90 protein-coding genes, 4 tRNA genes and 1 pseudogene (1 of these 95 cut by a window edge) are annotated in these 84,317 nt (G+C 69.6%); 16 read left to right on the forward strand and 79 right to left on the reverse strand.

The annotated features are described in order from the left end of the window. Nucleotides 1-311, forward strand: partial view of a DUF389 domain-containing protein gene (locus tag ACZ6BB_RS12680; RefSeq protein ID WP_471615242.1) — the 3' end only. It extends 619 nt beyond the left edge of the window; only the last 311 of its 930 coding nucleotides appear in the window; the start codon falls outside the window, past its left edge; it ends in the stop codon at nt 309-311. A gap of 265 nt (nt 312-576) precedes the next feature. Here ACZ6BB_RS12680 and glmM read toward each other — a convergent pair whose 3' ends face one another. From glmM to rplM, 3 genes are all read right to left on the reverse strand, one after another. After that, nucleotides 577-1,935: a phosphoglucosamine mutase gene (gene glmM / locus ACZ6BB_RS12685; RefSeq protein ID WP_471615243.1), complete on the reverse strand. Its 1,359-nt coding sequence runs from the start codon at nt 1,933-1,935 to the stop codon at nt 577-579. Nucleotides 1,936-2,168: 233 nt separating this feature from the next. After that, complete coding sequence (rpsI, locus tag ACZ6BB_RS12690; protein WP_471615244.1) at nt 2,169-2,690, reverse strand: 30S ribosomal protein S9; 522 nt, start codon at nt 2,688-2,690, stop codon at nt 2,169-2,171. Between the two features lie 42 nt (nt 2,691-2,732). Then, the gene (gene rplM / locus ACZ6BB_RS12695) at nt 2,733-3,176 is read right to left on the reverse strand and encodes a 50S ribosomal protein L13 (protein ID WP_013001400.1); all 444 of its coding nucleotides are present in this window, start codon (nt 3,174-3,176) and stop codon (nt 2,733-2,735) included. Nucleotides 3,177-3,480: 304 nt separating this feature from the next. Between rplM and ACZ6BB_RS12700 the strand changes: the two genes are divergently transcribed. After that, nucleotides 3,481-4,365 carry a hypothetical protein gene (locus tag ACZ6BB_RS12700; RefSeq protein WP_471615245.1) on the forward strand — a complete coding sequence of 295 codons (885 nt, stop codon included), beginning with the start codon at nt 3,481-3,483 and terminating at the stop codon, nt 4,363-4,365. 23 nt (nt 4,366-4,388) lie between these two features. On the opposite strand, the gene truA is transcribed toward ACZ6BB_RS12700, so the two are convergent. The 33 genes from truA to ACZ6BB_RS12865 all read right to left on the reverse strand — a co-directional run bounded on the left by truA (nt 4,389) and on the right by ACZ6BB_RS12865 (nt 23,381). Next, a complete protein-coding gene (gene truA / locus ACZ6BB_RS12705) occupies nt 4,389-5,252 on the reverse strand; it encodes a tRNA pseudouridine(38-40) synthase TruA (protein WP_471615246.1) in 864 nt (287 codons plus the stop codon). Between the two features lie 145 nt (nt 5,253-5,397). Next, a complete protein-coding gene (gene rplQ, locus ACZ6BB_RS12710) occupies nt 5,398-5,901 on the reverse strand; it encodes a 50S ribosomal protein L17 (protein ID WP_471615247.1) in 504 nt (167 codons plus the stop codon). A 181-nt stretch (nt 5,902-6,082) separates the two neighbouring features. Continuing rightward, nucleotides 6,083-7,105: a DNA-directed RNA polymerase subunit alpha gene (locus tag ACZ6BB_RS12715; RefSeq protein WP_003966937.1), complete on the reverse strand. Its 1,023-nt coding sequence runs from the start codon at nt 7,103-7,105 to the stop codon at nt 6,083-6,085. 113 nt (nt 7,106-7,218) lie between these two features. After that, the gene (gene rpsK / locus ACZ6BB_RS12720; protein ID WP_003956432.1) at nt 7,219-7,623 is read right to left on the reverse strand and encodes a 30S ribosomal protein S11; all 405 of its coding nucleotides are present in this window, start codon (nt 7,621-7,623) and stop codon (nt 7,219-7,221) included. A gap of 70 nt (nt 7,624-7,693) precedes the next feature. Beyond that, the gene (gene rpsM, locus ACZ6BB_RS12725; RefSeq protein WP_336539795.1) at nt 7,694-8,074 is read right to left on the reverse strand and encodes a 30S ribosomal protein S13; all 381 of its coding nucleotides are present in this window, start codon (nt 8,072-8,074) and stop codon (nt 7,694-7,696) included. Nucleotides 8,075-8,285: 211 nt separating this feature from the next. Further along, nucleotides 8,286-8,399, reverse strand: coding sequence for a 50S ribosomal protein L36 (gene rpmJ, locus ACZ6BB_RS12730; protein ID WP_003998809.1), 114 nt, complete (start codon nt 8,397-8,399; stop codon nt 8,286-8,288). A 72-nt stretch (nt 8,400-8,471) separates the two neighbouring features. Further along, a complete protein-coding gene (infA, locus tag ACZ6BB_RS12735) occupies nt 8,472-8,693 on the reverse strand; it encodes a translation initiation factor IF-1 (RefSeq protein ID WP_003948620.1) in 222 nt (73 codons plus the stop codon). A 246-nt stretch (nt 8,694-8,939) separates the two neighbouring features. Continuing rightward, nucleotides 8,940-9,776: a type I methionyl aminopeptidase gene (gene map, locus ACZ6BB_RS12740; protein ID WP_471615248.1), complete on the reverse strand. Its 837-nt coding sequence runs from the start codon at nt 9,774-9,776 to the stop codon at nt 8,940-8,942. Between the two features lie 112 nt (nt 9,777-9,888). Further along, nucleotides 9,889-10,551 (reverse strand): adenylate kinase, encoded by a 663-nt coding sequence (locus ACZ6BB_RS12745; RefSeq protein WP_013001405.1) that lies wholly within the window; start codon nt 10,549-10,551, stop codon nt 9,889-9,891. Beyond that, nucleotides 10,551-11,864, reverse strand: a complete 1,314-nt coding sequence (gene secY / locus ACZ6BB_RS12750; protein WP_471615249.1) for a preprotein translocase subunit SecY — start codon at nt 11,862-11,864, stop codon at nt 10,551-10,553. The genes ACZ6BB_RS12745 and secY overlap by 1 nt, the downstream gene beginning before the upstream one ends. A 242-nt stretch (nt 11,865-12,106) precedes the next feature. Continuing rightward, nucleotides 12,107-12,562 carry a 50S ribosomal protein L15 gene (rplO, locus tag ACZ6BB_RS12755; RefSeq protein ID WP_059079051.1) on the reverse strand — a complete coding sequence of 152 codons (456 nt, stop codon included), beginning with the start codon at nt 12,560-12,562 and terminating at the stop codon, nt 12,107-12,109. 2 nt (nt 12,563-12,564) lie between these two features. Further along, nucleotides 12,565-12,747: a 50S ribosomal protein L30 gene (gene rpmD / locus ACZ6BB_RS12760; RefSeq protein ID WP_045559458.1), complete on the reverse strand. Its 183-nt coding sequence runs from the start codon at nt 12,745-12,747 to the stop codon at nt 12,565-12,567. Continuing rightward, nucleotides 12,747-13,355, reverse strand: coding sequence for a 30S ribosomal protein S5 (gene rpsE, locus ACZ6BB_RS12765; protein WP_013001409.1), 609 nt, complete (start codon nt 13,353-13,355; stop codon nt 12,747-12,749). Before rpsE ends, rpmD begins: the two co-directional genes overlap by 1 nt. A 39-nt stretch (nt 13,356-13,394) precedes the next feature. Next, a complete protein-coding gene (gene rplR, locus ACZ6BB_RS12770) occupies nt 13,395-13,778 on the reverse strand; it encodes a 50S ribosomal protein L18 (RefSeq protein ID WP_005481210.1) in 384 nt (127 codons plus the stop codon). Between the two features lie 3 nt (nt 13,779-13,781). Then, nucleotides 13,782-14,321, reverse strand: a complete 540-nt coding sequence (gene rplF / locus ACZ6BB_RS12775; RefSeq protein WP_319362434.1) for a 50S ribosomal protein L6 — start codon at nt 14,319-14,321, stop codon at nt 13,782-13,784. A gap of 25 nt (nt 14,322-14,346) precedes the next feature. Further along, nucleotides 14,347-14,745: a 30S ribosomal protein S8 gene (rpsH, locus tag ACZ6BB_RS12780; protein WP_013001411.1), complete on the reverse strand. Its 399-nt coding sequence runs from the start codon at nt 14,743-14,745 to the stop codon at nt 14,347-14,349. A gap of 214 nt (nt 14,746-14,959) precedes the next feature. Then, on the reverse strand, nt 14,960-15,145 hold the full coding sequence (locus ACZ6BB_RS12785) for a type Z 30S ribosomal protein S14 (RefSeq protein WP_003948630.1): 186 nt from the start codon (nt 15,143-15,145) through the stop codon (nt 14,960-14,962). Nucleotides 15,146-15,150: 5 nt separating this feature from the next. Continuing rightward, a complete protein-coding gene (gene rplE, locus ACZ6BB_RS12790) occupies nt 15,151-15,708 on the reverse strand; it encodes a 50S ribosomal protein L5 (RefSeq protein ID WP_005481216.1) in 558 nt (185 codons plus the stop codon). Then, nucleotides 15,708-16,031, reverse strand: coding sequence for a 50S ribosomal protein L24 (rplX, locus tag ACZ6BB_RS12795; RefSeq protein WP_471615250.1), 324 nt, complete (start codon nt 16,029-16,031; stop codon nt 15,708-15,710). The genes rplE and rplX overlap by 1 nt, the downstream gene beginning before the upstream one ends. Nucleotides 16,032-16,033: 2 nt before the next feature. After that, nucleotides 16,034-16,402, reverse strand: coding sequence for a 50S ribosomal protein L14 (gene rplN, locus ACZ6BB_RS12800; protein ID WP_003992364.1), 369 nt, complete (start codon nt 16,400-16,402; stop codon nt 16,034-16,036). Nucleotides 16,403-16,505: 103 nt separating this feature from the next. Further along, complete coding sequence (gene rpsQ / locus ACZ6BB_RS12805; RefSeq protein ID WP_086752861.1) at nt 16,506-16,793, reverse strand: 30S ribosomal protein S17; 288 nt, start codon at nt 16,791-16,793, stop codon at nt 16,506-16,508. Beyond that, the gene (gene rpmC / locus ACZ6BB_RS12810) at nt 16,793-17,017 is read right to left on the reverse strand and encodes a 50S ribosomal protein L29 (RefSeq protein WP_005481220.1); all 225 of its coding nucleotides are present in this window, start codon (nt 17,015-17,017) and stop codon (nt 16,793-16,795) included. Before rpmC ends, rpsQ begins: the two co-directional genes overlap by 1 nt. After that, nucleotides 17,017-17,436 carry a 50S ribosomal protein L16 gene (rplP, locus tag ACZ6BB_RS12815; protein ID WP_004927269.1) on the reverse strand — a complete coding sequence of 140 codons (420 nt, stop codon included), beginning with the start codon at nt 17,434-17,436 and terminating at the stop codon, nt 17,017-17,019. Before rplP ends, rpmC begins: the two co-directional genes overlap by 1 nt. Before the next feature lie 5 nt (nt 17,437-17,441). Next, entirely contained in the window at nt 17,442-18,275 is an 834-nt protein-coding gene (gene rpsC, locus ACZ6BB_RS12820; RefSeq protein ID WP_013001414.1) for a 30S ribosomal protein S3, read from the reverse strand. Continuing rightward, nucleotides 18,275-18,622 carry a 50S ribosomal protein L22 gene (gene rplV, locus ACZ6BB_RS12825; RefSeq protein ID WP_004571827.1) on the reverse strand — a complete coding sequence of 116 codons (348 nt, stop codon included), beginning with the start codon at nt 18,620-18,622 and terminating at the stop codon, nt 18,275-18,277. Before rplV ends, rpsC begins: the two co-directional genes overlap by 1 nt. A gap of 43 nt (nt 18,623-18,665) precedes the next feature. Further along, nucleotides 18,666-18,947 (reverse strand): 30S ribosomal protein S19, encoded by a 282-nt coding sequence (gene rpsS, locus ACZ6BB_RS12830; protein ID WP_005481224.1) that lies wholly within the window; start codon nt 18,945-18,947, stop codon nt 18,666-18,668. Between the two features lie 12 nt (nt 18,948-18,959). After that, nucleotides 18,960-19,796, reverse strand: a complete 837-nt coding sequence (gene rplB, locus ACZ6BB_RS12835) for a 50S ribosomal protein L2 (protein WP_055517283.1) — start codon at nt 19,794-19,796, stop codon at nt 18,960-18,962. A 38-nt stretch (nt 19,797-19,834) separates the two neighbouring features. After that, nucleotides 19,835-20,254, reverse strand: coding sequence for a 50S ribosomal protein L23 (gene rplW / locus ACZ6BB_RS12840; protein WP_409088565.1), 420 nt, complete (start codon nt 20,252-20,254; stop codon nt 19,835-19,837). Beyond that, complete coding sequence (gene rplD, locus ACZ6BB_RS12845; RefSeq protein WP_471615251.1) at nt 20,254-20,913, reverse strand: 50S ribosomal protein L4; 660 nt, start codon at nt 20,911-20,913, stop codon at nt 20,254-20,256. Before rplD ends, rplW begins: the two co-directional genes overlap by 1 nt. A 7-nt stretch (nt 20,914-20,920) precedes the next feature. After that, nucleotides 20,921-21,565: a 50S ribosomal protein L3 gene (gene rplC, locus ACZ6BB_RS12850; protein WP_020135811.1), complete on the reverse strand. Its 645-nt coding sequence runs from the start codon at nt 21,563-21,565 to the stop codon at nt 20,921-20,923. A gap of 17 nt (nt 21,566-21,582) precedes the next feature. Beyond that, the gene (gene rpsJ / locus ACZ6BB_RS12855) at nt 21,583-21,891 is read right to left on the reverse strand and encodes a 30S ribosomal protein S10 (RefSeq protein WP_003948644.1); all 309 of its coding nucleotides are present in this window, start codon (nt 21,889-21,891) and stop codon (nt 21,583-21,585) included. Between the two features lie 409 nt (nt 21,892-22,300). Then, complete coding sequence (locus ACZ6BB_RS12860; protein ID WP_471615252.1) at nt 22,301-22,612, reverse strand: hypothetical protein; 312 nt, start codon at nt 22,610-22,612, stop codon at nt 22,301-22,303. A gap of 40 nt (nt 22,613-22,652) precedes the next feature. Continuing rightward, complete coding sequence (locus ACZ6BB_RS12865; RefSeq protein ID WP_471615253.1) at nt 22,653-23,381, reverse strand: YoaK family protein; 729 nt, start codon at nt 23,379-23,381, stop codon at nt 22,653-22,655. A gap of 193 nt (nt 23,382-23,574) precedes the next feature. Between ACZ6BB_RS12865 and ACZ6BB_RS12870 the strand changes: the two genes are divergently transcribed. Both ACZ6BB_RS12870 and ACZ6BB_RS12875 read left to right on the forward strand, forming a co-directional pair. Continuing rightward, entirely contained in the window at nt 23,575-25,251 is a 1,677-nt protein-coding gene (locus ACZ6BB_RS12870; protein ID WP_471615254.1) for an RNA ligase family protein, read from the forward strand. Between the two features lie 6 nt (nt 25,252-25,257). Next, the gene (locus tag ACZ6BB_RS12875) at nt 25,258-28,047 is read left to right on the forward strand and encodes a poly(A) polymerase (RefSeq protein ID WP_471615255.1); all 2,790 of its coding nucleotides are present in this window, start codon (nt 25,258-25,260) and stop codon (nt 28,045-28,047) included. 4 nt (nt 28,048-28,051) lie between these two features. On the opposite strand, the gene ACZ6BB_RS12880 is transcribed toward ACZ6BB_RS12875, so the two are convergent. Both ACZ6BB_RS12880 and ACZ6BB_RS12885 read right to left on the reverse strand, forming a co-directional pair. Beyond that, complete coding sequence (locus ACZ6BB_RS12880; RefSeq protein ID WP_471615256.1) at nt 28,052-28,879, reverse strand: hypothetical protein; 828 nt, start codon at nt 28,877-28,879, stop codon at nt 28,052-28,054. Nucleotides 28,880-28,977: 98 nt separating this feature from the next. After that, complete coding sequence (locus tag ACZ6BB_RS12885) at nt 28,978-29,100, reverse strand: hypothetical protein (protein ID WP_471615257.1); 123 nt, start codon at nt 29,098-29,100, stop codon at nt 28,978-28,980. Between the two features lie 232 nt (nt 29,101-29,332). Between ACZ6BB_RS12885 and ACZ6BB_RS12890 the strand changes: the two genes are divergently transcribed. Then, the gene (locus ACZ6BB_RS12890) at nt 29,333-30,211 is read left to right on the forward strand and encodes a helix-turn-helix domain-containing protein (RefSeq protein WP_471615258.1); all 879 of its coding nucleotides are present in this window, start codon (nt 29,333-29,335) and stop codon (nt 30,209-30,211) included. A 49-nt stretch (nt 30,212-30,260) separates the two neighbouring features. Next, nucleotides 30,261-30,860 carry a Uma2 family endonuclease gene (locus ACZ6BB_RS12895; RefSeq protein WP_471615259.1) on the forward strand — a complete coding sequence of 200 codons (600 nt, stop codon included), beginning with the start codon at nt 30,261-30,263 and terminating at the stop codon, nt 30,858-30,860. Between the two features lie 24 nt (nt 30,861-30,884). On the opposite strand, the gene ACZ6BB_RS12900 is transcribed toward ACZ6BB_RS12895, so the two are convergent. The 19 genes from ACZ6BB_RS12900 to ACZ6BB_RS12990 all read right to left on the reverse strand — a co-directional run bounded on the left by ACZ6BB_RS12900 (nt 30,885) and on the right by ACZ6BB_RS12990 (nt 55,680). Further along, nucleotides 30,885-31,967 carry an endo-1,4-beta-xylanase gene (locus tag ACZ6BB_RS12900; protein WP_471615260.1) on the reverse strand — a complete coding sequence of 361 codons (1,083 nt, stop codon included), beginning with the start codon at nt 31,965-31,967 and terminating at the stop codon, nt 30,885-30,887. Between the two features lie 14 nt (nt 31,968-31,981). Continuing rightward, the gene (locus ACZ6BB_RS12905) at nt 31,982-35,161 is read right to left on the reverse strand and encodes a glycosyl hydrolase 115 family protein (RefSeq protein ID WP_471615261.1); all 3,180 of its coding nucleotides are present in this window, start codon (nt 35,159-35,161) and stop codon (nt 31,982-31,984) included. Between the two features lie 167 nt (nt 35,162-35,328). After that, nucleotides 35,329-35,910, reverse strand: coding sequence for a hypothetical protein (locus ACZ6BB_RS12910; RefSeq protein ID WP_471615262.1), 582 nt, complete (start codon nt 35,908-35,910; stop codon nt 35,329-35,331). Further along, nucleotides 35,907-36,461 (reverse strand): RNA polymerase sigma factor, encoded by a 555-nt coding sequence (locus ACZ6BB_RS12915; protein ID WP_471615263.1) that lies wholly within the window; start codon nt 36,459-36,461, stop codon nt 35,907-35,909. The genes ACZ6BB_RS12910 and ACZ6BB_RS12915 overlap by 4 nt, the downstream gene beginning before the upstream one ends. 348 nt (nt 36,462-36,809) lie before the next feature. Beyond that, entirely contained in the window at nt 36,810-38,003 is a 1,194-nt protein-coding gene (gene tuf / locus ACZ6BB_RS12920) for an elongation factor Tu (RefSeq protein ID WP_013001430.1), read from the reverse strand. A 169-nt stretch (nt 38,004-38,172) separates the two neighbouring features. Next, on the reverse strand, nt 38,173-40,299 hold the full coding sequence (gene fusA / locus ACZ6BB_RS12925) for an elongation factor G (RefSeq protein ID WP_059079068.1): 2,127 nt from the start codon (nt 40,297-40,299) through the stop codon (nt 38,173-38,175). Nucleotides 40,300-40,338: 39 nt separating this feature from the next. Next, on the reverse strand, nt 40,339-40,809 hold the full coding sequence (rpsG, locus tag ACZ6BB_RS12930; protein ID WP_005481264.1) for a 30S ribosomal protein S7: 471 nt from the start codon (nt 40,807-40,809) through the stop codon (nt 40,339-40,341). Between the two features lie 2 nt (nt 40,810-40,811). Next, nucleotides 40,812-41,183 (reverse strand): 30S ribosomal protein S12, encoded by a 372-nt coding sequence (gene rpsL / locus ACZ6BB_RS12935; RefSeq protein WP_003948652.1) that lies wholly within the window; start codon nt 41,181-41,183, stop codon nt 40,812-40,814. Between the two features lie 327 nt (nt 41,184-41,510). Next, nucleotides 41,511-41,990, reverse strand: coding sequence for a DUF1707 and DUF4190 domain-containing protein (locus tag ACZ6BB_RS12940; RefSeq protein ID WP_471615264.1), 480 nt, complete (start codon nt 41,988-41,990; stop codon nt 41,511-41,513). Between the two features lie 237 nt (nt 41,991-42,227). Further along, entirely contained in the window at nt 42,228-46,127 is a 3,900-nt protein-coding gene (locus tag ACZ6BB_RS12945; RefSeq protein WP_086747317.1) for a DNA-directed RNA polymerase subunit beta', read from the reverse strand. A 103-nt stretch (nt 46,128-46,230) separates the two neighbouring features. Continuing rightward, nucleotides 46,231-49,716 carry a DNA-directed RNA polymerase subunit beta gene (gene rpoB / locus ACZ6BB_RS12950; RefSeq protein WP_471615265.1) on the reverse strand — a complete coding sequence of 1,162 codons (3,486 nt, stop codon included), beginning with the start codon at nt 49,714-49,716 and terminating at the stop codon, nt 46,231-46,233. A gap of 646 nt (nt 49,717-50,362) precedes the next feature. Beyond that, nucleotides 50,363-50,746: a 50S ribosomal protein L7/L12 gene (rplL, locus tag ACZ6BB_RS12955; RefSeq protein WP_107118189.1), complete on the reverse strand. Its 384-nt coding sequence runs from the start codon at nt 50,744-50,746 to the stop codon at nt 50,363-50,365. A 120-nt stretch (nt 50,747-50,866) separates the two neighbouring features. Continuing rightward, the gene (gene rplJ, locus ACZ6BB_RS12960) at nt 50,867-51,397 is read right to left on the reverse strand and encodes a 50S ribosomal protein L10 (protein ID WP_020113849.1); all 531 of its coding nucleotides are present in this window, start codon (nt 51,395-51,397) and stop codon (nt 50,867-50,869) included. A 292-nt stretch (nt 51,398-51,689) separates the two neighbouring features. Then, nucleotides 51,690-52,622: an SCO4651 family lipoprotein gene (locus ACZ6BB_RS12965; protein ID WP_471615266.1), complete on the reverse strand. Its 933-nt coding sequence runs from the start codon at nt 52,620-52,622 to the stop codon at nt 51,690-51,692. A gap of 180 nt (nt 52,623-52,802) precedes the next feature. After that, complete coding sequence (rplA, locus tag ACZ6BB_RS12970) at nt 52,803-53,528, reverse strand: 50S ribosomal protein L1 (RefSeq protein WP_184904681.1); 726 nt, start codon at nt 53,526-53,528, stop codon at nt 52,803-52,805. 106 nt (nt 53,529-53,634) lie between these two features. Further along, nucleotides 53,635-54,069: a 50S ribosomal protein L11 gene (rplK, locus tag ACZ6BB_RS12975; protein WP_020132675.1), complete on the reverse strand. Its 435-nt coding sequence runs from the start codon at nt 54,067-54,069 to the stop codon at nt 53,635-53,637. A gap of 180 nt (nt 54,070-54,249) precedes the next feature. Next, nucleotides 54,250-55,125, reverse strand: coding sequence for a transcription termination/antitermination protein NusG (gene nusG, locus ACZ6BB_RS12980; protein ID WP_471615267.1), 876 nt, complete (start codon nt 55,123-55,125; stop codon nt 54,250-54,252). Between the two features lie 77 nt (nt 55,126-55,202). Then, nucleotides 55,203-55,493 (reverse strand): preprotein translocase subunit SecE, encoded by a 291-nt coding sequence (gene secE, locus ACZ6BB_RS12985; protein ID WP_471615268.1) that lies wholly within the window; start codon nt 55,491-55,493, stop codon nt 55,203-55,205. 114 nt (nt 55,494-55,607) lie between these two features. Further along, nucleotides 55,608-55,680 (reverse strand) — tRNA-Trp (locus ACZ6BB_RS12990). Between the two features lie 251 nt (nt 55,681-55,931). Between ACZ6BB_RS12990 and ACZ6BB_RS12995 the strand changes: the two genes are divergently transcribed. Continuing rightward, a complete protein-coding gene (locus ACZ6BB_RS12995; RefSeq protein ID WP_471615269.1) occupies nt 55,932-57,158 on the forward strand; it encodes a pyridoxal phosphate-dependent aminotransferase in 1,227 nt (408 codons plus the stop codon). Between the two features lie 120 nt (nt 57,159-57,278). Continuing rightward, complete coding sequence (locus tag ACZ6BB_RS13000) at nt 57,279-58,319, forward strand: adenosine deaminase (RefSeq protein ID WP_471615270.1); 1,041 nt, start codon at nt 57,279-57,281, stop codon at nt 58,317-58,319. Nucleotides 58,320-58,328: 9 nt separating this feature from the next. Here the strand turns inward: ACZ6BB_RS13000 and ACZ6BB_RS13005 are convergent, their stop codons facing one another. The 6 genes from ACZ6BB_RS13005 to ACZ6BB_RS13030 all read right to left on the reverse strand — a co-directional run bounded on the left by ACZ6BB_RS13005 (nt 58,329) and on the right by ACZ6BB_RS13030 (nt 60,947). Then, on the reverse strand, nt 58,329-59,384 hold the full coding sequence (locus tag ACZ6BB_RS13005; protein ID WP_471615271.1) for a UDP-N-acetylmuramate dehydrogenase: 1,056 nt from the start codon (nt 59,382-59,384) through the stop codon (nt 58,329-58,331). 75 nt (nt 59,385-59,459) lie between these two features. Beyond that, nucleotides 59,460-59,888 carry a MaoC family dehydratase gene (locus ACZ6BB_RS13010; RefSeq protein ID WP_471615272.1) on the reverse strand — a complete coding sequence of 143 codons (429 nt, stop codon included), beginning with the start codon at nt 59,886-59,888 and terminating at the stop codon, nt 59,460-59,462. A 7-nt stretch (nt 59,889-59,895) separates the two neighbouring features. After that, complete coding sequence (locus ACZ6BB_RS13015; RefSeq protein ID WP_275456588.1) at nt 59,896-60,348, reverse strand: MaoC family dehydratase N-terminal domain-containing protein; 453 nt, start codon at nt 60,346-60,348, stop codon at nt 59,896-59,898. A 151-nt stretch (nt 60,349-60,499) separates the two neighbouring features. Continuing rightward, on the reverse strand, nt 60,500-60,664 hold the full coding sequence (rpmG, locus tag ACZ6BB_RS13020; protein WP_003948671.1) for a 50S ribosomal protein L33: 165 nt from the start codon (nt 60,662-60,664) through the stop codon (nt 60,500-60,502). Nucleotides 60,665-60,755: 91 nt separating this feature from the next. After that, a tRNA-Met gene (locus tag ACZ6BB_RS13025) sits at nt 60,756-60,828 on the reverse strand. Nucleotides 60,829-60,874: 46 nt separating this feature from the next. After that, nucleotides 60,875-60,947 (reverse strand) — tRNA-Thr (locus ACZ6BB_RS13030). Between the two features lie 363 nt (nt 60,948-61,310). Here ACZ6BB_RS13030 and ACZ6BB_RS13035 point away from each other — a divergent pair. Continuing rightward, nucleotides 61,311-62,579 (forward strand): amidohydrolase family protein, encoded by a 1,269-nt coding sequence (locus tag ACZ6BB_RS13035; RefSeq protein ID WP_471615273.1) that lies wholly within the window; start codon nt 61,311-61,313, stop codon nt 62,577-62,579. Nucleotides 62,580-62,769: 190 nt separating this feature from the next. On the opposite strand, the gene ACZ6BB_RS13040 is transcribed toward ACZ6BB_RS13035, so the two are convergent. Beyond that, nucleotides 62,770-63,801, reverse strand: coding sequence for a hypothetical protein (locus ACZ6BB_RS13040; RefSeq protein WP_471615274.1), 1,032 nt, complete (start codon nt 63,799-63,801; stop codon nt 62,770-62,772). Between the two features lie 120 nt (nt 63,802-63,921). On the opposite strand from ACZ6BB_RS13040, the gene ACZ6BB_RS13045 reads away from it, so the two are divergent. Then, nucleotides 63,922-64,578: an SDR family oxidoreductase gene (locus ACZ6BB_RS13045; RefSeq protein ID WP_471615275.1), complete on the forward strand. Its 657-nt coding sequence runs from the start codon at nt 63,922-63,924 to the stop codon at nt 64,576-64,578. A 25-nt stretch (nt 64,579-64,603) separates the two neighbouring features. Here the strand turns inward: ACZ6BB_RS13045 and ACZ6BB_RS13050 are convergent, their stop codons facing one another. Both ACZ6BB_RS13050 and ACZ6BB_RS13055 read right to left on the reverse strand, forming a co-directional pair. Beyond that, nucleotides 64,604-64,810, reverse strand: coding sequence for a hypothetical protein (locus ACZ6BB_RS13050; RefSeq protein ID WP_471615276.1), 207 nt, complete (start codon nt 64,808-64,810; stop codon nt 64,604-64,606). 99 nt (nt 64,811-64,909) lie between these two features. Further along, nucleotides 64,910-64,991 (reverse strand) — tRNA-Tyr (locus ACZ6BB_RS13055). Nucleotides 64,992-65,157: 166 nt separating this feature from the next. Here ACZ6BB_RS13055 and ACZ6BB_RS13060 point away from each other — a divergent pair. Continuing rightward, entirely contained in the window at nt 65,158-65,646 is a 489-nt protein-coding gene (locus ACZ6BB_RS13060) for a YajQ family cyclic di-GMP-binding protein (protein ID WP_059079085.1), read from the forward strand. A gap of 129 nt (nt 65,647-65,775) precedes the next feature. On the opposite strand, the gene ACZ6BB_RS13065 is transcribed toward ACZ6BB_RS13060, so the two are convergent. Then, nucleotides 65,776-66,042, reverse strand: coding sequence for a GlsB/YeaQ/YmgE family stress response membrane protein (locus ACZ6BB_RS13065; protein ID WP_020113843.1), 267 nt, complete (start codon nt 66,040-66,042; stop codon nt 65,776-65,778). A 154-nt stretch (nt 66,043-66,196) separates the two neighbouring features. On the opposite strand from ACZ6BB_RS13065, the gene ACZ6BB_RS13070 reads away from it, so the two are divergent. Further along, nucleotides 66,197-67,453: an APC family permease gene (locus tag ACZ6BB_RS13070; protein WP_471615277.1), complete on the forward strand. Its 1,257-nt coding sequence runs from the start codon at nt 66,197-66,199 to the stop codon at nt 67,451-67,453. Nucleotides 67,454-67,481: 28 nt separating this feature from the next. Here the strand turns inward: ACZ6BB_RS13070 and ACZ6BB_RS13075 are convergent, their stop codons facing one another. The 12 genes from ACZ6BB_RS13075 to ACZ6BB_RS13130 all read right to left on the reverse strand — a co-directional run bounded on the left by ACZ6BB_RS13075 (nt 67,482) and on the right by ACZ6BB_RS13130 (nt 79,293). Next, nucleotides 67,482-67,880 carry a YccF domain-containing protein gene (locus ACZ6BB_RS13075; RefSeq protein WP_471615278.1) on the reverse strand — a complete coding sequence of 133 codons (399 nt, stop codon included), beginning with the start codon at nt 67,878-67,880 and terminating at the stop codon, nt 67,482-67,484. Then, on the reverse strand, nt 67,877-68,740 hold the full coding sequence (gene htpX / locus ACZ6BB_RS13080) for a zinc metalloprotease HtpX (protein WP_471615279.1): 864 nt from the start codon (nt 68,738-68,740) through the stop codon (nt 67,877-67,879). The genes ACZ6BB_RS13075 and htpX overlap by 4 nt, the downstream gene beginning before the upstream one ends. A gap of 163 nt (nt 68,741-68,903) precedes the next feature. After that, a complete protein-coding gene (locus tag ACZ6BB_RS13085) occupies nt 68,904-70,508 on the reverse strand; it encodes an NADH-quinone oxidoreductase subunit N (RefSeq protein ID WP_471615280.1) in 1,605 nt (534 codons plus the stop codon). Further along, the gene (locus tag ACZ6BB_RS13090) at nt 70,505-72,115 is read right to left on the reverse strand and encodes a complex I subunit 4 family protein (RefSeq protein WP_471615281.1); all 1,611 of its coding nucleotides are present in this window, start codon (nt 72,113-72,115) and stop codon (nt 70,505-70,507) included. Before ACZ6BB_RS13090 ends, ACZ6BB_RS13085 begins: the two co-directional genes overlap by 4 nt. A gap of 6 nt (nt 72,116-72,121) precedes the next feature. After that, the gene (locus ACZ6BB_RS13095; protein WP_471615282.1) at nt 72,122-74,116 is read right to left on the reverse strand and encodes an NADH-quinone oxidoreductase subunit 5 family protein; all 1,995 of its coding nucleotides are present in this window, start codon (nt 74,114-74,116) and stop codon (nt 72,122-72,124) included. Further along, nucleotides 74,113-74,526 carry an NADH-quinone oxidoreductase subunit NuoK gene (nuoK, locus tag ACZ6BB_RS13100; protein WP_471615283.1) on the reverse strand — a complete coding sequence of 138 codons (414 nt, stop codon included), beginning with the start codon at nt 74,524-74,526 and terminating at the stop codon, nt 74,113-74,115. The genes ACZ6BB_RS13095 and nuoK overlap by 4 nt, the downstream gene beginning before the upstream one ends. Beyond that, nucleotides 74,526-75,212: an NADH-quinone oxidoreductase subunit J family protein gene (locus ACZ6BB_RS13105; protein ID WP_471615284.1), complete on the reverse strand. Its 687-nt coding sequence runs from the start codon at nt 75,210-75,212 to the stop codon at nt 74,526-74,528. The genes nuoK and ACZ6BB_RS13105 overlap by 1 nt, the downstream gene beginning before the upstream one ends. Further along, nucleotides 75,209-75,802, reverse strand: coding sequence for a NuoI/complex I 23 kDa subunit family protein (locus ACZ6BB_RS13110; RefSeq protein WP_471615285.1), 594 nt, complete (start codon nt 75,800-75,802; stop codon nt 75,209-75,211). Before ACZ6BB_RS13110 ends, ACZ6BB_RS13105 begins: the two co-directional genes overlap by 4 nt. A 2-nt stretch (nt 75,803-75,804) precedes the next feature. Continuing rightward, nucleotides 75,805-76,773, reverse strand: a complete 969-nt coding sequence (locus tag ACZ6BB_RS13115; protein WP_471615286.1) for a complex I subunit 1/NuoH family protein — start codon at nt 76,771-76,773, stop codon at nt 75,805-75,807. After that, nucleotides 76,770-78,206: an NADH-quinone oxidoreductase subunit C gene (locus tag ACZ6BB_RS13120; protein ID WP_471615287.1), complete on the reverse strand. Its 1,437-nt coding sequence runs from the start codon at nt 78,204-78,206 to the stop codon at nt 76,770-76,772. The genes ACZ6BB_RS13115 and ACZ6BB_RS13120 overlap by 4 nt, the downstream gene beginning before the upstream one ends. Beyond that, the gene (locus ACZ6BB_RS13125; protein WP_471615288.1) at nt 78,203-78,883 is read right to left on the reverse strand and encodes an NADH-quinone oxidoreductase subunit B; all 681 of its coding nucleotides are present in this window, start codon (nt 78,881-78,883) and stop codon (nt 78,203-78,205) included. The genes ACZ6BB_RS13120 and ACZ6BB_RS13125 overlap by 4 nt, the downstream gene beginning before the upstream one ends. Further along, complete coding sequence (locus ACZ6BB_RS13130; RefSeq protein WP_471615289.1) at nt 78,874-79,293, reverse strand: NADH-quinone oxidoreductase subunit A; 420 nt, start codon at nt 79,291-79,293, stop codon at nt 78,874-78,876. Before ACZ6BB_RS13130 ends, ACZ6BB_RS13125 begins: the two co-directional genes overlap by 10 nt. A gap of 288 nt (nt 79,294-79,581) precedes the next feature. Here ACZ6BB_RS13130 and ACZ6BB_RS13135 point away from each other — a divergent pair, with 288 nt between their 5' ends. The 4 genes and pseudogenes from ACZ6BB_RS13135 to ACZ6BB_RS13150 all read left to right on the forward strand — a co-directional run. Then, a complete protein-coding gene (locus ACZ6BB_RS13135) occupies nt 79,582-80,802 on the forward strand; it encodes a sensor histidine kinase (RefSeq protein ID WP_471615290.1) in 1,221 nt (406 codons plus the stop codon). Nucleotides 80,803-80,993: 191 nt separating this feature from the next. After that, entirely contained in the window at nt 80,994-82,325 is a 1,332-nt protein-coding gene (locus tag ACZ6BB_RS13140) for a sensor histidine kinase (protein ID WP_471615291.1), read from the forward strand. A gap of 672 nt (nt 82,326-82,997) precedes the next feature. Continuing rightward, the gene (locus tag ACZ6BB_RS13145; RefSeq protein WP_471615292.1) at nt 82,998-83,708 is read left to right on the forward strand and encodes a LuxR C-terminal-related transcriptional regulator; all 711 of its coding nucleotides are present in this window, start codon (nt 82,998-83,000) and stop codon (nt 83,706-83,708) included. 382 nt (nt 83,709-84,090) lie between these two features. After that, nucleotides 84,091-84,317 (forward strand): annotated as a pseudogene (locus ACZ6BB_RS13150) (2-oxoacid:acceptor oxidoreductase subunit alpha); the annotation flags it as partial.

The raw sequence follows: 84,317 nt of genomic DNA on the forward strand, positions 1-84,317 counted from the left end.
CCGACCGCCCCAACACGGCCTTCGTCTACGCCCCCGACGCCTTCTCCTTCATCGTGGCGGTCCTGGCCGGCATCGCCGGCACCCTCTCCCTCACCTCGGCGAAGTCGGGCGCCCTGGTGGGCGTGGCCATCTCGGTCACGACGGTCCCGGCGGCGGCGAACGCCGCGGTGGCCCTGGCCTACGGCGACATGAAGCAGACGGTCGGCTCGACGGAGCAACTGCTCCTGAACCTCCTGGGCATCGTCCTCGCAGGCACCCTCACCCTGCTGCTCCAGAAGTGGCTGTGGTCAAGACAACGCACCACCTCATGACCGGGAGCGGCGGCGCGAAGGGCTGAACCGCAGGGGGGCAGCCCGCGCTCTCCACCGGCACGGGGATCCGGCACGGGGATCCGGCACAGGGATCCGGCACGCGGGCCTGAAGTGCAGGGGCGCAGCCCCGCACTTCAGGGGCGCGGGGAACTGCGCGACCAGCCCCCACGCACCCGCGGCCCGCCGCTCCCGGAACCCCACGCCCCTACCCGGAACGCACCAGCCCGCGGGACGCACGCCCCCCGGACCACACAGAACCCGGCACCTACCCGAGCGCCGACTTCACCACATCGGCCAACCGCCCCGCCACGGCCCGCGCCTGCTCGATGTCCGCGGCCTCCACCATCACCCGGACCAGCGGCTCCGTCCCCGACGGCCGCAGCAACACCCGCCCGGTGGACCCCAGTTCCCCCTCCGCCTCGGCCACGGCCGCGGCCAGCTCCGCCGACGTCGCCACCCGCGACCGGTCCACGTCCGGCACATTGACGAGCACCTGCGGCAGCCGCTCCATCACACCGGCGAGCTCCCGCAACGTACGCCCGGTCTGCGCGACCCGGGCCGCCAGCAGCAACCCCGTCAGCGTGCCGTCACCCGTCGTCGCGTGGTCGGAGATGATCACGTGCCCGGACTGCTCGCCCCCGAGCGCGTACCCGTGCTCCTTCATCTCCTCCAGCACATAACGGTCCCCGACCGCGGCCTGCACGAGCCGCAGCCCCTCCCGCTCCAGCGCCAGCTTGAAGCCGAGGTTGGACATCACGGTCGCCACCACGGTGTCCGAGCGGAGCTCCCCCCGCTCCCGCATGGCCAGCGCCAGCACCGCGAGGATCTGGTCCCCGTCGACCTCGTCGCCCTGGTGGTCCACCGCGAGGCACCGGTCCGCGTCCCCGTCGTGCGCGATACCGAGATGCGCCCCGTGCTCGACGACCGCGGCCCGCAGCTTCCCGAGGTGCGTCGACCCGCACCCGTCGTTGATGTTGAGCCCGTCCGGCTCGGCCCCGATGGTGACGATCTCGGCACCGGCCCGGGTGAACACCTCCGGCGAGACCCCGGCGGCGGCGCCGTGCGCCTCGTCGAGGACGATCTTCAGCCCTTCCAGGCGGTTGGGGAGCGCGGCCAGCAGATGCGTGACGTACCGCTCGAAGCCCTCGTCGTACGACCGGACGCGTCCGACACCCGCGCCCGTCGGCCGGTCCCAGGGCGCCCCGGTGCGGTGCTCCTCGTACACGCCCTCGATGCGGTTCTCCAGATCATCGGCGAGCTTGTGGCCGCCGCGGGCGAAGAACTTGATGCCGTTGTCGGGCATGGCGTTGTGGCTGGCGGAGAGCATCACGCCGAGGTCGGCGCCCAGCTCCCCGGTGAGGAAGGCCACGGCGGGCGTGGGCAGCACACCGACGCGCAGCACGTCGACGCCCGCGCTGGCGAGGCCGGCCACGACGGCCGCCTCCAGGAACTCTCCGGACGCCCGCGGATCCCGCCCGACCACCGCCACCGGCTTGTGGCCCTCGAACGTTCCCGCCTCGGCGAGTACGTGTGCCGCCGCGACGGAGAGTCCGAGCGCGAGCTCGGCCGTCAGATCCGCGTTGGCGACACCGCGCACGCCGTCCGTGCCGAAGAGTCGTCCCACAGTGGTGTCCTCCGAATTGCTGAGAATGTGCGGCTCGTACCGGGTGTCCACCGAGTGTCCCCCTCGTCCCGGGACCCAGTACATCCCCTGAGACTGTCCTCCCCCTTTCGGGGTTGTACCGACAGTCTGCGTGTAAGTCTGCGATGAACCGTCGACCCTGCTACGCAAACCGCCCCGGCGGCACAGGAGTGTGCCACCGGGGCGAAGCGAGCGGTGCGGCGAAGCGCCGGGATCTAGCGCTTGCTGTACTGCGGAGCCTTACGGGCCTTCTTCAGACCGGCCTTCTTGCGCTCGACCGCACGGTCGTCGCGGCGGAGGAAGCCGGCCTTCTTGAGGGCGCCGCGGTTGTTGTCGACGTCGGCCTCGTTCAGCGCGCGGGCGACACCGAGACGGAGCGCACCGGCCTGGCCGGAGACACCGCCACCGGCGATACGGGCGATGACGTCGTAACGGCCTTCGAGCTCCAGCACCTTGAAGGGCTCGTTGACTTCCTGCTGGTGCACCTTGTTGGGGAAGTAGTCCTCAAGGGTGCGACCGTTGATCTTCCACTTGCCGGAGCCCGGGACGATCCGGACGCGGGCGATGGCGTTCTTGCGACGGCCCAGGCCGGCGGCCGGCTGCGGGTCGCCGAAGCGGGACGCCATGGACTCGGACGTGTACTCGCCCTCGACGGGGACGTCCGACTCCGTGGTGTAGCTCTCGATGTCGACGAGCTCAGTCTCTTCGACCGGCTGCTCGGTGGTGGTCTCGGCCACGATTCTCCTCAGATTTCTTTTCTGTTTGGGGTGTGGCCGGAACTACTGCGCGACCTGGGTGATCTCGAACGGCACCGGCTGCTGGGCAGCGTGCGGGTGCTGGTCCCCCGAGTAGACCTTCAGCTTGCTGATCATCTGACGGCCCAGGGTGTTCTTGGGGATCATGCCCTTGATGGCCTTCTCGACGGCCTTCTCGGGGTTCTTCGCCAGCAGCTCGTCGTAACGGACGGAGCGCAGACCACCCGGGTAGCCGGAGTGGCGGTACGCCAGCTTCTGGGTCTTCTTGTTGCCGGACAGGTGAACCTTGTCGGCGTTGATGATGATGACGAAGTCGCCCATGTCCATGTGCGGGGCATAGGTCGGCTTGTGCTTGCCGCGGAGGAGGTTCGCAGCAGTGGTAGCCAGACGGCCCAGGACGATGTCCTGAGCGTCGATGACGTGCCACTGGCGAGTCACATCGCCGGGCTTAGGGCTGTACGTACGCACTTCGCAGCCTTCTTCTTCAGTGGATGGGTGCTGACACATGGCATCACTGAAGCGATCGTGCAGCTGGGGACGACAGTGCCGGGAACGCTGCCCGTATGCCGCCCACTGGTAACTGCTCCAGGGAACCTACGTAAGGACTTCTCGCCTGAGAGCGACCAAGCCAATACGCATAACAAGCGGCAAGACTACTCGCGCTGCCCCGGACGGGTCAAAACGGCCCCCGGCCACGCCCCGGATCACCGGTGGGACAAGGCCTCACCCATAACTGGGTGAGGCATGCCTTCGCCCGTCTAAACTGCGGCCCATGAGCTTTGGGCAGGGGGGGTCTCAGTGGAGCCCCGGGGGTTCCCACAATCCGTGGGACAATCAGTGGGGTTCCACCAGTAACCGGACCCCGGACTGGGCGTCACTCGCCGAGCAGTCCGAAACACGCAACAGGCGCCGCAGACTCCTGCTGATCGTCGGCGGCGCCCTCGCCACGGTCGGCATAGGCGTCGCCGTGGCCGTCGCCGTCGTCAACACCGACGGCGGCAACACCACGGCGAACGGCCCGAACAGCCTGCCGACCGCGGGGGACATCCCGAGCGCCAGCGCGAAGACCGACCCGTCCTTCGCGCCGACCTCCGCCCCGCCGCCGCTGGACCCGAAGGAGTTCATCTCCAGCTCGGGCAAGGACAAGGCGCCGATCAGCCCGAACATCCTCTTCCCGGGCTCCCAGCTGACCAAGCGCGACGACGTCGTCTACCGCAAGGGCGCCACGGCCTCGACGACGAACTGCGCCTCGGCCGTCCAGGGAACCCTGGGCACCCTCCTGACCGGCAACGACTGCACCCGCTTCATGCGCGTGACCTACTTCCGGGAGAAGATCGCGGTCACGATCGGCGTCGCCCTGTTCGACACCGAGGCCAAGGCCACCAAGGTCAAGGACGACTGGGACAAGAAGAGCACCATCGTCTCCCTCCCCGGCGACGGCGTCCCCACCTTCTGCCGGACGACGTTCTGCCGGACGACCGCCAACTCCTACGGCCGCTACGCCTACTTCACCCTCTCCGGCTTCACCGACGGCAAGGACGTCACGGAGAAGGACAAGGCGGTCTTCATCGCCGGAGACGACCTCAGCAGGTCCACCTTCGAGCAGATCCGCCGCCGGGGCGAGACCCAGGCGGCCGCCGCGGCCGAGGGGCAGTAGCCCCGCGCGAAGCCGCCCCGGGGTCAGCAGCAGCCGGCCCCGGGCGCCCCGGGCAGGGTCCGCCGGTTCCGCGCCTCCCTGCTGCGCGCGGCCAGCAGCTCGTCCGCCGGGTAGCCGACCTCCTCCAGCGTCAGCCCGTGCGGCCGTACGACATGCACGGCGGAGTCCCGCACCCCCGCGGCCAGCACTTTCCCCGGCCAGTCGGCCCCCCGGTGCCCGTCCCCCACGAACAGCAGCGCCCCGATCAGCGAGCGCACCATGTTGTGGCAGAAGGCGTCGGCCCGCACGGTCGCGGTGATGATCCCGTCGTCCCCCCGCACCAGGCTCAGCCGCTGGAGCGTACGGATGGTGGTGGCTCCCTCGCGCCGCTTGCAGTAGGCGGCGAAGTCGTGTTCGCCCAGCAGCAGCCGGGCCGCCTCGTTCATGGCGTCCACGTCGAGCGGCCAGTCGTGCCACAGCACGTGGCCGCGCAGCAACGGATCGACACCACCGGGGTTGTCGGTGACCCGGTAGGCGTACCGTCGCCAGATCGCCGAGAACCGCGCGTTGAAGCCGCTGGGAGCCTCCCTGAGGGCCCAGACCCGCACATCCCTCGGCAGCCGCCCCGCGAGCCGCTTCAGCAGCTTCTCGTGGTGTTCACGCCAGACCCCCTCCGGCAGGTCCACGTGCGCCACCTGCCCGCGCGCGTGCACCCCGGCATCGGTCCGCCCGGCCACGGTCAGCTCGTACGTCTCCCCGGACCGCGTCACGGTCCGCAGCGCGTCCTCGATCTCCCCCTGGACGGTCCGCCGCCCCCCGGCCTGCTTGGCCCACCCGGAGAACTCGCTCCCGTCGTACGACAGGTCCAGCCGGACGCGGACATGACCGGGCGCCGCTTCATCACTCACGTACAGATCCTCTCAGGTACAAAAAAGCGGGCCCGCTCCTGTGAAAGGAACGGGCCCGCTCAGACGCGCCCCCTCAGGGGCGCGGGGAACCGCGTGAACAACCACGGCGAACCCGCGGCCGAGAACGCGGCCCCCCGCAGAACGCTTACGCGTCCTTCGACTCCTCAGCGGCCTCGTCGGCGGCGTCGGCCTTGGTGGTGTCCACCTTGGCCTCGGCGGCCGGCGCCTCGGCGTCCTTCGCGGCACGCTTGGTGGCGGCCTCGGCCTCACCGGTGGCCTGCTGCGCGACCGTCAGCGCCTCGACCAGCTCGATGACAGCCATGGGCGCGTTGTCGCCACGGCGGTTACCGATCTTGGTGATACGGGTGTAGCCACCCGGACGGTTCTCGTACCGCGGGCCGATCTCGGTGAAGAGCGTGTGCACGACGCTCTTGTCCGTGATGACCTGGAGCACCTGGCGGCGGTTGTGAAGGTCGCCCTTCTTCGCCTTGGTGACCAGACGCTCGGCGTACGGCCGCAGACGGCGGGCCTTCGCCTCGGTGGTGGTGATGCGGCCGTGCTCGAAGAGGCTCTTCGCGAGGTTCGCGAGGAGCAGCTTCTCGTGCGCGGCGCTGCCGCCCAGACGGGCACCCTTGGTGGGCTTCGGCATGGTGTTTCTCCTAGGTGTCTGCCCCGGCCGTATCAGGTACCGGGGTCAGTATCCGAGCAGGCGGTCGCCTGTCGGAGATCCGGGAGCAGCCCCGAAGGGGCGCTCCCGGAAGGGGCGCGGGGAACTGCGCGACAAGCCACAGCGCACCCGCACCCGAGAACGGACCGTATGGCCCGAGCCCTTAGTACTGCTCGGTCTCCACGAAGCCCGCATCCGCGTCGTCGTCCGCGCCGAACGCGTCCGCGGCGGCGGTCGGGTCGAACCCGGGAGGCGAGTCCTTGAGCGCCAGGCCCATGCCCGCCAGCTTCGCCTTGACCTCGTCGATCGACTTCGCACCGAAGTTGCGGATGTCGAGCAGGTCGGCCTCGGAGCGCGCGACCAGCTCACCCACGGAGTGGATGCCCTCACGCTTGAGGCAGTTGTACGACCGAACGGTGAGCTCCAGCTCCTCGATCGGCAGCGCCAGATCGGCGGCGAGCGCGGCGTCCGTCGGGGACGGACCCATGTCGATGCCCTCGGCGTCGATGTTCAGCTCACGGGCCAGACCGAACAGCTCGACCAGGGTCTTACCGGCCGACGCCATGGCGTCACGCGGACGCATGGCCTGCTTGGTCTCGACGTCGACGATCAGCTTGTCGAAGTCGGTGCGCTGCTCGACACGCGTGGCCTCGACCTTGTACGTGACCTTGAGAACCGGCGAGTAGATGGAGTCGACCGGGATACGGCCGATCTCCTGGCCCACCTGCTTGTTCTGCACGGCGGAGACGTAACCGCGGCCGCGCTCGACCGTCAGCTCCATCTCCAGCTTGCCCTTGCCGTTGAGCGTGGCGAGGACGAGGTCGGGGTTGTGCACCTCGACACCGGCCGGGGGCGCGATGTCGGCGGCGGTGACCAGACCCGGGCCCTGCTTGCGCAGGTACATCACGACCGGCTCGTCGTGCTCCGAGGAGACGACCAGCTGCTTGATGTTGAGGATCAGGTCGGTGACGTCCTCCTTGACGCCCGGCACGGTGGTGAACTCGTGCAGGACACCGTCGATCCGGATGCTGGTGACAGCCGCACCGGGGATCGACGACAGGAGCGTACGGCGGAGGCTGTTGCCGAGGGTGTAACCGAAGCCCGGCTCCAGCGGCTCGATCACGAACCGGGAGCGGAATTCGTCGACGACCTCTTCGGTCAACGAGGGACGCTGAGCGATCAGCATGTGGTGATCCTTCTGTCAGGGGCGCCCGCTATTTGACGCCCTGATGTGTAACAAGGGTACGGGCGATACGACTCACAAGAGCCGTACCGCCCGAAAAGCCCTGAGAAGCGAGGTCAGACGCGACGACGCTTCGGCGGACGGCAGCCGTTGTGCGGGGTGGGCGTGACGTCCTGGATGGAGCCGACCTCGAGACCGGTCGCCTGCAGCGAACGGATGGCCGTCTCACGACCCGAACCCGGGCCCTTGACGAACACGTCGACCTTGCGCATGCCGTGCTCCTGCGCGCGACGGGCGGCCGACTCGGCGGCCATCTGCGCGGCGAACGGCGTGGACTTCCGGGAGCCCTTGAAGCCGACGTGGCCGGCGGAGGCCCAGGAGATCACGTTGCCCGAGGGGTCCGTGATGGAGACGATCGTGTTGTTGAACGTGCTCTTGATGTGCGCGTGGCCATGAGCGACGTTCTTCTTTTCCTTGCGGCGCACCTTCTTGGCAGCGCCCTGACGACCCTTGGGGGGCATCTACAAACTCCTACGGGGAGGTGGTCGGTCCTACAGCGAAGACCGCTGATGAAGCGTTGTCCGCTGAGGACTACTTCTTGCCCGGCTTCTTCTTACCGGCGATGGCGCGACGCGGGCCCTTGCGGGTGCGGGCGTTGGTGCTGGTGCGCTGACCGCGGACGGGCAGACCACGACGGTGACGGAGACCCTGGTAGCAGCCGATCTCCACCTTGCGGCGGATGTCGGCCTGGACCTCGCGACGGAGGTCACCCTCGGTCTTGATGTTGTTGTCCACGTACTCGCGGATCGCGACGAGCTGCTCCTCGGAGAGGTCGCGAACGCGGGTGTTCGGGTCGACGCCGGTCGCTGCCAGCGTCTCCTGGGAGAGGGTCCGGCCGATGCCGAACACGTAGGTGAGGGCGACCTCCACACGCTTGTCGCGCGGGATGTCAACACCGGAAACGCGTGCCATTCAATGGCTCCTGGTGATTGTCGGAGGTCTTCCACAGAACCGGGCCCCCGGCCGCCGGCCTCCTCTTGTAGCGGAGGAGTAGGTACGGCACGGGTCCCCGGCCTCCGAGCCGGGGGTGTCAGACGCTCAGCGCGTCTGGGTCCTGCGTATGAACATATTCAGCTTGCGTCGCGCGAATCCCTGCGAATCGAGCAGAGGGTTCGGTCGTGCGTCAGCCCTGGCGCTGCTTGTGGCGCGGGTTCTCGCAGATGACCATGACCCGACCGTGACGGCGGATCACCCTGCACTTGTCGCAGATCTTCTTGACGCTCGGCTTGACCTTCATGGGGTGAGGTTCTCCGGGTCAGTGCCACCACCCGCGACCCGGAGACCGGGGCACGGAGAGCGGGGGCAAGATCTACTTGTAGCGGTAGACGATCCGGCCACGCGTCAGGTCGTACGGAGACAACTCCACCACGACCCGGTCGTCAGGGAGGATACGGATGTAGTGCATACGCATCTTGCCGCTGATGTGTGCCAGGACCTGGTGGCCGTTCTGGAGCTCGACCTTGAACATGGCGTTCGGAAGAGACTCGACGACAGTGCCCTCGATCTCGATGGCACCTTGCTTCTTGGCCACGCTTCGCCCTTCGAATCGACTACCTTGATCGACTCGGCGTAACCGCATGAGGACACACGGAAACACGAGAGCCGACGAGTCAGTCTACGCCAGGGCCTCCAGAAACACGAATTCGGTATGCATGCCCAAGGCCGGTGATCCTTACGCCGGCTCCGCGGAAGCGTCTGGCGACGGCCACGGCAGGCCGCGGGAGGCCACGGCCCCCGGGCGGACGGACGGGCGGACGGACCCGGCAGGCGGACGGACTCAGCCCAGCGGGTCGGGAGCCGCGACGATCCCGTACTCCGCCAGCTTGGCCCTGCCCCCGTCGGGCGCGGTCAGCACCAGCGGGCCGGCCTCGGTCAGCGCGACCGAGTGCTCCCAGTGCGAGGACCACGTTCCGTCCGTGCTCACCACGGTCCAGTCGTCCGAGAGGACCTCGGTCTTCGGGGTGCCCAGGGACACCATCGGCTCGATCGCCAGGCAGAACCCGGGGACGAGCTTCGGCCCCTTCCCGCGCCGCCGCTCGACGTAGTTCAGCAGATGCGGGTCCATGTGCATCTCGGTGCCGATGCCGTGGCCGCCGTAGTCCTCGACGATGCCGTACTTGCCGCCGCCCGGCTTCGGCTGCCGGCGGATGTACGTCTCGATGGCCCGGGAGACGTCCACCAGCCGGTTGCCCACCTTCATGGCGGCGATCCCGGCCCACATGGACTCCTCGGTCACCCGGGACAGCTCGATCAGCTCCGGGGCGTGACCGGATCCCACGAAGGCGGTGTAGGCCGCGTCCCCGTGCCAGCCGTCGACGATCGCACCGCAGTCGACGGAGATGATGTCGCCGTCCTTCAGGACGACCTCGTCGCTCGGGATCCCGTGGACCACGACCTCGTTCACCGAGGTGCAGATCGTCGCCGGGAAGCCGCCGTACCCGAGGAAGTTCGACTTGGCGCCGTGCTCCGCGAGCACCTTGCGGGCCACCTCGTCGAGATCCTTCGTGGAGGCACCCGGCACAGCGGCCTCACGGGTGGCCGCGTGGATGGCTGCGACGACCAGCCCCGCCTCGCGCATCTTGGCGATCTGCTCGGGGCTCTTGATCTGCACCATGGGGGCCTGCGCTCTCCGTCTTCCGCGAATGTCGAACTCTGGGTCGTGCCTACACAACAGTACGGCCGCGACGCCCCTCACGGGCACCGCGGCCGACGTACCGACCGACGACCTACTGGCCGTCGTCCTCGCGCTTGAGCGCTTCCATGGCGCGCTGGGTGACGTCCTCCACCGGGCCGAGCGCCGTGATCGTCACCACGAGGCCCTGGGCCTTGTAGTAGTCGATGATCGGCTCGGTCTGGGTGTGGTAGACCTCCAGCCGCTTGCGGACGGTCTCCTCGGAGTCGTCGTCCCGCTGGTACAGCTCGCCGCCGCAGGCGTCGCAGACGCCGTCCTGCTTCGGCTTCTTGTACGTGACGTGGAAGACGTGGGCGGAGTCGTTCCGGCAGATGCGCCGGCCGGCGATCCGCTTGACGACCTCCTCCTCGGGGACCTCCAGGTCCAGCACCGCGTCCAGGTTCATGGACTCGTCCTGGAGCGTCACGTCGAGCGCCTCGGCCTGCGAGACGTTGCGCGGGAAGCCGTCGAGCAGGAAGCCGTTCACGGCGTCCGGCTGCTCCATCCGGTCCTTCGCCATGGCGATGGTGACCTCGTCCGGCACCAGCTCGCCCTTGTCCATGTAGGACTTCGCGAGCTTGCCGAGCTCCGTCTGCTTGCTGATGTTGGCCCGGAACAGGTCGCCCGTGGAGATGTGCGGGATCGACAGGTTCCTGGCCAGGAACGCGGCCTGCGTTCCCTTACCCGCACCCGGCGGCCCGACGAGGACGATTCGCATCAGCGGAGGAACCCTTCGTAATTGCGCTGCTGGAGCTGGCTCTCGATCTGCTTCACGGTCTCCAGACCCACACCCACGATGATCAGGATGCTGGTACCGCCGAACGGGAAGTTCTGGTTTGCCCCGAGGGGTGCCAACGCCATTGTCGGCACGAGAGCGATCAGACCCAGGTACAGCGAACCCGGCCAGGTGATCCGGTTGAGTACGTAGCTCAGGTACTCAGCGGTCGGTCGGCCAGCCCGGATGCCCGGGATGAAGCCACCATACTTCTTCATGTTGTCCGCGACTTCCTCGGGGTTGAACGAGATGGCCACGTAGAAGAAGGCGAAGAAGATGATGAGGAAGAAGTAGACCGTGATGTGCGCCGGAGCGGCGGTGTCCGCGAGGTTCTTCGTGATCCAGGTCGCCCAGCCCGCGGTCGAGTTGGAGAACTGCACCACGAGCGCGGGGATGTAGAGCAGCGACGAGGCGAAGATCACAGGGATGATGCCCGCCTGGTTGACCTTCAGCGGAATGTACGTCGACGTGCCGCCGTAGGAGCGACGGCCGATCATGCGCTTCGCGTACTGGACCGGGACCCGGCGCTGGGCCTGCTCGACGAAGACCACCAGCGCGACCATGACCAGGCCGACGGCGATGACGATGCCGAACTCGATCCAGCCGCCCGCCAGGTCGCCCTGCTGCTTGATGGCCCAGAGCGCGGACGGGAAGGTGGCGGCGATCGAGATGAACATCAGGATCGACATGCCGTTGCCGATGCCGCGGTCGGTGATCAGCTCACCGAGCCACATGACGACGGCCGTACCGGCGGTCATGGTGACGACCATGACCAGGGTGGTGAAGATCGAGTCGTCGGGAACGATGGAGTTGGCCTGCGGGCACTGACTGAACAGGGCGCCGCTGCGGGCGGTGGCCACGAGGCCGGTGCCCTGGAGGACGGCGAGGGCGACCGTCAGGTAACGCGTGTACTGCGTGATCTTCGCCGTACCGGCCTGCCCCTCCTTCTTCAGGGCTTCCAGACGCGGGATCACCACGGTCAGCAGCTGCAGAATGATGCTCGCCGTGATGTACGGCATGATGCCGAGCGCGAAGATCGTGATCTGCAGCAGCGCGCCACCGCTGAACATGTTGACCAGCCCGAAGAGACCGGAGTTGCTCTTGGTCTGGTCGATGCAGAACTGGACGGCGGAGTAGTCGACACCCGGGATCGGGATGTGCGTGCCGATCCGGTAGATCACGATGATGCCGAGCGTGAAGAGCAGCTTCTTGCGCAGGTCGGGCGTCTTGAACGCCCGGGCGAACGCGGTGAGCACGGTGCCTCCTGCGACCCCCGCGCTACTGCGTCAAGGGTGACGGTTTTGAGATTCTGATGAGGACGACTTACGTAACGTTTAACTGCCGCGGCGAGTGCCCCGTGAAGGGCCCCCTGTGAAAACGGACAGTGCAGGCCACCTTACCGGCGGGACTGCCTCCCTAGGAACGACCAACCGGGGATACCCCATTTGTGGGGTATCCCCGGTCGGGATCGCTCAAGTCATCGAGACGCCTGATGTGTTCAGACGAGCTCGGTGACGGTACCGCCGGCGGCGGTGATCTTCTCCTTGGCGGAGCCGGAGACGGCGTCGACCGTCACCTGCAGCGCCACGGAGATCTCGCCCTGGCCGAGGACCTTGACGAGGCTGTTCTTGCGGACGGCACCCTTGGCGACCAGGTCGGCAACGGTGACCTCCCCACCCTCGGGGTAGAGGGCGGCGAGCTTGTCCAGGTTCACGACCTGGAACTCCGTCTTGAACGGGTTCTTGAAGCCCTTCAGCTTCGGGAGACGCATGTGGAGGGGCATCTGGCCACCCTCGAAGCGCTCCGGAACCTGGTAGCGGGCCTTCGTGCCCTTGGTACCACGACCAGCCGTCTTACCCTTCGACGCCTCACCACGACCCACACGGGTCTTGGCGGTCTTGGCGCCCGGGGCGGGACGGAGGTTGTGGATCTTGAGCGGGTTGTTCTCCGCCATGATCAGTCGACCTCCTCGACCGACACGAGGTGGCGGACGGTGTGCACCATGCCGCGGAACTCGGGGCGGTCCTCCTTGACGACCTGCGTGTTGATGCCCTTGAGACCAAGGGAACGCAGGGTGTCACGGTGGTTCTGCTTGCTGCCGATGTACGACTTCGTCTGCGTGATCTTGAGCTGTGCCATTACGCAGCACCGGCCCCGGCACGCGCACGCAGCAGAGCCGCGGGAGCGACGTCCTCGAGCGGCAGACCACGGCGCGCCGCGATCTCCTCGGGACGCTGCAGGCCCTTCAGGGCCTCCACGGTCGCGTGCACGATGTTGATCGCGTTCGACGAGCCGAGCGACTTCGACAGGATGTCGTGCACACCGGCGCACTCGAGCACGGCACGCACCGGGCCACCGGCGATGACGCCGGTACCGGGGGAAGCAGGCTTGAGCAGGACGACGCCCGCGGCCTTCTCGCCCGTGATCGGGTGCGGGATGGTGCCCTGGATGCGGGGGACCTTGAAGAAGTGCTTCTTGGCCTCCTCCACACCCTTGGCGATGGCGGCCGGCACCTCCTTGGCCTTGCCGTAACCGACACCCACGGTGCCGTCACCGTCGCCCACTACGACGAGCGCAGTGAAGCTGAAGCGACGACCACCCTTCACAACCTTGGCGACGCGGTTGATCGCGACAACGCGCTCAACGTACGCGGTCTTCTCGGCGGCAGCTGCGCCGCCGTCACGGCCCTTCCGGTCCCGCCGCTCGCCGCCACCGGCACCGCCACCGCGGCGCTGGGGTCCAGCCATTGGATTTACCTCTCTCTTTCCGCTAGCTACGCAGCGAGCTCAGAACTTGAGCCCGGCCTCGCGGGCGGCGTCGGCCAGGGCCGCGATGCGACCCGCGTACCGGTTACCACCACGGTCGAACACGACAGCCTCGACACCGGCGGCCTTGGCACGCTCGGCGACCAGGGCGCCGACCTTGCCGGCCTGCGCCGACTTGTCCTCCGACGCACCACGGATCGACGAGTCCAGGGTGGACGCCGACGCAAGGGTGTGACCCTTGAGGTCGTCGATCACCTGGGCCACGATGTGGCGGTTCGAGCGGGTCACGACCAGGCGGGGACGCTCAGCCGTACCGTTGACCTTCTTACGGATCCGGATGTGGCGCCGCTTGATGGCTGCGCGCTTGTAAGCGTCGCCCTTAGCGATCTTCGTACCGTATGCCATGGCTTACTTACCCGCCTTTCCGACCTTGCGGCGGATGACTTCGCCCTCGTACTTGACGCCCTTGGCCTTGTACGGGTCGGGCTTGCGCAGCTTGCGGATGTTGGCCGCAACCTCGCCGACCTTCTGCTTGTCGATGCCCTCGACCGAGAACCGGGTGGGGTTCTCCACCTTGAAGGTGATGCCCTCGGGCGCCTCGACGGTGATCGGGTGGCTGTAGCCGAGCGCGAACTCGAGGTTCGAGCCCTTGGCCTGCACGCGGTAACCGACACCGCTGATTTCGAGCTTCTTCACGTAACCCTGGGTCACGCCGGTGATCATGTTCGCCACCAGCGTGCGGGACAGGCCGTGCAGGGCCTTGCTCTGACGCTCGTCGTTGGGGCGGGTGACGTTCAGGACGCCGTCCTCACCCTTGGCGATCTCGATCGGCGAAACGACGGTGTGGGTCAGCGTGCCCTTGGGGCCCTTGACCGAGACCGTCTGGCCGTCGATGGTGACGTCCACGCCGGCGGGAACCGTGATGGGGAGCTTGCCAATACGCGACATAGCTTTTTCCTCCGATTCCTTTCCGCTACCAGACGTAGGCGAGGACTTCTCCGCCTACGCCCTTCTTGCCGGCCTGCTTGTCGGTGAGGAGCCCGTGGGACGTGGAGATGATCGCCACGCCGAGGCCACCCAGCACCTTGGGCAGGGAGGTGGACTTCGCGTAAACCCGGAGACCGGGCTTGGAGATCCGCTTGATGCCCGCGATGGAGCGCTCACGGTTGGGGCCGAACTTCAGCTCCAGGACGAGGTTCTTGCCGACCTCGGCGTCCTCGACCTTCCAGCCCGTGATGAAGCCCTCCTGCTGGAGGATCTCCGCGATGTGAGACTTGATCTTCGATGCCGGCATCGTCACGGAGTCGTGGTATGCCGAGTTCGCGTTCCGCAGACGCGTAAGCATGTCTGCGATCGGATCAGTCATGGTCATGAATTGGCCTTCGGCCTCTCTCGCCGGGGTTTCCTGTATGCGCCATCCCTCTCCCCACTCGGTGGCGGGACGGGTGCGGTGCGGGGACCTACGGCGTAGTAAGTCGTACGGGCTACCGTCAGGCGCCCAACCCTCGAAGCCTAAGCCATGAAAGGGTGGGCGCCTGACACGCCCAGTGCTTACCGAGAGCTTCGGGAGTCCCTGAAAGCGGGGACTACCAGGAGCTCTTGGTCACGCCCGGCAGCTCGCCACGGTGAGCCATCTCACGAAGGCACACGCGGCACAGGCCGAACTTGCGGTACACGGAGTGGGGACGGCCGCAGCGCTGGCAGCGCGTGTAGCCACGCACGCCGAACTTGGGCTTGCGAGCAGCCTTCGCGATCAGAGCCTTCTTCGCCATCTCGCTCACGCCTCCTTGAAGGGGAAGCCGAGGTGACGAAGGAGGGCGCGGCCCTCAGCGTCGTTGGTCGCCGTGGTCACCACGGTGATGTCCATACCCCGGGTACGGTCGATCTTGTCCTGGTCGATCTCGTGGAACATGACCTGCTCGGTGAGACCGAAGGTGTAGTTGCCACGGCCGTCGAACTGCTTGGGGGACAGACCACGGAAGTCGCGGATGCGCGGCAGCGCGAGCGACAGGGTGCGGTCCAGGAACTCCCACATGCGGTCGCCACGGAGCGTGACGTGGGCACCGATCGGCTGGCCCTCACGCAGCTTGAACTGCGCGATGGACTTGCGGGCCTTGGTGACGGCCGGCTTCTGCCCGGTGATCGTGGTGAGGTCGCGGATGGCGCCCTCGATCAGCTTGGAGTCGCGGGCGGCGTCGCCCACACCCATGTTGACCACGATCTTGACGAGGCCCGGGGTCTGCATGACGTTCTCGTAGGAGAACTCTTCCTGCAGCTTGCCCGCGATCTCCTCGCGGTACTTCGTCTTGAGACGCGGAGTCGTGGTGGTAGCCATCAGATGTCCTCACCCGTCCGCTTGGCAACGCGAACCTTGTTGCCCTCGTCGTCGAAGCGGTAACCGACACGCGTGACGACCTTCTTGCCGTCCTTCTCAACGACCAGCTGGACGTTGGAGACGTGGATCGGCGCCTCGGTCGTGATGATGCCACCGGCCTGCGAACCCTTGGCGGTCGGGCCGGCCTTGGTGTGCTTCTTGACCCGGTTGACACCCTCGACCAGGACGCGGTCCTCGCGGGGGAAGGCCGCGATGACCTTGCCCTGCTTGCCCTTGTCCTTACCGGTGATGACCTGGACCAGGTCGCCCTTCTTGATCTTCATGCTTACAGCACCTCCGGCGCGAGCGAGATGATCTTCATGAACTTCTTCTCGCGCAGCTCCCGGCCGACCGGGCCGAAGATACGGGTGCCACGAGGGTCGCCGTCGTTCTTGAGAATGACGGCGGCGTTCTCGTCGAAGCGGATGTACGAGCCGTCCGGACGGCGGCGCTCCTTGACGGTGCGAACGATGACCGCCTTGATGACGTCACCCTTCTTCACGTTGCCGCCGGGGATCGCGTCCTTGACGGTGGCGACGATGACGTCACCGATGCCCGCGTAGCGGCGACCGGAGCCACCGAGCACACGGATGCAAAGGATCTCCTTCGCACCAGTGTTGTCGGCGACACGCAGTCGCGACTCCTGCTGGATCACGTCTATCTCCTGATTGTCTGCCGGTTCCCGGCAGGGGCCGCCTCTTCACGAGGGAGCCCCTGCCGAGCCTGGCGGAACTGACCTGCGGGGTTGGCCGCAGGAATTACTTGGCCTTCTCGAGGATCTCGACGACACGCCAGTGCTTCGTGGCGGACAGCGGCCGGGTCTCCATCAGGAGGACACGGTCGCCGACGCCGGCGGCGTTCTGCTCGTCGTGGGCCTTGAGCTTGCTCGTGCTGCGGATGACCTTGCCGTACAGGGCGTGCTTCTTGCGGTCCTCGACGGCGACGACGACGGTCTTGTCCATCTTGTCGCTGACGACGATGCCCTCACGGGTCTTGCGGAATCCGCGCGACTCGGTGTTCGTCTCAGTCACATTGCTCTCGCTCATCAGGCGCTCTCCACCGTCTCGATGCCCAGCTCGCGCTCACGCATCAGGGTGTAGATCCGCGCGATGTCCTTGCGGACGGCCTTGAGCCGCCCGTGGTTCTCGAGCTGACCGGTCGCCGCCTGGAAGCGGAGGTTGAACAGCTCTTCCTTGGCTTCGCGGAGCTTGTTGAGAAGCTCCTCGTCACCCAGTTCGCGCAGCTCGGACGCCTTGGTACCGGCCGACATCACGCTTCACCTGCCTCGCGCTTGACGATCCGGCACTTCATCGGCAGCTTGTGGGCTGCGCGAGTCAGGGCCTCACGGGCGATCTTCTCGTTGGGGTAGGACAGCTCGAACATGACCCGGCCCGGGTGCACGTTCGCGATCCACCACTCAGGGGAACCCTTACCGGAACCCATGCGGGTCTCGGCGGGCTTCTTCGTGAGCGGGCGGTCCGGGTAGATGTTGATCCAGACCTTGCCGCCACGCTTGATGTGGCGGGTCATGGCGATACGGGCCGCCTCGATCTGGCGGTTGGTCACGTACGCCGGCGTGAGGGCCTGGATGCCGTACTCGCCGAACGCGACCGTCGTACCGCCCTTGGCCTGGCCACGACGCTTCGGGTGGTGCTGCTTGCGGTGCTTGACCCTACGGGGGATCAGCATGTCCCTCAGGCCTCCGTTCCGGTGCTCTCAGCCGGAGCGGCGGCGGCGGGAGCCTCGGCCTTGGGGGCCTCGGCGCCTGCAGCCTGCTGCGGCTTACGACCGCGACCGCCACGCTCGCCACCGCGGCCACCACGGCCGGCGGGGCGGTCAGCGCCACCACGGGCCGGGCGGTTGCCGGCGCGGGCAGCGGCGTTCTCGGCGCGGACCTCGGCGATGTTCTTGACGTCGCCCTTGTAGATCCAGACCTTCACACCGATGCGGCCGAAGGTCGTCTTGGCCTCGAAGAAGCCGTAGTCCACGTTCGCGCGGAGCGTGTGCAGGGGCACACGGCCCTCGCGGTAGAACTCCGAGCGGGACATCTCGGCGCCACCGAGGCGGCCACCGCACTGGATCTTGATGCCCTTGGCGCCGGCCTTCATCGCCGACTGCATGCTCTTACGCATGGCGCGGCGGAAGGAGACGCGGGAGGAGAGCTGCTCGGCGACGGCCTGAGCAACCAGCTGAGCGTCCGTCTCGGGGTTCTTGACCTCGAGGATGTTCAGCTGGACCTGCTTGCCCGTGAGCTTCTCGAGGTCACCGCGGATGCGGTCGGCCTCGGCGCCACGGCGGCCGATGACGATGCCCGGACGCGCGGTGTGGATGTCCACGCGGACACGGTCACGGGTGCGCTCGATCTCCACCTTCGAGATGCCGGCGCGCTCCATGCCGGACGTCATCATCCGACGGATGGCGACGTCTTCCTTGACGTAGTCCTTGTACAGCTTGTCGGCGTACCAACGCGACTTGAAGTCGGTCGTGACACCGAGCCGGAACCCATGCGGGTTTACCTTCTGGCCCATTACCGGGTTCCTTCCTTGCTGCTGACGACCACGGTGATGTGGCTGGTCCGCTTGCGGATCCGGTAGGCACGGCCCTGGGCGCGCGGACGGAACCGCTTCAGGGTCGGGCCCTCATCGACGTACGCCTCGCTGATGACCAGCGAAGAGGCGTCCGTGTGGTCGTAGTTGTGTGCGGCGTTGGCAATGGCGCTGTCCAGCACCTTGCCGACCGGCACGCTCGCGGCCTGCGGGGCGAAACGCAGGACCGCCTGAGCCTCCGTGGCATCCATGCCACGGATGAGGTCCACCACGCGGCGGGCCTTCATGGGCGTGACGCGGATGTACCGCGCCTGGGCCCTGGCTTCCATGGTTGTCCTTCCAGTGTCTGTCATGGTCGATTCCACCCCGCGTCTAGCGGCGCTTCGACTTCCGGTCGTCCTTGACGTGACCCCGGAAGGTGCGCGTCGGCGAGAACTCGCCGAGCTTGTGGCCGACCATCGACTCGGTGACGAACACCGGAATGTGGGTCTTGCCGTTGTGCACCGCGATCGTGTGGCCGAGCATGGCCGGGATGATCATCGAGCGACGGGACCAGGTCTTGATGACGTTCTTGGTGCCTGCTTCGTTCTGTACGTCCACCTTCTTGATCAGGTGGTCGTCGACGAAGGGCCCCTTCTTGAGACTACGCGGCATCTAAACCCGCTCCTAGCGCTTCTTGTTCGTCTTGCGGCGGCGGACGATGTACTTGTTCGAAGCCTTCTTCGGCGAACGAGTACGACCCTCCTTCTGACCCCAGGGGCTGACCGGGTGGCGACCACCGGAGGTCTTGCCCTCACCACCACCGTGGGGGTGGTCAACCGGGTTCATCGCCACACCACGAACGGTCGGGCGGACGCCCAGCCAGCGCTTGCGGCCGGCCTTGCCCCAGTTGATGTTGCTCTGCTCGGCGTTGCCGACCTCGCCGACGGTGGCGCGGCAGCGCACGTCGACCAGGCGGATCTCACCGGACGGCATGCGGAGGTGGGCGTAGGCGCCCTCCTTCGCGAGCAGCTGCACGGAGGCACCGGCGGAGCGGGCGAACTTGGCGCCGCCACCGGGACGGAGCTCGATCGCGTGGATCGTGGTACCGACCGGGATGTTGCGGAGCGCCAGGTTGTTGCCCGGCTTGATGTCGGCCCCGGGACCGTTCTCCACGCGGTCGCCCTGCTGCAGGTTGCGCGGGGCGAGGATGTAGCGCTTCTCGCCGTCCGCGTAGTGCAGCAGCGCGATGCGCGCGGTGCGGTTGGGGTCGTACTCGATGTGCGCGACCTTCGCCGGCACGCCGTCCTTGTCGTGACGACGGAAGTCGATGACACGGTAGGCGCGCTTGTGTCCGCCACCCTGGTGGCGAACGGTCACACGACCGGCGTTGTTACGGCCGCCCTTGCTGTGCAGCGGGCGGACCAGCGACTTCTCCGGCGTGGACCGCGTGATCTCGACGAAGTCGGCGACGCTGGAGCCGCGACGGCCCGGCGTAGTCGGCTTGTACTTGCGGATTCCCATTTCTCAGTCCTCGTCCGATATCGGACGATCCGACCCGCTTACGCGGTCGGACCGCCGAAGATGTCGATACGGTCGCCCTCGGCAAGGGTCACGATCGCGCGCTTGCTGTCGGCACGCTTGCCGAAGCCCGTGCGGGTCCGCTTGCGCTTGCCCTGGCGGTTGATCGTGTTGACCCCGGTGACCTTGACCGAGAAGACCGCCTGGACGGCCTGCTTGATCTGGGTCTTGTTGGCGCCGGGCGCGACGATGAAGGTGTACTTGCCCTCGTCGAGCAGCGCGTAGCTCTTCTCCGACACGACCGGCTTCAGCAGCACGTCACGGGGGTCCGTGAACGCCTTGCTGGGCGCGGTGACGACGGTGTTCTTGCCCTCGGCCTCGTGGCGCTTCGCCTTGGCGACGCGCGCGGCCTTGGCGGCCTTGGCCGCCTTGGAGGCGATGGAGGGGTGACGGATAGCCATCAGCCTTCAGTCCCTTCGGTGTCGTTGGCCTTGTTCGGGCCGGACACGAAGGACTCCAGGGCACCCTGGGTGAAGACCACATCGTCCGAGACGATCACGTCGTACGTGTTCAGCTGGCCCGGCTCCAGGATGTGCACCTGGGGCAGGTTGCGGGCGGAGAGCCACGCGGCCTCGTCGGCGCGCTCGACGACCAGGAGCAGGTTCTTGCGCTCCGAGATCTTGCCGAACAGCGACCTGGCGGCCTTGGTGGAGGGGTTCTCGCCCTCGATCACGCCGGAGACGACGTGGATGCGGTTGTGACGGGCCCGGTCGGTGAGGGCGTGGCGCAGGGCCGCGGCCTTCATCTTCTTCGGGGTCCGCTGCGAGTAGTCACGCGGCTGCGGGCCGTGGACGACGCCACCACCGGCGAACTGGGGCGCGCGGGTCGAGCCCTGACGGGCGCGGCCGGTGCCCTTCTGCCGGTAAGGCTTCTTACCGCCACCACGGACTTCGCCGCGGGTCTTGGTCTTGTGCGTGCCCTGACGGGCAGCCGCGTTCTGCGCGACGACGACCTGGTGGATCAGCGGGATGCTGACCTTCTCCACGCCGAAGATCTCCGCGGGGAGCTCGACGCTTCCGGTCTTCTCGCCGGCAGGCGAAAGGATGTCAACAGTGCTCATCGGTACCTCAGGCCCCCTTGGCCGCGGTGCGGACCAGGACGAGGCCGCCGTTCGGACCGGGGACAGCGCCCTTGATGAGCAGCAGACCCTTCTCCGCGTCAACGGCGTGGACGGTCAGGTTCTGGGTGGTGACCCGCTCGTTGCCCATGCGACCCGCCATGCGGAGGCCCTTGAACACACGGCCCGGGGTGGCGCAGCCACCGATGGAGCCGGGAGAGCGGTGCTTGCGCTGGGTGCCGTGACCGGCGCCGAGGCCCTTGAAGTTGTGACGCTTCATGACACCGGCGAAGCCCTTGCCCTTGCTCTTGCCGGTCACGTCGACCTTGATGCCGGCCTCGAACACCTCGGCGGTGATCTCCTGGCCGAGGGTGTACTCGCTGGCGTCAGCGGTACGGATCTCGACGAGGTGGCGGCGGGGAGTGACGTCGGCCTTGGCGAAGTGACCCTTGAGGGGCTTGTTCACCTTGCGCGGGTCGATCTCGCCGAAGGCGATCTGGACCGACTCGTAGCCGTCGACATCGTTCGTACGGACCTGGGTCACGACGTTGGGGCCGGCCTTGACGACGGTGACCGGAACAACACGGTTGTTCTCGTCCCACACCTGCGTCATGCCGAGCTTCTCGCCCAGGATTCCCTTGATCTGCTTAGCCATTCTCAGATCACCGACCCTCAGAGCTTGATCTCGATGTCGACACCGGCCGGGAGGTCGAGTCGCATCAGAGAGTCAACGGTCTTGGGCGTCGGGTCGAGGATGTCGATCAGGCGCTTGTGCGTGCGCATCTCGAAGTGCTCGCGCGAGTCCTTGTACTTGTGCGGCGACTTGATGACGCAGTACACGTTCTTCTCAGTGGGCAGCGGCACCGGGCCCGCGACCGACGCACCAGTGCGAGTCACCGTCTCGACGATCTTCTTCGCCGAGGAGTCGATGACCTCGTGGTCGTAGGCCTTGAGCCGGATGCGGATCTTCTGTCCCGCCATGGCTACTCAGTAGTCCTTTGTCTCGTTTAACGCTCTGGAACCCGGTGTTCCGTCACCCGCTCCGCCGACCCACGCGGTCGGGCGTGTCGCGCTTCCGCTGACACAGATGCCCCTTGTCCGAGCATCCCCTGTCCGGGAAACACAGCCCTTCCTGCAGCCGTGGGCCGGGGGCAGAAGCCCACCGGGTGCCTGGTCGGCGCCGCACTGACACTTCCCGAAAGATTCCCGTACGTCCGCTCCAGCGCTGCCGTAAGGCAGTTGGGGCGACGAGTACTGTGGGACTCGCTTCCGGTCCTCCCGGCGGGAGGCGCGCAGCATCAACACTCGACCGAGCAACCCCGCTAGTCTGCCATACGGCCCACCGGCTCCGCCAATCGAGCCGGAGAGATTACCCCGAGAGTGACGCAGGTCAAACCCGGGAGCCGTCGGGGCCCTCGGGGGCGGCGGTATCGGCGGCGCGCGAGGCATCGGCGCAGGTGCTCGTCGGGGCGTCGGCATCGGCGCTCGCCGGGGCGTCGTCCGGGCCGTCCGCCGCGCGATCGGGATAGATGAAGTGGGCCGCCAGGCCGATCGCCCCCAAGGACGTCAGCGCCAGCGCGGTCCGCATCCACCGCATCCCTCCGGTCCAGTCCTGGGGTGCGCCGAGGGCCGCCCAGAGGGCGCCGGTGATTCCGGCGAGTACGAGAACGGCGCCGATGAGGCGGCTCACTGCAAGACTCATGCGTCCATGATCCAACGCGATTTCGCGGGGGTGTTCCGATTCAGCCGGACTCCGACGGCTCCGGCGCACGCCGGCGCGGCAGCGCCCCGTAGAGCGTGCCGAGGGTGAGGACCAGCGCGGTGGGGATCAGCAGGACCAGCGCCGGGTGCACCTCTTCGCGCAGCAGCAGCCAGGCGCCCAGCAGACCGCCGGCGAACATCGCGGCGACCGAGGCGAGGCGGCGGCCCTCGTTCCTGGCGCCCGTCCCGATGTGGCTGTCGGGGTGCGGAGGCAGGCCGCTGAGGAGCGCGGTCAGGGCGCGAGTGGAGACCGTGGTGGGGACGTCCGCGACCCGTGCCCGCAGGGTGGTGACGTTGCGGACACCCATGGCCACGGCGACCAGGGCGACGACGGTGTAGTGGGGGTCGTCCGCCGGGCCGCCCGTCACGTCGAGGCCGGTGCGCCAGGCGACCAGTCCGCCGAGCCCCAGCAGCAGGGCCTCGACGAGCAGCGCGAGGACGAACCAGCGGCGGCCGTGGGCGTCCACGCTCGACTCGAACCGGGAGCCGAGCACGGCGCCAACCGTGAACCCCGCGAACGAGACCCCCGAGGCGGCCGGGGACAGATCGGCGGCGCCGGTGAGCGCGAAGGAGAGGAAGAGGAGGTTCCCGGTCTGCACCGCGGTGAACACCGGGCCCAGCACGAGGAAGCTGACGGCCTCGATCATGCCGGTCGTCAGCGTCAGCGCCACCATGACCGAGGTGAGCCCGACACCCGCTCCGGGCTTCATGCCGGGGCCCGCTTCCTACCGGGACCCGTTGCTGCCGGGACCTGCTGCACGACGGCACCTGCTTCGCGACGGGACCGGCCGCACCCGGCCCGGTTCATAACCGGACCCTAAGCCGCCGGTAATCCGCTCGCCCGCCCCCGCCCGCGCTCCTACGCTGATCAGGTACAGCGGCTGTCACGGGGGAACGTTCACGATGCGTACGCACTATCCGCGGACCCGGCATCTGCCCTGGTCCCCCGGCGCCACCGCCGACGATCTCCGGGTCACCGGCCTGTCCGGCCTGCGCGGCCGCGAGGTCGTCGTGACCGAGAAGCTGGACGGCGAGAACACCACGCTGTACGCCGACGGCCTGCACGCCCGCTCACTGGACTCCGCGCACCACCCCTCCCGTACCTGGGTCAAGGCGCTCCAGGCCCGGATCGGCCACGCGCTCCCGGAGGGCTGGCGGGTGTGCGGCGAGAACATGTTCGCCCGTCACTCCCTCCCCTACGACGACCTGGACAGCTGGTTCTACGGCTTCTCGGTGTGGGACGCGGACGGGCGCTGTCTGGACTGGGACCGGACGGTGGCCTTTCTGCGCGGACTCGGCGTCCCCGTCCCGCCCGTCCTGTGGCGGGGCGTGTTCGACGAGCGGGCGCTGCGCGCGCTGCGGCTGGATCTCGCGCGGCAGGAGGGCTACGTCGTCCGGGTCGTGGACGGCTTCGACGCGCAGGAGTTCGGCGCCCGCGTCGCGAAGTGGGTGCGGGCCGGGCACGTACGGACGGACACGCACTGGATGCACGCGGCCGTCGTCGAGAACGGTCTGGGCACGCGAGCGCCGCTGTGGGCGGTGCGCTCCGGCGCGCACGCCGACGCCGACGCGCTGGCGGAGGCGGTCGGTCTGCCCGGCGAGGGGGACCGGGAGGCCCTCGCCCGCTTCGACGCGGCCGGCCGGCGGACCGGGGACGACCGGCTCGCCGGCGTACTGGCCGCGCTGCTGCACGCGCACGGCCCCGGCGGTCGCCGCGCCCGGCTCGCGGCACGGCTGGCCGGGGTCGTGGGCATGCCGCTCGCGCGCCGGGTCGCCGACCTCGTGGGACTGCACCCCGCGCTGCACCGGCCGTACCCGGATGAGGACCGCCGTACGGGTCTGGCCCGGCTGTCCCTCGCCGCCGATCTCGGGCTGCTGCACGCGGTCGCCCGCGCCACGGCGGCGACGGAGGAGGCGCGCGAGCTGGTGGAGTGGTCGGCGCTGCACGCCGAGGAGGTGCGGCCGCTGGACGAGGGTGCCTTGCGGGAGGCGTTCGCCGGGTTGTCGCCCGACGCGGCGGTCCGGTGCCGGGCCGAGGCGCGCGAGGCGTACGCCCGGGGGCGCGTCGTGGATGCCGAGGGCGCCGTCGCCGCGACCTGGCGCTGGCGGTCCGGGGCCTATCCGGAACTGATCCAGCTGGTCGGGCCGTCGGGCAGCGGCAAGAGCACCTTCGCGCGGGGGCTCGCGGGCGTGGACGCGTATGTCTCACTGGACGATCTGCGCGGGGCGCGGGGCGCGCGCGCCGACCAGCGAGCCAACCCGGACGTGCTGCGCGCGGGGCTCGACCGGCTGGACGCGGCGCTGGCCGCAGGCGGGACGGCGGTGTGGGACGCCACCTCGCTCACCCACCAGCAGCGCTCGCTGGTGCACGCGGTCGCGCAGCGCCGCAACGCGCTGGTCACCCATGCCGTGGTCCTGGTCGAGGAGGACGAGCTGATCCGGCGCGACTCCCGCCGCGAACACCCGGTACCGCCCGAGGTGCTCACCGCGCAGCTGCGCCGCTTCGCCCCGCCGTATCCGGGGGACGCGCACCGCACCTGGTACGTCGGGGCGAGCGGGACAGTAGAGGAAGAGGTCTGAGGAACCGTGCGGACGAGCGAGGAGATCTACCACCGGGTGCGCTGGGACGCGCGCTTCGACCCGGCCCGCTTCGTGCTCGGCGTGCTGCAGCGGGGCGCCGCGCCCAAGCGGGTCCCGCTGCCCGCGTTCGTGCCCGGCGGGGAGATCCCGTGGCACCGGGTGCTGTTCGTCGAGGCGGACGGCGAGGTGGTCTGGGACCGGGCGACGGGCGTGGACCGGATCGACGCGACGGACGCGGGGCGCGTGCGGGAGTCCCGTCTGCTGCGGGCACCGTTCTTCACGGCGCGCACGCCGCACGTGTGGGACGGGGAGCAGTGGGCGCCCACGCGCACCCCCCGACGTCCCGGCGCTGTCGACGAGGGCGGCGTCGCGAGCGTACGGGTGCTGACCTGGAACACTCTCTGGGACCGCTACGACGCCGACCTCATCGACAGCGCCGGACGCAGGCCGCTGCTGCTGCGCGCCCTGCGGGACGCAGAGGTCGACGTGATCGCGCTGCAGGAGGTCGAGGCGGCACTGCTGACGATGCTGCTGCGCGAGCCGTGGGTGCGGGCGGACTGGACGCTGGGGTCCGACCCGCGCGGGCGGGACGTGGAGGAGTGCGGTCTGCTGCTGCTGACCCGGTTGCCGGTGCGCGAGGCCGCGTTCCACGCGCTGGGCCCGCACAAGGCGGTGGCCTCGGTCGTGGTGGAGGCGGGGCAGCGCCCCCTCGTGGTCGCGGCGACGCATCTGAGCAGCGACCACTCCACCGACGGAGCCGGCCGCCGCACCGCCGAACTGGCCCGGATCGCCGAGGGGTTCGCGGCTCTGGACGCCGGTCTCGTCCTGCTGGGCGACTTCAACGACGGCGGCGACACACCCCAGGTGACGCTCGGGATGCGGGACGCCTGGACCGAGACGCACGGCCCGGACGACCTGACCCCGACCTTCGACCCGGTCGCCAACCCGCTGGCGGCGGTCTCGTCCCTGACGGGGCGGGCGTCCCGCCTGGACCGGGTGCTGGTGCGCGGGCCGGGGCTCGCAGTGCGCTCGGCCGAGCTGTACGGGGACACACCCTCGCCGGACGGGCTGTTCGTCTCGGACCACTACGGCGTACGGGCGGAGGTGGGCCCCGGCGCCGCCGAACCCGCCCCCGCGGCGCTGGACGTCCGGCCGACGGCCCGTACGGCCCTGGCGTGGCTCCCTCCGGAGGAGCTGTGGCCGCCACTGCAGGACATCCGGCGCGCGCACGACCCGCAGATCCACCGCTGGCCTCCCCACGTCAACGTCCTCTTCGGCTTCGTACCGGAACACGCCTTCGAGGAGGCGGCCTCGGTGCTCGCCGGGGCCGTGACGGCTCCGTTCGACGTCCGGCTGGAGGGCGTGCACTGGTTCGGCCACCGGGACGACGCGACGGTGTGGCTGGACCCGGCGGCGGCCGGCGAGGGGCCCTGGGCCGAGCTCCACAGCACCCTCGTACGCCACTTTCCGCGCTGCCGGGGCCGTCAGGAGGGCTTCACCCCGCATCTGAGCCTGGGCCGCACCATCGACCCGAACGCCCTGGCCACCGCGTGCGCGGCCCGGCTCGCGCCGCAGTCGGCCAGGGTCGGCGAGCTGGCGCTGCTGTCGCGGCGCGGGGACGAGCCGATGCGGGTGCGGGCGACGGTGAGCCTGGGGACGGGTGAGGTGCGCTGGGCGGAGGAGGCGGTGCCCCACGACAGCGAAAGCGAACGGGACGGCGAGGCCGGCGTGGCCGACCGGGTCACGCGCCTCGTCGCGGACGCGCTCCCCGGCGGTGTCGTCCACGTGGTCGGTTCCCGGCGCATGGGCTGCGCGCTGCCCGGCGCGGACCTGGACCTGGTGGCGGCGCTCCCCGGCACCGTCGAACTCGGTTCCCTGCGAAGGGAGTTGCGCGGGGCCATCGCTGTGCGTGAGGTGGTCGGGGCGCGTGTCCCCGGGCTGCGGCTACGGCTCGACGGCCTCGACGTGGACCTGGCCGTCGTGGCCACCGGGGCGCTGGACCCGGCGGAGGCGGTGGGCCGCCGGGCCGAGCTGGGCGAGGCGGCGGCGATCGCGCTCAGCGCGGTGAGCGACGCGGAGGCGGTGCTCGCCTCGGTGGGCGGGCACGGTCCGGCGTTCGCCGGGCTGGCCAGGCAGGTCAAGGCGTGGGCGCGGGCGCGGGGCCTGGACTCGGCGCCGTTCGGCGGCCTGCCGGGCCTGGCCTGGTCCGTGCTGGCGGCCCGCACGGCGGGCGAGGCGGGAGATCTGCCACCGGCCGACCTGCTGCGGCACTTCTTCGCGACCTGGGCGGCGTGGGACTGGCGCGAGCCGGTCGGCGGCCTCGAAGGGACCCCGGCCCGGCCCCTCACCGTCGCCACCCCGTCCGCCCCGGTGCGTTCCTGCACGGACCAGGTCACGGCGGACATGCGCGATCTGATCACCCAGGAGCTGTTCCGGGCCTGGGAGTTGCTGGAGGAGGGCGCCTCGTGGACCGACGTCCTCGCCCCTCCCCCACTGCACCGCCGCCATGCCGCCTGGGCGGTCGTGACGGCGGGCGAGGGTGCGGACGGGGCCGTGGACGAGGGCCGGGTACGGGGCAGGATGCGGGCCCTGATCACCGACCTCGCGGAGCTGGCTCCCGGCTGCCACGCCTGGCCCCGCCCCTTCACCACGGCCCCCGCCCGCTACGCGATCGGCCTCGGCCCCACCCCGCCGGCCGCCGAGGCCCTGGCCGCCGTGGCGGACCGTCGGCTGCGGGGCCTGGCGGGGGTCACGCTCACGCGGGCGGAGGGCGGCGAGGTGCCGACGCTGGCCTGAGGGGTCAGCGGACGTCGACGTAGACCGCCGAGGTGGTGACGGCGTCGGTCGTGGAGTTGCCGTAGTACACCCAGCGGTAGAAGCCGTCGGCCGAGGCGGTGACCGTGGTGTTCAGGGCGCCGGTGCTGCTGGTGGTGACCTTCTTGACCGTCTTGAAGGAGGTGGCGTCCGAGGCGCGGTACTGGAGGCTGACCGTACGGCCGCTGTAGCCGCCGTACTTCTTGGTGCTCCAGTTCGCCCGGGTCAGCTTGCCCGTGACGGTGATCTTCTTGCCCTTGGTCACGGTCTCCGGCGTGGCGGCGACGGTGGCCCTGGCCGCGCGCTTGAGCTGCACGGTCGTGGACCGGGTCTCGTACTCCTCGGTCTTGAGGCCGCCGCTCGCCTTCCACAGGCGCATCACGACGGCGACCTTCCAGGCCGTGGCGGCGGCGTTGGTGTTCACCTGCTTCCGGCTCGGATGCGGGTCGATGTGGAACTCGCCCTCGCAGCGGGAGTGCTTCGCGTCGATCTCGAAGCAGGTGTAGATGCCCGGGCCGATGTAACCGTCGCCGGTGTCGACGGCCTTGCTCCTGTCACCGCGGTAGATGAAGGGGTGAGCGGTGTAACCGGAGGGCTTGGCAGTGCTCTGCCCCGCCGGCAGAGCGATGTTGAAGGAGATCGGCGGCGCCACCTCCTTCGTCGTGCCGACCACGATGGGCCTGCCCTTGTTGATGACGATGTCCGACACGGTGATACCGGTGTCCGCCGCCTGAGCCGCCGGCGCGTTCAGCACCGAGAGCCCGAGCGCCCCCACGAGCGTGGCCACCGCGACGGTCCGTCTGCCTGACTTCATTCACACCTCTTCGAACTGATGCCCTACAGGAAGCGGCAGAGTACCAAGGGTGAACCCCCGGCGATTCCACTCGTCAGACCCCACAGAACCGCATCGAGTCATGGAGTCATCGAGTTGAAACGCCCCAGTGCGGTGAAGACCTGGAGCGAGATCATCGAGGGCTGCCAGGAACGCAGGCACCGGACCCCGCAGACGCGTGCTCCGGTGGGACGGGCGGTCATTCCTCAAAGAACCTTGGAGAGAAAGAACCCCACCAAACCCCACCCCTCCTCCCGCCCGGCGGGCCATCTCACCCTCGCGGGTGAACATCGCCGACTCGGCTGGATTCGGGGCCGGTTGATGCCCTTACGCTCAGCGCAGCAGCACCCACACAACCGCAGACATGCGACGGCCCCCGCCGGGACGGCAATCCCAGTGCGAGGGCCTGACCACCGAGGAAGTAGGAGCTTCCCGATGGATACGCAGAACCCTAGCGCGCCCTCGCGGGCCCATGCCCGGCTTGCCGACAACAAGCACCCGAAACGGCAGAGCCCGTACGGCGGCGGCCTGACGCACGACCACTCCCGCCACACCACCCGCTTCACGGTGATCGGCAACCACCTGGCCCAGCACCCCGAGCTGTCGCTCCTCGCGATCGGACTGGCCGTGCACATCCAGTCGCTCCCGAAGGGCGCCCGCGTCGACATCAAGACGCTCGCCGGTCGCTTCACGGAGGGAACGACCCGTATCGCCGCCGCCCTGCGCGAACTCGAAGCCCACGGCTACCTGCGCCGCGAACGCGAACGTGTCCCCGGCGGCCGCATCATCACCCGCACGATCTCCTGCAACCAACCCGGCCGCGGCAAGGACCACGCGGAGAGCGAGCCCGTACGCCGCCCGCCAAGGCAGCAGAAGGCACCCCGCAAGCCCCTCCCCGCCGTCCCCCAGCCCGCCCACCGCTCCCCCACCCTCCTCCGGACCGCCACCGACCTCCTCGCCGACCTGCGCCGTACGGACCCCCGCCTCCTCCTCTCGGCCTGCGACGCCGCGCATCTCGCCCCGGGCGTGGCCGCCTGGCTGGAGCGTGACGTCACCCCCACCGCCGTTCGCCACGCCCTGACCGGCGATCTCCCGAACGAGCCCCTCCATCGCCCGGCCGCCCTCCTGGCCCACCGGCTCACGGACCGGTTGCCGCCCCTGCCGCCGTACCGCGCCCCGGCGTCACCGCCACTCGTCCACTACGGAATGACGAACTGCGACGGCTGCGACCGCGGCTTCCGGGGACCGAAGGGGAGCCGCTGCCGCGACTGCGGGCCCACCCACACCACGCCTGACCTCATGGAGTCCACCTAGCATGAACGTGACGATCCTTGCCTCCGGGCACAGACGAGGAGCGAGCGCCATGACCATCACCCCGGACAACGCGCAGCACGGCGCCTCACACCCCTACCGGGCCATGCGGGACTTCGTTCAGTCGATGGACGACACCATCCCCGGCAAATTCGAGATCACCAAGGAAGGGATCGTTCACGACATGCTGTCGCCCAGCGGCCGTCACGAGCTCACGACGCTGCGGCTCCGGAAGCGCCTGGAGAAGGTCATGCCGGAAGAGATCGTGGCCCATACCGGCGAGCCCGATGTGGAGGACGAGCCCGAAAACATCATGCGCCGCCCCGACGTGATGGTGATCGTCGAAGAGGACATGGATGTCGACGGATCCTTCGATCCCCGTTCTCTCATCGCCGCCATCGAGGTCGTCTCACGCTCAAACCCGGACAACGACTGGGTGGGTAAAGCTCGCGATTACCCGCTGATGGGCATTCCCGTCTACGCGATCTTCGACCCCCGCACCGGCACCGGCGCCGTCCTCACCGACATCCACGCCACCCCGGACGGCCCGCGCTACGCCACCCGCAAGGACTTCGTGTACGGCGAGGACGTCACCATCGCGGACTGGACCATCGCCACGGAGAGCCTGCCCCGCTACCCGGACCAGGGCTGAGACCAGGGCTGAGGGCGACGCCGGTCACCTCCCCTCCGCCAGCCCCTCCCGCAGCGCCCCGTACGCCGCCTTCCGCCCGTACGCCTCGTCCATCGGAGTCGCCGCCCCTTCACCGTCGAAGACCCCGGGAACCCACGAATACTTGTCCGTGAACCCCCACACCGTGAACGACGTGCAGCTCCGCGCCCCCAGGCAGGCGTCCAGCAACTGCCGGTAGTAGCTCGCCTGCGTCGCCGACTTCGTCTCGTCCACCGGCAGGATCATCCGCACGTCCACCTCCGTGAACGCCGTCCGCATCCCCAGCGCCCCGAAGCGCGCGAGGTTCTCCGCGACCCGGCCCGGGAAGCCGTACTGGATCGCCAGGTGTCCCTGGGCGCCGAACCCCTGCACCGGCACGCCCTCGGCCCGCAACCGCTTCGCCAGTTCGTAGTACGCCGTGGACTTCGCGTTGACGCCCTCCACGTTGTAGTCGTTGAGGAAGAGCTTCGCCTTCGGGTCGGCGGCGTGCGCCCAGCGGAAGGCGTCCGCGATGTACGACGGCCCCAGCTCACGCAGCCAGATCGAGTTCCGCAGGCTGCCGTCCTCCTCGAAGACCTCGTTCACCACGTCCCACTGCTGGATCTTCCCCTTGTACCGCTTCACCTCGGTCGTGATGTGCTTTCGGAGAATGCCGCGCAGCTCCGTCGCCCCGATCGACCCGTCCGTCACGCCGGCCGTCAGCCAGGCCGGCAGCTGGCTGTGCCAGACCAGGGTGTGCCCGCGCACGACCTGCCCGTTCTTGCGGGCGAAGCGCACCAGATCGTCGGCGGCCTTCCAGTCGTACACCCCCCGCTGCGGCTCCACCGACTCCCACTTCATGGCGTTCTCGGCGGTCACCGAGTCGAACTCCCGGACCGTCGTCCTGCGGTACGTCCGGTCGTCCGCGAGGGCCGCCATGTCGACGGCCGTCCCTATCCGGACGCCGGCGCGCTCGGCCAGCGCCCGCAACGGCGGGCCGGAACGAGTCCCGTGCGCCGAGGCCGGCTGCACGGCCACCGCCGTCGACAGCAGCGCTCCGGCGACCACCCCGAGGACGGGCAGGCGCAAGCGGTTCATGTAGGTCGTCATGTACAAGTCCCTTCTCAGATCCGGTGGCTCTCCAGCGGCCCCAGATACGTCGGTGTCAGCCCGCCCGTGTCGATCACCAGCCGTTGCAGCACCACCGTCGGGTCGACCATCCAGAACGTCAGCCGGTGCACGCCGGGCCCGGCGATCGCGTGCCGGGTCGCCGTCACGTTGACGTTGTCCGAGGTGTTGCGCGCCCACTGCTTGTTCATGAGCCCGTCGTCGGCCCCGGTGACGGCGTTGATGTCGACGACCTGCGGGGCGTCCGCGTCGAAGGAGACGGCGTACCGCAGCCCGCCCGTCGCGAGCGCGGGGTTCCGGGGCGAGACGTACGCCAGCACCGTCACCTCGTCGACGGCCGACAGCAGACTGACCGTGTACTCCAGCCGTGGCCCGGACCCGCCCGGCGTCTGCCGGGCCGCCGTCACCGGCCACGCCGTCACCCCCGCCCCCGTACGCCCGATCCGCTCGATCCGGCGCCAGCCCACCCGCCCGTCGCGCGACCCCACCGCCCGCGTGTGGTGCTCCGCGTCGATCGCCACGTATCCGCCCGCCTCGACGAACCCCCGCAGCTTCCGCGCCTGACGCGCCGACGGCTTCTCCGCGACGGCCTTCACCACGACCGAGGCCCCGGCCCCGCTCACCGTCAGCGATGCCTGCGCGCGCCCCGCCGGCACCCGCCCCCAGTCCACCCGGACACCGACCCGCACCTGCTCCTCGACCCGCCCCCGGGTCCGGTCCACCACCAGCCAGGGCGCCGACGACTCGATCCGGTACGAGAAGGGCGTACGCCCCCGGTTGAAGACCTCCACGTACTGCCGGGGGCCGGTCTGGTAGGGACTGAACGCCGGAAGCACCGCCTCCGCACGGGACCGGGGCCGCCACTCCCCCGAGTCGTCGGCTCCGTCGACCGCCACCCCCAGCTCCGCCGCCCGAGGCACCTCGATCCGGCGCACCGCGGGGAAGATCTCGTCCGGCAGCGCCACGTTGTTGCGCTCCGGCTGCTGCCACCCGGCGTTCGGGCCGTAGCGCTCCACGTCCCCGTACCCGATGTGCGGCTGGGTCTGGAAGCCCCGCCACTTCCCGCCCGCCACCTCGGAGTTGAAGCGGTCGGCCAGCGCGAGATCCTGGGCGAGTCCCGCCTCGGCGGCCTCGGCGCGGCCGTTGGCCGCCGCCCGGCCCTGCCGCGCGTACAGCAGGTTCTGGAACTCCGCCTCCCGTAACCCGTACAGGTTCGCGGTGGCCGCCACCTCGTAGCCGACCAGCTCGAACCAGGCGTCCCGCAGGGCCGCCGGCAGTCGCCGCCCCACCCGGTCGGCCCGCTTGGCCAGCGCCCGCCACTGGTCCGTGACGCGTTCCAGCTCACGGTGCCCGAAGAAGAACGGGGTCGCCCGGTCGTCGTAGACGACCGCCCGCTCGTCCTTCGTGGGGTCCTTCGTCCCGTCGAGGGTGATCCGGCGGTTCAGCAGCTCCGGCTTGCGACGGGCCTGGAGCTGCCCGTACGCGCCCAGCACCTCGGCGATCTCCGCCGCCGCCTCCGCCCCGAAGTTCTGGCGCGCGAAACCCCGCTCCCACTCCTCCAGCTCCTCCGTGCCCCAACGCCCCGGATTCCAGGCGCAGTTCAGGAAGAACTCGGTCGGCAGCTCGTTCCCCTTCAGGTCGCCGACGTTCACCACCCACAGACCGTGGTTGCCGTACGCGTCCGCCTGGTGCAGCTGCTCCCACAGATTCGCGAGGTTCGCCGTGTCGACCCACTTGTAGTTCCGTCCGACACCGACGTAGTCGAAGTGGTAGTACAACCCGTAACCCCCGGGGCGTACGGGCTCCCCCGGGTCCGGATGCCTACGGATGTTCCCCCAGTTGTCGTCCGTGAGGACGACGGTGACGTCCTCCGGCGCCCGCAGTCCCCGGTCCCAGTACCGCTGGACCTCCTTGTAGAGGGTCCACACCTGCGGGGTCTCCTCCGGCGGGCGGCCGGTCACCTCCGCGATGATCCGCCGCTGGGTGTCGATGATCTCCCGCATCAGCTCGATGCCGTCGCCGTCGGGCAGGCTCGTGTCGCCGTTGCCCCGCATGCCCAGCGTGACGACGCCCTCGAAGTCCTCGTCGACCATGCGCCGGATGCCGTCCCGCCAGTACGCCCTGATGGCCTCGGCGTTCCGGCGGTACGACCACTCCCCGGTGCCCCCGTAGGGGTCCCGGCCGGGAGTCACCACCGTGCCCGCGCTGTCGCGCACCGCGGGCACGGCGTGACGGTTCCACTCCTCGATGCCCCGCATCATGGGCGCCTCATGCGACGTGCCCATGACAACGCCGTACAGCTTCGCCCGCGCGTGGTTCTCCGGGTCGTCCTCGGCGAAGGCCCGCCCCCACACCGCCGGCCAGACGTAGTTCCCCTTCAGCCGCAGCAGCACCTCGAAGACCTTCGCCCAGAAGTCCGCGGTGAAGCCCCCGGGGTGCCCCGGCGCCTTTCCGGGCCCGAAGTACGCCGGCGCCCACGTCCCGAGCGCCGGGTTCTCGTCGTTGATGAAGACCCCGCGGTACTTCACGGCCGGCGTGCCCTGCCCGAACCGGCCCGGCCGCACGTACACCGCGTCCCGGTGCACCGGCGGCACGTCGTCCCACCAGTACCAGGGCGAGACACCGAGGCCGTACGACACGTCGTACGCCCCGAAGATCGTGCCGCGCTGATCGCTGCCGGCGATGACGAAGGCCCGCCGCACCCCGGGCATCGGCCGCTCTACGACCGTCTGCAGAGAGGTCTCCCACCTCCCCCGCACCCCGTCGACGTCCAGCTTCCCGGCGGCGATCAGACCGTCGATCAGCGGGCTCCGCCCGATCGTCCCCACCAGCACGACCTCGGCCGCCGTCTCGTCCCCGGGCCGTACCCCGGTCACCCGCTCGATGTCGTCCCGCAGATCCCCCGCGACCCGTACGACTCCGGGGTGATCCTCGGGGCTGACCACCACCGGAGCGCCGACCAGCGCGAACGCCCCCGGCACGGGCGTGAAGGAGAGGTACGCGCCGGGATCGGTGACCCTCGGCCCACCCGACTCACCCACAACCGACTCACCCAGCACACCCGGCCCGCCGCCCACCGGCGCCTCCTCCGCCCGCGCCACCCCCGGCAGAGCGGGCACCACGGCGAGCCCCGCACCCGCTCCCAGAACGGTTCTCCGACTGACGTCCGCGGACATGCCACACCCCTCGACCGGTCATCCCAAGGCTGAATTTGCTCAGCGCCATGACAAATGGTGGAGGGAGTGAAGCGAGGGGACAACGGGTCGTACGCGCCGAATAGTTTCGAAGACCGAAGCCCCGAGCGGCCCGCACGGTCGACGCCGTGCGGGCCGCTCGGCCTACTTCACTTCAAGGACTCCTCGAGCCACTTCGCCCCTTCGTAGGGCACTTCCCTGCAGGGCTTCGCCTTCCCCTTGACCACGTACATGCTCCCCGCCGGGCTGACCGAGCCCTTGATCGGCTCCGGATCCTCGAAGACCATCGTGTCGCCAGGACGCAAGGTGTACGTCCAGAGGGCGTCCGGGTCCGTGACCTTCTGGGGCCCCGGCGACACCCCGCGCGGCTTCGCGCAGACGAAGCCGCTCCTGGGACTGTCGAAGCTCGTCCGAATACCGACGTCATGCAGTCGCTCTGCCAGCTCGCCCCGGTACTCCCAGAGCGCGAGTTCCTCACCGGTCACGGTGACACTGCCGTTCCCGTTCCGCTCGACGGCGTACGCGTTGGACCCGCCGGTCGACGACGGCAGCCCCACCACCACCGCCGCCGCCGCGACACACGCCGCGAGGGCGACGAGCACGCGCCGCGTGGTGATCGTGCGGCGGATCACGGGCCCGGGCTCGGGCACGTCCTCGGCCCGCAGCGCGATCTCGCGCCGGAGCTCGTCCAGCAACCGGTCCTCGAAGGTCTTCGTCGTCCTGGTGCTCATGCCTCTCCCCCTGCGTAGGTGAGTGCCGCCGCGTGCTCGCCGTTCCCTCCGGCCGCCGAGCGCAGCGCCCTGCGGGCCCGGTGCAGCCGTACGCGTGCCGTGACCTTGCGTATCCCCAGCGCCGTGGCGGCCTCGGTGACGCTCAGCTGGTCGACGGCGACCAGCTCCACGACCGCGCGCTCCCCCTCGGGCAGCCCCTCCAGCGCGGCCAGCGCCCGCCGTCCGGCCGCCTCCGCGTCGAGCTTGTCCTCCAGTCGGCCGATGTCGTCGGCCTCCAGCAGCCGTCGGCCGGCGATTCGGTTGCCGAGCACGTTCTGCCGCGCGCTGCGTCGCGCCTCCGCCGCCACCACGTTGCGCGCGATGCCGTAGAGCCAGGCCGTCTCGCTCCCGAGTTCGGGGCGGTACGCGCGGGCGGAGTCGATCACCGCGAGGAAGGTCTCGGCGGTGAGATCAGCGACGGTGTGCGGATCGGTGACCCGCCGGGCCATGAAGCGGGTGACGGCGTCGACATGACGGCGATAGAAGACCTCGAAGGCCTCCGGGTCGTACATGCCTCCCGGCGGACCGCCGCGGCCTCTGCTGTCCGGTGCCAAGGTACGTACCTCCCGTGGTCGGTCGTGCTGTCACTTGTACTTGGACCGGGGCGGGAAAGGCGTTACAGGAAGGGCGTCGCAGGCGAGGCATCACGGGCGAGCATCGCAAGAAAAGCGTCGCGGGAAGGGCGTCACAGGCGAGGCACCGCAGGAGAAGCGTCGCGGGCAGGGCACCGCAGGAGGGTCACAGGAAAGGCGTCGGGGAAACAGAAGAGGCCCGTACGACCGAAGTCGTACGGGCCCTTCAGAGAACTACCGAGTCCTCAGACCCAACCGGGTCCTCAGACCTACCGGGTCAGTTCAAGATCACTTCGTGATCTTGATGACCTGGCCGGCGCCCACGGTCCGGCCACCCTCACGGATGGCGAACTTCAGGCCCTCTTCCATGGCGATGGGCTGAATGAGCTCAACCTTCATCTCCGTGTTGTCGCCGGGCATGACCATCTCGGTGCCCTCGGGGAGGGTCACGACGCCGGTCACGTCCGTCGTACGGAAGTAGAACTGCGGACGGTAGTTGTTGAAGAACGGCGTGTGGCGGCCACCCTCGTCCTTGGACAGGATGTAGGCCTGGGCCTCGAACTCGGTGTGCGGCGTGACCGAACCGGGCTTGATGATGACCTGGCCGCGCTCGACGTCCTCGCGCTTGATGCCACGGAGGAGCAGACCGACGTTCTCACCGGCCTGGCCCTCGTCGAGCAGCTTGCGGAACATCTCGATGCCGGTGACCGTGGTGGTGGTCTTCTCCTGCTTGATACCGACGATGTCGACGGTCTCGTTGACCTTGAGGACACCACGCTCGATACGGCCGGTGACGACGGTGCCACGACCGGTGATCGTGAAGACGTCCTCGATCGGCATCAGGAACGGCTTGTCGACGTCACGCTCGGGCTGCGGGATGTTCTCGTCGACGGCCTTCATCAGCTCGAGGACGGAGTTGCCCCACTCCTTGTCGCCCTCGAGCGCCTTGAGCGCCGAGACCTTGACGACCGGCAGGTCGTCGCCCGGGAACTCGTACTCGGAGAGCAGCTCACGGACCTCGAGCTCGACGAGCTCCAGGATCTCCTCGTCGTCCACCATGTCGGCCTTGTTCAGGGCGACGACGATGTACGGAACGCCGACCTGGCGGGCCAGGAGCACGTGCTCCTTGGTCTGCGGCATCGGGCCGTCGGTGGCGGCGACGACGAGAATGGCGCCGTCCATCTGCGCCGCACCCGTGATCATGTTCTTGATGTAGTCCGCGTGACCGGGGCAGTCGACGTGGGCGTAGTGACGGGTCTCCGTCTGGTACTCGACGTGCGCGATGGAGATGGTGATACCGCGCTGGCGCTCCTCGGGAGCCTTGTCGATCTGGTCGAACGCCGAGGCCTCGTTCAGGTCCGGGAACGCGTCGTGCAGCACCTTGGTAATGGCGGCCGTGAGGGTCGTCTTACCGTGGTCGATGTGACCGATGGTGCCGATGTTGACGTGCGGCTTAGTCCGCTCGAACTTCGCCTTCGCCACGGGGGTCCTCCTGGGAGTGGTTCTGGAACGCCTTGCTTCATCGGCGCCAGGTGATCTTTGCTGGAAAGTCCGGGTCCTTGGGCAAACACCCGTGTTCGCGGGTGTTTGCCCCCTGAGGCTCCGGAGTCAAGCCTAAAGCGTGTGGACGCGGTGCGTGGAACGCGGTGCGTTACTCGCCCTTGGCCTTCGCGATGATCTCCTCGGCGACGTTCCGCGGAACCTCGGCGTAGGAGTCGAACTGCATCGAGTAGCTTGCGCGACCCGAGGTCTTGCTGCGGAGGTCTCCGACGTAGCCGAACATCTCCGAGAGGGGCACGAGGCCCTTCACGACGCGGGCACCAGCCCGCTCCTCCATGGCCTGAATCTGACCACGGCGGGAGTTGATGTCACCGATGACCTCACCCATGTAGTCCTCGGGCGTGGTGACCTCGACGGCCATCATCGGCTCAAGGAGCACGGGGGACGCCTTGCGCGCGGCCTCCTTGAAGGCCTGCGAACCGGCGATCTTGAAGGCGAGCTCGGAGGAGTCGACCTCGTGGTAGCCACCGTCGATGAGCGTGACGCGGACGCCCGTCATCTCGTAGCCCGCCAGGATGCCGAACTGCATGGCCTCCTGCGCACCGGCGTCCACCGAAGGGATGTACTCCTTCGGGATACGGCCACCGGTGACCTTGTTCACGAACTCGTACGAGGCGTCGCCGCCCTCGATCGGCTCGATCGCGATCTGCACCTTGGCGAACTGGCCGGTACCACCAGTCTGCTTCTTGTGCGTGTAGTCGACGCGCTCGACGGCCTTGCGGATCGTCTCGCGGTAGGCGACCTGCGGCTTGCCGACGTTGGCCTCGACCTTGAACTCACGGCGCATACGGTCGACCAGCACCTCGAGGTGCAGCTCGCCCATACCACCGATGATGGTCTGCCCGGTCTCCTCGTCCGAGTGGACCTGGAAGGAGGGGTCCTCCTCCGCGAGACGCTGGATGGCGACACCCAGCTTCTCCTGGTCACCCTTGGACTTGGGCTCGATGGCGACCTGGATGACCGGCGCCGGGAAGTCCATGGACTCCAGGATCACCGGCTGCTTGTCGTCGCACAGCGTCTCACCGGTCGTGGTCTGCTTCAGACCCATGACGGCGATGATGTCGCCGGCGCCCACCGACTCGATCTCCTCACGCTTGTTCGCGTGCATACGGTAGATCTTGCCGATGCGCTCCTTCTTGCCCTTGACGGAGTTCAGCACGGCGGTGCCGGACTCCAGGCGGCCCGAGTAGACCCGGACGAAGGTGAGCTTGCCGAGGTGCGGGTCGCTCATGATCTTGAACGCCAGCGCGGACAGCGGCTCGTCGTCGGACGGCTTGCGCTTGACGACCTCCTCCGGGTCGTTCACGGCGTGGCCCTCGATGGCCTCGACGTCGAGCGGGGTGGGGAGGTAGCGCACGACCGCGTCGAGCAGGGGCTGGACGCCCTTGTTCTTGAACGCGGTGCCACAGAACACCGGGGTGACCGTGACGCCGTCGGACTTGCCGGACGCGATGGTGATGCGACGGATCGCGGCGTACAGCTGCTCCTCGGTGGGCTCCTGGCCCTCCAGGAACAGCTCCATGATCTCGTCGTCGTTCTCCGCGACGGCCTCGACCAGCTTGCCGCGGTACTCCTCGGCAGCCTCGGTGTGCGTGGCCGGGATGTCGACGACGTCGTACATCTCGCCCTTGGCAGCCTCGGCGGACCACACGAGCGCCTTCATGCGGACCAGGTCCACGACACCCTTGAAGTCGGCCTCGGCGCCGATCGGCAGCTGCATGACGAGCGGGACGGCACCCAGGCGGCTGGAGATCATGTCCACACAGCGGTGGAACTCCGCGCCGGTACGGTCCAGCTTGTTCACGAAGCAGATGCGCGGCACGCCGTAGCGGTCGGCCTGACGCCACACGGTCTCGGACTGCGGCTCGACACCGGCGACACCGTCGAACACCGTGACGGCACCGTCGAGCACGCGGAGCGAACGCTCCACCTCGACCGTGAAGTCGACGTGACCCGGGGTGTCGATGATGTTGATCGTGTAGTCGTTGTCCTCGAGCGGCCAGTGACAGGTGGTGGCAGCAGAGGTGATCGTGATGCCACGCTCCTGCTCCTGCTCCATCCAGTCCATGGTGGCAGCGCCGTCGTGGACCTCACCGATCTTGTAGCTGACGCCGGTGTAGAAGAGGATCCGCTCGGTGGTGGTCGTCTTGCCCGCGTCGATGTGGGCCATGATCCCGATGTTGCGGACCCTGGCCAGGTCAAGTGAAGTGGTAGCCATAAGGCTTCGGTCTTCTCTCGGTCTCGATGGGGGTAGCGACTACCAGCGGTAGTGCGCGAAGGCCTTGTTGGACTCGGCCATCTTGTGGGTGTCCTCGCGCTTCTTCACAGCGGCACCGAGGCCGTTGGACGCGTCGAGAAGCTCGTTGAGCAGACGCTCGGTCATGGTCTTCTCGCGACGGGCGCGGGAGTAACCGACCAGCCAGCGCAGCGCGAGCGTGTTGGCACGACCGGGCTTGACCTCGATCGGAACCTGGTACGTCGCACCACCGACACGGCGGGACTTGACCTCGAGGGTCGGCTTGATGTTCTCCAGAGCGCGCTTCAGCGTGATGACCGGGTCGTTGCTGGTCTTCTCGCGCAGGCCCTCCATGGCGCCGTACACGATGCGCTCGGCGGTGGAGCGCTTGCCGTTCAGCAGCACCTTGTTGATCAGCGACGTGACAAGAGGAGAACCGTAGACCGGGTCGATGATGACCGGGCGCTTCGGGGCGGGGCCCTTACGAGGCATTCTTACTTCTCCTTCTTGGCGCCGTAGCGGCTGCGGGCCTGCTTGCGGTTCTTGACACCCTGGGTGTCAAGCGAACCGCGGATGATCTTGTAGCGAACACCGGGCAGGTCCTTCACACGGCCGCCGCGCACGAGCACGATGGAGTGCTCCTGCAGGTTGTGTCCCTCACCCGGAATGTAAGCGGTGACCTCGATCCCGCTGGTCAGACGCACACGCGCGACCTTACGCAGGGCCGAGTTCGGCTTCTTCGGGGTGGTCGTGAACACACGCGTGCAGACGCCACGACGCTGGGGCGAACCCTCGAGTGCGGGCGTCTTGTTCTTCTCGACCTTGTCCTGCCGGCCCTTACGGACCAGCTGCTGGATCGTAGGCACTACTTCTCCGGTTTCTGTGTGCCGAATGGTGAAGCTAACCTGGAACATTCGCCGACCCACGCGGTCGGGTGTGTCGAAACTGCAGACTCCCGCCGCAAGGCAGAAAGGGCGCAGAGTACGGCGGCCGCTTACGGCTCCCCCTGTGCGGTTGAAGGCACGCACGAGAGCCAGGGCACACCCCAGGCACAAGGTCTGAGCGTACCTACCTCATTCGCTACGGTCAAAACAAATGGGCGGGCGGTGGTTTGAGGAGGGGGCGCCCGCACGGCGGAACCGGCGCCCGGAAGGGTCCCGCGTCCCTCCCGAACTCCTGGACACGGCCCCGGATCAGGGGTTCGCGGACGTCTCCAGAATGGCGATGAGGAGGAGGAAGAGACCCCAGCCGGCCACGGAGAGCCAGCCGAGGATGATCCCGGCCAGCGCGAAGCCGTCGCCCCCCTCGCCCGTACGCCTGATCTCGGCGCGGGCTGTGTGGCCGAGAATGACCGCGGGAATGCCGGTGAGCCCCATCGTCATGGTGGTGAGCACACCGCACACCATGGAACCCACGGCCTTGCCGTTGGTCGCCGGCGGCGGCAGGGGCGCCGGCATGAACGTCCTGGGCACCGGGGCGCCCATAGCGGTCGGCTGCATCCCCGAGGGGCCCTGGGGCAGGTCGGCGACCAGAAGGGACAGCTCCCCCACTGTGCGCGCCTTGTAGGCCCTCTCCACGCGCCTCTCGTACTCGTCCTGCGGCAGGCGGCCCTCGCTGAACCCTGCCTTCAGTACATCCACGGCACGCTCACGGTCGGCGTGTGCGGCGAGCATCGAAGGACTACTGCCCTGCGCCTGCTGCCAAGGAATCGGCTGCCACGACGGGTTCGACACGAGAAACACTCCCCCGGACTGGTTGTTCCTCCATGATGCTCCAACGCCCGCCCCCGAGCACGGGTTCCCCGCCCCGGTTCTGTTGCGGTTCTGCCACACCGAACACCCGTACCCACGCCGAAGGGGCGGCCACCCAAAGGTGACCGCCCCTCAGCTCAAGCAACTACAACCGCTCGCCTACTGGTTGTACGGACCGTAGTCGTAGTCCTCCAGCGGGACGGCCTGGCCGGAGCCCGTGCCGAACGGCGAGTAGTCGATGTCGTCGTAGCCGACGGCCGAGTACATCGCGGCCTTGGCCTCCTCGGTCGGCTCGACCCGGATGTTGCGGTACCGGGACAGACCCGTACCGGCCGGGATGAGCTTACCGATGATGACGTTCTCCTTGAGGCCGATGAGGCTGTCGGACTTGGCGTTGATCGCCGCGTCCGTCAGGACTCGGGTCGTCTCCTGGAAGGAGGCGGCCGACAGCCAGGATTCCGTCGCCAGCGAGGCCTTGGTGATACCCATCAGCTGCGGACGACCGGAGGCCGGGTGACCGCCCTCCTGGACCACACGACGGTTCTCGGTCTCGAACTTCGAGCGCTCGACCAGCTCACCGGGCAGCAGCTCGGCGTCGCCGGACTCGATGATCGTCACGCGGCGCAGCATCTGCCGGATGATGATCTCGATGTGCTTGTCGTGGATCGACACACCCTGCGAGTTGTAGACCTTCTGGACCTCGCCGACCAGGTGGACCTGGACGGCACGCTGACCCAGGATGCGCAGCACGTCGTGCGGGTTGGTGGCACCCACGGTGAGCTTCTGGCCCACCTCGACGTGCTCGCCCTCGCTCACCAGCAGACGGGCGCGCTTCGAGATCGGGAACGCCGTCTCGTCGCTGCCGTCGTCCGGCGTGATGACGATCTTCTTGGTCTTCTCGGTCTCCTCGATGCGGACGCGACCGGCCGCCTCGGAGATCGGGGCGACACCCTTCGGCGTACGGGCCTCGAAGAGCTCGACGACACGCGGCAGACCCTGCGTGATGTCGTCACCGGCCACACCACCGGTGTGGAAGGTACGCATCGTCAGCTGGGTACCGGGCTCACCGATGGACTGGGCGGCGATGATGCCGACCGCCTCACCGATGTCGACCAGCTTGCCGGTGGCCAGGGAGCGGCCGTAGCACATGGCACACGTGCCGACCTTGGACTCACAGGTCAGGATCGAGCGGGTCTTGACCTCCTCGACACCGTGGTGCACGAGCTGGTCGATGAGCACGTCGCCCAGGTCCACGTTGGCCGGCGCGATCACCTTGCCGTCGATGACGACGTCCTCGGCGAGCATGCGGGCGTAGACGCTGGTCTCGACGTCCTCGGCCTTGCGCAGGACCCCGGTCTCGTCCTTCGAGGCGATCCGCAGCTTCAGACCGCGCTCGGTGCCGCAGTCCTCCTCGCGGATGATGACGTCCTGCGAGACGTCCACCAGACGACGGGTCAGGTAACCCGAGTCGGCGGTACGCAGGGCGGTGTCCGCCAGACCCTTACGGGCACCGTGCGTGGAGATGAAGTACTCAAGGACGGACAGGCCCTCGCGGAAGGACGCCTTGATGGGACGCGGGATCGTCTCGTTCTTGGCGTTCGACACCAGACCACGCATACCGGCGATCTGACGCATCTGCATCATGTTTCCGCGGGCACCCGAGTCGACCATCATGAAGATGGGGTTCGTCTTCGGGAAGTTCGCGTTCATCGCCTCGGCGACCTCGTTGGTCGCCTTGGTCCAGATCGCGATGAGCTCCTGCGTGCGCTCTTCCTTGGTGATCAGACCGCGCTCGTACTGCTTCTGGACCTTCTCGTCCTGCGCCTCGTACCCGCGGACGATCTCCTTCTTCGCCTCGGGAACGACGACGTCGGAGATGGCCACGGTGACACCGGAACGGGTCGCCCAGAAGAAGCCGGCCGCCTTCAGGTTGTCGAGCGTCGCCGCCACGATGACCTTGGGGTAGCGCTCGGCCAGGTCGTTGACGATCTCGGAGAGCTGCTTCTTGCCCACCGAGTAGTCGACGAACGGGTAGTCCTCGGGCAGCAGCTCGTTGAAGAGCGCACGGCCGAGCGTGGTCTTCAGACGGAAGCTGTCACCCTGCTGCCACTCCGGCTCGCCCTCCTCGCGCGCCGGCGGCATCCAGCCGCGCGGCGGGATGGTGCCCACCGGGAAGCGGATGTCCACCTGGGACTGCAGCGCCAGCTCGCCGGCGTCGAACGCCATGATCGCCTCGGCCGTGGAGGCGAACGAGCGCCCCTCGCCCTTGGTGTCACGCAGCTCGCCGTCGGTGGTGAGGAAGAACAGACCGAGGACCATGTCCTGGGTCGGCATCGTCACCGGACGGCCGTCGGCGGGCTTGAGGATGTTGTTCGAGGACAGCATCAGGATGCGGGCCTCGGCCTGCGCCTCCGCGGAGAGCGGCAGGTGCACGGCCATCTGGTCACCGTCGAAGTCCGCGTTGAACGCGGTGCAGACGAGCGGGTGGATCTGGATGGCCTTGCCCTCGACCAGCTGCGGCTCGAAGGCCTGGATGCCGAGGCGGTGCAGGGTGGGAGCACGGTTCAGCAGCACCGGGTGCTCGGCGATGACCTCTTCGAGGACGTCGTACACGACGGTGCGGCCGCGCTCCACCATGCGCTTGGCGCTCTTGATGTTCTGCGCGTGGTTGAGGTCCACGAGCCGCTTCATCACGAACGGCTTGAACAGCTCCAGCGCCATGGCCTTCGGCAGACCGCACTGGTGCAGCTTCAGCTGCGGACCGACGACGATCACGGAACGCGCGGAGTAGTCCACACGCTTGCCGAGCAGGTTCTGACGGAATCGACCCTGCTTGCCCTTCAGCATGTCGCTGAGGGACTTCAGGGGGCGGTTGCCGGGGCCGGTGACCGGACGGCCACGACGGCCGTTGTCGAACAGCGCGTCGACGGCCTCCTGGAGCATGCGCTTCTCGTTGTTCACGATGATCTCGGGCGCGCCGAGGTCGAGAAGCCGCTTCAGTCGGTTGTTCCGGTTGATCACACGGCGGTACAGGTCGTTCAGGTCGGAGGTCGCGAAGCGGCCACCGTCCAGCTGCACCATCGGGCGGAGGTCCGGCGGGATGACCGGCACGCAGTCCAGCACCATGCCCTTGGGGCTGTTGCTGGTCTGCAGGAACGCGGAGACGACCTTGAGGCGCTTGAGCGCACGGGTCTTCTTCTGGCCCTTGCCGGTGCGGATGATCTCGCGGAGGCGCTCGGCCTCCTCGTCCAGGTCGAAGGACTCCAGGCGCTTCTGCAGCGCCGCGGCACCCATCGAGCCGTCGAAGTACGTGCCGAAGCGGTCACGCAGCTCGCGGTAGAGGAGCTCGTCGCCCTCCAGGTCCTGGACCTTGAGGTTCTTGAAGCGGGTCCACACCTCGTCGAGACGGTCGATCTCGCGCTGCGTACGGTCGCGCAGCTGCTTCATCTCACGCTCGGCGCCCTCGCGCACCTTGCGGCGCACGTCGGCCTTGGCGCCCTCGGCCTCCAGCTCGGCCAGGTCGGTCTCGAGCTTCTTGGCGCGGGCCTCCAGGTCGGCGTCCCGGCGGTTCTCGACCTGCTGACGCTCGACGGAGACGTGGGCCTCCAGCGAGGGCAGGTCGCGGGTGCGGCGCTCCTCGTCGACGTACGTGATCATGTACGCCGCGAAGTAGATGACCTTCTCCAGGTCCTTCGGGGCGAGGTCGAGCAGGTAGCCCAGCCGCGACGGGACGCCCTTGAAGTACCAGATGTGGGTGACGGGAGCGGCAAGCTCGATGTGGCCCATCCGCTCACGGCGCACCTTGGCGCGAGTGACCTCGACGCCACAGCGCTCACAGATGATGCCCTTGAAGCGGACACGCTTGTACTTGCCGCAGTAGCACTCCCAGTCCCGGGTCGGACCGAAGATCTTCTCGCAGAAGAGTCCGTCCTTTTCGGGCTTGAGCGTGCGGTAGTTGATCGTCTCGGGCTTCTTGACCTCGCCGTGGCTCCACTGACGGATGTCGTCAGCGGTGGCCAGACCGATCCGGAGCTCGTCGAAGAAGTTGACGTCGAGCACTATGCGTCAATCCCTCTCAGGGTTGTAAGTCATGGGGTCTGATACGGGGGTCCTGGGGCCGGCGGCCTTCATGCTTCTCGCGGTGAAGGCCGCCGGACTCCCGTCAGACCTCTTCGACGCTGCTCGGCTCGCGCCGGGACAGGTCGATGCCAAGCTCCTCCGCAGCGCGGAAGACGTCCTCGTCGGTGTCGCGCATCTCGATGGACATGCCGTCCGAGGACAGCACCTCCACGTTGAGGCACAGGGACTGCATCTCCTTGATGAGCACCTTGAAGGACTCGGGGATGCCGGGCTCGGGGATGTTCTCGCCCTTGACGATGGCCTCGTAGACCTTCACGCGGCCGGTCACGTCGTCGGACTTGATGGTCAGCAGCTCCTGGAGGGCGTACGCGGCGCCGTAAGCCTCCAGCGCCCACACCTCCATCTCACCGAAGCGCTGGCCACCGAACTGAGCCTTACCACCCAGCGGCTGCTGGGTGATCATCGAGTACGGGCCGGTCGACCGGGCGTGCAGCTTGTCGTCGACCAGGTGGTGGAGCTTGAGGATGTACATGTACCCGATCGAGATCGGGTCCGGGAACGGCTCACCGGAGCGGCCGTCGAACAGCCTCGCCTTACCGGTCGGCTGCACCATGCGCTCGCCGTCGCGGTTCGGGATGGTGTGCTGGAGCAGACCGGCCAGCTCGTCCTCGCGGGCACCGTCGAAGACCGGGGTCGCGACGTTGGTGCCGGGGGCGACGGAGTCGGCGCCGATGACCTGCAGACGCTTCGCCCAGTCGTCGGCCAGACCGGAGACGTCCCAGCCGCGGCTGGCGAGCCAGCCGAGGTGGATCTCCAGCACCTGTCCCGGGTTCATTCGGGACGGCACGCCGAGCGGGTTGAGGATGATGTCGACCGGGGTGCCGTCCTCCAGGAACGGCATGTCCTCGATCGGCAGGATCTTGGAGATGACACCCTTGTTGCCGTGTCGGCCGGCGAGCTTGTCACCGTCGGTGATCTTGCGCTTCTGCGCCACGTACACGCGCACCAGCTGGTTCACACCGGGGGGAAGCTCGTCGCCCTCCTCGCGGTCGAAGACGCGGACGCCGATGACCTTGCCGATCTCGCCGTGCGGCACCTTCAGCGAGGTGTCACGGACCTCACGGGCCTTCTCACCGAAGATCGCGCGGAGCAGCCGCTCCTCGGGGGTCAGCTCGGTCTCACCCTTGGGCGTGACCTTGCCGACGAGGATGTCACCGGCGACGACCTCGGCACCGATACGGATGATGCCGCGCTCGTCGAGGTCGGCGAGGACCTCCTCGGAGACGTTCGGGATGTCCCGGGTGATCTCCTCGGGGCCGAGCTTGGTGTCACGGGCGTCGACCTCGTGCTCCTCGATGTGGATCGAGGAGAGGACGTCGTCCTGCACGAGGCGCTGCGACAGGATGATCGCGTCCTCGTAGTTGTGACCCTCCCACGGCATGAACGCCACGAGCAGGTTCTTGCCCAGCGCCATCTCGCCGTTCTCGGTGGCCGGACCGTCGGCCAGGACCTGGCCCTCGATGATCCGGTCGCCCTCGTTGACGATGACCTTCTGGTTGACCGAGGTGCCCTGGTTGGAGCGGGCGAACTTGGCCAGGCGGTACGTGATGTACGTGCCGTCGTCGTTGGTGGTGGTGATGTAGTCGGCGGAGACCTCCTGGACCACACCCGCCTTCTCGGCCTTGACCACGTCGCCGGCGTCGACGGCGGAGCGGTACTCCATGCCGGTGCCGACGAGCGGGGACTCGCTCTTGATGAGCGGCACGGCCTGACGCATCATGTTCGCGCCCATGAGGGCACGGTTGGCGTCGTCGTGCTCCAGGAAGGGGATCATGGCGGTCGCGACCGACACCATCTGGCGCGGCGAGACGTCCATGTAGTCGACGTCGTCACCGGGGACGTAGTCGACCTCGCCGCCACGGCGGCGGACCAGGACGCGGTTCTCGGTGAAGCGCAGGTCGTCGTCGAGCGTGGCGTTGGCCTGCGCGATGACGAACCGGTCCTCCTCGTCGGCCGTCAGGTAGTCGACCTCGTCGGTGACGACACCGTCGGTGACCCGGCGGTAGGGCGTCTCCACGAAACCGAACGCGTTGACGCGGCCGTAGGAGGCGAGCGAGCCGATCAGACCGATGTTCGGGCCTTCGGGCGTCTCGATCGGGCACATGCGGCCGTAGTGCGAGGGGTGCACGTCACGGACTTCGAAGCCGGCCCGCTCACGGGACAGACCACCGGGACCCAGCGCCGAGAGACGACGCTTGTGCGTCAGACCCGACAGCGGGTTGTTCTGGTCCATGAACTGCGACAGCTGGCTGGTGCCGAAGAACTCCTTGATGGAGGCGACGACCGGCCGGATGTTGATCAGGGTCTGGGGCGTGATCGCCTCGACGTCCTGGGTCGTCATGCGCTCGCGGACGACACGCTCCATACGCGCCAGACCCGTACGGACCTGGTTCTGGATGAGCTCGCCGACGCTGCGCAGACGACGGTTGCCGAAGTGGTCGATGTCGTCGGTCTCGACGACGATCGTCTGGCCGTTGTCGGCGGCCGTCTCGGTCTCGCCCGCGTGCAGCTTCACCAGGTACTTGATCGTCGAGATGACGTCCTCGACGGTCAGGACGCCCGCGTCGAGCGGAGCCTCCGCACCCAGCTTCTTGTTGACCTTGTAGCGGCCGACCTTCGCGAGGTCGTAGCGCTTCGGGTTGAAGTACAGGTTCTCCAGAAGCGTCTGCGCGGCCTCACGCGTGGGGGGCTCGCCCGGACGCAGCTTGCGGTAGATGTCGAGCAGCGCGTCGTCCTGCCCCTGGGTGTGGTCCTTCTCCAGGGTGGCGCGCATGGACTCGTACTCGCCGAACTCCTCCAGGATCTGCTCGGTGGTCCAGCCGAGGGCCTTGAGGAGGACGGTCACGGACTGCTTGCGCTTGCGGTCGATACGCACACCGACCATGTCGCGCTTGTCGATCTCCATCTCCAGCCAGGCACCCCGGGACGGGATGATCTTGGCGGAGAAGATGTCCTTGTCGGACGTCTTGTCGATGGAGGAGTCGAAGTAGACACCCGGCGAACGGACCAGCTGCGACACGACGACACGCTCGGTGCCGTTGATGACGAAGGTGCCCTTGTGGGTCATGAGCGGGAAGTCGCCCATGAAGACCGTCTGGGACTTGATCTCGCCGGTCTCGTTGTTGGTGAACTCGGCGGTGACGAAGAGCGGGGCCGCGTACGTGAAGTCGCGGTCCTTGCACTCGTCGATGCTGTTCTTCGGCGGCTCGAAACGGTGGTCGCGGAACGTCAGCGACATCGACCCGGAGAAGTCCTCGATCGGGGAGATCTCCTCGAAGATCTCCTCCAGACCGGACTTGGTGGGGACGTCCTGTCCGTTCTCCAGAGCCTCCTCGACCCGACTCTGCCAGGCGGTGTTGCCGAGCAGCCAGTCAAAGCTCTCGGTCTGCAGCGCGAGCAGGTTGGGAACCTCGAGAGGCTCCTTGATCTTTGCAAAAGAGATGCGCAGCGGGGCAGTGCTGGCGGCGGGGTTCGTATTCGCGGTCGAGGCGTTGCGCGAGGCGGCCAAGAGGGGGTCCTTCCGAGGGCTCGGACTCACTACGCGCGTACCGGCCCCTCTTATGCGCAAAGAGAGCAGGCTGTTCCTGATCTGACCAAAAGGCCAGGTCGGGAATGGTCTGTTCGTCGATGCTCAAGCGAGGGCATGCCCCTGGTGACGGGCAGGGGACAGCTAACAGGCAGCGCAAAGGGTCAGTGTAGCCACTTGGCACACTGATGTCCAGTGCGGGTTTTTTGAGACCCTCGTTGTTCTCGACACCTACGCAAGCCCACGCCCTCAACGCACGTTGATACTGCCCTCTTCGCCGTCGATCCATGCCTCGGAGTTCGGATCGGTGTGACGACGCGTCCTGAGAATTGCGCGCTGCGTGCAGTTCGTCAAGGCCCCGCATGCCCGATCCCGGTGCCGCGATCGTCACTCGCGGCTCGCCACCTGGGGTGTCGGAGGCACGACGAAGATCACCATACTCGTCGGCACCGACAGTGCAAGGCAGCCGTCCGCCGACGTCCCGGAACGCCGAAAGGCGACCACCCAGTTGGGTGATCGCCCTTCGGTACGTTCGCGTTACAGCCTCGAACAAGTTTTTGATACTTGTCTCGAAACCGTGCCGCACGGATCCTCGCGGATCCAGGAGAGCCGGCGAACCGGCTCGGCCTTACTTGACCTCGACGGAGGCGCCGGCGGCCTTGAGGGACTCGGCAGCCTTCTCGGCGGCCTCCTTGGCGACCTTCTCGAGAACGGGCTTCGGGGCGCCGTCCACGAGGTCCTTGGCCTCCTTCAGGCCCAGCGAGGTCAGCTCACGCACGACCTTGATGACCTGGATCTTCTTCTCGCCGGCGCCGGTGAGGACGACGTCGAACTCGTCCTGCTCCTCAGCGGCCTCGGCCGGGGCGCCGGGGACGGCGGGGCCGGCAACGGCGACGGCCGCGGCGGCGGTGACGTCGAACTTCTCCTCGAACGCCTTCACGAACTCGGAGAGCTGGATGAGGGTCATGCCCTCGAACTCGGCGAGCAGTTCGTCCTGGGTGAGAGCCACGATGGCTTCCTTCCACTAATTCGGCTGGTGCCGGGATGTACATGTCTGGCGGGCGTACGACGGCCCGCTACGACCGCTTCCGGAGGCGGACTGCCTCAGGCGGCGGTCATTTCGCGAGCCGAGTTACTCGGCACCGCCCTGCTCTTCTTGCTTGGCACGAAGCGCGTCCACGGTGCGGACGAGCTTCGAGGGAAGCGCCTGGAAGAGCTGCGCAGCCTGGGACTGCTTGCCCTTGAAGGCACCCGCCAGCTTGGAGAGCAGAACCTCGCGGGACTCGAGGTCCGCGAGCTTCTTGATCTCGTCGGCGGACAGCGCCTTGCCGTCAAGGACACCGCCCTTGATGACGAGGTTCGGGTTGTCCTTGGCGAAGTCACGAAGACCCTTCGCCGACGTCACCGGGTCACCGGTGATGAAGGCGACCGCCGTCGGACCGTTGAACAGGTCGTCGAGCGTCGAGATCCCGGCCTCGTTGGCCGCAATCTTGGTCAGCGTGTTCTTCACCACGGCGTACTGGGCGTCCTCACCGAGTGAACGACGCAGCGTCTTGAGCTGCGCCACGGTGAGACCCCGGTACTCGGTCAGCACGGCGGCGTTCGAGCTACGGAACTGCTCCGTGAGCTCGGCCACCGCGGCAGCCTTGTCGGGCCTTGCCATAGAGCGTCGGCCTCCTTCCGGGTGATGAGGACCGCTCAGAAGGGGCTGGGGAAAACGAAACGCCCCGGCGCAGGCGCACGGGGCGTGGCTCGACCGGACGAATCCCGTACGAGACGGAACCGGACCAGGAGCAACTTCCACAGTCACCTGCGCGGGTCGTCCGCAGTTCAGCGGATCCTTCGGCCACCGCGCCCTCTTGTGAGCACACGGCAACGACCAGCGGTCTTTGGCTTCCTCGGAAGAGTACGGGACCGTGTCCCTGTCGGGCAAATCCGCTCCCGGAGGCCGCAGCTCAGCCCCCTCCGGCCCCGTCCACCCGCTCGGCGAGGTCGACCGTGTCCTCGGCCGCCGGGGTCTCGACGGTCACCGGGCGGTCGACGTCCAGGAGGGTGACGGTCAGGTCGAGCGGCCCTCCGTCGACCGTGCGCCCCTCCTGCAGGGCGTAGGTCTCGCCCCTGAGCCGGTACCGCTTGGCCCGGCCGTCGTCGTCGACCCACAGGTCCACGGTGAGCGTCTCCTCGATGCCCAGCATCATGAACTGGTCCAGACTGGTCGTCCGCATCTCCCGGGTCGCCTTGTCCCGGGCGGCCGTCTGGGCGGCCCGCAGGCTCTTCGTGGTGACCGTGCCCCGGTAGTGCGTGGTCCCGCTGCCCTCGACCCTCTCGGCACCGACCTCGCTGACCTTCTTCGCGCCGGTGAGGAGCGTGGACTGCGCGAGCGGGCTCGCCTCCAACGGACCGGGCAGGACGCGGTACGTGTTGTTCTCCGCCGCCCCGCGTCCCCAGACGGCCGGCCCGGCGCTGATCCACTTCTTGTCCGCGGGGGCGCCGACGGCGGCCGCGTCCCCCTCGGCGTAGATCACCCCGTCGGCGAACCGCACCGCCAGGGCCTTGTCCTCGCTCGGGCCCCACCCGGTCAGTTCCATGCGCATCGCGGTCGGCCGCGCGGTCATCGCCGCCTCGGCCCGTATCTTCCCGTGCTCCGGCAGGGTCCCCGTCACCCGGTAGCGCAGCGACGCGATGTCCGCCGTCCGCTCCGCGGCCCGGGCCACGGCCTCCGCGGGCGTTGCGGGCTTCGCCTCGGCCTCCGCGGGCGTCTCAGGCTTCGCCTCGGCCTCCGGCCCCGCCTCCGTGCCGCAGGCGGTGGCACCGCCCAGCAGCGCGGCCACGACGGCGATGCCGACCGCTCTGCGACGACGTACGGAGCCCTGTGCGGCCAACCTCATCTGTCCCCCTGGAACCTCACGCCCCACCCGTGTGGGACGGCAGGGACACTAGCGCCGACGGACGGCGCCTGTCGTGCGCCTTCAGGGCCCACGCAGAAGACGAGCCCCGCAGCCTCGAAAGGCTGCGGGGCTCGTCCTCGGGCTGTGCGACCGCGACGCGGCTGCCGGTGAGCGTCAGGCTCAGACGGCGGCCGGGTCCTCCTCGACGAGGAGGTTGCGGGTGCGGTTGGAGTCGACCGGAATGCCGGGGCCGATCGTGGTGCTGATCGCGGCCTTCTTGATGTAGCGACCCTTGGCGGCCGACGGCTTCAGACGGAGGATCTCCTCCAGCGCCGCGGCGTAGTTCTCCACCAGCTTGGTGTCGTCGAACGACGTCTTGCCGATGATGAAGTGCAGGTTCGAGTGCTTGTCGACGCGGAACTCGATCTTGCCGCCCTTGATGTCGTTGACGGCCTTCACGACGTCCGGGGTCACGGTGCCGGTCTTGGGGTTCGGCATGAGACCACGGGGACCGAGCACGCGGCCGAGGCGGCCGACCTTGCCCATGAGGTCCGGGGTGGCGACGACGGCGTCGAAGTCCAGACGGCCCTTCGCCACCTCGTCGATCAGTTCGTCGGAGCCGACGATGTCGGCGCCGGCGGCGGTCGCGGCCTCGGCACGGTCACCGGTCGCGAAGACCAGGACCCGGGCGGTCTTACCGGTGCCGTGCGGGAGGTTCACGGTGCCACGGACCATCTGGTCGGCCTTGCGCGGGTCGACACCCAGACGGAAGGCGACCTCGACGGTGCCGTCGAACTTGGACGTGGAGGTCTCCTTGGCGAGACGGACGGCCTCGAGCGGGGCGTAGAGCTTGTCCCGGTCGACCTTGGCGTCCGCAGCGCGGAGAGCCTTGCTGCGCTTGCTCACAACTGCTCCTGTGTGTTCTTGAAAAGGAGTCGTGGTACGGGCCGAGCAGGCCCTGCCACGCGCGGCCGCCGTGTACGGCTGCCGCGAGGTTCTACGAAGGTGGGACTCAGCCCTCGACCGTGATGCCCATGGAACGGGCGGTGCCGGCGATGATCTTCGACGCGGCGTCCAGGTCGTTGGCGTTGAGGTCGGGGAGCTTGGTCGTGGCGATCTCACGGACCTGCGCCTCGGTGATCTTGGCGACCTTGGTCTTGTGCGGCTCGCCGGAGCCCTTCTCGACACCCGCGGCCTTGAGGATCATCTTCGCGGCCGGCGGCGTCTTGGTGATGAAGGTGAAGGAGCGGTCCTCGTAGACCGTGATCTCCACCGGGATCACCCAGCCACGCTGCGACTCGGTCGCGGCGTTGTAGGCCTTGCAGAACTCCATGATGTTGACGCCGTGCTGACCGAGCGCGGGGCCGACCGGCGGGGCGGGGTTCGCCGCACCGGCGTTGATCTGGAGCTTGATGAGCCCCGTGACCTTCTTCTTCTTGGGAGGCATTGCTCTCCGGGTCCTTTCGATTCGAGTGCGCCCTCATCCAGGTCGCGTCCCGGATGAAGGCATACCGCACAACGATAACGGGTATGGATGCGCGGCCAAAAACCGAGCAGGTCAGACAAGCTTTTGACAGCCCGTCTGACCTGGTCGGAAGCGGTGGTCCAGGAAGGAGCCGGTGGCCGGCTAGTTCTTCTGGATCTGGTCGAACGACAGCTCGACCGGCGTCTCGCGGCCGAAGATCTCCACGAGACCCTTGACCTTCTTCGAGTCCGCGTTGATCTCGTTGATGGTCGCCTGCAGCGTGGCGAACGGGCCGTCCGTGACGGTGACCGAGTCGCCGACCTCGAAGTCCAGCACCTGGACCTCGACCTTGCGGGCGGGAGCCGGCTTGCCCTCGGCCTCGGCGGCCTCACGGGCGGCCTTCTCCTCGGCCTCCGGCGCGAGCATCTTGACGATCTCGTCCAGGGTCAGCGGGTACGGGTCGTAGGCGTTGCCCACGAAGCCGGTGACGCCGGGGGTGTTGCGGACGACGCCCCAGGACTCGTTCGTCAGGTCCATGCGGACGAGGACGTAGCCGGGGAGCTTGTTCTGGCGGATCGTCTTGCGCTCGCCGTTCTTGATCTGCGCGACCTCTTCCTGCGGCACCTCGGCCTGGAAGATGAAGTCCTCGACGTTCAGCGAGACGGCACGCTGTTCCAGGTTGGTCTTCACACGGTTCTCGTAACCGGCGTACGTGTGGATGACATACCACTCGCCGGGCAGGGCCCGCAGTTCCTGACGCAGGGCCTCGACGGGGTCGACCGGCTCGGTCTCCTCCTCGACGGCCTCTTCGGCGTCCTCGTCCTCGGAGCCCTCGACGTCGGAATCCTCGACGTCGGAGTCGTCCTCGACGTGCACGGCCTCTTCCTCGGCCGGCTCCCCCGCCTCGGCCTCGGCAGCCTCGACCTCGTCGACGCCGTCCTCGGAGTCTGCTCCCTCGACGATGTCGAGTTCGTCATCCACGGACTCGGCACCTTCACCGCGAGGCTCCATGGCGTCCTTCAGGTTCGGGTCAGACACGTGGCTGCTTCTTCCTGGATCATGGGGGTGGAACATGCGAAAAGGGGCGCCAAGTCACGGCGCCCTTCGCTTTCGGCTCAGCCGCCGAAGACGTACTTGGCGGCCTTGTCTAGGCCGAAGTCAATCACAGTGACAAGACCGATCATGATGACGACGAAGACGATGACCACCGAGGTGTAGGTCGTCAGCTGGGAGCGGGTCGGCCAGACGACCTTCCGCAGCTCCGCGATGATCTGGCGATAGAAGAGCGCGAGGCGCTTCAGCGGGCCCTTCTTGGCACGCTTGCCGCCCTTGCGGGTCTTCTTCTTGTCCTCGGGCACCTCGTCCTGGGCATCAGGCGTGTCGATGGAGCCCACGGCGTCCGTCATTCATCCTCACCTGATTCCGGTCCGGGTCGTGGCCGTGCCGCGCCCGGTCTGAGCCGCACGGCGGAACATTGCTGTACGTACATGCGCACACATCCTGGCGTGAGGAGTGTGTAGCAGGGCCGGAGGGACTTGAACCCCCAACCGCTGGTTTTGGAGACCAGTGCTCTACCAATTGAGCTACGACCCTTTGCGGTTCTCCACCAACGTACCGCATCCGAGCGAGTGCACGGTGTGCACCTGACGGGCGCGGCCGGTGAAGACCAACGAGGACAGAGCATACGTGGTCCGAGGGCTGTCGTCGAACAGAAAGCGTCCGTAGGGACGTTGCCCGCCGAAGATCGACCGTTTCCGGCCGCGGATACGGACGGTTGTTCCGTCGCTGTTCAGTCTGTGAAACCCGCGTGCCCGGCGCGTTTCCGGTCTGGAACGATGGGGCCCATGAGCCCTGCAACCCCTCCCACCGAGCGCCGGGTCTCCGCGCGCATCGGCGCGATCTCCGAGTCCGCCACCCTCGCCGTGGACGCCAAGGCGAAGGCCCTCAAGGCCGCTGGGCGTCCGGTGATCGGCTTCGGCGCCGGTGAGCCCGACTTCCCGACCCCCGACTACATCGTCGAGGCGGCCGTCGAGGCCTGCAAGAACCCGAAGTACCACCGGTACACGCCGGCCGGCGGTCTGCCCGAGCTGAAGGCCGCGATCGCCGCGAAGACCCTGCGCGACTCCGGCTACGAGGTCGACGCGTCGCAGGTCCTCGTGACCAACGGCGGCAAGCAGGCCATCTACGAGGCCTTCGCCGCGATCCTCGACCCGGGCGACGAGGTCATCGTCCCCGCGCCGTACTGGACGACGTACCCGGAGTCGATCCGTCTCGCCGGCGGTGTCCCGGTCGAGGTGGTCGCCGACGAGACCACCGGCTACCGGGTCTCCGTCGAGCAGCTGGAGGCGGCCCGCACCGAGAACACGAAGGTGCTGCTCTTCGTCTCCCCCTCCAACCCGACCGGCGCGGTCTACACGCGCGCGCAGATCGAGGAGATCGGCCGCTGGGCCGCCGAGAAGGGCCTGTGGGTCCTGACCGACGAGATCTACGAGCACCTGGTCTACGGCGACGCGGAGTTCCACTCGCTGCCGGTGGTCGTGCCCGAGCTGGCCGACCGGACCATCGTCGTCAACGGTGTCGCGAAGACGTACGCGATGACGGGCTGGCGCGTGGGCTGGGTCATCGGCCCGAAGGACGTCGTGAAGGCCGCGACCAACCTGCAGTCGCACGCCACGTCGAACGTCTCCAACGTGGCCCAGGTCGCCGCGCTGGCCGCCGTCTCCGGCGACCTGTCGGCCGTCGAGGAGATGAAGGAGGCCTTCGACCGGCGCCGCAAGACGATCGTGCGGATGCTCAACGAGATCGACGGCGTGTTCTGCCCGGAGCCCGAGGGCGCGTTCTACGCCTACCCCTCGGTGAAGGACCTGGTGGGCAAGGAGATCCGGGGCAAGCGCCCGCAGGACACGGTCGAGCTGGCCGCGCTGATCCTGGAGGAGGCCGAGGTGGCGGTCGTCCCGGGCGAGGCCTTCGGTACCCCCGGCTATCTGCGGCTGTCGTACGCCCTGGGTGACGAGGATCTCGTCGAGGGTGTCTCCCGTATCCAGAAGCTCCTGGCGGAGGCCCGGGACTGAGGTCCGTGGCAGGGGGCCGTCCACCGATTCCGGTGGGCGGCCCCCTGTCGTTCGTGCGAGCAAGACCACGTTCGAGGATTCCGCTACCGGGACGGCACGGGCGTGCGGCAGGATCGGGCGATGGAGCGTGTACGTGATCTCTCTGAACTGCCCAAGGCCCATCTGCATCTGCACTTCACCGGGTCGATGCGGCCCACGACCGTGCTGGAGCTGGCCGACAAGTACGGGGTACGGCTGCCCGAGGCGCTCGCCGAGGCGCTGACCGGCGGGGAGCCGCCGAAGCTGCGGGCGACGGACGAGCGGGGGTGGTTCCGGTTCCAGCGGCTGTACGACGCGGCGCGCTCGTGTGTCAGAGGGCCCGAGGACATCCAGCGGCTGGTGCGGGAGGCCGCGGAGGAGGACGTGCGGGACGGCTCGGGCTGGCTGGAGATCCAGGTGGACCCCACGTCGTACGCGCCCCGGCTGGGCGGCCTGATCCCGGCGCTGGAGGTCATCCTGGACGCGGTGGACACGACCGTGCGGGAGACCGGGCTCGGGATGCGGGTGGTGGTGGCCGCGAACCGGATGAAGCACCCGCTGGACGCGCGCACGCTGGCCCGGCTGGCGGTGCGGTACGCGGACCGGGGCGTGGTCGGCTTCGGGCTCTCCAACGACGAACGCCGGGGCATGGCGAGGGACTTCGACCGGGCCTTCGCGATCGCGCGCGAGGGGGGTCTGCTGTCGGCGCCGCACGGCGGTGAGCTGACCGGCCCGTCGTCGGTGCGCGACTGTCTGGACGATCTGCACGCCTCGCGGATCGGGCACGGCGTGCGCGCGGCGGAGGACCCGCGGCTGCTGCGGCGGCTCGCGGACCGGGGCGTGACGTGCGAGGTCTGCCCCGCCTCGAACGTGGCGCTCGGTGTCTACGAGAAGCCCCAGGACGTCCCCCTGCGCACTCTGTTCGATGCCGGTGTGCCGATGGCGCTCGGCGCGGACGACCCGCTGCTGTTCGGCTCCCGCCTCGCGGCCCAGTACGAGATCGCCCGGCACCATCACGGTTTCACGGACGCGGAACTGGCGGAGCTGGCCCGCCAGTCGATCCGGGCGTCGGCGGCGCCGGAGAGCGAGCGGGCGAAGCTGCTGTCCGGGGTGGACGACTGGCTCGCCCGCCCGGTCGGCTAGCGGCTCCGGTCAGAGGCTGACGCCGACCGTCACCGGCTCGTTGACCAGGGTGATGCCGAAGGCGTCCCGGACTCCGCTCACGACCTCGCGGGCCAGCGCGAGCAGGTCCTCGGTGGTGGCCGCGCCCCGGTTGGTGAGGGCCAGGGTGTGCTTGGTGGAGATCCGGGCCGGGCCGGTGCCGTACCCCTTGGTGAACCCGGCCCGGTCGATCAGCCAGGCGGCGGAGGTCTTGGTGTGCCCGTCGCCGGCGGCGTACGCGGGCGGGCTCACGTCGTCCCCGAGCCGCTCCCGCACGCGCGCGTGGAACGCGGCGAACTGCTCGTCGTCGAGGATCGGGTTGGTGAAGAACGACCCGGCGGACCAGGTGTCGTGGTCCTCGGGGTCGAGGACCATGCCCTTCCCGGCGCGCAGCTTCAGCACGGTCTCGCGGGCCCGGGCCAGGGGCACCCGGTCGCCGGGCTCGACACCGAGCGTGCGGGCCGTCTCGGCGTACTTGACCGGTCCCGACAGGCCGCCGGCGTCCTCCAGTTCGAACCGGACCCGCAGGACGACGTACCGCTCGGGTTCGTCCTTGAAGCGGCTGTGGCGGTACGAGAAGGCGCACTCGGTGTTCGGGACGGTGACCGTCTCGCGGGTGCGGCGGTCGTAGGCGACGACCTCGGTGATGGTGGAGGCGACCTCCTGGCCGTACGCCCCGACGTTCTGGATCGGGGTGGCGCCCGCGGAGCCGGGGATGCCGGCCAGGCACTCGATGCCGGCGAGCCCGGCCTCGACGGTCCGGGCGACCGCGTCGGTCCACACCTCGCCGGCGGCCAGTTCCAGCCGTGTCCCGTCGAGCGCGAAGCCCTTCGTGGCGACGACCAGCGCGGTCCCGGCGAAGCCCTGGTCCCCGATCACCAGGTTGGAACCGCCCCCGATGAGCAGCAGCGGCGTACCGGTGTCGTCGGCCTCGCGGACGGCGGCGATCACCTCGTCGTCGGTGGTCGCGGTGATCAGCCGGCGCGCGGGCCCGCCCAGCCGGAAGGTGGTCAGCGGGGCGAGGGGGGCGTCGTGGAGTTCCTGCACGGGCTCAAGAGTACGAGACCCCCGCACCCGGGAGGGGCGGGGGACCGTAGGGGTGCGGCTCGGCCGCGCGGGCGGTCAGGCCAGTCGTACGACCGCCCGGGACATGCCGAGGACCTTCTGGCCGGCGCTCATGGCCGTGAGGTCGACGCGGACGGTGTTGTCGTCGAGCTTGGCGCCGATCTTGGCGCTGACCTCGATGGTGGCGCCCTCGTCGTCGTCGGGGACGACGACGGGCTTGGTGAAGCGGACGCCGTACTCGACGACCGCGCCCGGGTCGCCGGTCCAGTCGGTGACGACGCGGATCGCCTCGGCCATGGTGAACATCCCGTGCGCGATGACGTCCGGGAGGCCCACCTCCTTGGCGAACCTCTCGTTCCAGTGGATCGGGTTGAAGTCGCCGGAGGCGCCCGCGTACCGGACGAGGGCGGCGCGGGTCACGCCGAAGGTCTGCGCGGGCAGTTCAGTGCCGACCTCGACGTCGTCGTAGGAGATCTTGGCGGTCATCGGATCCTCACGCCCCCTCGGCCGCGCGGGCCACGAGCTTGGTCCAGGCGGTCACGACGTGTTCGCCGGACTCGTCGTGGACCTCGCCGCGGATGTCCAGGATGTCGTTGCCCGCCAGGGACTTGATCGCCTCGATGGTCGAGGTGACCGTGAGGCGGTCACCGGCGCGCACCGGGCGCTTGTGGGCGAACTTCTGGTCGCCGTGCACCACCCGGCTGTAGTCGAGGCCCAGCTGGGGGTCCTGGACGACCTGTCCGGCCGCCTTGAAGGTGATCGAGAACACGAAGGTCGGCGGGGCGATCACATCGGCGTACCCGAGTGCCTTGGCGGCCTCCGGGTCGGTGTAGACGGGGTTGGTGTCCCCCACGGCCTCAGCGAACTCGCGGATCTTCTCCCGGCCGACCTCGTAGGGGTCGGTGGGCGGGTAGGAACGCCCCACGAAGGACTGGTCGAGCGCCATCGGCTCGGCACCTCCTGGTTGCTCGGCGGATATGGCGGTACGGCGGTACCGACGCGGGGGTACGGATACGGCGGTACTGACCGGTACGGGTCGTGCAACGACGCGAGGCCGCCCCCGATCTCTCGGGGACGGCCTCGCGTACGAGCCTGATTTATCGCGTTTCGCGGTGCGCGGTGTGCGCGTTGCAACGCGGGCAGTGCTTCTTCATCTCCAGTCGGTCCGGGTTGTTACGCCGGTTCTTCTTGGTGATGTAGTTCCGCTCCTTGCACTCCACGCAGGCCAGCGTGATCTTCGGGCGGACGTCGGTGGCAGCCACGTGAGTGCTCCTTGACGAACGGATGGGACAGGGTTTAACGCATAGAAGAGTAGCCGATCGAAGGACCGACCCCGCAATCGGCTACTGTCCGTAGCGGTGACCGGACTTGAACCGGTGACACAGCGATTATGAGCCGCTTGCTCTACCGACTGAGCTACACCGCTTTGATGCGAGCAGCTCCCGCCTTGCGGCGGGAACCATTCACACCAGAGCCCCAATACGGAATCGAACCGTAGACCTTCTCCTTACCATGGAGACGCTCTGCCGACTGAGCTATTGGGGCGAGCGATGAAGACATTACACGCCCCACCGCCGATCGCCCAAATCCGTTTCCCCGCCCGCATCCATGGGTCGTCCGCCCGTCGCGCACCGGTCGGAGCGCCGGTCGGCGCACCGCTCCATCGGCGATCTTCCGGGGGTCGTCGGACCGCCGTCCGGAGCGGTCGGCCGCGCCGCTCCCGAGCCGTTCACCCAGGCCACGCGGGCCCCACGCGCCCCGTCGCCACCGGCTCTCCCCGGCGCTTCCCGGCGCTCCTCCGGCAGGTGAGGCACACCGGTACGACTATTGCGCTCCTCCGCGACGGGGAGGTGCGGCCCGCCTAGGCTCGACTCACTCTGCGTGATCTTGTGTCCCCCGGGGAGTGCGATGCCCGACAGCCAGCCGCAGCCGTCCCCCTCCTCCTCCGGCCCGCCGTCCGGCCCGGACGAGGCAGGCGTCCTGCTGCTGTGCGGGGCGCGGCTGACCGACGGCCGGGTGGTGGACGTGCGGCTGGGCGGCGGGCGTATCGAGGCGGTCGGCACGGCGGGCAGCCTGGGCGCGGGACCCGCCGCGTCCGGGACGCCCGCCACCCGGGTGAACCTCGGCGGCCATCTGCTCCTGCCGGCCCCCGTGGAGCCGCACGCCCACGGCGACACGGCCCTGTCGGCCGACTTCGAGGGCCCGGTCCCCTACGACGGCCAGGACGTCCAGCGGCGGGCCACGGAGGCCGCGCTGCTGCAGCTCGGGCACGGCGCCACGACGGTCCGCTCGCATGTGCACGTGGGCGACGTCCAGGGTCTGGAGGCGCTGGCGGCGGTGCTCCGGGCGGGGCAGACACTGCGCGGCCTCGCGGAGCTGACGACGGTGGCGATGCCCCGGGTGCTGACCGGGGTGGCCGGCGCGGACGGGCTGGCGATCCTGCGGGACGCGGTGAAGATGGGCGCCTCGGTGGTCGGCGGCTGCCCGGATCTGGACCCGGATCCCACCGGATACGTGGAGGCGGTCCTGGAGATCGCCTCCGAGCACGGCTGCCCGGTCGACCTGCACACCGACGGCGACGACCCGGCCCGCCTCGCCCGGCTCGCGGCCATGGCGGGCGGTCTACGGCCGGGCGTCACGCTGGGCCCGTGCGGCGGGCTGGCCCGTCTTCCCGCGCAGGCCGCCGCCCGGGCCGCCGACCAGCTGGCGGCGGCCGGCGTGACCGTCGTCTGCCTCCCGCAGGGCGGCTGCGGCACCGTGGACGGCCGGGAGACCGCCCCCGTACGGCTTCTGCGGGCGGCCGGGGTGCGCGTCGCGGCGGGCAGCGGGGCGCTGCGGGACGTGTCGAACCCCGTCGGGCGCGGGGACCCCTTGGAGGCCGCGTTCCTGCTCGCCTCCCGGTACGGGCTGCGGCCCGAGGAGGCGTTCGACGCCGTCAGCGGGGTGGCGCGCGCGGGTCTCGGTCTGCCCGAGGTGCGCGTCGAGGCCGGCTTCCCCGCCGAACTGCTCGCCGTGCGCGGCACCCGGCTCGCGGGAGTGCTGTCGCTCGGATACAGCCGCGTCGTCGTGCACCGGGGGCGCGTGGTGGCGCGCACCAGCGCGGTACGGGAGTACTGCGGCTCGGCGACGGGCGCTGCGGGGGCGGCGGTGGATCTGCCGCGGCAGGGGCGGGGGTGAAGGGCCGTACGCCCGTACCCGGGCGTACGGCACGCGCGCGTGGAGGTTCTCCCGCTCCTGGCGCGCGTGCCCGCGAGGGTGGGTGCCCGCTCCCCCGTACGGGTGCACTCCCCCGTGCTGCCGTCTCCCCCGTGCTGTCGTCTCCCCCGTGTGCTCGGCTCGCCGGTGGGTTCGGTGCTCGCCGGTGTGATCAGACGCCGAACAGACCGCCGCCGAACGGGTCGCTGAACTCGTCGACCGGGATCTCGGCCGCGCCCTTGGGCGCGCTGACGTCGCCGGCCTTGCCGAAGGTGAGGACCAGGGGGGCCTTGGCGCCCTTGGGGTCGTCGGCGAGGGCGGCGAGGTCGGTCTCGATACGGGTCAGGTCACCGTTCTTGAGGGTGAAGTCGACAGCGACGTTCTTGTCGGGGGCGTCCTTCATGTCCTTGGCCGTGGGGAGTTCGGCTCCCGGCGGCAGCTCGCCCTCCAGCGGCTGGAGCTTGTCGACGATGCCGGTGAGCAGGTCGCGGAAGTTGGCCTTGGCGGTGACGACCTCGGTGCCGTCCTTGCCGTCCTTGGTCTTGAAACCGACCTCGCGGGCGAAGACACCACGCACGGCGTCGAGGATCTTCTTCTGGGTCTTGGCGTCGATGTCGTCGGAGCCGCCCGAGCCGGTCCCCTCGTCCCCGGCGGCGTCCTGCAGCTCGGCGGTGTTCACCTTCACCCAGTCGCCCTCCAGAGCCGGCCGCAAGTGCCGCTCGCTCTCGGGGAGTTCGTCGGCGGTCGGGAACGGAATGCCCATCGCGTCGCCCATGGCCTCCATGTCGGCGCGGTAGTACGTGTAGTCGCCGACGACCCGGTACTCGACGAGCACACCGTCGTGGCCGGAGATCTTCATGCCCATTCCGGCGATGTCCTTCTCGCCGGACTCGGCCAGCGGCTTCTTCGACCTGACCGACACGTCGACGCGCAGGCCGGTGAAGAACTCCGTCATCTCCGGCGGCATCTCCTCGCTGTCCTCGCCCATCAGCGCGGTGAGGTCGTCCGGGTCGGCGTCGAGCCGCATCCCGAAGGCCAGCGACTTCTGCTCGCCCAGCCGTTCGACGGCGCTGTCGACCTTCTGACCCGCGGTGAGGTTCTCGACGGTTCCGCACGCGGCCGCCGTGACGAGCACGGCCGCCGCGCAGCCGGCACCGGTGAAGGCACGGCGTACGACGTTCTTGTTGCGCGTGGCTGTACGCATGGCGGTGATGTTTCCCCCCGTGGTTCCGGTGTCCGCCGGCACGGCGAACATGGGTGAGACGCCCGGGACGGCCGGATGGTTGTGCGGCGGACGCGTCCGTTCGGGCGTACGGTCGGAGTCATGCGCATTGTCATCGCCGGAGGTCATGGTCAGATCGCGCTGCGGCTGGAGCGACTGCTCGCCGCACGTGGTCACGAGGTCGCGGGGATCATCCGCCGCGCCGAGCAGTCGGACGATCTGCGCGCGGCCGGTGCCGAACCGGTGCTGTGCGATCTGGAGTCGGCGTCGCTCGAGGAGGTCGCCGCGCATCTGCGGGGCGCGGACGCCGCCGTGTTCGCGGCGGGCGCCGGACCGGGCAGCGGGGCGGGCCGCAAGGACACGGTCGACCGCGGGGCCGCGGTCCTGTTCGCCGATGCCTCGGTGCGCGCGGGCGTGCGCCGTCATCTCGTCGTCTCGTCGATGGGTGCGGACCCGGCGCACGAGGGCGACGAGATCTTCGACGTCTACCTGCGGGCCAAGGGCGAGGCCGACGCGTACGTACGCGGTCTGGAGGCGCTGGACTGGACGATCCTGCGCCCCGGCATGCTGACCGACGACGCCGGCACCGGCCTCGTCCGTCTGGAGGCGTCCACGGGCCGCGGCCCCGTCCCGCGCGACGACGTGGCCGCCACCCTCGCCGAACTCCTGGACACCCCGGCGACCGCCGGTCTGACCCTGGAACTCATCAGCGGCTCGGTGCCCGTGTCCGTGGCCGTGAAGTCGGTGGCGGGCAACTGAGGCACCCGCGGGGGTTTCCCGGGCTTCAGAACAGCGGCAGCTGACCGGGGAATTCGGGCACGACGTACCCGTCGAGCGCGGGCTGGGCCGCTCCGATCAGGGCCTGCCTGCGCGACCCGGGGCACGACACCAGATCCCCACCCGCTCCGGGCGGATCGTGCCGCGCGAACCGCCCCGCCACGACGGCGATCTCACGACGGCACTCGGGGCAGTTCCTACGACGCGATGACATGCGGTCAGTGTGCCCGGCCGGACTGACACTCCCCGGACACGCACACACGAAGAAGCCCCTCCGGACTGCTTGCACAGTCCGGAGGGGCTTCCCTCCACGTGGCGGCGCCAGGATTCGAACCTGGGTAGGCATAGCCGACGGATTTACAGTCCGTTCCCATTGGCCACTCGGGCACACCGCCTGGGATGCTGCCCTTCGAACCGCTTTTCGGCGGTGCTCTGTGGCAACGACGTAAACGATACCTGATGCCCGGGGGTGCTCCGCCACCTGATTGATCAGTACTCGTGGCGGCCGGGGTGGCTAGGCTTGTCGCCCCCCGACACCTCGATTTCAAGGAGCCACAGCACATGGCCGACTCCAGTTTCGACATCGTCTCGAAGGTCGAGCGGCAGGAGGTCGACAACGCCCTCAACCAGGCCGCCAAGGAGATCTCGCAGCGCTACGACTTCAAGGGCGTCGGCGCCTCGATCTCGTGGTCCGGCGAGAAGATCCTGATGGAGGCGAACTCCGAGGACCGGGTCAAGGCCATCCTCGACGTCTTCCAGTCCAAGCTGATCAAGCGCGGGATCTCCCTGAAGTCGCTGGACGCGGGTGAGCCCCAGCTGTCCGGCAAGGAGTACAAGCTCTTCGCGTCGATCGAGGAGGGCATCTCCCAGGAGAACGCCAAGAAGGTGGCGAAGATCATTCGCGACGAGGGTCCCAAGGGCGTCAAGGCCCAGGTCCAGGGCGACGAGCTGCGCGTCAGCTCCAAGAGCCGGGACGACCTGCAGGCCGTGATCAGCCTCCTCAAGGGCAAGGACTTCGACTTCGCGGTGCAGTTCGTCAACTACCGGTGATCATCCCTGGGTGGACGGTGAACGGCTGAGGTGAGGCCGTACGCGAAGAGGGTGGGCACCCCCGGGCCCGGGGGTGCCCACCCTTTCGTCCGCCCGCCCCGGATCCGTGGCGGCGGACGGTGTGCGTACTCAGCGGCGCGAGTGGCCGAACAGGATGCGGTAGGCGATCAGCAGGACCAGGGAGCCGCCGATCGCGGCCGCCCAGGTGGCGCCGTCGTAGAAGTTCTCGGAGATCGGGCGGTCCAGCCAGCGGGCGGAGATCCAGCCGCCGATGAACGCGCCCGCGACACCGATGAGGGTCGTGCCGATGAAGCCGCCCGGATCCCGGCCCGGCAGCAGGAGTTTGGCGATGGCGCCGGCCAACAGCCCCAGAACGATCCAGCCGATGATGCTCATGCCGTGAACCTGCCCTTTCGTGCCGTACAGCTACTCAAGCCGTGCTGTGTTTCCCCCCACGTACAGGGACCAGGCACCATGCCGTCCTGTCCTGTTGTCCGGGAGGACGTCCGGGCGACATCCGGCGGTTGCGGTGGTCAGTAGGGTGCGGCGCATGACACAGACCGGATCGGGTGCGGAGCTGCGCCGCACGCTCGGGGTGGGGGACGCGGTGGTCGTCGGCCTCGGGTCGATGGTCGGCGCGGGGATCTTCGCCGCGCTGGGGCCGGCCGCGCGCGCGGCCGGGTCGGGGCTGCTGCTCGGGCTCGCGGCCGCCGCCGTCGTGGCGTACTGCAACGCGATGTCGTCGGCGCGGCTGGCGGCCCGCTACCCGGCGTCGGGCGGCACGTACGTGTACGGGCGTGAGCGGCTCGGCGCCTTCTGGGGGTATCTGGCCGGCTGGGCGTTCGTCGTCGGCAAGACGGCCTCGTGCGCGGCGATGGCGCTCACCGTGGGGGCGTACGTGTGGCCGGGGCAGGCGCACGCCGTGGCGGTGACGGCCGTGGTGGCGCTGACGGCGGTGAACTACGGCGGCGTGCAGAAGTCGGCGTGGCTGACGCGGGTGATCGTGGCGGTGGTGCTCGCGGTCCTCGCCGCCGTGGTGGTCGTGTGCCTGGGTTCGGGGGAGGCGGAGGCCGGGCGGCTGGGCGGCGGCGCGTCGGGGGGCGTGGGCGGGGTGCTGCAGGCGGCCGGTCTGCTGTTCTTCGCGTTCGCCGGGTACGCCCGGATCGCGACCCTGGGCGAGGAGGTGCGGGATCCGGTGCGCACGATCCCGCGCGCGATCCCGCTCGCGCTGGGCATCGCGCTGGTCGTGTACGCGGCTGTCGCCGTCGCGGTTCTCGCGGTCCTGGGCTCCGGCGGGCTGGGGCACGCCGCCGCGCCGCTGGCCGACGCGGTGCGGGCGGCCGGAGTGCCGGGGCTGGTGCCCGTGGTGCGGGTGGGGGCCGCGGTGGCCGCGCTCGGGTCGCTGCTGGCGCTCATCCTGGGCGTCTCCCGCACCACCCTCGCCATGGCCCGTGACCGGCATCTGCCGGGCGCCCTGGCCGCCGTGCACCCACGCTTCCAGGTGCCGCACCGGGCGGAACTGGCCGTGGGTGCCGTGGTGGCCGTGCTGGCCGCCACGGCCGACGTCCGGGGCGCGATCGGGTTCTCCTCCTTCGGCGTCCTGGCGTACTACGCGATCGCCAACGCGTCCGCCTGGACGCTGAGTTCGGCGCCCCTCGCGCGCGTGGTGCCGGTGATCGGGCTGGTGGGGTGCGCCGTCCTGGCGTTCGCGCTGCCGGCGTCGTCGGTGGGCGCGGGCGCCGCCGTCCTCGGCGTGGGGGCGGCGGCGTACGGCGTGCGGCGATGGTGGGCGCGGCGCAGCGGCTGAGCGGGGCCGGGGGCCGGGGCGTGCCGGGCTAGAAGCGCTGCTGGGCGAAGGGCTGGTCGGAGCGGACGATCTCGCGGCCCAGGGGCATCAGGGAGACCGGCACGAGCTTGAAGTTGGCGATGCCGAAGGGGATGCCGATGATCGTGACGCAGAGCACGAGGCCCGTGAAGATGTGCGTCAGCGCCAGCCACCAGCCCGCCAGGACCAGCCACAGGATGTTGCCGACGCAGGACGGCGCGCCCGCGTCGCGGCGCTCTACGGCGCTGTACCCGAAGGGCCACAGGGCGTAGACGCCGATGCGGAACGAGGCGATGCCGAACGGGATGCCGATGATCGTGATGCACAGGAGCAAGCCTGCGAACAGGTAGCCGACGAAGAGCCAGAACCCGCTGAGGATCAGCCAGATGATGTTCAGAATGGTCTTCACTGGGGGCGACCTGCCATCTTCTCGAGTCGGGCGATGCGTTCCGCCATCGGCGGATGTGTCGAGAACATCTTGGAGAATCCCTGGCCGGGCCGGAAGGGGTTGGCGATCATCATGTGGCTCGCCGTCTCGAGCCGGGGCTCCGGGGGCAGCGGCAGCTGCTTGGTGCCTGTTTCCAGTTTGCGAAGGGCGCTGGCGAGGGCAAGTGGATCACCGGTGAGGTGGGCGCCGGAGGCGTCCGCCTCGTACTCCCGGGAGCGGCTGACGGCGAGCTGGATGAGGGACGCGGCGAGCGGGCCCAGCAGCATGATCAGCAGCATGCCGAGGAGGCCGGGGCCGTCGTCGTCGTCCGAGCGGCCGATGGGGATCAGCCAGGCGAAGTTCACCAGGAACATGATCACGGAGGCGAGGGCGCCGGCGACCGACGAGATGAGGATGTCCCGGTTGTGGACGTGACTCAGCTCGTGGCCGATGACGCCGCGCAGCTCGCGCTCGTCGAGCAGGCGCAGGATGCCGTCGGTGCAGCACACGGCCGCGTTGCGCGGGTTGCGGCCGGTCGCGAAGGCGTTCGGGGCGTCCGTCGGGGAGATGTACAGGCGTGGCATGGGCTGCCGGGCCTGCATGGAGAGTTCGCGGACCATGCGGTACAGCGCCGGGGCCTCGAACTCGCTGACCGGGCGGGCACGCATCGCGCGTAGAGCCAGTTTGTCGCTGTTCCAGTACGCGTACGCGTTCGTGCCGAGGGCGACGACGACCGCGATGACCAGGCCCATACGGCCGAACAGGCTTCCGATGACGATGATGAGTGCGGACAGTCCCCCGAGGAGTACGGCGGTCCTGAGCCCGTTGTGCCGGCGGTGCACGGTGCGCCCTCCAAGTCGTGCGGCAGGGGAACCCCTTGCTTGCTGGTCGCTGTCGACTCCACCTCTCAGTGGACCTTCCCGTACTGGTCAACGCCAGGCGGGAGGCACTAGTTCCCTTGTGCGCGCGGCCCTGCCGGTGGGCCGTCCGGGTGGGCGGGTCGGCCTAGAAGAGACCGATGCCGGCGAAGCGCAGGACGAGCTGGGGTGCGCCGGACAGGGCGATGCCGACGATTCCGGTCAGGGCGAGGGCTGCGGTCAGGGGCGCCGGGACGCGGTGCGGGCCGGCTGCGCCGGCACCTTCGGCCACGGTCGTGCCCTCGGTGGCGTCCTCGCGGGCGCGGAACAGCAGTGCCGTCCACCGGAGGTAGTAGAAGAGGGCGATCACCACGTTGACGGCCATCACGACGGCCAGCCAGCCGAGGCCCGCGTCGACGGCCGACGAGAAGACGGTGACCTTGGCGAACAGGCCGATGATGCCCGGCGGCAGCCCCGCGAGGCAGAGCAGGAAGAAGGCGAGGAGCAGGGCGGACAGGGGATGCGACGCGTGGAGGCCGCGGTAGTCGCTGACGCGGTTCAGGGTCTTCGTACGGCCGACCAGGGCGGCCACGGCGAAGGCGCCCAGGTTCACCACCGCGTACATCAGGGCGTACGCGACCGTGGAGCCGACGGCCTTCTCGGCGTCCTCGGTGTTGTCGGCGTAGGCGGCCGCCGCGATCGGGACGAGGAGGTAGCCGGCCTGGCCGACGGAGGACCAGGCGAGCAGCCGGACCGCGCTGTACGCGCGCGTGGAGCGCTGCCCGAGAGCGCCCAGGTTGCCCACGGTCATGGTGAGGGCGGCCAGGGCGACGAGGGCGGGGCCCCAGACGTCGGCGTACGACGGCAGGGCGACCACGGTGATCAGGATGAGCCCGGAGAAGCCGACCGCCTTGCCGACGACCGACAGGTAGGCGGCCACGGGCAGGGGGGCGCCGACGTAGGTGTCGGGGACCCAGAAGTGGAAGGGGACGGCGGCGGTCTTGAAGGCGAAGCCGATGAGGGTGAGGACGACGCCGGCCTGCGTGACGGTGTGCAGCTGGGCGTCGACGTTCTGGATGCGGTCGGCGATCTCGGTGAGGTACAGGGTGCCGGTCGTGGCGTAGACGAAGCTGATGCCGAGCAGGCTGACGGCGGTGGCGGTGACGGACGACAGGAAGAACTTCAGGGCGGCCTCGGAGGACCGTCTGTCGCCGAGCCGGATGCCGACGAGGGCGAAGGCGGGCAGGGAGGCGACCTCCAGCGCGACGACCAGGGTCGCGAGGTCGCGGGAGGCGGGCAGTAGCGCCGCGCCCGCAGCGGACGACAGCAGCAGGAACCAGAACTCCCCGGCGGGCAGGGCCTTCCTCTCGTCGTTCAGGGCGGTCATCGACAGCAGGGCGGTGAGGAGGGCGCCGCCGAGGACGAGGAACTGGACGACGAGGGTGAAGCGGTCGGCGCTGTAGCTGCAGACGTCCGGGGAGCCGGTCAGGCAGAAGGTGGCGCGGTCGCCGTCCAGGAGGGGAAGCAGGGCCAGCAGGGCGGCTCCGAGGCCCGCGACGGAGGTCCAGCCGAGCAGCGGCTTCCGCGTCTCGCCCACGAACAGGTCGGCGACGAGCACCGCGAGGCCGACGACCGCGGCGATGGTGGGCGGCGCGATCGCGACCCAGTCGACGGACTGCACGACGGACTCGGCCAGGGTCTGGGCGTGGGCTTGGGCGTGGGCCGGGACCGGCTGCTGGGCCAAGGGGCTCAACGGGTGCCTCCTGCGAGGAGCTGCTGCACGGCCGGATCGGTCAGACCGAGGAGGGCCGCGGGCCAGAGGCCGGCGAGGACGGTGAGGGCGACGAGCGGGGTCCAGGCCGCGAACTCGTACGGCTGTACGTCCGCGAGCCCCGGCCCGTCCTGCGGGTTCCGCGGGTTCTGCGTGTCCGTCGGGGCCTTCGGGACGGCGCCCATGCAGACCCGGCGGACCACGATCAGCAGGTACGCGGCGGTGAGGAGCGTGCCGAACGCGGCGATCGTCATGAAGGTGAGGAAGGCCGGGCGGCTGAGGCCCGCGGCGGGCTCGAACGCGCCGAACAGCGCCAGCATCTCGCCCCAGAACCCGGCGAGTCCCGGCAGCCCGAGGGAGGCGACGGCGGCGAAGGCGAGCAGGCCGCCGAGGCGTGGGGCCCTGCCGTAGAGGGCGGCGCCGGTCTCCTGGGCGAGGGTGTCCAGGTCGGTGGTGCCGGTGCGGTCCTTGAGGGCGCCGACCAGGAAGAACAGCAGGCCGGTGATGAGGCCGTGGGCGATGTTGGCGAACAGGGCCCCGTTCACGCCGGTCGGGGTCATCGTGGCGATGCCGAGGAGCACGAAGCCCATGTGGCCGACGGAGGAGTACGCGATGAGGCGCTTGAGGTCGCCCTTCGCGCCCTGCCTGGCGAGGGCGAGGCAGGCGAGCGAGCCGTAGATGATGCCGACGACCGCGAAGGCGGCGAGGTAGGGCGCGAAGGTGCGGAACCCGTCGGGTGTGATCGGCAGCAGGATGCGGACGAACCCGTAGGTGCCCATCTTCAGCAGGACACCGGCCAGGAGGACCGAGCCGACCGTGGGGGCGGCGGTGTGGGCGTCCGGCAGCCAGCTGTGCAGCGGCCACATCGGGGTCTTGACGGCGAGTCCGATCCCGATGGACAAAGCGGCGACGACCTGCACGGATGTGGTCAGTTCGGGGTGATTGTCAGTGGTGAGTGCCACGATGTCGAAGGTGCCCGCCCTGAGTCCGATCAGGAGCAGGCCCAGCAGCATGACCACGGAACCGAGCAGGGTGTAGAGGATGAACTTCCAGGCGGCTCGTGCGCGTTGCTCACCGCCCCAGCGGGCGATGAGGAAGTACATCGGGATGAGCACCATCTCGAACGCGAGGAAGAACAGCAGCAGATCGAGGACGGCGAAGGTCGCGAGGGTGCCGGACTCCAGGACGAGCACCAGCGCGACGAATGCCTTCGGGGACGGGCCCGTGGGCAGCTTGAAGTAGGAGTAGAGCGCGCAGAGGAAGGTCAGCAGCGCGGTCAGGACCACAAGGGGGAGGGAGATGCCGTCGATGCCGAGGTGGATGCGCACGTCGAGTGCCGGGATCCAGCTGATGTCCGTACTGGCCTGCATCTTCGACGGCTGGTCGTGGTCGAAGCCCAGCGCGAGGACGATCGCGGCGATGAGGACCGCGCCGGTCACGGTGATCCCGTGCCGGAGCACGGCCTGCTCGGGCGACTTCCCCTTCAGCCCCGGCGGGGCCGGCAGGAGAGCGGCGGCGGCACCGATGAGCGGGCCGACGACGATCAACGCCAGAAGGACCTGCATCACGGACTCGTTGATATCGATCACGCCTGCTCACGCTCCCGTGGCGACGACGAGGGCGGCGACCACCAGGACGACGGTGCCGGCGAGCAGCGCGCTCACATAGGTCTGGACGTTGCCGGTCTGGGCCCGGCGGACGGCCGCGCCCAGCAGACGGGGCAGGGCGCCCGCGCCGCTCACATAGGTGTCGACGACCTCGCGGTCGAGGAACCGGACGAGACTCGCGCCGGCCTGGACCGGACGGACGAAGAGGGCCGCGTAGACGGCGTCGAGATGGAAGCCGGCGGCGGCATGGCGGTGCAGCGGGCCGAGCAGACGGCGGCCCGGGTCCGCCGGGTCGGGTGCCGAGGCCACGTCCCCGTAGGCGGGGGTGTGGCCGGCGATGGCCTCCGCCTCGACCGTGCCGGCGTCCGCCTCCGGATGGGCGGCGACGGCGCCCAGGGGGACGCGGGCCGCCTCGGGCCGGGTGGACCGCCAGGCCGCGTACGTCAGCAGGGCGCCGATCAGGGCGGCGCCCGTGCCGAGGACGGACGTGGTCAGGGTGGGGGCCAGGCCGTCGCCGTCGAACCAGTCGGGGAGCCTGCCGTAGGCGAACCCGCCGAGGGCGAGCGACGGAACGGCCAGCACCCACAGCACGACGGTCATCGTGCGGGGCTCTCGGCCGTGGTCGGGGGCCTCGGTGCCCTTGCCGTGGAAGGCGAGCAGCCACAGCCGGGTGGCGTACGCGGCGGTGAGCAGGGCCGTGGCGACACCGGCGACGAGGACGGTCCAGCCGGCGGCGCCGGGGACGGGCTGGGCGTGGCCGCCGGCGGCGTGCTCGGCGGCTCCGAGGACGGACTCCTTGGAGAAGAAGCCGCTGAAGGGCGGGATCGCGGCGAGCGCGAGCAGTGCCACGGTCATCGTCCAGAAGGCGTCGGGGACGCGGGCGCGCAGGTGGCTCATGCGGGACATGGCGGCCAGGGAGTTGGTGCCGGCGGCGTGGATGGTCACGCCTGCCGCGAGGAACAGCAGCGCCTTGAAGGCGCCGTGGGAGATGAGGTGGAACACGGCGGCACCGCGGTCGCCGACGGCGAGGGCGCCGGTCATGTAGCCGAGCTGACCCATCGTCGAATAGGCGAGGACGCGCTTGATGTCGTCCTGGGCGAGCGCGGCGAGGGCCGAGCCGGTCATGGTCACCGCGGCCATGACGGCGAGGACGACCAGGGCCGCCGAGGAGGCGGCGAACACCGGGAGGAGGCGGGCGACGAAGTAGACACCGGCGGCGACCATCGTCGCGGCGTGGATCAGCGCGGAGACGGGCGTCGGGCCCGCCATCGCGTCCGGGAGCCAGGTGTGGAGCGGGAACTGCGCCGACTTGCCCGCGACACCGGCCAGGAGCAGCAGGGCGATCGGGGTCGGGTGGTCGAGGCCGCCTTCGGCGACGGTCGCCAGGATCCGGGTGATCCGGAACGACCCGGCGTCGGTGGCGAGGGCGAACAGACCGATCAGGAAGGGGACGTCGCCGAGCTTCGTGACCAGGAAGGCCTTGAGGGAGGCGGCGCGGGCCTCCGGGGTCTCCCAGTAGTGGCCGACCAGGAAGTACGAGCAGATGCCCATGATCTCCCAGCCGACCAGGAGCACCATCAGGTCGCCCGAGTAGACGACGAGGAGCATCGCGGAGGTGAAGAGGGAGACGAGGGCGGCGTAGGAGGGGTAGCGCGGGTCGTCGCGGAGGTAGCCCGTCGAGTAGATCTGCACACAGGTGGCGACGAGGCCGACCAGGACGGCGACGAGGGCGGCGAAGCCGTCGATGTACAGGGCGAGGTCGATCGGGACCGAGCCGGTCGGGGTGAGCCGGGTGGCGGCGTCGACCGCGGCGGCACCGCCCTGGCGTACGGCGACCAGGACGGCGAGGGCGAAGGCCGTGAGGGTCGGGAGTACGGCGAGGGGGCGGACGAAGCCGGGGGCGGTGCGGCCGAGGAGCAGGCCGGCGGCGGCACCGAGGAACGGGAGGAGGGGGACGAGGACGGCGAGGGTGGTCGTGCTCACGTGGTGGCCTCAGCCTTCTCGCTCCGCTCGGGGCGGCCGGGGGCCTCGGCTTCGGCTAGGTCCTCGGGGCCGTCGGGGCCGGCGGGCTCGTGGCCCTCGGCGGTGTCGCGGAGCTTGTCGATGTCGGCGGTGCCGCGGTTGCGGTGGACGGCGAGCACGATCGCCAGGCCGATGCCGATCTCGGCGGCGGCGATGGTGATCGTGAACAGGGTCAGGGCCTGGCCCGAGTGGAGGGTCTCCTCGGCGGCCTTGCTCAGCCAGACGTCGAAGGCGACGAGGTTGAGGTTGACGGCGTTGAGCATCAGCTCGACGGACATCAGCACGAGGATCGCGTTGCGGCGGGCGAGGACGCCGTAGAGGCCGGTGCAGAAGAGGAGGGCGGAGAGGACGACCGGGTAGGCGAGGTGCATCAGCGGGCACCTCCGTCGGCGGACTTGGGGACCGTGGGGTTCGCGGGGGCCGCGGGGTTCGCGGGGGCCGCAGAAGGCGCGTCGGCCTTCGCCTTGCGGGAGAGGACGATCGCGCCGACCAGGGCGGCGAGGAGGAGGACGGAGAGGGCCTCGAAGGGGAGCACCCAGTTCTGGAAGAGGCTCTCGCCGGTGGCCTCGGTGGAGCCGGCGGCCGGGCCGTCGAGGTCGATCCAGGTGGTGCGGAAGGCGTCGACGACGACCCAGACGAGGGCGGCGGCCGAGGCGACGGCCACGGTGAGGGCGGCCCAGCGGTTGCCGGAGTCGGCGTCCGGGGAGCGGCCGATGGGGGCCTTGGTGAGCATCAGACCGAAGAGGAGGAGGACGACGACGGAACCGACGTAGATGAGGACCTGCACCCAGGCGATGAACTCGGCGGTGAGCAGGAGGTACTCGACGGCGAGCCCGCCGAGCGCCACCACCAGCCACAGGGCGGCGTGCACGAGCTGCCGGGTGGTGACGGTGACGATCGCGGCGCCGAAGGTGACCAGGCCGACGAGGAGGAAGGCGATCTCGACGCCGGTCGGGGAGAGGAAGCCGCGGGTCTCGACGGCGGCCAGGGCGGAGGCGGCCAGCGTGGGGTCCGTCGTGGTGGCGGCGGTGGCGGCGGTGGCTGCGACGAGGCTCACGCGTCTCCCCCTGCGGTCGGCGGTTCGGGGTTCTCGGTCGGTGCGGCTCCGCCCGTCTCGGCGGCCTGGGCGGTCGCCAGTTTCTCGGCGGTCTTGCGGGCGGCGGCCAGTTCCTTGGGTTCCTCGGCCGAGGGGTCCAGGGGTGGTGGGGAGGGGACGGTCCACATCCACTCGCGGAGCTTGTCGCGCTCGTGGGTGAGCTCGTGGATGTCGGTCTCGGCGTACTCGAACTCCGGGGACCAGAAGAGGGCGTCGAAGGGGCAGACCTCGATGCAGATACCGCAGTACATGCAGAGGGAGAAGTCGATGGCGAAGCGGTCGAGGACGTTGCGGCTGCGTTCGCGGCCGCCGGGGGCGGCGGGCGGGACCGTCTCCTTGTGGGAGTCGATGTAGATGCACCAGTCCGGGCACTCGCGGGCGCACAGCATGCAGACCGTGCAGTTCTCCTCGAAGAGCCCGATGACGCCACGGGTGCGGGGCGGGAGTTCGGGCTGGACGTCCGGGTACTGCTCGGTGACGGTCTTCCTCGTCATCGTGCGGAGGGTGACGGCCAGGCCCTTGGCGAGGCCGGAGCCGGGGAAGGGGGCCATGGTTACCGGATCACCACCTTGACGACGCCGGTGAGGGCGATCTGGGCGAGGGAGAGGGGGACGAGAAGGGTCCAGGAGAGCTTCTGGAGCTGGTCCTCGCGCAGCCGGGGGTAGGTCACGCGGAGCCAGATGACCACGAAGGCGAGGACGGCGGTCTTCAGGAGGGTCCAGACCCAGCCGAGGCCGTCTGCACCCCAGGGGCCGTGCCAGCCGCCGAGGAAGAGGACGGTGGTCAGACCGCACAGGACGACGATGCCGGCGTACTCGGCGAGGAGGAACAGGGCGAAGCGGAGGCCGGTGTACTCGGTGTAGGCGCCGAAGATGATCTCCGAGTCGGCGACGGGCATGTCGAAGGGCGGGCGCTGGAGTTCAGCGAGGCCGGCGACGAAGAAGACGATCGCGCCGACGATCTGCCAGGGGAGCCACCACCACTCGAAGGCGTCCACGATGCCGACGAGGGAGACCGTGCCGGCCGCCATCGCCACCGAGGCGGCGGTGAGCAGCATCGGGAGTTCGTAGGCGAGGAGCTGGGCGGCGGTGCGGAGGCCGCCGAGGAGGGAGAACTTGTTGGCGGAGGCCCACCCGGCCATGAGCGAGCCGAGGACGCCGACGCCCATCACCGCGAGGACGAAGAAGACGCCGGCGTCGATGACCTCGCCGACGGCGCCCTCGCCGGGGCCGATCGGGATGGCGAGGAGGACGAGCAGGTACGGCAGGAGGGCCACGGCCGGGGCGAGCTGGAAGACGCGGCGGTCGGCTCCGGCCGGGACGATGTCTTCCTTCTGGGCGAACTTCACGCCGTCCGCGACGAGTTGGGCCCAGCCGTGGAAGCCGCCGGCGTACATGGGGCCGAGGCGGCCCTGCATGTGGGCCATCACCTTGTGCTCGGTCTGGCCGATGATCAGCGGGAAGGTGAGGAAGACGACGAAGACGATGAGGAGTCTCAGGGCGACGTCCAGAGCGTCGTTCACTGCGAGCCTCCCGTGGGGGGTTCGGGGTCAGGGGTGTCGCGGGGGGTGCCTTCGGTGGGGGTGCCGTTGCCCCCGTCGTCCCCGTTGCCCCCGTTGTCCTGGGGCGCGTCATCGGTGGCGGTGCCGGGCGGCTCGGGCTGGGCCTTCGGCTCGGGCTGGGCCTTCGGCTCGGGCTCGTCCTGCGGGTCGGGCTGTTGCTCGGGGGCGTCGAAGGCCGGGCGGGCGTGGTGCCAAGGGGCGTCCGTGCTGCGGGGGGCGGGCCGGGTGGGGCGGGGCTGCGGCGCGGGCTCGGCGGGGCCGGGGGCTGCGTCCGGGGCCCCTTCGCGCCGGCTCGCCGAGCCCCCTGAAGCGCTGCGGGCACGGCGCGGCCCGGCAGGAGACGTCCGCTCGGCGGGGGCGGTCCCTGAGCGGGGGGCGGTCCCGGAGCCGGAGGTGGGCTGCGGGTCGGAGGCGGCCCGGGTCTCAGCCGTGGAGTGCTCCTGCGAGGTGGGGCGTTCACCGGCGGCGGGCCGGGCCTCGGGAGCGTCGGGCCCGGCCGGGGAGGGCTGGGTCCGGTCAGGCTGGGCGCGCTGCGTGGCAGACCCCTCGCTCGCGCCGCGCGCACGGCGCGGCGTCGTGGGGCTGCCGCTCGCGTCCGGTGCCGGGGCGGCAGCCGTCCGGCCGGCGGAGCCCTCGGCCGCCGAACGGGCGCGTCGCGGGGAAACCGGCGTACCCGAAGCGTCCGGTGCCGGGGCGGCAGCCGTCCGGCCCGCAGCCGTCTGGCCCGCCGAGCCCTCGGCCGCGGTGCGGGTGCGGCGGGGTGGGCGGTCGGCGGGTGGGCGGGCGGTGCCTCGGGCGGGGCGGGTCGGAGCCGGGGGGAGCTGGCCCTTGAGGGGGCCCCATTCGTTGGGGTCGGGGACGCCGGGGGGAAGCATCTGGCGGCGTTTGGGGCCACCGTGTGCCGCGCCCGCCGCGGGCTCCCCGGGCTCCTTGGCCCCGGGCCAGGCCTTGGCCACGCGGGCGGCGAGGACGAAGTCCTTGCGGAGGGGGTGGCCCTCGAAGTTCTCGGGAAGGAGGAGGTGGTCCAGGGCGGGGTGGCCCTCGAAGCGGACGCCGAACATCTCGTGGGTCTCGCGTTCATGCCAGGCCGCGCCGGCGTAGATGCCGACGGCGGTCGGCAGGACCGGGGACTCGTGGGGGACCGTCGTGCGCAGGAGCAGGCGGCGGACCGGGGCCAGGGCCACCACGTGCGCCGCCACACGGAAGCCCGTGCCCGGTTCGTCGACCGCGCTCAGCCAGTCGAAGTAGGTGCAGCCCAGGGTGGAGCGGGCCGTGCGCAGCGCCTCGGTCCAGGATGCGGACGGGACGTCCACGGTGAGGACGCTGTACGACTCCTCGGCGGTGGCCTCCGGGCCGAAGAGTTCCTCGGCGGGGGCGGGCAGCCAGCCGGTCACTTGTCCCCCACTTCGGTGGTGCCGCCGGTGGTCGTCCCGGCGCCGGTGGCGAGGGCGGGCGGCTTCACCAGGCCGCTCTGCAGGGCCGCCGTCGACGGGCCGGCCTCCGCAGCGGGGCCGCCGCCGGTGCCGTACCGCTCCCTCAGGGACTCCCGGGCGATCTTCTCCTGGAGTTTCAGGATGCCCTGGAGCAGGGCCTCGGGGCGGGGCGGGCAGCCGGGGACGTAGACGTCGACGGGGATGATCTGGTCGACGCCCTTGGTGACGGAGTAGGAGTCCCAGTAGGGGCCGCCGCAGTTGCTGCAGGCGCCGAAGGAGATGACGTACTTCGGTTCCGGCATCTGTTCGTACAGGCGCTTCACCGCCGGGGCCATCTTGTCCGTGACCGTGCCCGACACCACCATCAGGTCGGCCTGGCGCGGGCCCGGCGCGAACGGGATGACGCCGAGGCGGATGAAGTCGTGGCGGGCCATGGACGCGGCGATGAACTCGATCGCGCAGCAGGCGAGGCCGAAGTTGAAGACCCAGAGGGAGTAACGGCGCCCCCAGTTGAGGATCACCTTCATCGGCTCCGGGGCGAGCCGGGCGAGGGCGCCCAGCCGCTTCGGCTCCGGGAGGAGGACGGGCCCCGGGGCGTCCGCCGCCTCCGATGGGTTCGTTTCTGGGGTCACGTCCATGTCAGGACGCCCTTCTTGTAGGCGTAGAGCAGGCCCACGGCGAGGAAACCGAGGAAGACGAACATCTCGACCAGGGTCGTCGCGCCGTAGCCGGGATCCGCGAAGACCGTCGCCCAGGGGAAGAGGAAGATCGAGTCGATGGCGAAGATGACGTAGAGGAAGGCGTAGACGTAGTAGCGGACCTGGGTGTGGGCCCAGCCCTCGCCGACGGGGTCGACGCCGCACTCGTACGTCAGGAGCTTCTCCCGGGTGGGGACGTCGGGGCGCAGCAGACGTCCCGCGCCGAAGGCGACGGCGACGAAGAGCACGCCCACGGCGGCGAGCAGCCCGACCATCGAGTAGGACTGGAAGTAGTCCGCCGCGACGGCGACGGTCGGCTGCGCCGCTACGGCGACGGTCGGTTCCGGCACGTCCGTCCCTCGCTCCCTGGCCAGGCGATTCGTACGTACGCGCTGCGGACGCCGTACGTGCTTCGCTGTTCGACGATCTGTACGCACGGGAGTCTAGGCCCTGCTAAAGAGACCGTAAGCAGCCCGTCACGGGTGGGTGCTCCCGAGTGCCCGGCCGGCCGGGCGGGACGAGGCGTGGGGAGAGAGAGCGGGATGGGGCAGGACGGGGTGGGGTGGGGTTTTCCCCAGGGCGGCCGGGGCGGTCCGCCTCATGGCGCGGAGCCGGGGCGGGCGGGCAGGGTGGAGGGCATGACCGCATCCCCATCCTCCGGCTCCGGGCGGCCGTACGGTCGTCCGCTGCCCTCCAGTCAGACGCCGTCGGAGCCGTTGCCGCCGGCACGGTTCGCCTTCGGGGGACAGACGTGGCGGGAGATCGCGCATCTGCTGGCGAACCTGCCCTGCGCGCTGATCGGGTTCGTGTACGTGACGACGGTGCTGTTCACCAGCGCCTTCCTGACGTTGACGGTGATCGGTTTTCCGCTGCTCGCCGCCGCGCTGATGGGGGCCCGGCAGCTGGGACGGCTGGAGCGGATGCGGGCGCGGGGGCTGCTGCGGGTGCGGGTGGACGAGCCGAGTCCACTGCCGTTCCGGGGCGGCAGCCGGCGGGCGGACGAGGGGTTCGTCGCGCAGGTGTGGATGAGCGTGAAGGATCCCGTCGGCTGGCGTTCGATGCTGTACGAGCTGATCCGGATGCCGTGGGCCGTCGCGACGTTCGTCATCACCCTCACGGGGCTGTTCGTGGCGTGGCCGGTGCTGCCGTACATCGTGCGGGGGCTGACGAACGTGGACCGGGCGATGGTGCGGTCGCTGTTGTCGCCGTCCGACGAGCTGGAGCGGCGGATCGCGGAGCTGGAGTCCGACCGGGGGGTCGTGGTCGACACGGCCGCGGCCGACATGCGGCGGATCGAGCGGGATCTGCACGACGGGGCGCAGGCCCGGCTGGTGAATCTGGCGATGGGGCTCGGGCTGGCCAAGGAGAAGCTGCTGGAGGATCCCGACGCGGCCGCCTCGATGGTGGAGGAGGCGCACGGGGAGGTGAAGCTGGCGCTGCAGGAACTGCGGGACCTCGCGCGGGGGATCCATCCGGCCGTGCTGACGGACCGGGGGCTCGACGCGGCGCTCTCGTCGGTCGCCTCGCGCTGTACCGCGCCGGTGAAGGTGAGCGTCGATCTGGCGGCGCGGCCTGCCGCCGCGATCGAGGGCATCGCGTACTTCACCGTGTCCGAGCTGCTGCAGAACATCAGTAAGCACAGCGGGGCCAAGGCTGCCTCGGTGGATGTCTGGCGGTCCGACGACCGGCTGCTGATCCAGGTGTGGGACGACGGGCGAGGGGGCGCGCGGCTCGACGGAGGGAGCGGGATCGCCGGGCTGGCGGAGCGACTCGACGCGGTCGACGGGGTGTTCGTGATCGAGTCGCCGGTGGGCGGGCCCACGACGGTGACCGCGGAGCTGCCCTGGCGGGGGCGGTAGGTCGGAACCGCGGAAGTGTGAGGGGCGCCCACGGCCGGTCGTGGGCGCCCCTTCGGTGTGAGCGGGTCCGGGAGGGTGGGGAAAACCCCCGTACCGAGACGCCGACCCGCTCCATGGTTCCGGCGGGCGGGGGCGAGGAGGGTGGAGGTACGACATCGGGAGTGCGGGACCAGCGGAGGCGGGCGACGGTGATGGCCACGGAGTACGGGGACGGGTACGGGAGTTGGGGCGAGGAGCGGCGGCACCGGCTGCCGGCCGGTTTGCGGGCGCCGGTCGAGGCGCGCAGCTGGCGGGAGTTCGGGTACGTGCTGCTGGGGCTGCCGATCGGGATCCTGCTGTTCACGTACGCCGTGACGATGGTGTCGGTCGGCGCGGGGCTGCTCGTCACCTTCCTCGGGGTCCCGGTGCTGGCGGCGGGGCTGGTCGGGTGCCGGGGGTTCGGCGCGCTGGAGCGCGCGCGGGCGCGGGCCCTGCTCGGGGCGGAGGTGTCGGCGCCGGAGCCGCTGCGTCCGAAGGGGCGCGGGGCGATGGCGTGGATGGGTGCCGTGCTGCGCAGCGGGTCCTCGTGGCGGCAGCTGCTGTACGCGGTGATCCAGTTCCCGTGGTCGGTGTTCTCGTTCGTCGTGGCGGTGACCTTCTGGACGTACGGGTGGGCGATGCTGACGTATCCCCTGTGGTTCTGGGTGTTCCCGGTGTGGGCCGGGCAGGACGGGCTGCAGTTGTACGGGGACGAGACGCACTCCGTGTATCTCGACAACCCGTTCGAGGTGACCATGACCGCGCTGGTCGGGCTGCTGTTCACGATGGCCTCGCCGTGGATCGTGCGGGGCCTGACGTCGGTCGACCGGGTGATGGTGGGCGCGCTGCTCGGCCCGTCGCGGCTGGGTGCGCGGGTCGTGGAGCTGGAGTCGGACCGGGGCGTCGTGGTCGACACGGCCGCTGCCGATCTGCGACGGATCGAGCGCGATCTGCACGACGGGGCGCAGGCCCGGCTGGTGGCGCTGGCCATGGATCTGGGGCTGGCGAAGGAGAAGCTGGCGGAGGATCCCCGGGCGGCGGCCGTGATGGTGGACTCGGCGCACGGTGAGGTGAAGACGGCGCTCCAGGAGCTGCGGGACCTCGCGCGGGGCATCCATCCCGCCGTGCTGACGGACCGGGGGCTCGACGCGGCGCTCTCGTCGGTCGCCTCGCGGTGCACGGTGCCGGTGGTGGTGGACGTGGACCTGCCGGCGCGACCGGTGCCGGCGATCGAGGGCATCGCGTACTTCACCGTCTCCGAGCTGCTGCAGAACGTCAGCAAGCACGCGGGGGCCTCGCGGGCGACGGTGGATGTGTGGAAGGTCGAGAACCGGCTGATGCTCCAGGTCGCCGACGACGGCGTGGGCGGCGCCGACACCGGACGCGGCTCCGGCCTCGCGGGACTCGCCGAACGGATCGGAGCGGTCGACGGCATCCTGGTCGTCGACTCCCCGGCCGGCGGCCCGACCCGGGTGACGGCGGAGCTGCCGTGGCGGGCGGTCTGACCCGGGGATGACGGCGGAGCTGCCCTGGCGGGCGACCTGACGGAGGGCGGGCGGGCATCAGGGCGTGTGCGGGGGCAAGGTTGTGGGGGCGTTGAGGGCCTGGTCCGGGCATGACACGCGGGGCTGGGGGCGAGGCTCGGGGGCCAGGCCCGAGGAGCGCGGAGCGAGGCGCAAGGCGCAAGGCGCAACGGGCAGCAGGCAGCGCGGGGCGAGGCGCAAGGCACGAGGCACAAGGCACGAGGCACGAGGCACGAGGCACAACGGGTGGGCAACGCGGGGCGATGACGATCGGCTGAAGGCAGCCGAGGTGGCCCGCAAGAGCAGATGGTTGCGGCGGGGGTCCCGCGAAAGGCGGGGCGGCCCGGCAGGCGCGTCCAGGGGTATCCGCCCTGGGCGCGCTTCCGTGTTCTTTCCCGTCCCCTTGCCTGCCCTCTTCCCGTCCTCCTTACTTCCTCCTCCCGACCGCCCGACCTCCCGACCTCCCGCCCTCCCGACCTCCCGTCCTCCCCCGGCCCCACCCCTTCTCCAGACGGACCGGCACCCCGCCACCCGGGGCGACGGTGACATTCGGCCAGTTGTCCGATGTTCCTGACCTGAATCCCTGCTCTGTGCGGAGCCCAGGGGTCCCGATGCTGAAATGCTGGGGGCTGTCGTACGGGGCGGGCCCGGAGCATGGGCCGGTCGGCGGCGGGTGTCGTGGGGGGACGAGGCGTGGAGGACAGGGTGCGGGTGGTCATCGCCGAGGATTCGGTGCTGTTGCGCGAGGGGCTGACGCGGCTGCTGACCGACCGGGGACACGACGTCGTGGCGGGGGTAGGGGACGGGAACGCCCTGATCAAGACGATCACGGAGTTCGCGGCGCAGGGAGACCTGCCGGACGTGGTCGTGGCGGACGTACGGATGCCTCCGACGCACACCGACGAAGGCGTACGGGCCGCCGTACAGCTGCGGAAGCAGCATCCGGAGCTGGGGGTGCTCGTCCTGTCCCAGTACGTGGAGGAGCGCTACGCCACCGAACTGCTCGCGGGGTCCAGTCGCGGCGTCGGGTACCTGCTGAAGGACCGGGTGGCCGAGGTCCGGGAGTTCGTGGACGCGGTGGTCCGGGTGGCGCGGGGCGGTACGGCGCTGGACCCGGAGGTGGTCGCGCAGCTGCTCGGGCGGAGCCGGAAGCAGCACGTGCTCGCGGGGCTCACCCCCAGGGAGCGTGAGGTGCTGGGGCTGATGGCGGAGGGGCGGACCAACTCGGCGATCGCCCGGCAACTGGTCGTGAGCGACGGAGCCGTCGAGAAGCACGTGAGCAACATCTTCCTGAAGCTCGGGCTGTCCCAGAGCGACGGGGACCACCGGCGTGTGCTGGCGGTGCTCACCTACCTCAATTCATGATCCTCTGACACTGTGTCAGGAAGTGGTCGGGGCGGCCACGCCGGGCGGTCGCACGCGGCGGTGACGCGGGCCGTGCCGCTCACCCACCCCGCCACTCCACCACTCCGCCGCTCCCGCCCCACCCTCGCCGCCTTCCCCGTTCCTCGCTCACCGATCGCCCCTCGCCGTCCGGTTCGAGAACCACCCACCGGGCAGTGCGCGTCTCCGGAGGAAGTGACACGGGCGGGTAAATCATGACAAGTCAGGTCGTAGAGGAGCGGCAAAACAACGTCCATCAGGCGAAAGAGCAAGGGAAGGTCACCCTTGCCGACGTAGGGTTGTTCTTGGGAGGGCCGGCGGGACGGCCGTTCCCGGACAGCCGCCCCGAGGGAGGTCCAGTTCAGTGACCAGCCAGGTCAGCAGCCCAGCAGAGCAGGCCGACGAGGCCGCTCTGGGAGAACTGAGAGAACAGCGCAAACCGGCGGGGACGAAGAACGTCCGCCGACTCGATCGGGTGATCATCCGGTTCGCCGGAGATTCCGGTGACGGGATGCAGCTCACGGGTGACCGTTTCACCTCCGAGACGGCGTCGTTCGGGAACGACCTCTCCACCCTGCCGAACTTCCCCGC

Source organism: Streptomyces sp. NPDC041108 (assembly GCF_055592645.1).

Coding starts and splice junctions, on each gene's coding strand:
- ACZ6BB_RS12700 (WP_471615245.1), top strand. CDS start 3,481: ATGAGCTTTGGGCAGGGGGGGTCTCAGTGGAGCCCCGGGGGTTCCCAC.
- rplQ (WP_471615247.1), bottom strand. CDS start 5,901: ATGCCGAAGCCCACCAAGGGTGCCCGTCTGGGCGGCAGCGCCGCGCAC.
- ACZ6BB_RS12715 (WP_003966937.1), bottom strand. CDS start 7,105: ATGCTGATCGCTCAGCGTCCCTCGTTGACCGAAGAGGTCGTCGACGAA.
- rpsK (WP_003956432.1), bottom strand. CDS start 7,623: ATGCCCCCCAAGGGTCGTCAGGGCGCTGCCAAGAAGGTGCGCCGCAAG.
- rpsM (WP_336539795.1), bottom strand. CDS start 8,074: ATGGCACGCGTTTCCGGTGTTGACATCCCGCGCGACAAGCGTGTGGAG.
- rpmJ (WP_003998809.1), bottom strand. CDS start 8,399: ATGAAGGTCAAGCCGAGCGTCAAGAAGATCTGCGACAAGTGCAGGGTG.
- map (WP_471615248.1), bottom strand. CDS start 9,776: ATGGTGCAGATCAAGAGCCCCGAGCAGATCGCCAAGATGCGCGAGGCG.
- ACZ6BB_RS12745 (WP_013001405.1), bottom strand. CDS start 10,551: ATGCGAATCGTCCTCGTCGGGCCGCCGGGTGCGGGTAAGGGAACGCAG.
- rplO (WP_059079051.1), bottom strand. CDS start 12,562: ATGGCGGAGAACAACCCGCTCAAGATCCACAACCTCCGTCCCGCCCCG.
- rpmD (WP_045559458.1), bottom strand. CDS start 12,747: ATGGCACAGCTCAAGATCACGCAGACGAAGTCGTACATCGGCAGCAAG.
- rpsE (WP_013001409.1), bottom strand. CDS start 13,355: ATGGCTGGACCCCAGCGCCGCGGTGGCGGTGCCGGTGGCGGCGAGCGG.
- rplR (WP_005481210.1), bottom strand. CDS start 13,778: ATGGCATACGGTACGAAGATCGCTAAGGGCGACGCTTACAAGCGCGCA.
- rplF (WP_319362434.1), bottom strand. CDS start 14,321: ATGTCGCGTATTGGCAAGCTCCCCATCACGGTTCCCGCCGGCGTGGAC.
- rpsH (WP_013001411.1), bottom strand. CDS start 14,745: ATGACCATGACTGATCCGATCGCAGACATGCTTACGCGTCTGCGGAAC.
- ACZ6BB_RS12785 (WP_003948630.1), bottom strand. CDS start 15,145: ATGGCGAAGAAGGCTCTGATCGCGAAGGCTGCTCGCAAGCCCAAGTTC.
- rplE (WP_005481216.1), bottom strand. CDS start 15,708: ATGGCTACCACCACGACTCCGCGTCTCAAGACGAAGTACCGCGAGGAG.
- rplX (WP_471615250.1), bottom strand. CDS start 16,031: ATGAAGATCAAGAAGGGCGACCTGGTCCAGGTCATCACCGGTAAGGAC.
- rpsQ (WP_086752861.1), bottom strand. CDS start 16,793: ATGAGCGAGAGCAATGTGACTGAGACGAACACCGAGTCGCGCGGATTC.
- rpmC (WP_005481220.1), bottom strand. CDS start 17,017: ATGTCGGCCGGTACCAAGGCGTCCGAGCTGCGCGAACTGGGTGACGAG.
- rplP (WP_004927269.1), bottom strand. CDS start 17,436: ATGCTGATCCCCCGTAGGGTCAAGCACCGCAAGCAGCACCACCCGAAG.
- rpsC (WP_013001414.1), bottom strand. CDS start 18,275: ATGGGCCAGAAGGTAAACCCGCATGGGTTCCGGCTCGGTGTCACGACC.
- rplV (WP_004571827.1), bottom strand. CDS start 18,622: ATGGAAGCCAGGGCCCAGGCGCGGTACATCCGCGTCACGCCCATGAAG.
- rpsS (WP_005481224.1), bottom strand. CDS start 18,947: ATGCCGCGTAGTCTCAAGAAGGGGCCCTTCGTCGACGACCACCTGATC.
- rplB (WP_055517283.1), bottom strand. CDS start 19,796: ATGGGAATCCGCAAGTACAAGCCGACTACGCCGGGCCGTCGCGGCTCC.
- rplW (WP_409088565.1), bottom strand. CDS start 20,254: ATGGCTATCCGTCACCCCTCCATCGCCTCCAAGGCGGCCAAGGCCGCC.
- rplD (WP_471615251.1), bottom strand. CDS start 20,913: ATGAGCACTGTTGACATCCTTTCGCCTGCCGGCGAGAAGACCGGAAGC.
- rplC (WP_020135811.1), bottom strand. CDS start 21,565: ATGGCTAAGCAGATCAAGGGAATCCTGGGCGAGAAGCTCGGCATGACG.
- rpsJ (WP_003948644.1), bottom strand. CDS start 21,891: ATGGCGGGACAGAAGATCCGCATCCGGCTCAAGGCCTACGACCACGAG.
- ACZ6BB_RS12860 (WP_471615252.1), bottom strand. CDS start 22,612: ATGAGTCTTGCAGTGAGCCGCCTCATCGGCGCCGTTCTCGTACTCGCC.
- ACZ6BB_RS12865 (WP_471615253.1), bottom strand. CDS start 23,381: ATGAAGCCCGGAGCGGGTGTCGGGCTCACCTCGGTCATGGTGGCGCTG.
- ACZ6BB_RS12870 (WP_471615254.1), top strand. CDS start 23,575: ATGCGTACGCACTATCCGCGGACCCGGCATCTGCCCTGGTCCCCCGGC.
- ACZ6BB_RS12880 (WP_471615256.1), bottom strand. CDS start 28,879: ATGAAGTCAGGCAGACGGACCGTCGCGGTGGCCACGCTCGTGGGGGCG.
- ACZ6BB_RS12885 (WP_471615257.1), bottom strand. CDS start 29,100: ATGACCGCCCGTCCCACCGGAGCACGCGTCTGCGGGGTCCGGTGCCTG.
- ACZ6BB_RS12890 (WP_471615258.1), top strand. CDS start 29,333: ATGGATACGCAGAACCCTAGCGCGCCCTCGCGGGCCCATGCCCGGCTT.
- ACZ6BB_RS12895 (WP_471615259.1), top strand. CDS start 30,261: ATGACCATCACCCCGGACAACGCGCAGCACGGCGCCTCACACCCCTAC.
- ACZ6BB_RS12900 (WP_471615260.1), bottom strand. CDS start 31,967: ATGACGACCTACATGAACCGCTTGCGCCTGCCCGTCCTCGGGGTGGTC.
- ACZ6BB_RS12905 (WP_471615261.1), bottom strand. CDS start 35,161: ATGTCCGCGGACGTCAGTCGGAGAACCGTTCTGGGAGCGGGTGCGGGG.
- ACZ6BB_RS12910 (WP_471615262.1), bottom strand. CDS start 35,910: ATGAGCACCAGGACGACGAAGACCTTCGAGGACCGGTTGCTGGACGAG.
- ACZ6BB_RS12915 (WP_471615263.1), bottom strand. CDS start 36,461: ATGTACGACCCGGAGGCCTTCGAGGTCTTCTATCGCCGTCATGTCGAC.
- fusA (WP_059079068.1), bottom strand. CDS start 40,299: ATGGCTACCACTTCACTTGACCTGGCCAGGGTCCGCAACATCGGGATC.
- rpsG (WP_005481264.1), bottom strand. CDS start 40,809: ATGCCTCGTAAGGGCCCCGCCCCGAAGCGCCCGGTCATCATCGACCCG.
- ACZ6BB_RS12940 (WP_471615264.1), bottom strand. CDS start 41,990: ATGCTCGCCGCACACGCCGACCGTGAGCGTGCCGTGGATGTACTGAAG.
- rplJ (WP_020113849.1), bottom strand. CDS start 51,397: ATGGCAAGGCCCGACAAGGCTGCCGCGGTGGCCGAGCTCACGGAGCAG.
- ACZ6BB_RS12965 (WP_471615266.1), bottom strand. CDS start 52,622: ATGAGGTTGGCCGCACAGGGCTCCGTACGTCGTCGCAGAGCGGTCGGC.
- rplK (WP_020132675.1), bottom strand. CDS start 54,069: ATGCCTCCCAAGAAGAAGAAGGTCACGGGGCTCATCAAGCTCCAGATC.
- secE (WP_471615268.1), bottom strand. CDS start 55,493: ATGACGGACGCCGTGGGCTCCATCGACACGCCTGATGCCCAGGACGAG.
- ACZ6BB_RS12995 (WP_471615269.1), top strand. CDS start 55,932: ATGAGCCCTGCAACCCCTCCCACCGAGCGCCGGGTCTCCGCGCGCATC.
- ACZ6BB_RS13000 (WP_471615270.1), top strand. CDS start 57,279: ATGGAGCGTGTACGTGATCTCTCTGAACTGCCCAAGGCCCATCTGCAT.
- ACZ6BB_RS13010 (WP_471615272.1), bottom strand. CDS start 59,888: ATGACCGCCAAGATCTCCTACGACGACGTCGAGGTCGGCACTGAACTG.
- ACZ6BB_RS13015 (WP_275456588.1), bottom strand. CDS start 60,348: ATGGCGCTCGACCAGTCCTTCGTGGGGCGTTCCTACCCGCCCACCGAC.
- ACZ6BB_RS13035 (WP_471615273.1), top strand. CDS start 61,311: ATGCCCGACAGCCAGCCGCAGCCGTCCCCCTCCTCCTCCGGCCCGCCG.
- ACZ6BB_RS13040 (WP_471615274.1), bottom strand. CDS start 63,801: ATGCGTACAGCCACGCGCAACAAGAACGTCGTACGCCGTGCCTTCACC.
- ACZ6BB_RS13045 (WP_471615275.1), top strand. CDS start 63,922: ATGCGCATTGTCATCGCCGGAGGTCATGGTCAGATCGCGCTGCGGCTG.
- ACZ6BB_RS13050 (WP_471615276.1), bottom strand. CDS start 64,810: ATGTCATCGCGTCGTAGGAACTGCCCCGAGTGCCGTCGTGAGATCGCC.
- ACZ6BB_RS13060 (WP_059079085.1), top strand. CDS start 65,158: ATGGCCGACTCCAGTTTCGACATCGTCTCGAAGGTCGAGCGGCAGGAG.
- ACZ6BB_RS13065 (WP_020113843.1), bottom strand. CDS start 66,042: ATGAGCATCATCGGCTGGATCGTTCTGGGGCTGTTGGCCGGCGCCATC.
- ACZ6BB_RS13070 (WP_471615277.1), top strand. CDS start 66,197: ATGACACAGACCGGATCGGGTGCGGAGCTGCGCCGCACGCTCGGGGTG.
- nuoK (WP_471615283.1), bottom strand. CDS start 74,526: ATGCACCTCGCCTACCCGGTCGTCCTCTCCGCCCTCCTCTTCTGCACC.
- ACZ6BB_RS13110 (WP_471615285.1), bottom strand. CDS start 75,802: ATGGCCCCCTTCCCCGGCTCCGGCCTCGCCAAGGGCCTGGCCGTCACC.
- ACZ6BB_RS13125 (WP_471615288.1), bottom strand. CDS start 78,883: ATGGACGTGACCCCAGAAACGAACCCATCGGAGGCGGCGGACGCCCCG.
- ACZ6BB_RS13135 (WP_471615290.1), top strand. CDS start 79,582: ATGACCGCATCCCCATCCTCCGGCTCCGGGCGGCCGTACGGTCGTCCG.
- ACZ6BB_RS13140 (WP_471615291.1), top strand. CDS start 80,994: ATGGCCACGGAGTACGGGGACGGGTACGGGAGTTGGGGCGAGGAGCGG.
- ACZ6BB_RS13145 (WP_471615292.1), top strand. CDS start 82,998: ATGGGCCGGTCGGCGGCGGGTGTCGTGGGGGGACGAGGCGTGGAGGAC.